Raw genomic sequence first — 87584 nt, 5'->3', positions numbered from 1 at the left:
GCGCATTTAACATCTGTTTTGACGTGACGGTTTCTCTCGTCGCGCATTCAACATCCGTTTTGACGTGACGATTTCTCAAGCCTCGGCAAATCTGCCGTCATTTGCCGAGACGTTTGCCCAATGTGAGCAGACTTGCCAATGATTTGGGTTTATGATTTGTTTTATCATGAACCAACTCTTGCCCATGGGGGATTTTCCACGACCTTCCGTCATAGGGATAGTGACACAGTCGAGTATTTATATGCAAACCAGAATCATGATGTTTTTGTGCAGCCTCTTGCTCTCCACGGCAACGCTGCGGGCCAAGGCGCCGGAGGGCAGCCTGCAAAAGCAGATGGAGTGGCTCCATGCCACCCACCATGTGGATTTCGTCTACGACGCCGCCATCGACGTGAAGCAGCCCTACCACGGCCCGACGCTGCGGGGGCTGACGCTCGAGAAGGCGCTGGCGACGCTCTTCCAGGGCACCGGCATCGGCTGGAGCCGCGAAGGACGCTACGTCATCCTGAAGCAGGAGAAGTCCGGGCTGCCGGCCGCGAAGCCCACGGAGAACCCCGCACGCCAGCGGCGGTTCACCGTGAGCGGCTACGTGAAGGACAGCGGCGGCGAGTCGCTCATCAATGCCACGGTCTACGACCTGACCACCCGCCAGGGAACGACCACCAACGAATACGGCTTCTATTCCATCACCCTGCCCGAGGGCCGGCACCGGCTGCGCCTCTCCTACCTGGGGTTCGAGGAACACGAGGAGACCATCGACCTCACGGCCGACCGCCGCATGAACGTCGGCCTGCGGGAGCGCAACAACCTGGCCGAGGTGGTCGTCACGGGCGACATGAACTCGCCCCTGCTCAACACGCAGACGGGCAAGCGCACTTTCTCGCAGAAGGACATCAAGACCGAATTTTCGCTGCTTTCGTCGCCCGACGTGGTGAAGACGGTGCAGCGCACCAGCGGCGTGGCCGAGGGAGTGGAGCTTGCCAGCGGCCTCTACGTGCACGGCGGCAACAACGACGAGAACCTTTTTCTGCTCGACGGCACGCCGCTCTACCAGATCAACCACACGATGGGCCTCTTCTCCTCGTTCAACGCCGACGTGGTGAAGAACGTCGACTTCTACAAGAGCGGCTTTCCGGCCCGCTACGGCGGCCGCCTGTCGAGCGTGATGGACGTGCGCACGGCCGACGGCGACCTGCAACACTACCACGGCAGCTACCGCATCGGACTGCTCGACGGCAGCCTTCAGCTCGAAGGGCCCATCCGGCGGGGCAAGACCAGCTTCAACTTCGGCATGCGCCGCTCGTGGCTCGACCTGCTCACGACGCCCATCTTCGCCATCGTCAACCGCTCGAACGACGACTACAAGCTCCGCCTCAACTACAACTTCCACGACCTCAACGCCAAGATCGTCCATGTCTTCAGCGACCGTTCGCGGCTTTCGCTCAGCACCTACTGGGGCCGCGACTATCTCCTGACGAAGAGTGAGGACAAATGGGGCGGCAGCGAAACGACCGACCGCGACCTGCTTGAAAACCGTTTCAACTGGGGAAACTTCAACATGGCCCTCGATTGGAACTACATCTTCTCACCGAAGCTGTTCGCCAACTTCACGGGCGTGTACACCTACAACCATTCGCGCTTCCACACGCTCGACGACTACACCTACAAGAGCGCAGGAAGCTCCACCGTGTCGCACTCCGAACACGGCTACCACTCGACCATCAACGACCTGGGCTACCGCATGGCCTTCGACTACCGGCCGCTGCCGAGCCACCATCTGCGCTTCGGCCACGACCTCACCTACCACTGGTTCCGGCCCCAGACCTACGCTTCGCTCACCTATTTCGGCTCCGACGAGAAGGCCGACACGCTGAAACAGCAGGGCAAGAACCACCACGGCACGCTCGAACTGAACGCCTACGTGGAGGACGAATGGACGCTCGACGACCATTGGAGCGTCGACTTCGGGGCCAACCTGTCGCTCTTCGACACGCGCCGCAAGCGGTTCTTCCGCGCCGACCCGCGCGTGGCGGTGAAGTATCAGGTCGGCCCGAAACTCTCTTTCAAGGCCAGCTACACCACCATGACGCAGTTCGTGCACAAGATTTCCAACTCCTACATCGACCTGCCCACCGACTATTGGGTGCCCACCACCGAACGGCTGCACCCCATGCACAGCAACCAGTTGGCCGTGGGCGCCTACTATCAGCCCGCCCGTCGGTGGCTGCTGTCGCTGGAGGGCTACTACAAGCAGTCCAACCACCTGCTGCAATACGCCAACTGGCTGGGCCTGGAGCCGCCGGCAGACGACTGGGACACGAAGGTCTCCGAGGGACGGGGCCGCTTCTACGGCCTGGAGGCCGACGCCCACTACCAGGGCAAGCGGCTGAAGGTGGACGCCGCCTACACGCTGTCGTGGAACCGCCGCCGCTTCGACGACTTCTTTCCCGAATGGTTCTACGACAAGTTCGACAACCGGCACAAGTTCAACGTCACGATGCGCTGCCAACTGTCGAAGGGCACGCACTTCTATGCCGGCTGGATCTACCGCACGGGCAACCGCATGACGGCCCCCACGCAGTATGCCGACATGCCCGACCTGGGCGAAGGCCATTCGCAGGGCTTCGTCTACGAGCGTCCCAACAACGTCGTGCTGCCCGCCTACCACCGCCTCGACCTGGGATTCGACATCCATCACAAGACCAAGCGCGGCCACGAACGCATCTGGAACTGGAGCATATACAACGCCTACTGCCATTTCAACACGCTGTTCGTCGACATGAAGTACAACGAGGCGACCGGCCGCGTCAGGGCCAAGGCCAAGGGCTTCATCCCCATCATCCCGTCGTTCAGGTATACGATCAAGTTTTAGGCGATGCGGGCCGGGTGAAAGGCGACAGGTGTCAATGAGAAGTCAGGTGCAGCGGGCGGCATCACCGCCCGGATAACGAAAAACGAAAAACAAGAATGATGAAAAAGACAAGCAAATACGGACTTATGGCTTTATTGTCGGCCCTCCTTCTTTCGGGTTGTCACGACAATTTCAACGTCGACCAGCTGAATTACGCGAGCAAACTGGTGGTCTACAGCATGCCGGCGGCCGGCGACACGACGCTCATCCGCGTGACGAGCAGCCTGCCCGTGGGCAGCAAGAAGGCCAGTCCGCCCGTGACCGACGCCGTCATCGACTACCGCCTCAACGGCCAACGGCAGACGGTGGAGAACCTGGGCGACGGCAACTACCGCGTCGTGGCCCGGCAGAAGGGCGGCGACGAGGTGGAAATAGGCGTCGGCGCCAAAGGCTTCGGCAGCGTCTCGGCCTCCACCCGCATCCCCCTGCCCGTGACGATAAGCGACTTCACGAGCGAGGAGATACGCATCTACGACTCCTACGACGAGACCGTGCAGAACGAGTTGCAGCTCCGCGTCACCTTCACCGAGCCGGGCGACAGCCGCGACTACTACGCCGTGAGGGCCGTGAACCTGTCCGAAGCCAACAAGAACGTGTGGTATGGGGCCGACTGGGGCTTCTACGACACGCGGCCGGTGACCACCTACAGCTACGCCACCATCCACAGCGACAGCGAACCCGTGCTGAAGAACCTCTCGAACATCGACTACGACTTCGGCTTCGACGACACGCCTTACCAGCACATGTACCTCTTCGACGACCGACTCATCAACGGACAGACCTACACGCTGCGGCTCAACATCCCCTACTACAGCCGCACCATGCCCACGGCCGTGGAGCTCTACCGCCTGACGCCCGAGTACTACCACTTCCTCAAGTCCATCAGCGACGCCGACAACAGCGACCTGGCGAAGGTGGGGCTGGCCGTCATCGCGCCCACCTACAGCAACGTGAAGGGCGGTATCGGCTATGTAGGGGGCTATTCCCGCCAACTCACTTCCTGGAACAAACTCAATCAAGGACAATGAAACGCATTCTCTTTCCGCTGTTGCTGCTTCCGGCCCTGCTCCTCACGGCCTGCGGCGGCGACGACCCCGACCCCAGGCTCTCGCCGGACATGGCGGAGACCATCTCGTTCCGCGACTTGCGCATCCTCTTCGTCGACTCGCTGGACACCAATCTGACCGACCGCACGCAGGTGAGCGTCATCAACCGCAACGACAACAGCCCCGTGCCGTTCACCCTGGAGACGTTCCGCGACCGCCGTTGCATCCGTTTCGCGGCGACAGAACACCCCGTGGAGGTCGTCGTCAACGGCAGCAGAAGCCTCTATATACACTCGATCAACGCCGTGGAGATGGTCGGCACGCGGATGAAAATCACCCGACACTATCTGTACAACGGCGTGAACACGGACGACTCCGTGGCCACCTTCCTCTGCACGCGCGACTACGTGCTCCTGCGCCACTACGCACCCGAGCTGAAGTTCAGGCTGATTCTGCCCCGCGTGCGCACCGACCTGATTCCCAAGGACAATCCCTGCCGGCTCAGCGTGAACGTCAACGGGGGCGGAATCTGGGGAATGGCCGAGACCCAGGGCCGCTTCATCAGCATGGACGCCACCCCCCTCGACGACACCTACAGCAAGGTGACGCTGCTCATGGGGGCCGACGTGCTGTGCGGAAACGACGGCTACAACCATCTGAACAACAACAGTCCGCGCTTCACGTTCGACAGCCGGCTCTTCCCCTTCGACGACCATCGCTTCGAGATTATTGTGAATTACAATGAAAACCTGTATAGCGATGTCTACAAAAGACCTCGTTTTCAGATTCAGCGTATAAATACGGAGATTGACGGCGTCTTTTCTGCCATTCGCGACATCACGCAAGTGGTGAAAAACGACAACACCATTGAACTGGAAGTAAAGAAACCTATCACGGAGTGGCCCGCAACGGAAGCCCTCCACTAACTTCAACAACCATGAAATTCGTACTACACCACTACCGGCCCGGCCGTTTCGACCCCCGGAAAGGCTACGAGCGGTTCGCCCGCAGCCAATCGTTGCACGTCCGCCGTCGGCTGTGGCCCGTGTGGGCTGCCGCCGGTGTCGCGACCCTGGTGGCCTTCGGCGCCTATTGGTGGCTTGCCCTTCGGCTCACCACGCTGTCGGCCGGCACCGTGGCCCGCACCTTTTTGCTGGACGACAGCACCCGCGTGGTGCTCGCGCCCGGCGCCACCCTCTCGTGGCGGGGCGTCTACGACCGCCGACTCGCCATGACGGGCCGCGTCTACTTCGAGGTGCGCCACGACGACCGCCGCCCGTTCACCGTCGTGGACGACCGCTATTTCGTCGACGACCTGGGCACCTGCTTCGAGATTGTCGAGGAAGAACGGCATACGCGCGTGCTCGTCACCGAGGGTTCCGTGCGCTTCGGCGACGCCAAGGGCCATCGGAGAATCGACCTGCGCGAAGGCATGGAGGCCGTATTGAGGCACGGCGAACCGCTCCCCCGCCTGCTGGAGAAGCCCAACACCAACCATGCGGCCTGGGCCACCCATCGCTTCCACTTCGACCGCACGCCCCTGCGCCGCGCGCTCGCCGACCTCGAAGCCTACTATGGCGTGCCGTTGCGCACCACGGAGCCCGACCGCCTGCTCACCGGCGACTTCTCCGCCGACTCGCTGGAGACCTTGCTCAAGGTGATAGAGCAGGCCATGGACGTGGAAATAGAAGCCCTTTCCGGCCAAAGTGGGAAGCCCACCCCGGCCCTCCCAAAGGGAGGGTGAACTAACTTGAGAAAGCTAATTATATCCCTAATTTTGGTTTTGGTTAGCTTCCATGCTTATTTGTTTATATCCCTAATTTTGATTTGGTTAGCTTCCATGCTTATCTGTTTATATTCCTAATTTTGATTTGGTTAACTTTCTTCATAATCTGTTAGTTAGTTCACCCTCCCTTTGGGAGGGCCGGGGTGGGCTTTCGTTTACTGTGAAAATCTCGTACAAACCGCTCATTTCTTTTGCGTCAAGAAATTTTTTGTCGCAAATAAGCCAAGCATTTGGGTAGTTGTAATTAAATAGATAAACGTCTGATTATCAGTGATTTGTGTTGTATAGTGATATCCTTGCGCATCAAAAATCCGCTGAAACATCAATCAAAACCACCTGAAAGCAGCCCTTTTACCCGCCGAAAGCATAGCTTTGACATGGTAAAATGGCTGCTTTTAGATTGTCAAAGCATAGCTTTTGCAACCTCAAAGCTATATAATCGGCTATCGGGGTGTGGAGAAGACGATTGTCAAAGCATAGCTTTTGCAACCTCAAAGCTATGTTTTGACTTCAAAAAAAGCCCAAAACGACCACACGCAAGCGTAAAAATCGCCATTTCATATTTGTTTTTCGTTCTAATTGAAGCATTTTTATCGCCCGTTTTTGCGACAGGATTTTTACATTTTTATGCCACAAATCAGTCGCCATGCGCCAGCCGTGGCTCGTAATTTTAGTGTTTTTAAATGTGATGGCGTGAGCCGTAGGGGCGTGATTCATCACGTTCCGCTCAAACAAAAAACACGTTTCTCTTAAACGCCCCTCACGTTCCTCCTTGCCCATGAAGCCTCTTTTCGTATCTTTTATAGTTGTAACTTACTCGTTTTGAATGGGAAAGAAGCGATCATAAGTTTTACGGAAATCTTTCTTTTTTTTGTTTTTATTCGGGAATAATGTATAACTTTGCACCCGATAAACCGAAAATAACATATCAAAGAGATTGTATATTTCGCATTTAATGACTCTAAATTAGTTTTAAGAATGAAAAGATTATTTTTGATTGGGATAATGATTTTATCCGTAGTTGCCGGCTTTGCTCAGGACGCAACGGCTGTTAAGGATTTAAAGGAACAGCAGAAAGTGCTCGAATTAACAGCCAAATTGAACAACCTCCAGCTCGAATGTGAGCAAAAGAAACTTGAACATAGCGCGCTTATTAGTAAGGCTGCCAGCGTTAATGCTGAAGCCAACGCGGTTACAACAGATTTTACGGCATCCAATCCTTCAAGCACTGTAAAGGACGCAAAGGATACTATTAAGAAACTGAAAGAGGCGAAAAAAATCAACAAGAAGTTAGATAAGAGCCTGAAAGGTGTAAAAAAGTTAGAAAAGAAGATTGCTCAGCTCAAGGCTAAGATTAGCAAACTGGACACAAAGATTCAATTTGTTGATAAATAAAAATCATATCAAATAAAAAGGTAGGGATGCATGAACGATGCGTTCCTACTTTTTTTATGGGTAGTAACTTCTAAAAAAAAGAGGCATTCCCTACATATTGAAAGTGCAAGATTTAGGAAAAACTTATCCCCAACTGACGTTTTTCCTTTACCTTTGTGGCCTGAAACAACGCGTTATGCAGCTTGATATCAAGGAATTATTCGCTCATCATTATCGTCCGCTTTGTCTCTATGCCTTGCATTATGTGGGGGCTGCCGACGCGGCGGAGGACATCGTGCAGGAGTGCTTCGTCAGCCTGTGGCAGCACGAGCCGCGCAACCCCCGAGCCTTTCTCTACACCGCCGTGCGCAACCGTTGCATCGACCATCTGCGGCGGGCACGGCTCGACATGGTCGACATGGAGCCGCACGACCTCGAAGGCGTCATCAGCGACGACGAGGCCCAACGCCGCTCGGAGGACGAGGCGCGGCTCTGGGAAGCCATTGACAGGCTGCCCGAGCGGTGCCGTCAAGTGTTTCTCATGAGCAAGCGCGACGGTATGCACTATAAAGAGATTGGGGCAGAGCTGAATATATCGGAGCGCACCGTGGAACATCAAGTGGCCAAGGCCATGCAGAAGCTCAATCGGCTGCTGCGGTCTGACGCGGGCATGGTCGTTCGGCGGCTTGTCTTGCTGATGACATTCATGACGCTGTCCCTGTTGGCGTTGCGAGCACAGACGACGACAGCACTTCGATCGATGAATATAGCCGTGGGCGTGGGGCACGACAATGCCGATTCTACCCGGACGAGGGCGGTCAACGTGGGCATTTTTGCCAATACCGACACGCTGCGGGGCGCGAACATCGGTCTGATCAGTGCCGGCACGCACCGACTGATGCAAGGTTTGCAGGGTGCCCTGCTTATCAACAGCGCCACCCGCGTGCAAGGAATGCAGCTGTCGGGACTTACCAATCTGAGCCGAAAACCTTTGGAAGGCTTGCAACTGGCCGGTCTGACCAATATTGCCATGGGCGTGAAGCGTGGCGTGCAACTGTCGGTGGCGGCCAATGTCAGCGCGGGCTTTATGCGTGGCGTACAGGTGAGCGCCTACAACTTCACCGAACAGCTTAACGGTTCGCAGATAGGACTTATCAATGTGGCGTTGCGCTACCCCCGCGGTTGGCAGGTGGGCGTGCTCAATGTCAGCCGCGACACCACGGCCCACAAGCTCGGACTCGTCAACATCAACCCCAACACCCGCATCGACTTCATGGCCTTCGCCGGAACGACGTCGAAACTCAACTTCGCTGTGCGCTACCGCAACCGCAGCGGCTACAGCATTCTCGGCGCAGGAACCCACTACATGGGGCTGGACAGGAAGTTCTCGGGCACGATCTTCTACCGACTGGGCCGCTATGTGGACCTCTCGCCCCGCTGGAGCGTGAGCGGCGACGTGGGCTACTATCACGTGGAGACTTTCGAGGAACGCAGCAGCACCCACCCGCAACGCCTCTTTTCGCTGCAAGGACACCTGAACCTGGACTACCGTTTCTGCCGTGCGGCGGGCGCGTTCGCGTCTCTCGGCTACGGCGACACGCGTCACTACGGCGGCAGGGAATACCGCCACGGCTGGATCGTGCAGGCCGGTCTGACCGTCAACTACCACAACCACCTGGGCCGCCGACGGCTGTCGAGGCCCTCCGCGCTGGCCCAGCCCCGCGACACCACGGGCATGGGCAACCTCTATCGCTTCGCCGACGCCGACTACCTGGAGCCTCATCCCTGGCAGGCCGCGCTACAGGCCACGGGCATCAACCTGCTGGTGCACGCCTTCGACCGCTTCGCGCTGCAGGCCGACTACGCCCGAGTGACGTTCAGGAGCATGGCCCGAAACTGGCGCCACGGCTTCGTGTGGGACAACGACAACTTCTCCACCAACCTCTTCGCCCATCCCTACCACGGCAATCTCTACTTCAACAGCGCGCGCAGCCGCGGCCTCGACTTCTGGCAGAGCGCGCCCTACGCCCTGGGCGGCAGCCTGATGTGGGAGATGTTGGGCGAGACGGAGCCGCCCGCCGTCAACGACCTCATGGCAACGACGGTGGGTGGAATCTGCATCGGCGAAGTGACCCACCGCGTGTCGGCCCTCGTGCTCGACGACCGCAGCCGTGGCTTTCGCCGCTTCGCACGAGAGTTTCTGGCCACGGTCATCAACCCCATGCAGGGCGTGGTGCGCCTGATGAACGGCGACGCCTGGCGCGTGAGGCGGTCAAACCACCTCTACCACGACCACAAGGCCATCCCCGTGGACTTCACCCTGACCTTCGGCAACCGCTACCTGGCCGACAACGGCGGACTCTTCCGGGGCGAGAGCAATCCCTACGTGGGCCTGCTGATGGAATACGGCGACGTCTTCAAGGCATCGACCAACCGCCCCTACGACTATTTCACGGCCAACGTGACGTTCAGTCTCTCGGCCAACCAGCCCGCGGTCAACGGCGTCCACCTGCTCGGAAGGCTGTGGGGACGCTTCTTCGAGCCACGCAACGGCTATCTGATGGAGTTCGGACTGTTCCAACACTTCAACTACTACGACTCCAAACCCGTGAAGGACGGCACGTCGCTCACGCCCTACCGCATCAGCGAGGCCGCCTCGGTGGGCCCCGGCGTCATCTACCGCTTTCCGCAGGTGGCCAACGTGTCGCGGCTGGAGCAGCGCGTCTTCGTCAGCGGAATCCTGCTCGGCGGCACCAAGAGCGACTACTACAACGTCATCGACCGCGACTACAACATGGGGTCGGGCTACAGTGTCAAGATGAACACGCTGATGGAGTTCCCGCGCATGGGCCATTTCGTCATCAACTTCGACTACTACCGCATCTTCACATGGAAAGGTTACGAGCAACGGAACCTCGCGACGGTCGACCCACTCTACCTCAACGCCCAGGGCGACCGAGGTTATGCCGCGCTGCTGGTGCTGAATCCGGCGTTCAATATCAATCTGGCGCGTGGGTTACAGTTGGAAGCCGGCGGTGCCTTCTTCGGCCGCAAGACTCATTACCGCTATTATCATGATGTAAGAGCCCGCACTTTTGAGGTGAAACTGGGGCTTTCCTATCAGTTGTAGCATTTATGAAAACAGCATGTAAGGTATGACAACACAGGAATTTATCAAGCAATATCGTCATGACGACGTGCGTCGGTTGGCCTTTCTTCAGGATAAGTATCCCGAGGTGGACCTGCCGTTCGCGCTCGACCAGATACGCGGCTGGCAGACGGCGCGCCGCAAGTTGCCCGCATGGGCGGCGCGGGAAGGACTGATCTATCCGCCGCACCTGTCGATGGAACAGTGCTCCAGCGAGGCGACGGCACAGCTGAAGGCCGACATCGTGGCGCGGTTGTGCCCCGAGCGGAGGCTGTTGGCAGACCTCACGGGCGGCTTCGGCGTGGACTTCTCCTATCTGGCGCGCGGCTTCGACAAGGCCGTCTACGTGGAACGGCAGGAAAAGCTCTGCGCCATCGCCCGCCACAACCTGGCGTTGCTGGGGCTGACGCAAGCCGAAGTGGTCTGCGCCGACAGTACGGAATACCTGGAGCGGATGGCTCCCGCCGACCTCGTCTTCATCGACCCGGCCCGCCGCGACAGCCATGGCGGCCGCACCTTCGCCATCGCCGACTGCGTGCCCGACGTCATCGCGCTGCGCCCCCTGCTCGTGCGGAAGGCCCGCCGGCTGCTGCTCAAGCTGTCGCCCATGCTCGACTGGCACAAGGCAGTGGAGGATGTGGGCGCCGTGACCGACGTGTTCATCGTGGCGGTGGACGGCGAATGCAAGGAACTGTTGCTGATGGTGCAGCCGGGATATGCGGGCGGGCCGCGGTTGCACTGCGTGGATGACGGAAAGGAATGGGACTACCTCCCCCAACCCCTCCCAAGGAGGGGAGTACCTACCGGCAGAAACGGGTGCAGCCTGTTCAAAGTGTTCGATGCGTCAGTCAGTACACCCTCCCTTTGGGAGGGCCGGGGTGGGTCCTTCCTCCTCCTCCCTTCCGCCTCCATCATGAAGGCGGGCTGCTTCGCCGAACTGGAACGAGCCTTCGGATTGCGGCAGCTGGCCCCCAACTCCCATCTCTTCCTTTCGGAAAAGCCCGTCGAGGGCTTCCCCGGCCGCACGTTCAGGCTTTCGGCCGTCTCGTCCTTCAACCAGAAGGAGCTGCGGCAGGCCCTTGCGTGCATTGACAAGGCCAACCTGGCCGTGAGAAACTTCCCGATGACGGTGGAAGAACTGCGCCGCAAACTGAAATTAAAGGACGGCGGCGACCACTATATATATGCTACTACCGACGCCGAAGGCCACCATTTATTGCTCATTGGGCAGAAAGTATAGCGGCCGAAGGCTGAGAATGTTCCCAAAAAATACGTAACTTTGCGGTTAGTATGAAGATAGGAAAGATTGATTTGGGCCACCGCCCCCTGCTGCTGGCCCCCATGGAGGACGTCACCGACATCGGATTCCGCATGCTCTGCAAGCGTTTCGGCGCGGCCATGGTCTACACCGAGTTCGTGTCGGCCGAGGCCTTGGTGCGCAACATCCAGGCCACGGTCAACAAACTGACCATCTGCGACGAGGAACGCCCCGTGGGCATACAGATCTACGGCCGCACGGTGGAGGACATGGTGGAGGCCGCCAAGCGTGTGGAAGAGGCACGGCCCGACGTCATCGACCTGAATTTCGGCTGTCCCGTGAAGAAGGTGGCGGGCAAGGGAGCCGGCTCCGGCATGCTGAAGAACGTGCCCCTCATGCTCGACATCACGCGGGCGGTGGTGAAGGCGGTCAACGTTCCCGTGACGGTGAAGACCCGACTGGGCTGGGACAGCGACCATCTCATCATCACGACGCTGGCCGAACAGCTTCAAGATTGTGGCATTCAGGCGCTCACGATACATGGCCGCACCCGCAGCCAGATGTACACCGGTGAGGCCGACTGGTCGCTGATTGGCACGGTGAAGGGCAACCCCCGCATCCATATTCCCATCATCGGCAACGGCGACATCACCTCGGGCGCAGAAGCCCGCACGGCTTTCGAGCACTATGGCGTGGACGCCGTGATGGTGGGAAGGGCCACTTTCGGCCGTCCGTGGATATTCCGCGAGATGCGGGAGGACGGCGAGCCGCTGACGACGGACGAGAAAATCGACGTGCTGGAGGAGCAGCTGCGCATCAACGTAGAGCGCATCGACGAATACCGCGGCATTCTGCACACCCGCCGCCACCTGGCGGCCAGTCCGGTGTTCAAGGGAATCCCCGACTTCCGCCAGACCCGCATCGCCATGTTGCGGGCCACGACCGTCGAAGAACTCACCGACATCCTCGAACAGACCCGCGCGTTGCTGTGCCGGCAGTGAGCAAACAGAGCAAAAGCCGCAAGAGCTATTCTTGCAAAACATAAAAACAAGCGATTATGAATATCAACAAAACGATGCAAGACGCGTTCAACGCGCAGATCAGTCAGGAACTTTACTCCTCCAATCTCTACCTGCAGATGGCATTCTGGTTCCGCAAGGAAGGCTGGAAGGGTTTCGCCACCTGGATGGCCAAGCAGAGTGATGAGGAGAAACGGCACGCCATGGACATGGCCGACTTCGTTCTCAACCGCGGCGGCGAGGTGAAACTGACCGCCATCGAGGCCGTTCCCACGGAGTGGGGCAGCCCGAAGGAGGTGTTCGAGGCCACGATGGCGCACGAACAGCTCATCTCTTCGCTCATCGACAAGCTGGCCGAAGTGGCCGACGAGCAGAAAGACCGGGCCGCAGCCAACTTCTGCGACAAGTATGTGGACGAGCAGGTGGAGGAAGAACGCAGCGTGCGCGACATCCTGAACCTCTTCCGCCATCGCGACGGACACACCGTGGCCAACATCGACGACATCCTCGGAACGCGTCCGGAGTGACGACCGACGGGAGCGTTTGCCCCCCGTGACGAAACAGAAAGGCGGCGGGCCGGCGGCATTCTTGTGCCGTCGGCCCGCCTTTTAAATGCTAAAAACCGCTCGTTGTTTGGCTTTCTACTTGAAAATGAGTATATTTGCACGTTTTAAAAGCATTAAAAAGAATTAGAAGATGTCTTTTGTTGAAATAAGGAAAGTGGAGACACGCCATGATCTCAAGACTTTCATAGACTTCCATTACGACTTATACGAGGGCAACGCCTACGACGTTCCGACGCTGTTCAGCGACGACATGAACACGCTCAGCCGCGACAAGAACGCGGCGTTCGACTTCTGCGAGGCCGAATACTACTTGGCTTATAAAAAGGGTAAACTTGTCGGGCGCGTGGCCGCCATCATCAACCACAAGGCCAACAAGCGGTGGGGACGGAAGTCGGTGCGCTTCGGATGGATCGACTTCGTGGACGACCGCAAGGTGTCGGCAGCATTGTTGAAGGCGGTCGAGGACTTCGGCCGCAAGCGGGGGATGACCGAAGTGGTGGGGCCGCTGGGCTTCACGGACATGGACCCCGAAGGAATGCTCACGTGGGGATTCGACCAGCTGGGAACCATGCCCACCCTCTACAACTACCCCTATTACCCCGAACACATCGAAGCCATGGAGGGCTACGACGTGGACAACCGCTACGTGGAGTTCAAGGTGATGGTGCCCGAAGCGTTGCCGGCCCGCTACGAGAAGCTCGCGGACATGATACAGAAGCGTTACAACCTGCGGGTGAAGAAGCTCACGAAGCGCGACATCTTCGAACGGGGCTACGGCAAACGCATCTTCCAGCTCATCAACGACACCTACAAAGACCTCTACGGCTACAGTGAACTGACCGACCGGCAGGTGGAGCAGTACATCGACATGTACTTCAAGCTGCTCGACCTCGACCTCATCACGGTGATCGAGGACGCCGGGGCCGACAACAGGCTGGCCGGTATCGGCATTACCATGCCTTCGCTCTCCCTGGCCTTGCAGAAATGCAGGCGTGGAAGACTGCTGCCCTTCGGTTGGTGGCACGTCATCCGGGCCCTCAAGTGCCGCAAGACGGAAGGCGTCGACCTGCTTCTCGTCGGCTTCCTGCCCGAATACAGGGCCAAGGGGGCCAACGTCCTGCTGTTCTACGACCTCATTCCGCGCTACAACGCGCACGGAATCAAGTGGGGGGAGACGCAGGTGGAGATGGAGTCCAACGCCAACGTGCAGAGCCAATGGGAAGCTTTCGACACCCATTTGCACAAGCGCCGCAAGTGTTATAAGAAGTTTATTTAAGCAGAATCATCATGAGCCAAATAGAAACCGTTCATCCCGACACCTCGACAACACCAACCGCAACACCCGAATACACCGACGAAAACATCCGCCACCTGTCGGACATGGAGCATGTCCGCACACGACCGGGCATGTATATCGGCCGTTTGGGCGACGGATCGCTGCCCGAGGATGGTGTCTACGTGCTGCTGAAGGAGGTCGTCGACAACTCGATCGACGAGTTCAAGATGAAGTCGGGCGACCGCATCGAGGTGGACGTGACCGACAATCTGCAAGTCAGCGTGCGCGACTACGGCCGCGGCATACCGCAGGGGAAGCTCGTGGAGGCCGTGAGCGTGCTCAACACGGGCGGCAAGTACGACTCCAAGGCGTTCAAGAAGAGCGTCGGACTGAACGGCGTCGGCGTGAAAGCCGTCAACGCTTTGAGCGCACGCTTCGAGGTGATGTCGTATCGCGAGGGCAAGGTGCGCCGCCTGCAGTTCGAGAAGGGACAGCTGAAAGCCGACACGACAGAGGCCTCAAGCGACGAGAACGGCACGTACATCCACTTCGAACCCGACGCGACGCTGTTCAAGAACTACCGCTTCCACGACGACATCGTTGAGACAATGCTGCGCAACTACACCTATCTGAACAGCGGACTGACCATCATGTACAACGGACGGCGCATCCGCAGCCGCAACGGATTGGAGGACTTGCTGAGCGACAACATGACCAACGACGGCCTCTACCCCATCGTCCACATGCAAGGGGACGACATCGAGATAGCCTTCACCCACACCAACCAGTATGGCGAGGAGTACCACAGCTTCGTGAACGGCCAGCACACCACGCAGGGCGGCACCCATCAGAGCGCGTTCAAGGAGCACATCGCCAAGACCATCAAGGAGTTCTACGGCAAATACGAGTATGGCGACATCCGCAACGGGCTGGTGGCGGCCATCGCCATCAACGTGGAGGAGCCTGTTTTCGAGTCGCAGACGAAGATAAAGCTTGGCTCCACGCAGATGGCGCCCGACGGGGAGAGTATCAACAAGTACGTGGGCGACTTCATCAAGCAGAACGTCGACAACTACCTGCACATCCACACCGACGTGGCGGAGGTGCTGGAGAACAAGATCAAGGAGACCGAAAGGGAGCGAAAGGCCATGGCCGGCGTGACGAAACTGGCGCGGGAACGGGCCAAGAAGGCCAACCTGCACAACCGGAAGCTGCGCGACTGCCGCATCCACTTCTGCGACGCGAAGAACGACCGCAAGGAAGAAAGTGCCATTTTTATCACCGAGGGCGACTCAGCCAGCGGCAGCATTACCAAGAGCCGCGACGTGAACACGCAGGCGGTGTTCTCCCTGCGCGGCAAACCGCTCAACTCCTTCGGCCTCACCAAGAAGGTGGTGTACGAGAACGAGGAGTTCAATCTGCTGCAGGCGGCACTCGACATCGAGGACGGACTCGACTCGTTGCGCTACAACAAGGTCATCGTGGCCACTGACGCCGACGTCGACGGCATGCACATCCGCCTGCTCATCATCACTTTCTTCCTGCAATTCTTCCCCGAACTCATCAAGAAGGGCCACGTCTACGTGTTGCAGACGCCGCTCTTCCGCGTGCGCAACAAGCGGACGAAGATGAAAAACAAGCAGGCCATAGCCAAGGCCGACGAGCAGATGGGCAGGAAAGAGAAGAAGAACGACTTCATCACGCGCTACTGCTACAGCGACGAAGAGCGGCAACAGGCCATCAAGGAACTGGGCCCCGACCCCGAAATCACGCGCTTCAAGGGCCTCGGCGAGATCAGCCCCGACGAGTTCGTGCACTTCATCGGGCCTGACATCCGCCTGGAACAGGTGACACTCCACAAGACCGACCAGGTGCAGAAGCTGCTGGAATACTACATGGGCAAGAACACGATGGAACGCCAGAACTTCATCATCGACAACCTGGTGATTGAAGAGGACATTCCGGAAGAAGAGGAAAGGTAAAAAGGTAAAAGAGTAAAAAGGCTGACGCCCGCATCATCATAGGCACATTGGCCAACATTATCAATAAAAACAGAGAAAGAGAATCAGCAATGAAATCAAACTATCAACAAAGAATAAGCCCCCGGAGTATCAACCGTATATGGAAAGGGTTCATCTTTTTACCCTTTTACCTTTTTATCTTTTTACCTTTCCACGCACAAGTCATCGACTTGGGCGACGGCAACAACCCCGCCCGCAAGTTGCAGATAGCCGAAATGGCCATCAAAAGCCTGTATGTAGACCAGGTGGATGAGCAGAAACTCGTGGAGGACGGCATTCGGGGCATGCTCGAAAAGCTCGATCCGCACTCCGCCTACTCCACCGCCAAGGAGACCAAGGCCATGAACGAGCCGCTGCAAGGGTCGTTCGACGGTATCGGCGTGCAGTTCAACATGGTGCAGGACACGCTGCTCGTGATCCAACCGGTGCTGAAAGGCCCGTCGGAGAAGGTCGGAATCCTGGCCGGCGACCGCATCATCGCCGTCAACGACACGGCCATCGCCGGCGTGAAGATGTCGAAAGAGGAAATCATGAAGCGGCTGCGCGGCCCTCGGGCCACCAGGGTGAAGCTCACCATCGTGCGCCGGGGAATCAAGGACAAGCTCGTCTTCACGGTCACCCGCGACAAGATTCCCGTGAAAACCATCGACGCCTACTACATGATTCGCCCGCAAGTGGGCTACATCCGCGTCGGCAGTTTCGGCGCAACTACCTACGACGAGTTCATGGAAGCGGTGAACACGCTGAAGAAACAGGGCATGCACGACCTCATGCTCGACCTCCAGGAGAACGGCGGAGGCTATCTCATCGCAGCCGTCCGCATCGCCAACGAGTTCCTGAAGAAGAACGACCTCATCGTCTATACGCGAGGATTGCGCACCGAACGACAGGACTACAAGGCCGACGGCACGGGGCGGTTGCTCGACGGAAAGGTGGTCGTGCTCATCAATGAGTACAGCGCTTCGGCCGCGGAAATCGTGACGGGCGCGCTCCAAGACCAAGACCGCGGCCTGGTGGTGGGACGCCGCTCGTTCGGCAAGGGGCTTGTGCAGCGTCCCATCGAGTTCAGCGACGGCAGCATGATCCGCCTCACCATCGCCCACTACTACACGCCGTCGGGCCGCTGCATCCAGAAGCCCTACAAGAAAGGCGAAAACCTGGACTACGCCATGGACATCGAGAAGCGTTTCGAGCATGGCGAGCTCTACAGCGCCGACAGCATCCACTTCGCCGACTCGCTGAAATACCAGACGCTGCGCCTCCACCGCACGGTGTATGGCGGCGGTGGCGTCATGCCCGACCATTTCGTGCCGCTCGACACCACGGCCACCACGCGCTTCCATCGCCAGCTCCTGGCCCGCAGCTTCATCATCAACGCCAACCTCACCTACGTGGACGCCCACCGCAAGGAGCTCAAGAGGCGTTATCCCACCTTCGAAGCGTTCCTGAGCGACTTCAACCCGCCCCAGAGTCTCATTGACGGCATTGTGGCCGAGGCCGCCAAACAGAACGTCAAGCCCAAGGACGACGCCGAACTCAAGGCCACCATGCCCGCCTTGCGCGCGCAACTCAAGGCCCTCGTGGCCCGCGACCTGTGGGACATGAGCGAATACTTCCACATCATCAACGAGCGCAACGCCATCGTCAAGAAGGCATTGACGCTCTTTTAGCGCACAAAAGGCCCGCAACGCGCCGCCCAAAGGCCTGCTTTCATCCGCCTGTCGCTGTCCTTTTGCAGGATGAAAAGGCTGCTTTCATCGGCCTGTCGCTGTCCTTTTGCAGGGTGAAAGGACTGCTTTCATCGGCCTGTCGCTATCCGTTTGTAGGGTGAAAGAACTGCTTTCATCCGCCTGTCGCTGTCCTTTTGCAGGATGAAAAGACCGCTTTCATCCGCCAACAAGAGGATGTGTCAGCCACAGAGTCCATAGGCAGTAGCTACAGAGTCCATGAGGACCAGCTAGCGCGTCCATGAGGGCCAGCTACTGCGTAGCAGTTGGCCCTTTTGTAGGACAGGGTTGCGAGCGCAGCGAGCTACCCTGTCTGCTCTATGACGCAGAAATCTAGGCCGAAGGTCTTGGTCTTTTTACATTTAAACCCAAATCGGTCATTAGTAACAGCACATGCGGTTGCAGGCGCAATGCACCATGACCATGTCCCTATACATCGATTGGGCATAAGGAAATTCCTGTCACGGGCTGCGCAGGAGGTGAAGCCGGAGGCTTCATCGCTCAGTAACCCCTGGTCATCTCTGCGAAGCGGAGTGACCAGGGGATAAAAGACCAGGCGTAAATCGACCCTGGAAGGGTCGCCCAAAGACAGCCGTGATGACCGTGGACGACCCCTCCAGGGTCGACGGATGGATGGCGGGCACGCCTCCCCCGGTCATCCTGCGGCATGACCGGGGGTTACGGAGAGGTGAAGCCGCCGGCTTCAACACCCGCAGGAAAGCCTCGGGTACCGGCACGCGAGCCTGCCCGCCCGCCACGGATGGGCAGCCACCCACAACCATGCCCATCATATTCGCCCTTTTTGTTCGTCCCTTTGCATGCTTCAAAATCCATTGCAACTCCGACGGCCCAGCCATTACACCCGACAACATCCCACCACAAACTTAAAAAGACTAAGACCTTCAGCCTAGTTTCTTGCCGGCACGTCCCAAACAGGGTAGCTCGCTGCGCTCACAACCCTGCTCTTCAAAAGAACCAACCGCCAGGGCGGTTGCAGGCAGAGTACAGACGATAGAATGCGCAATGCACCATGACCATATTTCAATGGCCGATTTGGGATAAAGATGTACATTTTAAATGCTTAATGAACCAATTTGGAATCAAGATTTGCATTTCAAATCTGAATGAACCAACTTGGGTTGAAGGGCGAAAAAGGTGTTTTTTGGCAAGCAATCGCCGTGTCTTTGAAGGGCAAAGAGGCCGCTTTCGCGAAGCGAGGGAAAGCAATGGTTGTGGGGCATTGGAGGAGGATTGTGGTGGGGCCGTTCACCCTCTCATGGCCAGGGCCTTGTTCTCGTTCGCCTCCATGATTTCACGCTCACCGGGGCCTTTGTCGTTGATACCGCACAGGTGGAGAATGCCGTGGATGATGACGCGGTGCAGCTCTTCGTCGAAGTCCTTGCCCAGTTGCAGGGCGTTGCTGCGCACGGTGTCGAGCGAGATGACGAGGTCGCCGTTGAGCACATCGCCCTCATCGTAGTCGAAGGTGATGATGTCGGTGTAGTAATCGTGGCCGAGATACTCGTTGTTCACTTCCAGAATCTTTGCGTCGTCTACAAACATGTAGCCTATTTCGCCGACCTTGCGGCCGTGTGAAGCCGCCACCCGCCTGATCCAGGCCGTGGTCTCACGCTTCTTGATTTTCGGCATCTTCACGCCGTCTACGTTGTAAGTGATCATGTGGTAACCTACCCCAGCCCTCCCAAAGGGAGGGTGTACTGACTTGAGAAAGTCAAGAGACGGGGCTTTTTTATCTAATATTAATCTTTTTCCGTCTTATCTTCAGAGAGTGCCCCCTCCCTTTGGGAGGGCCGGGGTAGGTTTTCCCCCTTTCCAAACCTCTCCAGCTCCCTCATGAGCGACGAACTGACGTAGGCCAGTTCGGGTTCGGCGTAGAGCAGGATGGTCTCCAGGCCACCGAGGGCGCGGTTGGCGTCGGCCATGTCGCGCTCATACTCGAAGTCCTTGACGCTGCGCACGCCCCTCACCACGAAGCGGGCGCCCTCCCGGCGGGCGAAGTCGACGGTCAGGTCGTCGTAGGTCTTCACCTCGATGGCCTTCTCGGCGGCATAGCGGCGGCGGATGGCGGCCACCCGTTCGTCGGCCGGCCACATGTAGTGTTTGTCCACATTGACGCCCACGCCGATGACGAGGCGGTCGAAAAGCGGCAGCGCACGCCTCACGATGGAGTCGTGGCCCACGGTGAAGGGGTCGAAACTACCCACGAAGATGGCTGTTCTCATGCGTGCAAAAGTAGCAAATTATTATAACAGGCGCAACGAATGGGCCGTTGTTTTTGCGATTTCATCGGTCAAAAGATTGTCGGCACCCTTATAACCGTAGATGACAAAAGGGTTGTTGAGTGGTCTTGTCATTGCTCCACCGTGCCAACGACGCGGCGCAAGTCAGGCAACAAGCGGGGGAAAGCAAAAAGCAACCGGGGAATGCGAAACAGGCCGCCTCCCACCCGCCATCGCAGGGCGGAGGACCCTCATGGCCTTGCGCCATTCGCTTCAAACAGGCGCCAAGCCCTCCCTGCGGCGGAGGGCTTGGAAGCAGCTACTACTTTCTGGCGGCGGCGTTGGCCTTCTCGCGCAGCGTCTTGCCGATGGTGTTCTCGTTCACGTTGTCGTCTTCAAACACCTCGTCGGTGTAGTAGTCCACGTGGTTGCCGTCTACGGCGTCCTTGCCCCCTTTGGCCTTGTCCTTCTCCAGCTGGCGGTTGTAGAGCTCCTCGTAGTCGGGCGTGTCGGCGCTCGGCGGCATGATGTTGATGTCGAACACGAGATCGATCTCGCCCTTGGGCAGCACGTTGCCGTAGATGCGGATGGTGTGCTTCACGTAACCTGTGTTGCCCGAACTGTTGTAGGTGAAGACGAGCCGCTTGGTCTCGCCCGGCAGGATGATGAGGTTGCTGCTCATGTTGGTGAGGATGCAGCCGCACGAGGGCTGGATGTCGTTGACGACCAAGGGTTCTTTACCCACGTTGGTGACATCGTAGTGCATCGTGAGTTCCTCGCCCAGCAGCAGCGGGCGGTAGTGGCGCACGGAGTCGACGACGGTCACTTCCGTCGGCCCCACCTTGCGGGCGCAGCCGGAGAGGAGGGCGACGAAAAACAGGAGTAGAAGGAGTATCTTTGCGTTCATCTTCATCTGATTTCTATTTCATCACATGCGGTGGTGGTCTTGCCACGGCCTTCCATGCGGCTGACGCGCAGCTCGAAGGGCCTGTCCGCACGGACTCGGGTGAGGGGGAGCGTATAGGTGACGCGGTGGAAGCCTTCCGACTTCCGGTTCAGCGCGGGCTGGGGCGAACGGGCCTCGGCCAGTTGGCGGCCGTCCTGCCACAAGGTGACGGAGGACGGCTGGTAGATGTGCCATCGGGAGGCGTGGAGGAACGACACCCGCAGGCTGCCTGACGGCTTCTCGCACGTGAGGCGCACGGTGTCGACGGGCGACGGGCTGATGCGCCAGTTGGTGTGGTAGTCGTAGGGCGAGCCCACATAGCCGTCGGTGAGCTGGGGAACGTTAGCACACGACAGCCCTACGGGACGCCCGACGAAGGACGGATGGGCGGCGTAATAGGCCAGGTAGTCCTTCAGGGAGCCTTCGGCTTCGCGATACTGCGCCATGTCGGGGAAGTAGCTGTGGCCTCCGAGGTTCTCAAGGCTGGTAGCCACAAGTTCCTTGTCGGGGCGGACGAGGGGCGAACGCTGCAGTTCGAGCACCGTGAAATTGAGTCCCGTGAGCAGTTTGTTGAGCCTTTTGCGCTCGTCGCCCTTGATGGTTTTCGACGCTTTGTCGAGCGCGTTGAAGAATTTCATGAACCCCGCGGGGTCGAGACCGGCCGCCGCCATGTCGGCAATGCCGCCGTAGAAGGGCAGCGTGCGGGCCGACCTTTCCAGTTGCAGGCAGTAGTCGGCGAGCTGCGGGCCGCTCTTGGGGAAGTATTTGTCGAAGTAGGCCTCGACCAGCGGTTCGACCTCGCAGTCGGGGCGGAGCATGAGCGCGGCCACGGCAAAGGTCTGCATGTCGTCGAAGGTGGCGTAATCCTCGCCGCTGCCGTTGAAGACGACGCCGCGCACGCCCAGCTCGCGGTAGAGCTGCAGCCTGCCGCGCACGGCCGAGAGCAGCGGATAGGGCGTCAGATAGTCGTCGAAGTTGCGCATGTAGTCCCACACGTAGATGCGGTCGACGGTCTGCCGCCACCGCTTCACGAGCCGGCTGAAGTCCTCGCGCGCCCTGTCAGGCAGCGGATTGGCCATCGGCAGGTCCATCGCGCTGATGAGAACGCCCACATTGGCGGGCATGGTCTTCGACGGCGGCTCCTTCACCGACGCGTAGGAAGAGGTGAAGAAGAGATGATGGGGGAAGCGGCGGGCCAGTCTTTCGATGAGGGCCGACACGGCGGGGGAGGCCGACACGGCGGTGTTTCCGAGCTTTTTGCAACGTTCGCACCCGCAGACGACGGCGTTGTCGTTGGGCATGATGGCGAAACGCTGGCCGTCGTCGGCTGCGCCTTCGCCGTATTGGTCGATAACGAAGTGCTCCAGCCGCCCGTAGATTTCGGGCGAAGAGAAGCAGAACTGGTCGTGGTCGCGTGCCCCGTCTACGAGCGCGAAGGCGTCGTCGGGCAGGTTTTCGCCCAAGGCCTTGCCCAGGTTGTGCCCCCAGAGCGCCCAGTCGTAGTCGATGTTGCCGCAGCCCAGGATGGGCATGAGGTCTTCGTTGCGGTTGGACGGGGAGTAGATGCTTCGATATTCAAAGGGAAAGTCGCCTTCACCGTCGTCGGCAATGGCCACGGAAGGGGGCGGAATGTCGCCCACCTCAAAGCGGATGTCGGCCTTTCCTATCGATGAAATGGCCTGATATTGCAGCCAGAGCATGCGTTCCTGGTCACGGGCGCGGAGCGTCAGCACGCCGCTGCGGCTCCACTGCCAGCTGAATCCCTCCTTCAAGGACGGGTCCAGATCGACACGCAGCAGCAGGGCGTCCTCGCCGGGCTGGCTGCCTACCAGGCCGGCGACTGCCCCCCGCTTCTCCAGATGGGAGGCCAGATAGTCGGCCCACTTCACGTCGAGCTTGTCATCCTCGTCCAAGGGCGTCACGGCATAGCTGCTGAAGGCCCGCAACTCCTTGTCCTGCGACGCGTTGGAGCACGACAGGAGCAGGAGGACGGCCAGCAGCAGCGGCGTGTGGAGCCGGCTTCGCCACTTAGAAAGAGATGATGAGCGAGGCATCGACATGGAAGAGGTTCTTGTAACTGGTTTTAAACACGTTGTAAAAGCCGGCTGCCGGATTGTTGGAATCGGCGGGTTCGGGCGAGACGGTGGTGTTGGTGAAGGTGTTCCAAATGCCCTCGAGCCGGAAAGTCATGTTGTGGAACAGCAGATAGCTGCCACCCAGGCTCACCATCGTGTTGGTCTTGTCGAACGTTCCGGGGAGCGCGGCGTCGAGAATGGTGGTCTCGGGGGCCGAACTGATACCCGCCGACGCGGTCAAATCGAGCAAACGGCTCTGCAAGGGGAAGTATTTTCCGACCACGACACCGCTGTAGCACAACTTGCCGGCATAGGAAACGAGGTCGGCCTTGCCGCCGAGGGAGAACTGGTCGAAGCTCTTCGTGGCGCCCACACCAAGGTTGAGCATGTGCTTGTGGTCGGTGTTCCAGTGCGAGAACTGCCATTCTTGGGTATTCTGGTTGAAGCTGAAGTCGCGCATGTTGGTCTCCACGCGGCGATAACCTGCATGGACGTCGGCCACCCAGTCGTAGGGTAGCGTGCGCTGGAGGCGCGCATTGGCGCTGAACGACGGGAAGTAGCGGTTGGCCACGGCCGCGTTGACCATGCCCGACCACTTGTCGGAGAACGTGTGCTCCCACTCCAGCTGCGCTTGCAGGCCCACGCCGCCCGGCGCGTAGCTCTCGGCGGTGTTGCCCACGTCGCGGCCGTCGCGGCCGGCATAGCTGAGACGGGCCGTGTAGGCGTTGCGCTCCAGCTTGCGGGTGTAGCCCACCATGGCGGCGGCCGTCATCACGTCGGCCTCGCCGTAGCGGGCGTGCCGATATTCCAGGCTGAGCAGGTTGTCGGCGTCCTTTGTGGCCAATTCATCGAGATGGAGCTTGTGGCCGCTCACCTCCATGAGCGAGGGCTGATAGTACTTCTGATACACGTAGGCGGAGTCGTACTGCTTCATGCTTTCATAGGCCAGACCCTTGGTATAGAGCAGCGTGCGGTTGGCTGCGTCGTAGAGAAGGGCCGAGTCGAGCACGGCGATGGCGCGCCGGCCCTCGTGCCGCTTGATGTGGGTGTGGGCCAGCAGTTCGCTGTGGGCCGAGAATGAGCCGATGAGAATGCTGTCGCCGACGTAGGTGTCGAGCCACGGGCGCAACTGGCCGAGGGCTTCGTCGTAGCGTTTGCGGCTGCCGAGGTAGGCTGCGCGCTTCACGCGGAAGGCCACGTCGTCGGGATAATAGTTGAGCGCCATCTGCGTGTACTGTCCGTAGTCTATGTCGCGGTGCAGCAGGGCGGCGCAGTTGATGGCGTAGAGCAGTCCGTCGTGGGACGACGGCATGATGCGGAGGAAACGCTCGCTGGCGTCCATGGCCGTCTTGGCGGCCCCGACGGCGATGAGATTCTTGATGAAGGGCACGGCGATGGTCTCGTAGGTGGAGAGATAGAGGGCGTGGTTGTCGTCGGTGGAGGTGCTGTCGAGCGCGTTTTCGAGCAGCGCCAGGGCCTCAATGCTCTTGCCCTGCTGGGCGAGGAGGGTGGCCCGCTGCACGTAATAGTTGCGGGGCTGCTTGGGAAAACGGGCGTGGATGGTGTCGAGCAGGGCCGAGGCGTCCTTGTAGCGGCGCGTCTCGAAGTAGCAGGTGTACTTCTTGTTCATGGCGCTCTGCACGAGTTCGCGGTCGGTGGCGCGGCGGGCGACGAAGTCGAGCAGCGGAATGGCCTCCACATAGTCCATCGTGACCATCAGGTCGGAGGCCTGCCGGAGCCGAAAAGAGGCCAATTCATCGGCCACTTCGGCATTGCGGGGCTGCAACCGGAGGAGTTTTTCGAGCAGGGCCACGGCCTTGCGGTCGTCGCCGATGCGCTTGTAGATTTCAAACTCCTTGTAGAGCAGGCCCGGGGTGTTGCCCTGCCGCTTGCGGGCCTCGCCCAGATAGTAGAGGGCGTCGCTCACATAGCCGCGAGCCACGGAGGTGTTGAGCATGAAGTTGAGGGCTTCGGTCGACTTGCTGCTCTCATAGAGGCGGCCGTAGGCCACATAGGGGTCGGCAGCCATGGCGTCGGCGGCCGCCGATTCGCGCAGCCCGCTCACCATGGAGGCCAGGCGGGCGTTGGGATGCGACCGGAGATGGGTGGTCAGAAACTCAAGGGCCTCGGCGTAGCGGTGAAGGCCGGCCAGAATGCCGACACGCTTCTCGGCCAGCGCGGCGTTGCCGGGCGACGCCTGAAGGCCTTCGCCCACGGTGGCGAGGGCCTCTTCGGAGAGTCCAGCCTGCAACTGCAGGTTGCTCAATTGCAGATAGTTGGCGGGGTCGTTGGGGGACAGCCGGACAAGTTGGCGCAGGTTGGCGATGGCGTCGCCGAGCTTTCCCGACTTGCGGGCGGCGGCGACGTTCTCCTCCACGCGGCCCTGGAAGCGGCGCACGAGCGACTTGTCGCTGGGATAGACCTGCACCAGGCGGCGCAACAGACGGTCGGCCTCGACGTGGTTGCCCTGGATGCGGTAGATACCTATCTTCTTGATCCACAGCGTCTTCTCGTAGGGAGCCATCTGCAGCAGCTCGTTGATGTAGCAGATGGCGCTCGAATAGTTGCCCGTAAACTCCTCGACGTTGACCAGCAGCTGCTTGGCCTCGCGGTTCTCGCGGTCTTCCCTGACGGCGCGGAACAGATAGTAGCGGGCCTTGTCGAACAGCTTGCGTTCATAATAGATGCGACCCATCATGCCGTTGAGCCCCGACGCGGTGGGATAGTCCTTCAGACCACGCTCCAACAGCTTCTGGGCGGCGGAGAAATCCTTGTTCTTCAGCAGCACGCGGGCGTTGCTGTTGTAATAGCCTACGGTGTGGCTGTCGCCGAAGGGAAGGATGGCCAGGGAGACGATGGCGGTCATTGTGACGACCAGAGAGAGGATGAGTTTCTTCAACATAATGTCAGATGGAAGGAGTTACGTACTTCTAAGAGGGGATGGGGCCCACGCCGGCCAGCTGTCCGGCGTCAGTATCCGTCGTAGTATTCGATGGATTGGGGGAAGAGGTTCCGCCGGTCTGGGCGTCGCCGCTCTTGTATCCCTTTCGGGCGATGGAATGCCATACGGCCTTCTTGCCGGTGAGATAGTTGAAATAGCCCTTGATGGAGAAGAACACCAGCATGGGATGGTAGAGGAACGGCTCTACGAGCGCGGCCAGCATGAGCGGAACGAACGACTTGAGGCTCGTGTAGGTGCACTTGGCTTCGTAGGTGTAGAAGATGACGACGAACGACAGCATGACGCTGAACGTGTAGATGGCGGCGAAGATGAGCCAGGCCATCTCCCAGTTGATGCCACCGGTGATGGCCAGGTAGATGAACATGAAGAAGCCGACGGCCTCGATGACGGGTGCCAGGAACTCGAAGACGAACACGTAGGGCAGCGTGATGAGCCCCACGCGGTGGTACTTGTGGTTGCCGAGCATGTGGAAGTGGTAGTGGAAGGTCTGGATCAGTCCACGACCCCAGCGCGTGCGCTGGCGGTTGAGCATTCGGATGTTGCCCGGACCTTCGGTTCGGCAGCACACCTTGGGTATCTGCACCACGCGGTAGTCGATGTTGTTCTCGCAGCAGTAGCCCATGATGCGCAGCAGCATGTCCATGTCCTCGGCGAAGGAGTCGGAACCGTAGCCGCCGGCAGCCATGACGACCTCGCGGCTGAAGAGCCCGTAGCCTCCCGACACGTTGGACATGGCGTTGATGGCCGACCATCCCATCTTGCCGACCATGAAGGAGCGCAGATACTCCAGCTCCTGGAAGAGCGAGATGGGCGTCGTGGGCGGCTGCACCTTGGTGATGACGCCATGGTCGACCTCGCAGCCGTTGCTCATGGTCATCATTCCGCTGACGGCGACAATCTTGGAGTCGCTCATCACGGGCAACATGCACTGGAAGATGGCGTCGGGACTGAGGATGCAGTCCACGTCGGTGTTGACGAAATAGGGATAGGAGGCCACGTTGAGGCCCGCGTTGATGGAGTCGGCCTTGGTGCCACCGTTCTCCTTGTCGACGACGGTGAGCTGGTAGTACTTCGGATTGCGCGAGCGGTAAAGGGCCTTGAAGGGCTTGGTGTGGATGTGTTCCACGTAGTTGAAGGGCACTTTCTCCAGCTCGAAGTTGGTGATGAGCTTCTCCAGCGTAGAGTCGCGGCTGCCGTCGTTGACGATGACGACCTCGAAGAGCGGGTAGTCCTGCATGAGGAGCGACTCGACGTTGTCGATGATGGTCTTCTCCTCATTGAAGGCGGGGGCCACGATGGACACGCCGGGCGTATAGGGGTTGTTCCATACGATATGTTTGGCGTAGCTTTCCTCTATCTCGTCATACTGGGTGAATATGCCCTTCTGGGCCAACAGCATGAGGATGACGTAGGAAACGATCAGCGTCATGGAGTAGAAGAAGATGACGTAGCCGTAGATATCTAATATTAATTGCCACATATATCTGTAAAAGACTTTTCTGATGGAACATCGTCGCCGACAGGCGGGGGCTTCCCGGCCGTCGGTCGACGCTAAAGCTTGATGGCCTCGGTGGACCGCAGGATCTCGTTCTGTATGTGCAGGAAGAGCACCTGCTCCTTGGGCGAGGCGGCCCGGCGCAGCAACACGACCTTGCGCTTGCCGCGGAGGCTGTACTCCCACAGGCAGCGGAGGATGGCGCGCTTGGTCTTGAAGTCGGGCGACACGTCGTAGCACCAGGCGTAGAAGTCCTCGATGTCGTCGCCGGCGTGTATCTTGAGCAGCGACCGCAGGATGAGACGGCGCGTGTGGGGCGACGACCGGCGGTAGTTGGCCTTGATGGGCTCGACGGCCGGTTCGTATTCGCGATGGGCAAAGCTCTTCACGACGGCGCGGAAGATGCGGTCGTCGGTGGAGTCGAGATACTGCAGCAGCAGCTCTATGTCCTCCGGGGCGCCGAAGTAGCCGAGCTCCTGGATGAGGAAGGCCTTGTTGGGGATGTCCTTGGTCTGCTGTATCTGGGCGTAGAAGGGCGGCAGGGGCTTGCCCATGGCATTGGTCTGGGACATCATCAGGTGGATTTCCATGCGGTCCCAGAGGGTGAACGTCTCGTCGTTGTCAATCATCTCGAAGGGTTCGTCGTAGGTGTTGATCATGTAGAAGAGCCGTGCCTCGCGCCTGAGAAGGTAGTTCTTGGTGTTGACCAGACGGGCCACGAGGCCGCCGTTCATGGGTATGCTCAGGTAGCGCACGGCCTGCATCACGCTGATGCGCTGGCTGGTGGTGCCTTCGAGCAGCGTGTGCTCCAGATATTCGCGCATGTGGAGCACGCGCAGCAGGATCATTTCGTTGCTGCGGTTGACCTCACGCACGCGCTTCACATGGTCTACAATGTAGATGCGGAACCAAAAGTCGAGCTCGCGCTGCGAACTGATGGCGTAGTCTTTGGGCAGGGCCATGCGCTTAACGATTTCCTCCTTGCTCATGCGCCGCCCCGAATAGAGGATCTCGTTCAGCGTGTCGTAGTACTGTTCGTAGAGATGTGAGAAGATTCGTTGCCGACGGCGGTCGAACCATTGGTTGACGAGAATCTTCACCACGGTGAACAACCACACGAGGATACTGCTCACTACGACGAGGTAGGAGATGCGCACCACCAGGGGATATACGTTGAACCAGGACGTGAACTGGTAGCCGTTGTAGCGAATCGCGTCGAAGACGGAGAAGTCGCGGGTCAGCGTACCGGGTTCCACGAAGGAGTTCTGTGCAATAGAAAACGAAGTGCTTCCTACCATCTTGGCGTGTATGGCTACTCCGACGACCGTCACGAGAACGACCAATGCAAAGAGTATCAATAAAATCTTGATCTTCATAGAATATCACCTCTGTCTCGGCCGTTATCCCGGCGACACTTTGTCACGAAAGTATAATTAATTATCAACAGCTACAAGCCATCGGCGTTAAAAGAATTTAATACAGAAAAATCAACAATGCTTTATCCTTTATTGATGACTCTCTTCGTTATCCGGAGCCGGAAAGCATGTCCGCTCGCTCCATTCCAAGGGTAGGCCTCTATTGTCAACAGGCCGGGGTCCGCCGCCAACCTACGTGGCGGGCTCACATATATTGCAAATAAAGGCGCATGCCTTCTGATTTCACTAATACCTATTCATGTCGTAGAAAGAACTTGGCCTTTTATGAATCTCATTGCTCTCTATTAACTCTCTGCAGGGGCGTTTCCCCTACGCTCTTCGATATTTTTCTGTTAGAATGACCTCATGCTTCCATGAAGAAAGGCCAGTTCATGACAATGACTCTCTATAAGATTTCGGCGCATATATATCCGAAAAACATAAATTGCGGCACAAAGGTAAACCATTTACCGTGGGTACACAACATTCCCGTTGATGTGATAATGAATATTAATATCTACCTCTTCTATTTAACTTTCTTTATAAAATAAAAACCGAATCACAACGCTTGGTTTACGAAAGAAAGCGTTTTTCGTTGCAATCGCAACCTTCTCGTAGGCCTGCCGCCGCCAACCTCGACACGAAAGCAGGGCCGCTTAAGGCTAAGGCCTTGACAGTTGAGGACTTCCACCCCACGGGCATGGCGTGAAAACAAGGCCGCTTGCGACTAAGGTCAGGCAGTTGAGGGCTATGAGAAGCATTTTGGCGGCCATTCCAGGGACGTCGCCCACTCCATCGCTCACTTTTCGATTGCTCCACTTCATAGCAGTTGGCCCGTTTGAGGGGGGACAGGGAGTGAGGACAGAGACGCATTCCACCAGCTACCGCCTGACGGTCGTTCGGGCATGCAAGATTTTGGCCATTACTCTGCATGGGATTGCAGGGCTACTGCGTAGCAGTTGGTCCTTTTGTAGGACAGGGTTGTGAGCGAAGCGAGCTACCCTGCCTGGTCTGTGATGGAGGGAGCTAGGCCGAAGGTCTTGGTCTTTTTACATTTGAATCATCGCTTTTTGCGGGAAATCGTGTTTTAAATCAATGCGCATGCCCATCATATTCACCTTTGTTGCATGTGCCCGCTTGCTTCAAAAGCCAATTGGCAACTCCGACAACTCACCCATTACACCCGACAACAATCGCCACAAACATAAAAAGACCAAGGCCTTCGGCCTAGTTTCTTGCCGCCACGTCCCAGACAGGGTAGTTCGCTTCGCTCACAACCCTGTCCTACAAAAGGACCAACCGCCAGGGCGATAGCAGGCGGAGTACAGGCGATTGCATGCACAGAACAGGAGGTTGCATGCACAGTACATGCGATTGCATACACAGAACAGGCGGTTGTATGCACAGTACATGCGGTTGCAGGCGCAATGCACCATGAGCATGTCCCTATACATCGATTGGGCATAAGGAAATGCCTGTCGCAGGCGGCGCAGGAAGTGAAGCCGGAGGCTTCATCGCTCAGTAACCCCTGGTCATCTCTGCGAAGCGGAGTGACCAGGGGATAGAAGACCAAGCGGAAATCGACCCTGGAAGGGTCGCCCAAAGACAGCCGTGATGATGGTGGGCGACCCCTTCAGGGTCGACGGATGGATGGCGGGCACACCTCCCCCGGTCATCCTGCGGCATGACCGGGGGTTACGGAGAGGTGAAGCCGCCGGCTTCAACACCCGCAGGAAGGCCTCGGGTGCCGATATGCGAGCCTGCCCGTCCGCCACGGATGGGCAGCCGTCCGCAACCATGACCATCATATCGCCCTTGCAGCTCGTGCCTCCCCATGCTTCAAAATCCATTGGCAATGCTGACGGCTCACCCTTTACACCCGACAACAAGCACCACAAACGTAAAAAAGACCAAGACCTTCGGCCTAGTTCCTTGTCGCCACGTCCCAGACAGGGTAGCTCGCTGCGCTCACAACCCTGTCCTACAAAAGGACCAACCGCCAAGGCGGTTGCAGGCGCAATAAACGCGGATTGCATACGCAATGCACCATGACCATTCCCCAACGACCCGTTGGTGGCAAAAGACCCTACCGACCTGCGGCAGCCGGCCGGCCCGGCTTCTCTCGCCCCGAACCGCCCAAAGACAGGCATGCCGGTTGTGGGCGGGCATTCGACCGTCGGGCAAGTTGGAAAAGAGGCTCCGTTGCGTCGCCATAACACGAAAACGCCTTTCTCATCTCACAGCAAATGAGACGAGAAAGGCATGCTTTCAGCGTGTAATCGTGGGTCTTTAGTCGTTCAGCTTGGCGCAGATGAACTCGCGGTTCAGGCGCGCGATGTTGGCGATGGACTCGTTCTTGGGGCACACGGCTTCGCAGGCACGGGTGTTGGTGCAGTTGCCGAAGCCCAGCTCGTCCATCCTGGCAATCATCGCCTTGGCGCGCTTGGCGGCCTCGGGACGGCCCTGTGGCAGCAAGGCCAGCTGGCTCACCTTGGAACTGACGAAGAGCATGGCCGAACCGTTCTTGCAGGCGGCCACGCAGGCGCCGCAACCGATGCACGTGGCGCAGTCCATGGCCTCGTCGGCGTTGTCCTTCGGGATGAGGATGGCGTTGGCGTCCTGGGCCTGTCCGGTGCGGATGGTGGTGTAGCCGCCGGCCTGGATGATCTTGTCGAAGGCCGAACGGTCCACCATGCAGTCCTTAATGACGGGGAAACCGGCCGAACGCCAAGGCTCCACGGTGATGACGTCGCCGTCGTTGAAGCGGCGCATGTAGAGCTGGCAGGTGGTGGCTCCGCGCTCCGTCTTGCCGTGGGGCGTGCCGTTGATGTAGAGCGAGCACATGCCGCAGATACCTTCGCGGCAGTCGTGGTCGAACACGAAGGGTTCCTGACCGGCCTCGATGAGCTCCTCATTGAGGATGTCGAGCATTTCGAGGAACGACGTGTCGTCGGGAATGTTCTTCATTTCGTGCGTGTCGAAATGGCCCTGGTCCTTGGGACCGTTCTGCTTCCAATATTTTATCGTGAATGAAATATTCTTTGCCATATACTTTAAAGCCTCTCCCTCCGTGCCCGTCGTGGGGCCTGAAGCTGTCCGCATCTTGTTTCCGGCCTGCGGAAGGACGCCGGAGGGTTGTTGACTTCTCCTTTTTAATGTTGGTTAATGAATGTTTTGTTTACTCCCGCCATCCTGCTTGCAGCCTTTCCGGCTTCCGTCATCAAGCTCAAGCCGGATGGTTCCCCCCTCGCTGCGCGGGAGGGGCCGGGGAGAGGCAACTTCTAATTCTTGTAGTTACGTGTCTGCACCTTGATTGCCTCATACTCAAGCGGTTCCTTCACGAGTTCGGGAGCCTTGCGGTCGTCGCCTTGGTATTCCCAGCAACCCACGTAGAAGAAGCCTTCGTCGTCGCGCTTGGCTTCGCCTTCCTCCGTCTGGTGCTCCTCGCGGAAGTGGCCGCCGCAGCTCTCCTCGCGGTGCAGGGCGTCGTAGGCCACCAGCTCACCCATGAGGATGAAGTCGCGCAAGTGGATCGCCTTGTCGAGTTCCACGTTCAAACCTTCCTTCGATCCGGGGATGAAGAGGTTCTTGTCGAACTCCTCGCGCAATTCCTTCAGCAGCTTCAGACCCTCTTCCAGGCCCTCCTTGGTACGGCCCATGCCCACGTGTTCCCACATGATATGGCCCAGTTCCTTGTGGATGGAGTCCACGGAACGCTTGCCCTGGATGGCCATCAGGCGGTCTATTTCCTTCTGCACGCCGGCTTCGGCCTCGGCAAACTCGGCGCGGTCGGTCTCCACCTTCGGCCAGAGAGCCTGGTCGGCCAGGTAGTTCTGGATGGTGTAGGGCAGCACGAAGTAGCCGTCGGCCAAGCCCTGCATCAACGCCGACGCGCCGAGACGGTTGGCCCCGTGGTCGGAGAAGTTACACTCGCCGATGGCGAAGAGGCCCGGAATGGTGGTCTGCAGCTCGTAGTCGACCCAGATTCCGCCCATCGTATAGTGGATGGCGGGGAAGATCATCATCGGATTGTAGTATTTCACGCCGTTGATTTCCCTGGCCAGTTCGCCCGGATTGACGTCGGTGATCTCCTCATACATGTCGAAGAGGTTGCCGTAGCGCTGGAGAATCTGGTCGATACCGAGGCGGTTGATCGATTCGGAGAAGTCGAGGAACACGGCCAGGCCGGTGTTGTTCACGCCGAAGCCCTTGTCGCAACGCTCCTTGGCGGCACGCGACGCCACGTCACGGGGCACCAGGTTGCCGAAGGCCGGGTAGCGGCGCTCCAGATAGTAGTCGCGGTCTTCCTCGGGAATGTCGGAACCCTTGATTTCGCCGGCCTGCAGCTTCTTGGCGTCCTCCAGCTTCTTGGGCACCCAGATGCGGCCGTCGTTGCGCAGCGACTCTGACATGAGCGTCAGCTTGCTCTGCTTGTCGCCGTGAACGGGTATGCAGGTGGGATGAATCTGCACGTAGCAGGGATTGGCCATGTAGGCGCCCTTGCGATAGGCCTGGATGGCGGCGGTGCAGTTGCAACCCATGGCGTTGGTGGAAAGGAAGTAGGCGTTGCCGTAACCGCCCGTGGCGATGACCACGGCGTTGGCCGTGAAGCGTTCGAGCTGGCCGGTGACGAGGTTCTTGGCGATGATGCCGCGGGCGTGGCCGTCGACAATCACGACGTCTTCCATCTCATAGCGGGTGAAGAGCTTCACCTTGCCGGTCTGCACCTGCGCGCTGAGCGAAGAATAGGCGCCGAGCAGCAGCTGCTGGCCGGTCTGTCCCTTGGCATAGAAGGTGCGGCTCACCTGCGCGCCGCCGAACGAGCGGTTGGCCAGCATGCCGCCGTATTCGCGTGCGAAGGGCACGCCCTGAGCCACGCACTGGTCGATGATGTCGTTGCTGACCTCTGCCAGACGGTAGACGTTGGCCTCGCGGGCACGATAGTCGCCGCCCTTCACGGTGTCGTAGAAGAGTCGATATACGGAGTCGCCGTCGTTCTGGTAGTTCTTGGCGGCGTTGATACCTCCCTGGGCGGCGATGGAGTGCGCGCGACGGGGGGAGTCCTGGATGCAGAAGTTGAGGACGTTGAAGCCCATCTCGCCGAGCGTGGCGGCAGCCGAAGCCCCGGCCAGACCGGTGCCGACGACGATGACGTCGAGTTTCAGTTTGTTCTTGGGGTTAACCAGACGCTGGTGAGCCTTGTAGTTGGTCCACTTCTCGGCCACCGGTCCTTCAGGTATTCTGGAATTTAATGTCTTGGTCATAATTTAAAGATTTTAGAATGACGGCCGCGGCTCGTCGCCGGCGGCGGAACACGTGTTGTTAAAGATTAGATGGCGCAGCCGAGACTGGGCGCGCAACCGAAGGCGAAGGCCAGCACCACGACGAGAAAGGCCAGCATGAGCAGCGTGGAATAGACCCAACCGATCGTCTTCCAGCGGTCGAGCCACGTCTTTCCGCTCCAGCCGAAGGTCTGCATGGCACTCCAGAAGCCGTGTGTGAGGTGGAACCAGAGCGCGGCGAGCCAGATGATGTAGAGCACGACGTAGACGGGATTCGCGAATGTGTCCTGAATGAAGGCGAAACCGTCAGAGGGGCTGTGGGCGACTGTCATGCCGGTAAGTTCGGCAAACATCATGTTAAACCAGAAATTGAAGAGATGGAGCAGCAGTCCGAGCAGGATGACGAGACCCAGCACAAGCATGTTCTGGCTGGCCCACTCCACCTTCTCGGGCTTGGAGGTGACGGCATAGCGTTCGCTGCCGCGGGCACGACGGTTCTGTGCGGTCAGGATGAACGCGTAGACGATGTGACAAACTGCCAGCGCGGCCAGGCCTACCGTTGCGGCGACCGCATACCAATTGGCACCCAGCAATTCGCAGATCGCATTGTAAGCTTCTCCGGAGAAAAGCGCCACTACGTTCATGCAACCGTGGAACGTCAGGAATAGAATCAGCGCAAGGCCTGTTACGGACATGACGACTTTTCTACCGACAGATGAATTGATTAACCACATAAATGATTGATTTTTAATTATTTATTAAATTTAAACGTTACGATCTGACAGGAATGAATTGTACGACGACGGGCAAATACGCCGCGAAAGCTATTTCACAATACCTTAAAGTAGGTATTTCACCCGCATGATTCGTGTGCAAAATTAGTACAATAAACCGATAATTCAAAGCCATTTCATAAAAATTCAATTTAATTTCTTACTTTTGCCGAAAAATAGAAGAATCTTCCTACAATGACGTATTCTTACGATGTGCTCGTCATCGGGGGCGGCCACGCGGGTTGCGAGGCGGCGGCGGCGGCGGCCCGCATGGGCGCCACGACATGCCTGATGACGATGGACATGAACAAAATCGGACAAATGAGTTGCAACCCAGCCGTGGGCGGCATTGCCAAGGGCCAGATTGTGCGCGAAATCGACGCCTTGGGGGGCGAGATGGGGCACGTGACGGACGCCACGGCCATCCAGTTCCGCATGCTCAACCGGGGCAAGGGACCGGCCGTTTGGAGCCCACGCGCCCAGTGCGACCGCGGCAAGTTCATCTGGAAATGGCGCGAAACGCTCGACAACATCGACGGTCTCGACATCTGGCAGGACCAGGCCGACGAACTGTTGGTGGAGAACGGCGAGGCCGTGGGCGTGCGCACGGTCTGGGGCGTGGAGTTCCAGGCCAAGAGCGTGGTCGTCACGGCGGGCACGTTCCTCAACGGACTCATGCACGTGGGACGCCGGATGGTGGAGGGGGGACGCTGCGCCGAACCGGCCGTGCGCCACTTCACCGAGAGCGTCACGCGCCACGGTATCAACGCGGCACGCATGAAGACGGGCACACCGGTGCGCATCGACCGACGAAGCGTTCATTTCGAGGATATGGAAGTGCAGCCCGGCGAGGCCGACTTCCACCAGTTCAGCTACATGGGGCCGCGCCGCGTGCTCAAGCAACTGCCCTGCTGGACGTGCTACACCAACGCGGAGGTGCACGAGACGTTGCGTTCCGGACTGACCGACTCGCCGCTTTTCAACGGCCAGATACAGAGCACGGGGCCGCGCTACTGCCCTTCCATCGAGACGAAGCTGGTCACCTTCCCCGACAAAGACCAACACCCGCTCTTCCTCGAACCCGAGGGGGAGGACACCAACGAAATGTATTTGAACGGTTTTTCGTCGAGCATGCCGATGCAGGTGCAGCTCGACGCCCTCCACAAAATACCGGCCTTGCGCGACGCCAAGGTGTACCGGCCGGGCTACGCAATAGAATATGACTACTTCGACCCTACTCAACTGCGCCACTCGCTGGAGTCGAAAGTGGTGCCGGGGCTGTTCTTCGCCGGACAGGTGAACGGCACCACGGGCTACGAGGAGGCCGGAGGACAAGGCTGGGTGGCCGGCGTCAACGCGGCATTGCGCTGCGGGGGCGGCGAACCGTTCGTGATGCGGCGCGACGAAAGCTACATCGGCGTGCTCATCGACGACCTCACCACAAAAGGTGTGGACGAACCTTACCGCATGTTCACGTCGCGTGCGGAATACCGTATCTTGCTGCGCCAGGACGACGCAGACGCCCGTCTCACCGAGAAAGCTTATCGATTAGGGGTGGTCACACGTGCCCGCTACGACTGGTGGATGCAGAAAAAGCAGGACATCGATGAACTCATGGATTTCTGCCGTTCATTCCCGATTAAACCGACGGAAATCAACGGCGCGCTGGAAGCCATCGGCACCACCCCACTCCGTGCCGGCTGCAAGCTCATCGAATTGGTCGCACGCCCGCACATAGACCTCAAGCAGTTGGCAGCCATCATCCCCGCATTGCGCGAAAAGCTCGATTCTCCCGAAAACCGGAAGGAAGAAATCGCCGAAGCCGCGGAAATAAAGATGAAATACCAGGGCTATATCGACCGCGAACGGATGATTGCCGACAAGATGCACCGCCTGGAAAACATCAAGATAAGAGGTCGTTTCAACTACAACGAACTTCACGAAATCAGCACAGAAGGCCGCCAGAAGCTCCAGCGCATTCAGCCCGACACCTTGGCGGAAGCCAGCCGCATCCCGGGGGTAAGCCCGAGCGACATCAATGTCATGCTGGTGTTGCTCGGAAGATAGCCTTCCGTCCCACCTCCAAAGTAGCCCCGCCTGGCCGTCAAAGGCCTGCCACCACAGAATGTTTCACCGTAAACGATCCATGTTTCACGTGAAACTTACACACAAATAACGGACTGATTCCCAATCGATTAAACATTAAAGGGAAGCGTAAAGGTTAGAGGTTGCCAGGTTGTTGGTTGTCGGGGTGTTGGGATGAATAGTGTGTGTGAGGGTTGTTGGGCTGTCAGGTTGTTGGGATGAACAGTGTGTGTGAGGGTTGTTGGGTTGTGAGGGTGTCGGGATGAATGGTTTGTTTTAAGACTATTGTCCTCTCCGCCATTCCCCGCTGATAGTCCACCCTCCCTTTGGGAGGGCCGGGGTTGGTTCTTGGGAGGGCCTGGGTAGGTTCCGGAAGCACGGCTTTGGGTTTTTAAAAGCACAGCTTTGAGGATTCAAAAGCGCTGCTTTTACAAGCCAAAAGGGCAGCTTTGAGAAGGCAAAAGGACAGCTTTTGAAAAAGCGTCGGCAAGCCCCTTCGCTGCGGGCATACATCAATCAGATAATTACAAATATCATATCAATAATAAAATGAACAAACAAGTATTACTCGACAATCTGCGGTGCATACCGGATTGGCCGATCAAAGGCGTCAATTTCCGCGACGTCACCACGCTATTCAAGAACCCGGATGCGCTGAAGGAGATTCTCGAAGAAATGTATGAACTTTACAAGGACAAGGGTATCACGAAGATTGTGGGCATTGAAAGCCGCGGCTTCGTGATGTCGTCGGCCCTCGCGGTGCGTCTGGGCGCGGGCGTCGTGCTCTGCCGCAAGCCCGGAAAACTGCCGTGCGAGACGGTGCAGGAGAGCTACGCGAAGGAATATGGCATAGACACCATCGAAATCCACAAGGACGCCATCACGGCCGACGACGTGATATTGCTCCACGACGACCTCCTGGCCACCGGCGGAACGATGAAGGCGGCCTGCGACCTGGTGCGCAAGTTCGGCCCCAAAAAGGTGTATGCCAACTTCATCATCGAACTCAACAGCGAATTTCCACACAGCCGCGAAGCCTTCGACAAGGATGTGGAGATTACGTCGTTGCTGGAATTTTAGGTTGTAGGGGTGCTGGGATGACGGGATGAATGGTTACCTTTTCTGTCCGCTGTAGGGCAAACTATTCATCCTAACACCCCCACAACCCCACAACCCCACAACCCCCACAACACCTTGACGAAAGAAGAAAACGAAAAAAGGCTGGCTCGGCTCAAGAACATCGTGCTCAACATGCCTGAGAAGCCGGGTAGCTATCAGTTCTACGACGCCGACCACATTATCATATATGTGGGCAAGGCCAAGAGTCTGAAGCGAAGGGTGGCGTCGTATTTCCACAAAGAGGTGGACAGATACAAGACCAAGGTGCTGGTGTCGAAGATTCACGACATCAGTTATACGGTCGTCAACACGGAGGAAGACGCCCTGCTGCTCGAAAACAGCCTCATCAAGAAGTACAATCCGCGCTACAACGTGCTGCTGAAGGACGGCAAGACCTACCCCAGTATCTGCGTGACGAACGAGTATTTCCCCCGCATCTTCAAGACGCGCACCATCAACAAGCGCTTCGGCACGTACTTCGGGCCTTATCCCCACATCGCCAGCATGTACGCGGTATTGGAACTCATCAAGAAACTCTACAAGCCGCGCACGTGCCGGCAGCCCATCACGAAGGAGGGAGTGGCGGCAGGGAAGTACAGGCCGTGCTTGGAATACCACATCCACAACTGCGGCGCGCCCTGCATCGACAAGCAAAGCTATGAGGACTACCAGGAGAACATGCGGCAGGCACGGGAGATTCTGAAGGGCAACACGCGGCAGGTGAGCAAGTGGCTCTACGAAGAAATGATGAAAAACGCGGAGCTGCTGCAGTTCGAGAGGGCCGAGGAACTGAAGCGGAAGTATGTCTTGCTGGACGAATTTGTGTCGAAAAGTGAGGTGGTGAGCCACACGATCGACGACGTCGACGTCTTCACCATCGTGGACGACGACAGCAGTAAAAACGCCTATATCAACTACATACACGTCAAGAACGGCACCATCAACCAGAGTTTCACCTTTGAATACAAGCGCAAGTTGGACGAAACGGACGAGGAGCTGCTCATCACGGCGATTCCGGAGATTCGCGAACGCTTCCACAGCCACGCCAAGGAGATCATCGTGCCGATGGAGATGACGTGGAAACTGAAGGACGCGGAGTTTTTCATCCCGCAGCGGGGAGACAAGAAGCACCTGCTCGACCTCAGCGAAATGAACGGAAAACAGTATAAATTCGACCGACTGAAGCAGGCCGAGAAGCTCAATCCTGAACAGAAACAGACGCGACTGATGAAGGAATTGCAGCAGAAATTGCAGTTGCCGAAGCTGCCCTACCAGATAGAATGCTTCGACAACAGCAACATTTCGGGCACCGACGCCGTGGCGGGATGCGTGGTGTTCAAGGGCATGAAACCCTCGAAAAAGGACTACCGGAAGTACAACATCCGCACCGTGACGGGGCCTGACGACTATGCCTCGATGCAGGAGGTGGTGCGCCGACGCTACAGCCGCATGGTGGAGGAACAGACGCCTCTGCCCGACCTCATCATCACGGACGGCGGCGTAGGCCAGATGAACGTGGTGCGCGAGGTGGTGGAGGACGAACTGAAACTGCCGATTCCGATTGCGGGACTAGCCAAGGACGACCGCCACCGCACCAACGAACTGCTCTTCGGCTTCCCGCCGCAGGTGGTGGCGCTCGACGTGAAGAGCGAACTCTTCCACGTGCTGACGCATATTCAGGACGAAGTGCACCGCTACGCCATTGCCTTTCATCGCAACAAGCGGTCTAAACATCAGATTCACAGTGAGTTAGACGACATCAAAGGCATTGGCCCCAAGGCCCGTGAGGCCCTCATGGCGGCCTTTAAGAGCGTCAAGCGCATGAAAGAAGCCGATGAAACACAGCTGGCCGAAGTGGTAGGCGCGGCCAAAGCACGCTTGCTGAAGGCGCATTGGGAAGTGAAAGGGGAAGAATGAAGGGAGAAGCAACGAACGGAAAGAAGGCGTCTTATCGACAATAAATTACTGATAATCAACCAATTAGTATATAATGAGAATTATCATTCAGCGTGTTGGCCACGCTTCGGTCACCATCGACGGACAGGTGAAGTCGGCCATCGGCCCCGGGCTGCTGCTCCTGGTGGGCATTGAGGAGGCCGACGGACAGGAAGATGTGGACTGGCTGGCCCGTAAAGTCGTCAACCTGCGCATCTTCGACGACGCGGACGGCGTGATGAACCGCTCCATCCTCGACACTGCGGGCGACCTGCTGGTGGTCTCGCAGTTCACGCTCTTCGCCAGTTACAAGAAGGGCAACCGCCCCAGCTGGCTGCGCGCGGCCCGCCACGAGCATTCCATCCCGCTCTACGAGTCCTTCTGCGCCCGCCTCTCCGAAGCCATCGGGAAGCCTGTCGGCACGGGCGAGTTCGGCGCCGACATGAAGGTGGAACTGCTCAACGACGGCCCCGTGACGATCGTGATGGATAGCAAGAGGAGGGAGTAAGACCTACCCCGACCCTCCCAAAGGGAGGGAGGGCTATCAGCGGGAAAATGCGGAGAGGACAATAGCCATAAAACAAACCATTCATCCCCACAACCTCACAACCCAACAACCAACAACCAACAACATGACCATCCAAGAAGCCCAAACGGCCGTAGACAACTGGATCAAGAGCTACGGCGTGCGCTATTTCAGCGAACTCACCAACATGGCCTGCCTCACTGAAGAGGTGGGAGAACTGGCCCGCGTCATCGCCCGCACCTACGGCGACCAGAGTTTCAAAGCCGGCGAAAAGCCCAATCTGGGCGAAGAGATGGCCGACGTGCTCTGGGTGCTGCTGTGCCTGGCCAACCAAACGGGCGTGAACCTGACCGACGAACTGAGGAAAAGCATGGAAAAGAAAACGAAGAGAGACGCCACAAGGCACATCAATAATAAGAAACTTACTGATAACCAATAGAATAACAACATTATGGGAACAATCAAAGAAACAGTGATGAACGACATCAACGAGAACCGGAAAGCCGGTGAAAACAAGTATGAAGAAACGCTCAGCAAGTATGACTGCGCGCTCAACGACGAGCAGGTGGCTGCGGAAGTGAAGCAGTTGCTCGACGAGAAAATGGCCGAAAACAACAATTTGGAGGTTAAGAAATTCCTCTTCGGCAGCATTGAACTCACCACGCTCAAGAATACGGACAACGACGAGAGCGTGATGGCCTTCACGGAGAAGGTGAACCGCTTCGACAACGACTATCCCGAACTGCCCCACGTGGCCACCATCTGCGTGTATCCCTGCTTCGCCGCGGCCGTGAAGAACACGCTCGACGTGGACGGCGTGAACATCGCCTGCGTCTCCGGCTCCTTCCCCTCGTCGCAGGCCCTCATCGAAGTGAAGGTGGCCGAGACGGCACTGGCCGTGAAGGATGGCGCCGATGAAATCGACATCGTCATGCCGGTGGGCAAGTTCCTCTGCGGCGACTACGAAGGGGTGTGCGACGACATCAGCGAACTGAAGGAGACTTGCGGCGACGATGTGGCCATGAAGGTGATTCTGGAGACGGGTTGCCTGCGCGATACGGCCGACATCAAGAAGGCTTCCATCCTCTCTATGTACGCGGGTGCCGACTATATCAAGACTTCCACGGGCAAGGAGAAGGTGAGTGCCACGCCGGTGGCCGCCTACGTGATGTGCCAGGCCATCAAGAAGTACTACGACCAGACGGGTCGCCAGGTGGGTTTCAAACCTGCCGGCGGTATCAACACGGTCGACGACGCCCTCGCCTACTACACCATCGTGAAGGAAGTGCTGGGCGAAAAGTGGCTCACCAACAAGTGGTTGCGCCTCGGCACCAGCCGATTGGCCAACCTGCTGCTAAGTGAGATTGAGGGGAAAGAGGTGAAGTACTTCTAAAAAAGGACGGACCAACGACCCAGCTACCCACCCCGGCCCTCCCAAAGGGAGGGAGAACTAACTTGCGATACGCTGCTTGAAACACTTGGGGCGTGATATCGTTTTAAAAGAATATAGCCAATATCTTTTGCGTTAAAGCAAAGATATTGGCTATTTACTTTCTATTGACTTTCTATTAGTTTTATTTCCCTAAATAATCTTGAGAACTAATTAGCATTGCAACTGTATCGCAAGTCAGTTCTCCCTCCCTTTGGGAGGGCCGGGGTAGGTCGTAGGGTTGGTTCCTTCTCAACTCCTCCTCTCTATCACGAAGTCCAGATAGGCCCGCAACGCCTCGCCGATGGCCGCATCCCCCACCCTTTCGTCGATGAACCGCAGGCAGGAAGCGTGGAAATCGCGCATGCGACGCTCGGCATATTCAATGCCGCCATGGGCCTTGGTGAAGGCAACGAGACGGGCAATCTCGTCGGGAGTGACGGTGCGGGCCTTCACCTTGCGGGCCAAAGCCGCCATGTCGGCGTCGCCGGTCGTGTTGAGCGCGTGGATGACCGGCAGCGTCAACTTGCCTTCGGCCATGTCGTTGCCCGTAGGTTTGCCGATTTCAGCGGCGTCGTAATAGTCGAAGATGTCGTCGCGAATCTGAAACATGACGCCCAGGTTCTGCCCGAACAGCGCGGCGGCGGCCACCGCTTCTCCGTCGGCCCCGGCACTCTCCGCGCCTATGGCGGCACAAGCCTCGAACAGGGCGGCCGTCTTGCGCTTGATGATTTCGTAGTAAGCCTCCTCAGATATCTGCTGGTTCTGGATGTTCGACAGCTGTAGAATCTCGCCGTCGGACAGCGTGCGGCCCAGTTCGGCCAGGTGGCGCACGATGACTTCCGAATGGGTGCGCGACACGTAGAGCAAGGCCGTCGACAGGATGTAGTCGCCCACCAGCACCGCCACCTTGTTGTTGTACGTGGCATTGACGCTGGCCTGGCCCCGCCGCTCGCCGCTCTCATCCACCACGTCGTCGTGTACGAGGCTGGCCGTGTGCAGAAGTTCCAGTCCCACGGCCGCATGCTGCGTGACGCTGCTCACCGAACCGAAGTTGCGGGCCATCAGCAGTATCAACATCGGGCGCATCCGCTTGCCGCCTTTACCTCGGATATGCGCAAGCGCTTGGGCCAGAAGACCGTCGGAATGGTCTAATGAAGCTTGGAACAACGCGATGAAATCGGCCAATTCGGCTTGGATAGGCCGCTGAATAAGAGAAAGGTAGTCCATTCTAATTTGTAATTTGTCACAAAATTAATGAATTAATCGGGAAGTGTGATTGTTTTTTACTAATTTTACGCCAAATAAACAAATAAGAATGGATAAATTATTCCTGTTAGATGCGTACGCGTTAATCTATCGTTCCTACTATGCTTTCATCCGATCACCCCGCATCAATTCAAAAGGATTGAACACTTCGGCCGTGATGGGGTTTGTCAATACGCTCCACGAGGTGATGACCAAGGAGCACCCCACTCATATCGGCGTGGCCTTTGACCATGGATCGACGTTCCGTCACGAAGCGTTTCCGGCCTACAAGGCACAGCGCGAGGAAACGCCCGAGGACATCAAGTTGAGCGTTCCGATTATCAAAGACATCCTGCGGGCCTTCCGCATCCCCATCCTACAGGCCGATGGATTTGAAGCCGACGACGTGATTGGCACACTGGCGCTACGCGCCGGTGAGGCAGGCATCGAGACTTACATGCTCACGCCCGACAAGGACTATGGCCAGTTGATTCGCGACAACGTATATATGTATCGTCCGCAACATGGCGGCGGCTACGAAAAGTTAGGACCGAACGAGGTTCAAGAGAAATATGGAATCAGCACTCCGGCACAGATCATCGACCTGTTGGCCCTCATGGGCGACTCGGCCGATAACTTTCCGGGCTGTCCGGGGGTAGGTGAAAAGACGGCGGCGAAGCTCATCAATGAATTTGGTTCTACCGAAGAGCTCCTCGCCCACACCGACCAACTGAAAGGAAAAATGCGCGAGAAGGTGGAAGGGGCCATCGAAGACATCAAGATGTCAAAATTCTTGGCGACCATCCGAACCGATGTGCCACTCGATGTGACGTTCGACGATTTGAAGGTAGAAGCACCCGACGAGAACAAACTGGCCGAAATCTTCACCGAACTGGAGTTTAAGACGCTCACAAACAAAATCTTAAACAAACCCGAACAAAAGCAAAAAAACGCAAATATTGAGCTTGATATCTTTGCGGAAAATACGAACGATGGGGCGGTTGTCGCAAAAAAAGCCGATTATTTGAGCCTTAAAACGACCCCTCATAACTACCAACTCGTTGATAATGAGGAAGAAATGCGTCGTTTTTGTGACTTTTTTCTTACAAAAGAAATTATCAGTCTAGACACGGAAACGACTTCGACGAACGCAATCGACGCAGAATTGGTCGGTTTGAGCTTCAGTGTGGAGGAAGGAAAGGCGATTTATGTACCCATTTCCGCTAATCGTGAAGAAGTCTTAAAAACCGTCAACATATTCAAACCGCTCTACGAAAACGCCGAAATCATGAAAGTAGGGCAAAACATCAAGTACGACATCGAGGTGCTGCGACGTTACGACGTTGAAGTCAGAGGTCCGCTTTTCGATACGATGATTGCTCATTATCTCATCCAACCCGAGCTCCATCACAACATGGATTACCTGGCAGAGATTTATCTGAACTACCAAACGATCCACATAGAAGAGCTGATCGGCCCCAAAGGACGTGGCCAAAAGTCGATGCGCGACCTTGCTCCGACCGACATTTATGAATACGCGGCTGAGGATGCCGACGTGACTTTGAAGCTGAAGAACATTCTGGAGCCTAAGCTGAAGGAGCTTGGCGTGGAAGAATTGTTCCACCATATCGAGATGCCGCTCATCCAAGTGCTGGCTGATATGGAACTTTCGGGCGTGGTACTCGACACGAAAGCACTGGCCGAAACTGCAGAAACGTTCAACAACCGCTTGCTGGAGCTCGAACAACGCATCTATGAACTGGCCGGCGAATCGTTTAATATCTCCAGTCCGAAGCAGGTGGGTGACATCCTTTTCGGCAAGATGCAGATTATAGACAAACCCAAAAAGACCAAGACGGGGCAGTATGTCACCTCGGAAGAAGTGCTGCAACAGCTGCGTCCGAAGAGTCCTATCATCGCCGCCATCCTCGACTATCGCGGCCTGAAGAAGTTGCTCGGCACGTATGTCGAGGCACTTCCCAAACTCATCAATGCCCGAACGGGGCATATCCATACGTCCTTTAACCAGTCGGTCACGGCCACAGGACGCCTCTCATCGAGCGATCCCAACCTGCAAAACATCCCCGTGCGCGATGATGATGGTAAGGAAATACGCAAATGTTTCATCCCCGAACCGGGTTGTCTCTTCTTTTCGGCCGACTATAGTCAGATCGAACTGCGCATCATGGCTCATCTTTCGGGCGATGAAGCGATGATAGAAGCCTTCCGCGAGGGCTTCGATATTCACGCCGCAACGGCCGCGAAGATTTGGCATAAGGCCCTTGAGGACGTCACATCCGAAGAAAGAAAGAAGGCCAAGCAGGCTAATTTCGGCATCATTTATGGCATCACGACCTTCGGATTGGCCCAACGCATGGACATTTCTAACGGCGAAGCCCGAGCGTTGATTGATGGTTACTTCGCCACTTTCCCCAAAGTGCGGGCCTATATGGAAGAGGCGAAAGAGCAGGCACGCCGCCAAGGCTATGCCGAAACGCTCTTCCACCGCCGCCGCTATCTACCCGATATCAACAGCCGCAACGCTACCGTGCGTGGTTTTGCCGAGCGCAACGCCATCAACGCACCCATTCAGGGCAGCGAGGCCGACATCATCAAGCTGGCCATGGTGCGTATCTGGCAGCGGTTTAAGGCCGAAGGTGTGCGCTCGAAGATGATGTTGCAGGTGCACGATGAACTCAATTTCAGCGTTGTACCCGAGGAAAAAGAGCTGGTTGAGCGCATTGTCATGGAGGAAATGCAGGGCGCTTACGAGTTAAGCGTGCCACTGACGGCCGATGCCGGTTGGGGAAAGAACTGGCTGGAGGCGCATTAAAGGAGGCCTCCCCCGCCCCTCCCAAGGAGGGGAGTACCTACCGGATTGAAACTAAAGGCAGCTGTTTATTGAGTATTAGTTTTTCGGTTGCTGACCTAACGCCACGTGATTGAAACACCAATGACAGTTGTTTGTTGAATATTAGTTTTTCGATTGCTGACCTGGCGCCACGTAATTGCAACCAATGGCAGCTATTCTTTGGGCTTATATACTGACTATATTTGATAGAATCTTTTGGATTCAGGGCTTGTCAGGCCCTCTAACATTTACTTTTTATGAAGAAAATCATCCGTATTCTTCTGATTATCCTTTTTCTTTTGGCAGGTCTGCTTCTGGCCGTCAGCCACTATATGTTGGGCTATTCGCTGCAACCGTCCAACAACAGGGGCCGACGCATCAACTATTGTTACCATCGCATGCGCCAACAGTACCCCGAAATGAAACCGTGGCTCGACAGTTTGCGACGCAATGGCGGCTGGAAGGACGTGTGGCTCACACGACCGGGCGGACGATATCATGCCCTTCGCGTCGACGCGCCACACCCGACAAACCGCGTTGCCATCCTTGTTCACGGCTATACCGACAGCCATCTCTCCATGCTTATGATTGGAAAAATCTATGCCGACATGGGTTTCAACCTGCTTCTGCCCAACCTTAACGACTGCGGACGCAGCCCCCGCAACTTCATGCACATGGGAGCGGGCGACGATCAGTTGCTCGTGCGTCGGTGGATGGCCTATGCCGACAGCCTGTGGAGGGGTTCCTCGCCGGCCACTCGCCAGATACTGCACGGTGTTTCGATGGGTGCGGCCACGGTGATGACGCTCAGCGGCGGCTTTCCCGAGCAGAATTTGGACGGTCGCAACAAGGATTCTATCGACGCGCCGCTGCGCTATGTGGCCGCCTACGTGGAGGACTGCGGTTATAGCAGCACCTTCAACGAGTTTGAAGGACAGCTCAAGGAGCAATTCTCACTGCCCGCCTTTCCCCTACTCTACACCACATCCATGCTCTGCGAATGGCGCAACGGCTGGGACTTCCGCGACTTTGCGGCCATCGACGCCGTGCGCCGGTGTCGCAAACCCATGCTCTTCATCCACGGCAGCAACGATACCTTCGTGCCCACCCACATGGTTTACGACCTCTACCGGGCCAAACCGGCACCGAAACAATTGTGGATAGCACCCGGTTCGAAGCACGCCCGCAGCTATCGAGACCATAAAAAGGAATACAGCAGGCGCGTAAAAGAGTTTGTAGAAAAGGCTATCTGATTGATTCTGATGGGTTCGGATGGCACGATCAGGGCAGTCCGGCCGACGAGTCTTTCCCTTAAAAGATAGGCCTATTCATGTTTTTTGTGTACTTTTGCAGCATTATCTAAAGAATATCAATCATTTACTGTCCGGCAAGGACCGTTTCTTATAAACATTTCAACAAGATTATGGCTTTAAAATGTGGTATTGTGGGACTCCCCAACGTGGGCAAGTCTACATTATTCAACTGTTTGTCGAGTGCCAAAGCGCAGTCGGCCAACTTCCCTTTTTGTACGATAGAACCCAATCTGGGCGTCATCAGCGTGCCCGATGAGCGTCTCAATAAGTTGGCCGAAATCGTGCATCCGGGTCGCATCGTGCCTGCCACCTGCGAGATTGTCGACATCGCCGGCCTCGTGAAAGGTGCGAGCAAGGGCGAAGGTTTGGGCAATAAATTCCTTGGAAACATCCGTGAGTGCGACGCCATTATCCATGTCATCCGTTGCTTCGACGATGATAATATTGTGCGCGAGGGCGGCATGGCCGTAGATCCGGTGGCCGATAAGGAAATCATCGACACCGAACTGCAGCTCAAAGACCTCGAAACCATCGACGCGCAACTGGCCAAACAGCAGAAGGCAGCGGCCGCCGGCAACAAGGATGCCAAACTAATGGTGACGGTACTCGAGGCTTATAAAGAGGTACTGGAGCAGGGACGCAACGCTCGCGAGGTAACTTTTGAAAGCAAAGAGGAGCAACAGGCGGCTCACGACCTGTTCCTTCTCACCACCAAACCCGTGCTCTACGTCTGCAATGTCGATGAAACCAGTGCCAAATCGGGCAATGAATACAGCCGTAAAGTAGAAGAAATTGCTGCCCGCGAAGGCGCCGAGGCCATGACGATTGCCGCCAAAACCGAGGAAGATATCGCCTCGCTCGAGACCTACGAGGACAAGCAAATGTTCCTCGAAGAGCTGGGACTAACGGAGAGCGGCGTCAATCGCCTCATCAAAAAGGCCTACGCCCTGCTCAATCTGGAGACCTTTATCACCGCCGGAGAGATAGAAGTGAAGGCCTGGACCTATCATAAAGGCTGGAAAGCCCCGCAGTGTGCCGGCGTCATCCACACCGATTTTGAGAAAGGTTTCATCCGTGCCGAAGTCATCAAGTACGCCGACTACATCCAATACGGTTCGGAAGCCGCCGTGCGCGAGGCCGGCAAGCTCGGTATCGAGGGCAAGGAATATGTCGTGCAGGACGGCGACATCATGCACTTTAGGTTTAATGTATAGCCTCTCCCCCGCCCCTCCCCCGTAGGGAGGGGAGCCACTATCTTGCGTCGCCTGTTTCAAACCGGTAGGCAAACCTTCCCTGTTGGTGAGCCACCATCTTGCGTCGCTGACTTCAAGTCCACAATGCAACAACCTCTTTTGCCCCCTTTTTCAAACCGCAGGCAAGCCCTCCCCCACTGGGGAGGGTTGGGAGAGGCCGCTTTTAAAATCCTTTTCTCTTATGAATAACTTACTTTTCATCCTTTGGAACCCCGATCTCTACGTCTTTCACCTGGGATCATGGGGACTGCGTTGGTACTCGACGTGCTGGCTCATCGGCCTGGTGGGCGCTTATTTCATGGTGAAATGGCTGTTCAGCGACCAGCGGATAGCCACGCGCACCATCGTGAAAGATGGGAAGAAAGTCGAAGAAAACGTCTTCGACCCGCTTCTCATCTACTGCTTCCTGGGCATTCTCATCGGCGCGCGCCTCGGCCACTGCCTGTTCTACCAGCCCGACTACTTCCTCTCGTCGTGGGACCACGTCGTCGAGATGATTCTTCCCATCCACCACATGGCGGACGGTTCGTGGCGGTTTGTGGGCTATGAGGGACTGGCTTCGCACGGCGGCACGCTCGGCCTCATGCTGGCCCTCGTCATCTACAGCCGACAGACGGGCGTCCGCCTGTGGACGGTGCTCGACAACATCGCCATCGCCACCCCCATCACGGCCTGCTTCATCCGCCTGGGAAACCTCATGAACAGCGAGATCATCGGCAAGGTGACCGACGTGCCCTGGGCCTTCATCTTCGAGCGCGTCGACCAGCAGCCGCGCCACCCCGGCCAACTCTACGAGGCCATCGCCTACGCCTGCTTCTTCTTCGTGGGCTGGTACTTCTACCGCCACGCCAAGCGTCCCGTGGGCCACGGCTTCTACTTCGGTCTCTGCATCACGCTCATCTTCGCCTTCCGCTTCTTCATCGAGTACACCAAGGACGTCCAGGTGGACTTCGAGCAGGGCATGCTCCTCAACATGGGGCAGATACTCTCCATCCCCTTCATCATTCTGGGGATTTATTGCATGAAAAGAAGCGGAAAGTAGGCCTGCGCCGACGCCGCCAAGAAGCATTTCAACCTATCCACCGCCTGTCAAACGCGGTGGTAGGTCTCGTCAAAGGGCTGGCGGTAGCGGTCGCCCCACACGCCGTCGGGCAGCCGCACGCCGCAAGTGACGACCATGTTGACCTCGGCCGCCGCCGGAAGGTGCAACACCCGCTTGACTTTCAGGCTGTCGAAGCCCTCCAGCGGACACGTGTCGTAGCCGGCCTCGCTCATCGCCAGCATGAAAGTCTGCACGGCCAGGGCGCAACTCTTGTGCACCACCACGCGCGTGTCATGTTCCGACACCTGCCTGACGATGGGACGGGCCAGCCCCACCAGCTGCGCCAGCCCCTTCAGCAGCCATCCTTTCAGGCCGAAGAAGCGACTGTAGAGCAGGGGCATGACCTTGCCATAATACAGATTCCACTTGGCTATGCGCTTCTCCTGCTTCGCGGCGGGGCTGTTGCGCCGCGTGTTGCCCTCCTCGAAGCGGCGCACGGCTGCGGCATGCCGCCTGTAGAGGTCCTGCCGAGTAACGAAGACCACCATCTCCCGGGCCGACCGTGCCGTGAGCTGGTCGAGACAGGCGTGGGCCAGCTTCGCGAGCATGGCCTTGTCGGTCACGTGGTAGCACTCCCACAACTGCATGTTGGAACTCGTCGGAGCCAGCGTCGCCAGTTCCAGACATTGCTTCACGCGCTCAGAGTCGAGCTGCTTTTCGGGGTCGAAATGGCGGACGGCCCGTCTGTGATTGAGAATTTCCTGTAAAGTCATATTATTCAAATGAATGGTATCGAAGAATGTCGAAGCGCCAAGTCCGTTTCCGCCCGACCGATTTTTTGTTTGAATGCAAAGATAGCGATTGTCCGGATGCGAAACAAGTCTCGGAAAGTGTTACAAACAGGTCATTTCACCACCTTCCTGCCATCCAATATATAGACGCCGTGGGGCAGCTGTTGCAGCCTTGAAGCCGAGGAGACCTTGCGGCCGCCGATCGAATAGACCGTGCCGGCATTCTTCAAAGGCGGGCGGACGACAGCGATGTCAGACGCCAACGGCTTGAAATAGGCATCCATCTGCTCCAGCCGCTGGGCATACCACTGCTTGACATGCCCGATTTCAGCCTTCAGGTCGCCGACCACCGGCGTGCCTTCGGTCCATCGGGCCACCTCGCGCTGCCATGCGCCCGAGCCGATGAACAGCCCCGCATACTTCTCCAGCAGCCCGTCGACCGTCTCCTGCGACAGCGCGCCCTTTCGAAGCGTCATCCAACGGTCGGCCAGATAGGTGCGGTAGTTCAGCAAGTTGTCCTCCCAGAGTTTGGCGTAGGGATTGTTCTTGTTGACCCGTTCGTCCGCAATGGCCGTCTGGTCGTAGGTTCCCTCCTTGAAGCGGCCGTCGTAATAGCCGCCCAACGAGGTGTCCAAGTCCCAGGGCGTGATGAGGAACCGGCGTCCCTTGGTGAGGTCGGGCGTGCTGAGGAACATGTTCTTGTTGCCGTTGTCGATGAGGTTCAGGGCCAGGACAAACAGGTGGAAGTCGGCCACGTTGTCGAGATAGAAGTGCTTTTCAAAGTCCTCCGCAAACTTTTCTTTCGGTTCCTCGCAGAACGTATAGAGGTCTCTGAGCGGCTGCCAGGCGGCTGCTGACGGGTGCTTGTCGGGCGTTTCCAGCTCCCACTCGTTCCAGTCGACGGTCGTCATGGGCTGGCTGTCGTCCAACAGTGACAGCTGAAGTCCCGTGTGGTCCCACGAGTTGCTCTTGTAGAGCAGCCCCTTGATGGTCACGTTCTTGTCCTTGTTCACCTTTTCCTTCTTCAGGTCGAGCAACTTGCGGTTGATTTTGTCGGTCAGGCAGTAGATTCCGTTGTACTTCCCGTTGAGAAGCATCTCGACGAAGCGGCCCTTCGTGCCGTTGCGGCGGTCGAAATCGGTCTTGTAAGGCGTCTTGGAATAGAGGTTCCAGATGTCGAAGCAGACGCGGTTGCGCATGCGGATGACGTCGATGGCCATGGCGTCGAGAATCCACTTGTCGGTCTTCCGTATGTCGAGCAGGGTGGTGTCGAGCGACGAACCCTTTTCATTGAGCAGCTTCACGTTGAGCGACCACTTGGGATAGTGGCGCGCCGTGGCCCCCCGTTGGCGGAAGGCGGCACGTATGTCCTGCAACGACTGGGCCGTACCGTCGAGCAGACTGAGCTTTCCCGGCGCGTATTCGGCGCCCGTGGGGTCGTCCGTCCACAGGTCTATGACGGGCAGAGAGGTGAAGACCACCGGTGCTTCGGCCTTCACGTCGCTTCCCTCCATGAGGCGGAAGACATAGGCTTCGCCCGGCTTGACCTCCCCTATCGTCGCCACGGGAAGCCCCGAAGCCTTGGCCACGACCCGCATCTGCCAACCGCTCGAAAGCGCGTCCTGCAAGCCTACGTCGGTCTTCTGCGCGCCGTCGGCGGGCAAGGTGCAGAAGAAGCTGCCACCCTGCTGGTCGAAGGGCAGCCGCATGCCGCAGAAGGTCACGCCGCGGCCATACAGCGAGAAGGGCGTCGCCACGGGCACGGCCACCTTCTTTCCGGCCTCGTCGTAGAGCGTGAAGCGCATTTCCTTCGCGCTTCCGTCGCCCGAGCTGGCCCCGACGAGCAAGTCCTTCGCCGTCTCCATGAAGTAGTCCATCGTGCCGCCGTCGGCATAGCTGAACGTATAGGCGCCGTCGGTGGTGCCCACCGTCCACACCGCAGTGGCGCCCTTGCTCTCGACAAGTTCCAGCCGCAGATAGGTTTTATAATCCTTGGCGGGCGTGAACGACAGATAACGGCCGGTCGCCACATTGCGGAAGCTCACGCCCCCCTCGCCCAGCTCGGCCACCCAGAGGCCGTCGTCGGTCCACTTGGCCTCGTCCTGCTCGTAGTAGACCTTCTTTTCCACGCCGTGGTGCTTGCCGTCGCAGACGCCACCCTTGCCCAGGGCCACGCTCTCCAGCCTGTATTTATGGCCGTCGACAAGCCCCGAGAACCGCGGACTCACGGCCATGGGCTTGGCATGCAGGCCGGAAAAAGACAACGAAAACAGGCTGACAAGCCACACGAGCACGCGACCGACTGAATGGGGACGCGGGAATACGGAACGATCTTTCATTTGGAAGAGACTGAAAAATTTGATATGAATAAACCAATAAGTGACAGCGAATGCTGTAAAAGTTATCAAAGGTAGGCAAAAAACAGGTGCTTTCGCAACCCAGTCGCGTTAATATGAGTTAAACGACAGTCCGCCACAACCGCCACGAAAGGCGGAAAAAACACGTAAAAGGGCCACGGGCTTGCGCATGCCGCCTTTTTTCCGTAACTTCGCCATGCGCAAACCGCCGGCAACGGCACGCCCCCTACACAGAAAAAAGATGAAAATGAAAGAATCAGCTTGCAGCTTCAAGGAGGTTCGCACAGCCTCCACGCCCTCGCCTCGCACCGTCCTGAAATGGCCGACGGGCCTTTTCCTCCTCTCCTTCCTCCTCCTCGGCTGCGGCCGTTCCACGCCGCCCAAGCCCACGCCACGGCCCCACCTCACGACGGAGATCATGCTCAAGACCACGCCCGTCAAGGACCAGGGCCGCAGCGAGCTGTGCTGGGTCTACGCCATGCTGGCCACCATCGAGACCGAACACCTGACGCAGGGCGACTCCGTCAACCTTTCGCCCGACTACATCGCCCGCCTCTACCTCACGCAGCAGGCCCGCAGCCACTACCTGGGCCACGGCCGGACGGCCATCACGCTGCGAGGCACGGCCCCCATGCTCCTCCGCCTCGTCCAGACCTACGGCCTCGTGCCCTACGACAGCTATCCCGAACGCGAGCCGCGGGCCAACTGCAACGTGCTGTGCCGGCAGCTGGAGCAGGCCTCGCGCCACGCGCCCGACCTCCATCGGCTGCAACGGCGCGCCGACGACCTGCTCGACCAAGGGCTCGGCGTCATGCCCGCGGCCCGGGTCTACATGCTCGGGGCCAGCTACACGCCCCTGGAGTTCGCCCACAGCGTGTGCCGCACCGACGAATATGAGGCCCTGACCAGCTTCACGCACCACCCCTTCGGCCGGAGGTTCGCCCTCGAAGTGCCCGACAACCGCATGGGCGACCTCTGCCTCAACCTGCCGCTCGACACGCTCGTCAGCCGCGTCGACCGCTCCCTGCGCCACGGCCATCCCGTGTGCTGGGAGGGCGACATCTCCAACGACGGCTTCTCCTTCGCCAGCGGCACGGCCCGCGTCGACCCGCGGCTGCATGTCGGCCAGGCTCTTCGCCAGCGGCTTTTCGAGCGGCGGCAGACCACCGACGACCATTGCATGGCGCTCGTCGGCATCGTGCGCACCCGCAAGGGCCACAAACTCTACGTGGCCAAGAACTCCTGGGGCACCGGCAACGCCTTCGGGGGCTTCGTCTACATGAACGAAAACTATCTGCGACAAAACACCATCTGCGTGGTGATGAAGCGGTCGAATTGACACCCGCCCCCCAAAAAACACCCCTTCACCCCAACATCCTAACACCTTTTAAACCTTTCCGACCCTTCGGTGAAATTATATTTCCATCATACGCCCTAACTTTGCAGGCGAAAACAACACACAAATCTTATAATGAACATGATGGAAGACGTAAATGTAAAATTGATGTATCAGGGACGAGTGAGGACTTTCAGGAAATCCGAACTCAGACCGTTGCGGGAAGAAGCCATGACGGAGATGCAACAGCTCGTGATGGAACTGATGGACGACCGCGCCGAGGGGCGGCCGAAGTGGAAAAGCACCACCACCGACCTGGTGGAGATGATTGACGACGTCTACACGCTCGGCGACGTGAAGGACGCACGGGGCTGCGACCTCACCTTCAGCTACATGGTGCGGGCCGTCTGCCGCCGACTGGTGAAGCCCGTGCCCCGCAATCCGCGGTCGTATGCCTACCGGGCGCGCATGCGGAAGTCGATGCGCCAAAGCTCGCTGCTCGACCGCTGGGTGCTGATGAAGCTCAACGGCTGCGACCCCCGCCGCGAACTGCTCGACCGAAGCTGAGCTTTCGGCCGGCGAAAGGGCTGCCGTCGCGTGCTGAAAGGGCTGCCGTCGCGTGCTGAAAGAACCGCCGTCGCAGGACAGAAAGACTGCCGTCGCAGGGCAGAAAGGATGTAGGCACAAGTGTATCGCACAGCTTCTTGCAACAAGCCGGAAAACGTCGTAACTTTGCATTGTCAATAAGAGAAACACACGACATTGACCGCCTGAATCCAATACTATGAAAAACCCTCGGGCGAACATGAACAAAAACAACAAAAAAAATCGAAACATGAAAAGAGAAAACACACAACACGCTTGTCCGTTCAGGCTGACACCCCACTTCACGCTCGAAGAGATGACGCACTCGGAGACCGCCCGCCTCTACGACATCGACAACACGCCGACACCGGAGGTCATCCACAACCTGCAAACGCTCTGCACGAAGGTGCTGGAGCCGCTCCGCAAGGAGTTCGGACCCGTCCGGGTGACGAGCGGCTATCGGTCGGCGTGGCTCAACCACCTGGTGGGTGGCGTCAAGCGCTCGCAGCACATCCTGGGCCAGGCGGCCGACATCCACATCCCCGACCGCCGACGCGGCGTTGAAATGCTTGAGTTCATCTTCATGACACTGGACTACGACCAGCTGCTGCTGGAACACAACGCCCAGGGTGGCGAGTGGATTCACGTGAGCTACAACGAAAGCCACAACCGCTGCGTCATGATTCCTTACTATATGGGGAATTAGGAATGTGAAATGTGAAGTTAGAGCGGCTCCCCCGCCCCATCTCCCCTACAAGGGGGAGCCGCCCGCTTCCGTCGCCTGCTTCATTCCAGCAGGCACTCCCCTCCTTTGGAGGGGCGGGGGAGGCTAAGAACCTCGAGGTCAAACGCCGGCAACGACCTCGTCTTCATAAATCAATCAATTATCAATCAATCAATTATCAACCATTTAAAACACCAAGACATTATGGCAGTAAATTACAAAATGTATCAGGACAACCGAAAGGAAAGCAAGACGAAGGGCAAGTGGTTCGCCCGGGCGACGCACAGCGGCGTCGTCGAAACCAAGCAACTGGCCGCCATCATCGAGCGCAACAGTTCGATGAAGCAGAGCGACGTACAGGCGGTGCTCATCGAACTGACCGAGGTGATGACCGACATGCTCCAGAACTCCATGCGCGTGAAGATCAACGGCCTGGGCAGCTTCAAGATCGGGATATCCACCCGCGCCGCCGACACGCAGAAGGAGTTCAGCCTGGCCAAGAACCTGCGCAACATACACGTAATCTTCCAGCCGGAGATGACCGTCGACCGCGCCGGAAAGGTGCGCACCAAGTCGCTGCTCAGAGGCGTGGAACTGCGCGAGTACGGCAAGCATGCCGACGGCGAAGGCGACAAGACCACTACGACCAAGCCCGGCGGCAAGCCCGCAGGCGTAGAGGAAGGAGGCAACTGATGTCGAAGATGAACCTCAACTCCTGGCAGATCGTCATCAAGGTGGTCATAGCGGTGGCCTCGGCACTGCTCGGCGCCCTGGGGGCCGAAACCCTGTGAGCCGGCCGACGGGTCGCTCCAGCCGGAGAGACATTTGCTGACAAGCTGTATCATGCCGATTGACAATCGGGCGGGTTTGTGAAAATCCGCCCGATTTTTTGTATTCGTTTCTGGGACGTTTCTCGGCAATAATATGTAACTTTGCAACCATCACCCGACGAAAACAAAATAACACAATCATAAAATGGATTACAATTTCAGAGACATTGAAAGCAAATGGCAACGGAAATGGGCCGAAGAGAAGACCTACCACGTAGTGGAGGATGAGAAGAAGAGCAAGTTCTACGTGCTCAACATGTTCCCCTACCCTTCCGGCGCCGGACTGCATGTGGGCCATCCGCTGGGATACATCGCTTCGGACATCTACGCCCGCTACAAACGGCTGCAAGGTTTCAACGTCCTGAACCCCATGGGCTACGACGCCTACGGACTCCCCGCCGAGCAATACGCCATCCAGACGGGGCAGCACCCGGCCAAGACGACCGAGGAGAACATCCAACGATATCGCCGCCAGCTGGACAAGATAGGCTTCTCGTTCGACTGGGACCGCGAGGTGCGCACCTGCGACCCTGATTACTACCACTGGACGCAGTGGGCCTTCGAGCGGATGTTCGACAGCTACTTCTGCAACGACAGCCGGAAGGCCCGTCCCATCGAAGAGCTGGTGAAGCGTTTCGAGACGCGGGGCACCGAAGGACTCGACGCGGCGCAGAGCGAGGAACTGCGGTTTACGGCCGAGGAGTGGCGCGCCATGAGCGAGGTGGAGCAGCAGCAGACGCTCATGAACTACCGCATCGCCTACCTGGGCGAGACGATGGTCAACTGGTGCCCGGGACTGGGCACGGTGCTGGCCAACGACGAGGTGGTGGACGGCGTGAGCGAGCGCGGCGGCTATCCCGTGGTGCAGAAGAAGATGCGGCAATGGTGCCTGCGCACGTCGGCCTACGCGCAGCGGTTGCTCGACGGACTCGACACCATCGACTGGACGGAGTCCATCAAGGAGACGCAGCGCAACTGGATCGGCCGTTCCGAAGGCACCGAAATGGAATTCAAGGTGGCCGACAGCGAGCGGCATTTCACTATTTTTACGACGCGCGCCGACACGATTTTCGGCGTGACGTTCATGGTGCTGGCGCCCGAGTCGGAGCTGGTGGACGAACTGACGACGCCGGAGCAGCGGGCCGAAGTGGACGAATACCTGGCCTATGTCAAGAAGCGCACCGAGCTGGACCGCATGAGCGACCGCAAGGTGACGGGCGTCTTCAGCGGCAGCCACGCCGTCAATCCGTTCACGGGAGACAACATTCCCATCTATATATCCGAATATGTGCTGGCCGGCTACGGCACGGGAGCCATCATGGCGGTGCCCGCCCACGACAGCCGCGACTATGCCTTCGCCAAGCATTTCGGCCTGCCCATCGTCCCGCTGGTCGAGGGTGCCGATGTCAGCGAGGAGAGTTTCGACGCCAAGGAGGGCACGGTGATGAACTCGCCGAAGGCCGGACGCACGGCACTCGACGGCTTCAGCCTGAACGGATTGACCGTGAAGGAGGCCATCGCCACGACGAAGGAGTTCGTGAAGAGCCACGGATTGGGCCGCGTAAAGGTGAACTACCGCCTGCGCGACGCCATCTTCTCGCGCCAACGCTACTGGGGCGAGCCGTTCCCCGTATATTACAAGGACGGCATGCCACGGATGATACCCGAGGAATGCCTGCCCTTGCAGCTGCCCGACATCGAGACCTACAAGCCCACCGAGACCGGCGAACCGCCTCTCGGACGTGCCAAGCGGTGGGCGTGGGACGAGAAGAACCGGGAGGTGACGGAGACCGCGCGCGTCGACAACGTGTCCGTCTTCCGCCTCGAACTCAACACCATGCCGGGCTTCGCGGGCAGTTCGGCCTACTATCTGCGCTATATGGACGCCCGCAACACGACGGCCCTCGTGGGAAAAGCGGCCGACGACTACTGGCAGGATGTGGATCTCTACGTCGGTGGCACAGAGCATGCCACGGGACACCTTATTTATAGTCGTTTCTGGAACAAGTTCCTGTTCGACTGTGGCGTAAGTTGCAAGGAGGAACCTTATCGCAAACTTGTCAACCAAGGTATGATTCAGGGGCGCTCCAACTTCGTTTACCGTGTCAATAAGTCGGCCGAGGATGTGGCGTCGTCGGCTCCTGTCTTTGTATCTTTCGGACTGAAAGACCAATACGACACTACGCCCATCCACGTCGACGTGAACATCGTCGACAACGACGTGCTCGACCTGGAGGCGTTCAAGGCTTGGCGACCCGAATACAACGACGCCGAATTTATCTTGGAAGACGGTAAATACATCTGCGGGTGGGCCGTTGAGAAGATGTCGAAGTCGATGTTCAACGTTGTCAACCCCGACAGAATCGTCGAGAAGTACGGCGCCGACACGCTCCGTCTCTATGAAATGTTCCTCGGTCCGGTGGAAGCGAGCAAGCCCTGGGACACTAACGGCATCGACGGTTGCCACCGCTTCCTGCGCAAGTTCTGGAATCTCTACTTCGACAACCGCACCGGCGGGAGTGTCGTCAACGACGAAGAGCCGGGCAAGGACAGTCTCAAGAGCCTGCACAAGCTCATCAAGAAGGTGACCGAAGACATCGAGAAGTTCTCCTACAACACCGCCATCTCGGCTTTCATGATTGCCGTCAACGAACTGGGACAGCAGAAGTGCCACAGCCGCGGGCTGCTCCGCGACCTCACCATCCTGATGGCGCCGTTCGCCCCGCACGTCGCCGAGGAGCTGTGGCAGCAGCTGGGCGGGCAAGGCAGCGTGTGCGACGCCGCATGGCCCACATGGAACGCCGCCTATCTGGCCGAAGACGAGATGCAGCTCACGGTCAGCTTCAACGGCAAGGCACGCTATCAGAAGCTCTTCCCTGTTGACGCTTCCAAGGAGCTGATAGAGCAATCTGTTCTCGACGACGAGCGAAGCCTGAAGTATTTGGAAGGCAAGAGCATCGTCAAAGTAATCATCGTACCACGAAAAATCATTAATATTGTCATCAAATGATGCGTAAACAGCAAATCTGGAATGAGACCAAGGACTACTTGTTCATCACCATCGGTCTCCTTTTGTACACCATTTCGTTCACCGTTTTCCTCATGCCCTACCAGATTGTGGCCGGCGGCGTGACGGGATTGGCCGCCATTGTCTACTACGCCACGGGCTTCCGCATCGAGAACACCTACATTATTATCAACCTGGCGCTGCTTGTCGTCGCGTTGAAAGTGCTGGGATTCAAGTTCATGATGAAGACTATCTTCGCCATCTTCACGCTCTATTTCATGCTGATTGTGGCGCAAGACCTCCTTCCCAAACAGCCCAACGGCCTGCCCATCAAGCTGCTGGGTGAGGGCCAGGACTTCATGTCGATGGTCATCGGATGCGTCATCACGGGCATTGCCCTGGCCACGGTGTTCCTGCACAACGGCTCCACGGGCGGCACCGACATCATCGCGGCCTCCATCAACAAGTATCACAACATCTCACTGGGCACCGTCCTCATCGCCGTCGACTTCTGCATCATCGGCAGCTGTATGTTCATTCCGCAGTTCGGAACCTACATCGAGCGCGCCCACAAGGTGATGTTCGGACTCTGCGTGATGACCCTTGAGAACGTCTCGCTCGACTATGTGATGAACGCCCGACGCGAATCGGTGCAGTTCATGATATTCTCCCGCAAGTATATGGAAATCGCCGACGAGATCGGAACGCAGACGAATCACGGCGTCACGATACTCGACGGCCACGGCTGGTACACCGGTCAGGACGTGAAAGTGCTCTGCGTGCTGGCCAAGAAGAACGAGAGCACGGAGATATTCCGCATGATCAAGATGATCGACCCCAACGCGTTCGTCAGCCAGAGCAGCGTCATCGGCGTCTACGGCGAGGGCTTCGACGAGATGAAAGTGAAGGTAAAGAAGAAAAAGGAGATAGAGAAGGCATGAAAATCGTATTCGCAACGAACAACAAGCACAAGCTGGAGGAGATACGCGAGATACTCGGCAGCGGCTTCGACGTCGTGTCGCTGAAGGACATCGGCTGCAACGTGGACATCCCAGAGACGGGCGACACGCTTGAGGAAAACGCCCGCCAGAAGGCCGAATACGTCTTCAGCCGCTACGGGCTGGACTGCTTCGCCGACGACACGGGGCTGGAAGTGGAGGCCCTCGACGGCGCGCCGGGCGTACACAGCGCACGCTATGCCGAAGGCACCGACCACGACAGCCGGGCCAACATGGCCAAACTGTTGCGCGAAATGGCCGGCAAGGCCAACCGCAAGGCCCGTTTCCGCACGGTCATCTCGCTCATCCGCCATGACGGCGACCATCCGCTCGGCCGCGAACAGCAGTTCGAGGGCGTCGTGGAAGGCCGCATCAGCACCTCGCCCCACGGTTCCGAAGGCTTCGGCTACGACCCCGTCTTCGTGCCCGACGGCCACACGGAGAGCTTCGCGCAGCTTGGCGAAGCCGTCAAGAACACCATCAGCCACCGCGCAAGAGCCGTGAAGAAGCTGGTGGACGAGCTGACTCGCCAACCCATTCACCCATCCATCTGAACAACCACCCGCCGACTTGAACACCACCCGCCAACTCATCATCGCTCTCCTGCTGCTGACAGCCTCTCACGGCATGGCGCAGACCGGCACCTGGAGGGCCTATCCCGCCTACCACGACCTGCAACAAGTGGAACAGGCGGGCAAGTTGCTCTACGTCAGGGCCTCGGGCGCGCTCTATTCCTACAACCGCGGCGACCAGAGCCTGCAGACCTTCGACAAGGCCCGCAGCCTGAGCGACTGCGACATCGCCCACATCAGCTACAACACGGCGGCCCGCCGGCTCGTCATCGTCTACACGAACCAGAACATAGACCTGCTCGACGACCGTGGCGACGTCAGCAACCTGACCGCCTACCACACCGCCACCGTGACGGGCGACAAGACCGTCTACAGCCTCTACACGCAGGGCGAACACACCTATCTCTGCACGGGCTTCGGCATTGTGAAGCTCAACGCCCGCAAGGCGGAGGTCAGCGAGACCTACAACCTGGGCTTCCGCGTAGACCATTGCTACATCGAAGGCAGCCGATTTTATGCTGCCAGCTCCACCAACGGACTTTATTCGGCCCCGCTCACGGCCAACCTGCTCGACAAAGCCAACTGGCAGCGCACGGGCGACTACACGCCACGGCCGCAAGACATCGACCCGCAGCTGCTGGCCGAGGTGCGGCAGCTGCGCCCCGGCGGCCCCCGCTACAACAAATTCCACCAACTGACCTGGGCCAACGGCCGACTCTATGCCACCGGCGGCGGCTTCAGCTACCTCACCGACGACGGCACGCCGGGCATGGTGCAGCAGATGGAGGGCGACGGCGAGGCCTGGTCGCTCTTCGACGAACACGTGAAGGAGAAAAGCGGACTGAACTTCGTGGCCTCGGAGGCGTTGGCCGTCGACCCCACCGACACGGCCCACGTGGCCGTAGGTGCCCGCAGCGGCCTGTTCACCTTCAACCACGGCGTGCTCAAAGACGCGTTCAACAGCAGCAACAGCGAACTTTCCACGGGGGTGAACCCCGACTACACCATCATTTCGGGCCTCACTTTCGACCCCCAAGGGAGCCTGTGGCTGCTCAACAGCTATTCGCCCGACCGCAACCTCTTCGAAATCAAGCCCACAGGCGAATGGGTGTCCCACTTCCAGCAAGGGCTGATGGACGGCGGCCAAAGCCTTCTCTTCATGCGCAGCGCCTTCTTCGACCGCCAAGGACGCCTATGGTTCGTCAACTCCCATTGGGGACTGCCCGCCCTTCTATGCTACGAGCCGGCCACCGACAAGCTGAGAATGATCCGCAATTTCGTCAACCAAGACGGCACGACGCTCGTCGTCACCCATCTGCGAAGCGCGGTGGAAGACCGCGAGGGCAACCTCTGGCTGGCCACCAACATCGGTCCGCTCATGCTCGACGCCACCGAAACGGAGAAGGAAAACCCCGTGTTCACCCAGGTGAAGGTGCCCCGCGACGACGGCAGCGACCGTGCCGACTACCTGCTGGGCGGCGTCGACATCAACTGCATCGCCATCGACGGCGCCAACCGCAAATGGATGGGCGCCAACGGCAGCGGCCTCTATCTCATCAGTGCCGACAACATCCGGGAAGTGAAGCACTTCACGCGTGCCAACAGCCCCCTGCTCTCGGACAATGTGGAGAGCATGGCCATCGACGGACGCACCGGCCGCCTCTTCATCGGCACCGACAAGGGCCTCTGCTCCTATGTGGCCGACGCCACGGAACCGGCCGGCGAGATGCGGCAGGACAGCGTGTATGCCTATCCCAACCCCGTGCGGCCCGACTACAGCGGCCCCATCACCATCACCGGACTGAGCTTTGACGCCGACGTGAAGATAGCAACAGCCGACGGAACGCTCGTGCATCAGGGACGGAGCCTGGGCGGCAGCTACACCTGGGACGGACGCGATCGCCAAGGCCGACGGGTGGCCAGCGGCGTCTACACAGTGTTCACGGCCACCGCCGACGGCAAGAAAGGAACGGTATGCAAAATCGCGATCGTCAGATAACGCTGGGGGTCGCGGCCCTTTTCACGCTGGCGCAACTCCTGCTGCTGGCCCATTACGGCTACACGCCCTACCCCGACGCCGAAGGCTATGTGCTGCTGGCCCGTCAAAGCCTGGCCCAAGGCAGCCTCTACCCCACGCTGCAACAAATCAACCACGAACCTTTCATCTGGAACTGCGGGGCCATCAACCTGGTGGCTCTCAGCCTGTGGCTCACCCACTCCATCACTCCCCTGCTCCTTTTCTACGCCGTGCTCAAAGGGGCGACGGCCTGGCTCACGACGGCCGTGGCCCACCGCCTCTTCGGCCGTCGCACGGCACTGCTCACCCTGGCCCTCTACGTGGCCTATCCCGCCAACTACGGCGAGTGCACTTCCGTGCTGAGCGAAACGCCCTTCGTCTTTCTCGTCATGCTCGCCTTCCATCAGGCACTGCGCCATCGGCCGCTGGCGGCGGGCACGCTGTTGGCCTTGGCGCAGTGGATTCGCCCCTTCGCGCTGGTTTTCCTGCTGGCCTGGGCCGTGTACGCGTGGGCGCACGGGCGACGCCGCTCCATCCTTTCCACGTGCCTAAGCTATGCCGCCACCCTGCTGCTCATCGGCGGCAGCTGCCAGTTGCGCACGGGTCATTTCATCTGCCAGGCCCAAACGGGCTGGATGGCGCTGCTGCAATATTCCGTCGACCACGCGGCGGCACCCGACACGGCCCTCCTCAGTACGCCCGACGGCCTGAACGCGCCGCAACGCAACGACCTGTGGCGCAGCCGCACGCTGCAATGGATGGCCCGCCACCCGGAAGAATACCTGACACAAATGCCACGCAAGCTGGCCGAAACCTATGCTTCCGACAACGTGAACTTCTGCGCCTTCCTGCCCGACAAGGCCACATCGCCCTATCTCTATGGGCCGCTGAGCCTGCGCTCGCTTTGGCGCGACTGGCCGCACCTCACGCCCGTGCAGGCCCTGACAGTCTTCAACCTGCTTTTCTACGCCACCCTGCTCCTCCTTTTCCTCGTGGCCGTGGCACGACAGCCCCGCCGCCTGCTCCTGCCCGCCGCCGTGGTGCTGCTCGGCACGCTCATGTTGCTGGTCGCCGGCCATGGCGAAGCCCGCTTCCACATCCCTTTCATGCCGTTTGTAATCATGGCAATCACAGTAGGGGAGAGCACGAAAGGCAGAAAGGCAAAAGGGTAGAAAGCCAAAGGCCCGCTTTCACGTTGCCAAAGGGCCACGATTGCAAGACAAAAGGGCCACGATTACCGTGCAAAAGGACAGCTTTTGTCTTTAAGACATAAAGACATGATGTTCTTAAGGCATAAGGACATGTTTTTTCTGATTGTGTGTTTTAGACATAAAGACATAAGGACATGTTTTTCCGATTGTGTGTTTTTAGACATAAAGACATAAGGACATATTTCCTTGTTGTCGGGGTAAAGACATAAGGGCCGCAAGCGGCCAAGAAAGACATAAAGCAAGGTGGAATGTGAAGTGAGAAGTGAGAGTGGGAGGTAGTGTAATTTCATGTGGAATGTGAAGCATTCAGCTTTCTTTTGCCTGTTTCTATCCGTCAGGTAAGCCCTCCCTACGTGGGGAGGGTTTGGGAGAGGCCGTCGGGAGTTTGCACTCCCCTCCCTTTGGAGGGGGCGGGGGAGGCCGTCGGGCCGTTGGGCCGTTGGTCTGTTGGCCGTTGGGTCTATTGAGGCTTAAAGAAATAGAAAAATAAGCCCTTTCTTGCCGTTTCCACGGAATAATCGCTATCTTTGCGGCCTATACGCGTATAAGACAGAATGAACTTCAACTTATTAGTGACGGGCGCAAGTGGCTTCATCGGCAGTTTTGTGGTCGAAGAAGCCTTGCGCCGAGGCATGGAGGTGTGGGCCGGCGTCAGGAAAAGCAGCTCGCGCCAATACCTTCAGGATTCACGCATTCATTTGATCGAACTCGACTTCTCTTCCGCAGACACGCTGCGGGAGCAGCTCCGGGGCCACCGCTTCGACTATGTGGTGCATGCCGCCGGGGCCACCAAATGCCTGCGCACGGACGACTTCTTCCGTGTCAACACCGAGGGGACGAAGCACTTGGTCGACGCCCTGCTGGCCCTCGACATGCCGCTCCGCCGCTTCGTCTATTTGAGCAGCCTCAGCGTCTTCGGCGCCATCCGCGAAGAACAACCCTATCAGGAGATTGACGAGAACGACATGCCGCGGCCCAACACGGCCTACGGACGGAGCAAGCTGGAGGCCGAACGCTATCTCGACAGCATCGGCAACGACTTCCCCTACATCGTGCTGCGGCCCACGGGGGTCTACGGGCCGCGCGAGAAGGACTACTTCCTCATGGCCAAGGGCATTCGGCGGCACATGGACTTCGCGGTGGGATTCCGCCGTCAGGACATCACCTTCGTGTATGTGGAGGACGTGGTGCAAGCCGTATTCCTGGCTTTCGACCACGGCATGAACGGCCGCAAGTACTTCCTGAGCGACGGCAACGTATATCAGAGCAGCGACTTCAGCAACTACATCCACGACGCCCTGGGACGCCCGTTCCGCGTCAGGCTGACGGCACCGCTGTGGGTGCTGCGCCTCGTGACGAGGGTAGGGGAGTGGTGGGGGCGCGCCACGGGCCGCATGACGGCGCTCAACAACGACAAATACAACATTCTGCGCCAGCGCAACTGGCGATGCAACATAGAACCGACGATGGATGAACTGGGCTATCACGCCCGTTACGACCTGAAACGAGGCACCGACCTCACCATCCGCTGGTATCAGGAGAACCATTGGTTATGATCATTAAAGATTTATTTAAGATAGAATCCTCTCCCCGACGCGGCCTACTCCCTTTGGAATGGGCCGTACTGGGCTACATGATGTTCACGTTATTGATGGTGCTTTTCACTTTTACGCGCCTCGAAAACCCCGAATCCATGATATGGGATCGGCTGAAAGTGGGCATTATGACGGCAGGTTTGTGGGCCAGTTACAGGCTGTTGCCCTGTCGGTTGGTGATGTTTATTCGGGTGATGGCACAGTTTGCGCTGCTGGCCTGGTGGTATCCCGACACGTATGAGTTGAACCGCGTGCTGCCCAATCTTGACCATGAGTTTGCTTGGGCCGACCAATGGTTCTTCGGTTATCAGCCGGCGCTGGTCTTTGCTCAGCGTTTTCCGTCGTATATAGTGAGCGAACTCATGGATATGGGCTATGCCGCCTACTATCCGATGATAGCGTTGACAGGATTATATTTCTTTTTCTATCGCTATAAAGATTTTCATCGGGCAACGTTCGTGCTCATCGCGTCGTTCTTTGCCTACTATGTCGTGTTCGTACTGGTGCCTGTCGTGGGCCCCACCTTTTATTACAAGGCCGTAGGAATGGGCGATATTGCTCGCGGTGTGTTCCCCAATGTGCACGATTATTTCAATACTCACCAGGATTGTTTGCCCAGTCCGGGCTATCAGGATGGCTTGTTCTATCATCTGGTAGAAGACGCCAAGGCCGCCGGCGAGCGTCCCACGGCCGCCTTCCCCAGTTCGCACGTGGGCATTTCTACGGTCTGCATGCTGCTCATCGGCTGGGCACGCAATTATCGTTTGCTCCTGTTGATGACCCCGTTCTACATCCTTCTTTGTCTGGCTACGGTCTATATTCAGGCTCATTACGCTGTCGACGCCTTCGCTGGACTGCCTACGGGAGTATTGACTTTCTGGCTTTTCATGAAGACCTACCCAAAAACCTACCCCATCCCTCCCAAAGGGAGGGGGCGCTGACTGGGAACAGCAGGCTGACGGGAGCAGTCTGGGCTGTCCAATCTCAAACAACAAGCAATATAATATGAAGAAACTCTATATCGAAACATACGGTTGCCAGATGAACGTGGCCGACAGTGAGGTGGTGGCGTCTGTGATGCAGATGGCCGGCTACGAGATATGCGAAACGGAGGAAGAGGCCGATGCTGTCTTCCTCAACACCTGCAGTATTCGTGAGAATGCGGAAAACAAGATTTATCATCGCCTTGACACGCTTCATGCCGAACAGCGAAGACGGGCCGCCGAACAAAAAAGGCAACAACCCAACACCCTCACAACCCCACAACCCATCCTCGGCGTTCTCGGCTGCATGGCTGAGCGTGTGAAGGACGACTTGATACAAAACCATCACGCCAATTTGGTGTGCGGTCCCGACTCTTATCTTAATCTGCCCGAAATGATTGCGCAGTGCGAACTGGGTCATAGCGCGGCCGACGTGGAGCTATCGACCACCGAAACCTATCGCGACGTGATTCCGCAACGCATCGGGGGCAACCGAGTGAGCGGCTTCGTGAGTATCATGCGCGGGTGTAATAACTTCTGTCATTACTGCATTGTGCCCTATACGCGTGGACGGGAGCGTAGTCGCGACGTAGAAAGTATATTGAAAGAGGTGCGCGATTTGCACGATAAGGGTTTTAAGGAAGTGACGCTGCTGGGGCAGAATGTCAACTCTTACGGTCTGTTGCCTAATGGGAAGCGACCTGCCGACGGCGTTTCGTTCGCCCAACTGCTGCGCAAGGTGGCCCAAAGCGTGCCCGATATGCGCGTGCGTTTCACCACTTCTAACCCCGAAGACATGACCGAGGACATCCTCCATGCTATTGCCGACGAACCCAATCTCTGCAAACATATCCATTTCCCGGCACAGAGTGGTAGCAACGCCACGTTGCGCGTGATGAACCGCAAGTACACCCGCGAGGACTATTTAAGTAAAGTTGAGGCTATCCGCCGTATCATTCCGGGTTGCGGACTCACCACCGACATCTTTGTGGGTTATCATAATGAGTCGCAGGAAGATTACGAACAGACGCTCAGTCTGGTCAGGGAAGTGGGCTTCGATTCGGCATTCATGTTCAAATACAGCGAACGTCCCGGCACTTATGCGGCCAAACACCTGCCCGACAACGTACCCGAAGAGGAGAAGGTGGCCCGCCTGAACAAACTCATTCAGTTGCAAACGGAAATCAGTGCCGAGCAAAACAAGAAGGATGAGGGCCTGGAATTTGAGATACTTATTGAGCGTTTTGCCAAGCGCGATCGCAATCATCTCATGGGACGAACCGAACAGAACAAGGCCGTTATCATTCCTAAGGGTAATCATCATATCGGTGAACGGGTGAAAGTAAGAATCACCGGCTCTACCAGTGCCACGTTGTTTGGCGAAGAAATATAATTCAGTCTGACCCCGACAGGTAGCGTCAGGCCCTTTTAAAAAGCCATTTCATGAAAGAATTCCTTCAAGTTCTCCTTCGGTTTGTGCCGCCCTACAAGCGTTACTTGGCGTGGAGCGTGTTCTTCAATATCCTTTCGGCCATATTGAACGTGTTCTCTTTTGCCACGCTGATACCCATGCTCAGTATTCTTTTCAAGACCGGCGACGGACAGAGTGCTACGTCGCTCATGCCCGTTACGCTCAGTAACCTGAAGGATTCGCTGATGAACAACATGGACTACTACGTGAGTCAGCTCGTCAATAGCTGGGGTGCCACCACCACATTGCTCATCATCGGCCTCATGTTGGCTTTCATGACCATGCTCAAGACGGCCGCCTACTTCCTTTCTTCGGCCACGATTATTCCTATTCGTACAGGTGTGGTGCGCGATATTCGCAACCAACTCTATCAGAAAATCAACGCGTTGCCCATCGGTTTCTTCAGCGAGGAGCGCAAAGGCGATATCATTGCCCGCATGAGTGGTGACGTGCAGGAGATAGAAAGCTCTATCATGTCGAGCCTCGACATGCTTTTCAAGAACCCTATTCTTATCGTTATCTACTTCTCGGCCTTAGTGTTGCTGTCGTGGCAGCTGACGATTTTCACCATTGTTTTCGTGCCCCTTTTCGGTTGGTTCATGGGATTGGTGGGACGCAAGCTCAAGGCCCGGAGCATCAAAGCGCAGGCCCTGTGGAGCGATACGATGAGTCAGGTGGAGGAAACGCTTGGTGGTTTGCGCATCATCAAAGCCTTCTGTGCCGAGGAAAAGATGAACCGCCGCTTCGATCGCGTTAATTCGGCCTATCGAAGTGACATCATGCGGGTGAATATTCGTCAGCAAATGGCCCACCCTATGAGTGAGTTTCTGGGTACGGTGATGATTGTTGTTGTGCTGTGGTTCGGCGGTATTCTCGTGTTGAGCAATAAAACCATCGACGGACCTTCGTTTATCTACTACATGACGCTGCTTTATAGTATCATCAATCCGCTGAAAGAGTTTTCCAAGGCGGGCTATAACATACCGAAGGGATTGGCTTCGATGGAACGTGTAGACAAGATATTGAAGGCCGAAATTGATATTAAGGAGAAAGAAAATCCCACTCATATCAGCAGTTTTGAACATCAGATAGAATTTCGTAATGTCAGTTTCGCCTACCGTTCGTCATCCTCGGGCGAGGGTGAACCGCTCATTTACGTGCTCAAAAATATTAACCTCATCATTCCCAAGGGTAAGACCGTGGCCTTGGTGGGTCAGAGTGGGTCGGGTAAGAGTACGCTTGTCGACCTGATTCCACGCTATTACGATGTGCAGGAAGGTGAGATATTGATAGATGGAATCAATGTGCGCGACCTTGGTTTGCACGATCTTCGCCAACTCATCGGTAACGTTAATCAGGAAGCAATCTTATTTAACGACACATTCCGCAATAACATTTCCTTCGGCGTAGACAACGCTACGGAGGATCAAATCATAGAAGCGGCCAAGATTGCCAATGCCTATGACTTCATCATGGCGTCGGAACAAGGCTTCGATACCAATATCGGCGACCGTGGCGGAAGGCTGTCGGGCGGTCAGCGTCAGCGTGTAAGTATTGCGCGTGCCATCCTAAAGAACCCGCCCATACTGATCCTTGACGAAGCCACTTCGGCACTCGACACCGAGAGCGAACGGCTTGTTCAGGATGCTTTGGAGCGACTAATGAAGACGCGCACCACCGTGGCTATCGCCCATCGCCTGTCTACCATCAAGAACGCCGATGAGATATGCGTGCTCCACGAGGGCCGTATCGTGGAGCGTGGTACCCACCAAAGCCTCATCGAAAAGGATGGGTATTATAAGAAGTTGCACGATATGCAACAGTAGATACCCACCCCAACCCTCCCAAAGGGAGGGAGCCACTCACTTGCGCTATTTATAAATAAACGGCTGACTTTAAAGTAATAAATTACAACCAAAAATATAACTCGTTTTACCCCGTCAGGCACTCCCTCCCTTTGGGAGGGTTGGGGTAGGTATCTTATGTTCAAGTTCTTCTACATCCTCTCCTTGTTGCCGCTGCGCCTGCTCTACGTGGTGGCCGATTTCGAATATCTGCTGCTCTACTATGTCTTCCGCTACCGACGGAGCACCGTGCGCCGCAACCTGACGAGTTCGTTCCCCGAGAAGAGTGCGGCCGAGATACGACGCATTGAGCGCGGCTTCTACCGATGGTTCGCCGACTACTTCTTCGAGGCCATCAAACTGCTGTCCATCAGCGACGGCGAACTGCGCCGACGGTTCCGCGTCATCGGTTCCGAACAGGTGGAGCAATGCTTCCGCGAGGGCCAGAACGTGGCGGCCATCCTTGGACACTACTGCAACTGGGAATGGCTGTCGTGCGTGGGCATCGACCTCGACGAGAGCCGTGTGACGGGCCTCATCTATCATCCGTTGCGCAACAAGGCCTTCGACAACCTCTTCCGCCGCATCCGCTCGCACGAGAAGAACGCTGTGCCCATCCCCAAGAAAGACATCCTGCGCCATCTCGTCGACTACCGGCGGCGCGGTATCATGTCCATCTTCGGCTACATCAGTGACCAAGGGCCCAAGTGGCAAAACATCCATTTGTGGCTGCCGTTCCTCAACCACCCCGAGACACCGGTCTTCACGGGCGGCGAACGCATCATGCGCAAGATGGACGACGCCGTGTTCTACGTGGAGATGAGCCGCCCCCGCCGCGGCTACTACACCGCCACCTACCACCTCATCACCCGCCGGCCCAACGACATGCCCGAGCATGCCATCACCATCCGCTTCTTCCAACTGCTCGAAGCCACCATCCGCCGCGAACCGCGCTACTACCTCTGGACGCACAACCGATGGAAACGGACGAAGAAGGAATGGGAAATGAGGAATGGGAAATGATGAATTGAAAGTGAGAAATCAAGTGGCATGTCCGCCAAGATGTTCTGTGTAGCGGGCGATATCATCGCCCGTCCCTTTCAGTCCCGTCCTTCCCGCCCCCTTCTCCTCCGCCTTCCCCTCCGCCTTCCCCTCCAATCAAAAAAAGCAAAAAACAAACGAAAACATGAAAATAAACCCCAAATACACCCACTTGCAGGCCTGGCTTGCAGCCCTTCCGTCCCGCTTCGAAAACGAAGGCGAGCATGTCTACGGCGGCAGGCGCAACCTCATCAAGAAGTTCACGGCCCCCGACGGCACCGTCCTCAACGTGAAACGCTACCGCCGTCCCCGCCACGTCAACCTGCTGATCTACTCCCTGGGCATTCGCAAACCCAAGGGACAACGGGCCTGGGAATATCCCGAAGTGCTCCGCAAGGCCGGCTTCGACACGCCCGAGCCCGTGGCCTACATCGAGAAGCGCCACCTGGGACTGCTGGGCTACAGCTATTTCATCAGCCTGCAATGCCCCTACCGCCACGACATGTACGAGTTCGGCCGCGCCAAGAAGGGCAGCTACGAGGACTTCTGCAGCGCCTTCGGCCGCTACACGGCACGCCTCCACGCCGCCGGGATCATGCACCTCGACTACTCGCCGGGCAACATCCTGTGGGACCGCGACGCCGAAGGCCGCTTCGTCTTCTCCCTGGTCGACATCAACCGCATGCGCATCGGCCCCGTCGACAAGCGGCAGGGCTGCGCCAACTTCGCACGCCTGTGGGGCTCCATCCGCTTCTTCATGCTCCTGGCCCGCAGCTACGCCACCGCCCGCGGCTTCGACATCAACGAGAGCGAGCGCCTCATCCTCTCTGCCCGCCGCAAGTTCTGGACCAAATACTTGAAGAAACACAGTGTTTCCTACCAGGTAAAACTGTAGAAAACAGGCCATTCATCATCTCTATCAACCAGACCGCATGAACATCCTCGTCATCCGCTTTCGCCAGATGGGCGACGCCATCCTTTCTACCGTGGTGCTCAACACGCTGCGCCGCACGTTTCCCGACGCCACCATCGACTTTGTACTCAACGCCAACCTCTGCGCGCTCTTCGAGGGCCATCCCTCGATAGACCATCTGATTCCCTTCAGCTATGACGAACGCCACAGCGTGTGGTGCTATCTGCGCAAGGTGTGGCAGACGGTGCGCCGCGGTCGCTACGACGCAATCATCGACCTGCGCTCCACGCCCAACACCCTGCCCTTCGTGCTCTTCTCCCCACGGTCGCGCTTCCGCGTCGGACTGCGCAAACGCCACCGCATCGGGCTATACAACCACACCGTCATGCCCTGTCGCGCCGACCAAAACATCATCGACCACAACCTGTCCTTCCTGCGGCCGCTTGAGGAAGTGGCCCCCATCCGGTATGATTCCATGTTCTCGCTCCATATCACCGACGAGGAACATGCCCGCTATCGCGCCTATCTCAGGGCCGAAGGAATCGACCTGCAACGCCCCATTCTGCTGGCCGGCGTCACCGCCAAACTGCTCAGTAAGACCTGGGATGAGGACCGCATGACGGCGGTGTTGCGCCGAATGACGCAAACTTGGCCCGACATGCAGTTCATCTTCAACTATGCGCCGGGCCAGGAGGAAGCCGCCGCCCGCCACATCTACGAGCGATTGGGGAGTCCCCGCAACGTCTTTATCGACGTGCAGGCCCGCAGTCAGCGTGAGTTGGTGGCTCTGTGCTCGGCCGTGACCATGTATTTCGGCAATGAGGGTGGGGCTCGCCACGTGGCGCATGCCTGCGGCAAACCCTCGTTCGTGGTGTTCGCGCCGAATGTCAGCAAGGCCAAATGGCTGCCACGGAACGACGTTCCGGCCGAAGGCGTCACCGCCCTTGAACTGGGTGCCACGCCCGACATGCCCTGTGCGGAGGCCTACGGATACATAACGGTCGAAGCCGTGTGGCAGCGACTCCGACCGTTTGTTGAGTTGTTGGGGTGTGAGGGTGTAAGGGTGTAAGGGTGTTGGGATGAATAGTTACCTTTTTTTATCTTATAGAGAGGAACGCAGTCTCTTCAAATAGACGAACCAACTATTCATCCCAACACCCTCACAACCCAACACCCCAACACCCCAACACCCCTACAACCTAACAACCCAACAACTCCTTATAAAGCGCGATATATTCCTTGGTGTATCGCTCGAAGCTGTACGTCCGTGCATAGTCTATTTCGGCGGGATCTGCGGGCCGGCGCAACCCTTCCTTCACCACCTCGGCCATGTATTGCGGCTCGAAACGGTCCCAATAGACGGCATAGTCGCGGCCTATCTCCGGCAGACACGTCATCCGCGACGAGAAGACACGCTTGCCGAACTGCATCGCTTCGATGAGCGGCAGGCCGAAGCCTTCGAGCCTGCTGGGGAAGAGAAAGGCGTCGCAATGCGTGTAGAGCCACACCTTCTCCTCGTCGCTGACAATGCCCGGCAGGAAGATGCGGCCCGTGTCGAGCTCGGCGACGCGGCGTTCGAGCCGTCGGGCGTACTTGCCGCGCTTGACACACTTGTCGCCGCAGATGTAGAGCGTGTAGCCCTCCATGTAAGGCATCATCTCCACCAGCTTCATGAAGTTCTTCTTGTCCCTCACCTGTCCGATGGTGAAGAGTATCTTGTTGTCGTCCTTCACGAAGTCGGGCTTGCGCATGGGCTGTCCCGGCAGCCATCCCACGCCGTTGTAGATCACGCGGTGGCCCTTGCCGCGGAACCCTATGTGGCGAGCCACCTCATTCTCCACAAACTTCGATATCGTCGTCACGTAGTCCGACTGCGCGATGTAGCGCTTCTGGCGCCACTGGTGCTTCCAAACGCTGTAGAACTGCTTCTCGTAACGATAGTTCAGGTCGTGGATGGTGTATAGCTGCAGCCGCCCCGGAGCATGCTGACGGAAGCGGAACAGCTGCGTCGTGGCGTGCCACAGGTCGACAGGCTTGCCCAACGCCGCAAGGTCGGCCTCGGCACATTCCTTGCGGATGTAGTCGAAACGCGGCCCGAGGAAGCCCACGAACCGCTCGGGCACCATCAGGATGAAATGCAGTTGGTCGTCGAGTTGCAAGGCCAGCTGGCTGCTGAACTCCTTTTCCACATAGCCGAAGCCGCAGTAAGTGCCCAGATGTGAGAGGTCAATCAGAACATTCTTCATTAGAGATATCTATTCGTTGTTTTTGCAAAAGTAACGATATTGCGCGACAATTCCATCTTCTTTCCTGTTTTTCATGGCGTTAGCCCACCTTTTTGCCCCTCAAACGCCGCCACGTTACGTATATTTTTCATACCTTTGCACCCGCAACAGTAATGATACGTCATGATGAAAGAACAACGACCACGGATATCCGACGCCGAGACGCGCGAAATGCAACAGTATCTCCTGGACATCCTCACATCCATCCATAGCGTCTGCCAAGCCCACGGGCTGCGCTATTATCTCATCGCGGGCACCATGCTGGGTGCCGTCCGCCACCAAGGGTTCGTGCCCTGGGACGACGACGCCGACGTGGCCATGCCCCGCGAGGACTACGACCGGCTCGTGGCCCACGCCAACGAGTGGCTGCCCCCGCACCTGGAACTCGTCAGCGGCGTGCAGAATCCATACTATCCCTATGCTTTTGCTCGTATTCAGAACAAGAATACCACCTATATCCTGCGCCGTTGCTTCAACTTCGCCGGCGGACTGCCCGTCGACGTGTTCCCCCTCGACGGCATGACACGCAACCCCCTGGCCCGCTACATCCACTACCGCCGCTACGACGTGCTCATCCGTCTGATGTATTTCGCCCAGCGCGACCCCTACAAGCACGGGCGCGGCCTCGGCTGCCTCTTCATCAAGCTGTGCCACAGGCTGTTTTCACAGTCGTGGCTCCACCGCCGTCTCGACGCCCTTCAGCGGCAGTATTCCATCGAGAAGACGGGGCTCGTGGCCGACCACGACAACAAGCCCTGTCGCGGAATCCTGCCCCGCGAAGTCTACGGCACGCCCACGCCCGTCTGCTTCTGCGGCCACGCCCTCATGGGCGTACAAAATCCCGACCGCTACCTGCGCTACTGCTACGGCGACTACATGACGCCGCCCCCGCAGCTTCCCCCGCAGAACTTCCGCCATCTCGACCTGACGAAGCCTTACCGAGAATACAAGAAGGAACATCCCGAATACAAATAGGGGAGAGGCGCCCATGGCAAATAGGCGAGGCGCCGACGGCAAGGCAATCAACCACCGACGGCAAGGCAATGAACCACCGAAACAAAAGTCGCCGATCGCCTGTCGTCCGATTCGCCATCCCTTGGATTCCCAAAGCAGCCCTTTCACAAGATGAAAGGGCTGCTTTCATCTTCCAACAGCTGGCCTTTTGTCGTCCAATCGCTGCCCTTTTACAACGTGAAAGGCCAGCTCTCGCTTTTCATGAAAAACGGGAGTTCTAAACAAGAAACACGTGGCGTCTCAGCCAGTGCGTTGCGGGCGGTCCGAAGTTCAGACAGAATACAATGCACATTTGGGGCGATACGCCAGCTACCGCCTTGGCGGTAGTGCGCAGTGCACCATGGCCATGCTCCCATGAACCGACCTGACACGGCTTGTTTTACACTCTCTAAAAAGTAAAAAGGAGGAAAAAGGGGTCCTTTTACCTTTTTACCTTTCCTTTTGCCTTTTACTTTTTTACCTTTTTACCTTTTTTATTACCTTTGCACTCGTCTTGCGCAGGAAGCAAGGCATTCTTTTTATTTTATTTTATGTACAAAACGATTTTCAACAAGCGCAGTAGTTTGCGGTTCAAGCACTTCTCGAACCACGGCTACGCCCTCTTCTCATGCTTGGGCAAAGAGGTGATCATCGGTACGTTGAGCGTCGCTACGTTGACCCATGCCAAGGCCGACGGAATCAGCGACGACCTTACCAAGATCTCCGACACCGCCTACAGCTGGCAGAAGACGCTCGACGAGGTGCAAGTCACCGGTTCGAGGGCGCCGCTGACGCAGAGTCAGCAAGCGAGAATGGTAACTGTACTGAGCCGCGAGGACATTCAAGCGGCGCCGGTGCAAAGTGTTAACGATCTGTTGAAGTACGCCGTGGGCGTCGACGTCAGGCAACGGGGACCCGGCGGGGCACAGACCGACGTGAGCGTGCGCGGCGGCAACTACGAACAGATCACGGTTTTGCTCAACGGTATCAACATTGGCGACCCGCAGACGGGCCACAATGTGGCTGACTTCCCAGTCGACATCAGTGAGATCGAGCGCATCGAAGTGTTGGAAGGGCCGGCCGGACGTGTCTACGGAACGTCGTCGTTGCTGGGTGCCATCAACATCGTGACGAAGACGCCACCGCGCTCCAGCCTCTCGGCACATGCCGAAGGGGGCAGCTTCGGCTATCTCAGCGTGGGCGGAAGGGCCAACATGGCCCGGGGAAGGTGGAACAACCAGCTGTCGGCAGGCTATGCCCGCAGCGACGGTTACACCCGCAATGGCCAGGGAAAGCTCAACACCGACTACCGAAAGACACGGGCTTTCTACCAAGGCAACTACACCGACGACGACCTGACCGTGAGCTGGCACGCCGGCATGAGCCTCAAGGATTTCGGTTCAAGCACGTTCTACAGCCCGAAATTCGACAACCAATTCGAACACACTTTCAAGTCTTTCACCGCCCTACAGGCCGAAACGCGCCGCGGACGGGTCCGTTTCCGTCCCGCCATCTACTGGAACCATCAGTACGACCGCTTCGAGTTGCTGCGTGGCGACGACGCCCGGACGGGCAAGATTCCGTTCAACTATCACCGCACCGACGTGATGGGCGTCAACCTCAACGCCTATGTGGACTGGTCGCTGGGCCGCACGGCCGTGGCCGCCGAGCTGCGCAATGAAGACCTCGTCAGCACAAACTTGGGCGAACCGCTGCACCAGCCGCGCCCGATACACGGCACCGGCCGTCAATACAAGAAGGGACTGAACCGCACCAACACGCAGTTTGTGCTGGAACACAACGTGTTGCTCAGCCGGCTGACGCTCTCGGGCGGCATTGTGGCGGCCAAGAACAGTTGGGGCGAACGCCCGATGCACGTCTATCCGAGCCTCGACGCCAGTGTGCGCGTGGGCGAAGGACTGAAGGTTTACGCCAGTTACAACACATCGTTGCGCATGCCTTCGGTGACGGAACTCTACTACAGCAAGGGCGGCCACTTGGCCGATCCCAACCTGAAGCCCGAGGAACTGACCGCCCTGGAGGCCGGCGTGCGCTATACGTCCAATGCCGTGACGGCGTCGGCGTCGGTCTTCCACAACCATCACACCAACCTCATCGACTGGATCAGTGACGGAACGAAGGACGACACGGGCGCCCTGCTGTGGAAGTCGGTCAACTTCGGCAAGATCAACGCCGTGGGTCTGGAGGCGCAGATGAAGCTGGACATGCGGCTACTGCTGCGCGGCCAGCGGCTGTTGCGCGAGTTGGGCCTCAGCTATTGCTATATCCAACAGCACCACGACGAGCCTTCCGACATCCAAAGTCTTTACGCCTTGGAGTATCTGAAGAACAAATTCGTAGCCAACGCGCGTCTGCAACTGTGGCGACAGCTCGAACTGGCCCTGCACTACCGCCTGCAACACCGCACGGGAAGCTACAAGGACCTGGCCGGCGCGTCGCATCGCTACGGCACCTACGGGCTTCTCGACGGCAAGTTGCAGTGGAACGCGTCCACCTGGAACGTATATCTGGAGGGCAACAACCTCACCGGCCGCAAGTTTGTCGACATCGGCAACGTGCCCCAGCCCGGCCTTTGGGTCGTAGCCGGCGGCGCCGTTCAGATTAATCTATAAAGGTTGTGAGGGTGTAGGGGTGTGAGGATGAACGGTTACCATCGACTTGGAAAGCGATTCAGTCGATTCAGTACAGTCAGACTAAACATTCATCCCAACACCCCAACACCCTCACAACTCCCCCTCCACCCCCTCACAACTCCCCCACATTTAACTTCTTTAACTCCCCAACACCGAAAACTTGCGCCATTTAGCTTAACTTTGCATTTGATTATGGTGCTGAACTATATTTGGATTGCTTTTTTTGTCATCGCTTTTCTCTTTGCGATCATCGGACTGTTGATGGGCGACACGACCGTCTTCCAGAAGATTGTCGACTCCACTTTCGACTCTTCCAAGACGGCATTCGAGACCTCCCTGGGGCTGACGGGCGTGCTTGCGCTGTGGCTCGGTATCATGAAGATCGGCGAAAAGGCCGGGGCCGTCAACGCGTTGGCCCGCATGCTCAGCCCGGTGTTCACCAAACTCTTTCCCGAAATACCCAAGAACCACCCCGCCATGGGCTCCATGTTCATGAACATCGCCTCGAACATGCTGGGATTGGACAACGCCGCCACGCCCACCGGACTGAAAGCGATGGCCCAATTGCAGGAACTCAACCCCAAGAAGGACACCGCCACCAACCCCATGATCATGTTTCTGGTGCTCAACACCAGCGGACTGACCATCATCCCGACCACCATCCTGGCCTTCCGTGCGTCCTACGGGGCCGCCATGCCTACCGATGTATTCATCCCCATCTTACTTTCGACCACCATTGCCACGCTCGCCGGCATCGTGCTGACGCTGCTGTGGCAGAAGACGAGCCTGCTCCAGCCGGCCCTCCTGGCCACGCTGGGCTGCATCATGGCCTTTGTGGGGCTGCTCATCTGGGGCTTCGGACGGATGGACAAGGACACGATGGCCACGGTGACGAGCGTCGGGAGCAACCTGATACTGCTGAGTGTCATCGTCAGTTTCATCCTGGCGGGGCTGTGGAAGCGCGTCAACGTCTACGACGCCTTCATCGAAGGAGCCAAGGAAGGCTTCACGACGGCCGTGCGCATCATCCCCTATCTCGTGGCCATCCTCGTGGCCGTGGGCGTCTTCCGCGCCTCGGGGGCGATGGACATGGTCATCGGCGGCATTCGCCGGGGCGTGGAGTGGCTGGGGCTGAACAGCGACTTCGTGGGCGGTCTGCCCACGGCATTCATGAAACCGCTGAGCGGTAGCGGCGCCAGAGGCATGATGCTGGAGGCCATGAAGACCTACGGCGCCGACAGTTTCGTGGGCCGGCTGAGCTGCGTCCTGCAAGGATCGACCGACACCACCTTCTATATTCTGGCGGTGTACTTCGGCAGCGTGGGCGTCAAATACACGCGCCACGCCGTGGCCTGCGGCCTGCTGGCCGACCTCATCGGCACGATGGCGGCCATCGCGGTGTGCTATCTGTTCTTTTAATCCAAACAAACCATGGCAAATCTGAAGTCTTTATTGAAAGATACCGCCATCTACGGTATCAGCACCATTGCGTCCCGGTTCATCAACTACCTGCTCGTGCCCATCGAAACCTTCTCATGGGTGGCCAGCGGGGGGCAGTATGGTATCATCACGAACGTCTATTCCTACATCGGAATCCTCATCATCGCCCTCACTTTCGGCATGGAGACCACCTTCTTCCGCTTCGCCAACAAGGAAGGAGAGGACGCCCGGATGGTCTATTCCACCGCCCTGCGCATGGTGGGGGGCGTCGCCGTGGCCTTCGCCGTGGGCGTCATCCTCTTTCTCAAGCCCATCGCCACGGCCATGGGCTACGGCGACCATCCCTGGTACATCGGCTCCATGGCCATCTGCGTGGCCATCGACGCGTGGTCGTGCATCATGTTCGACTACCTGCGCTACCAGCACCGACCCGTCAAGTTCGCCACGCTGAAGTGCCTCAACATCGCCATCAACGTGGCCCTCGTGGCCCTTTTCCTCATCGTTTTCCCCCTGCTGCGCGTCAACGCGTTCGGCATTTACGACGCCGACTTCGTGCCCGACGTGGGCATTGTGTTCTATCTGAACCTCGTGGTGAGCGTCATCACCACGCTCCTTCTGCTGAAAGAGATGCGCGGAATCACCTTCGGCTTAGACCGGGCGATGTGCCGCCGCATGCTCTCCTACACGTGGCCCATGCTCATTCTCGGCGTGGCGGGCCAGCTGAACCAAAGCGCCTCAACGCTCATCTTCCCCTATTTCTACGACGGCAGCATACAGGAGGCCCGCGCGCAGCTGGGCATTTACGGCAGCACCATCAAGATAGCGATGATCATGGTCATCATCACGCAGGCCTTCCGCTTCGCCTACGAACCGTTCGTGTTTGCCAACAAGAGCGCCGACAAGAAGGAAACGTATGCCAAGGTGATGAAATACTACATCATCTTCACGCTACTGGCCTTCCTCTGCGTCATCGGCTACATGGACATCCTGCGCCATGTGGTGGCCCCCGACTACTGGGAAGGACTGCGGGTGATACCCATCGTGATGGCTGCCGAAATCATGTTCGGCGTCTATTTCAACCTCAGCTTCTGGTACAAGCTCACCGACCGCACCATCTGGGGTGCCTACTTCTCGGGCCTGGGTTGCGTGGTGCTGCTCACGATAGACGTCCTGCTCATCCCACGGTTCAGCTACATGGCCTGCGCCTGGGCCGGTTTCGCCGCCTACGGCGTCAGCATGGTGGCCAGCTACGTGTTCGGGCAGAAGTATTATCCCGTGAACTATCCGCTGAAAGACATCTTCCGCTACGTGCTTCTGGCCGTGGTTCTCTTCCTGGGCATGAGCTTCGCCAACCGCCAATGGGGCTCGTGGACGGCCATGGGCTTCAACACGCTGCTGATTCTGCTGTTCGTCGGCGTCATCATCAAACGCGACCTGCCGCTCGGCAGTTTGCCCGTCATCGGCAGGAAGTTCCGCAAGTAGTTTCCGAAAGCAGCCCTTTTGGCCGCTGAAAGGGCTGCTTTGAGGAGCTGAAAGGACTGCTTTTACACGCTAAAAGGGTTGCTTTCAGAAACCCATTGCACAGCCCCTCGCCTCAAGACATCAATAAATCATCAAAAAAGCACATGTCTTTACCCCCCCCAGGGACAACAAGTAGCAACTCCCTCAACCCCTCTACGCACGTGCGTTTATTGTTTCGTACCTTATAACTTTTTAACGCAACTTTCTTATAGGAACTCACGTCAAACTTCCCAAAGCTTCTGAGGCTTATCATATTTCTATAATTCATTAATAAAAACATAGACAATGAGAAAATCAAAAGCACTCTTTTTCCTACTCTCCTCTCTCCTCTCGTTCCTGCCTTCGCATGCCGACGAGGGCATGTGGACGCTCTACAACCTGCCGCAGGCCGTGTATGAGCAGATGAAGATGGAAGGTTTCAAGTTGGGCTACGACGACCTTTATCGCGGGAAAGACGCCGTCAAGAACGCCGTGGTCAACTTCTCGGGCCACTGTTCGGGCGTCGTGGTGAGTCCGGACGGACTCGTCTTCACCAACCATCATTGTGGTTTCGAGGGCATTCGCAGCCATTCCACGGTGGAACACGACTACCTGCGCGACGGCTTCGTGGCCCAAAGCTTCGCCGAAGAGCTGCCCAACAAGAACATGTTCGTGAGCTTCATGGTGGAACAGCGCGACATCACGCCCATGCTCGACAAGCTGGGATTCGGCGTTTTGTCGAAGGAGCGGCAGAACTTCCTGGTCGATTCGCTCGAAAACGCGCTGACCAAGGAGGCCCGGAAGCTGGACAAGAGCTACCACGTGACCGTGGACGCCTTCTACGAGGGCAACCAGTACTACGCCACCACCTATCAGGACTTCCCCGACCTGCGCCTGGTGTTCACCATTCCCAAGTCGATGGGCAAGTTCGGCGGCGAGACCGACAACTGGATGTGGCCGCGCCAGACGTGCGATTTCAGCGTGTTCCGCGTCTACGCCGACCCCAAGACCAACGGACCGGCCGAATACAGCAAGGACAACGTGCCCTATCGGCCGAAGCATTGGGCGCGGGTGAGCCTGCAAGGCTACAACGACGGCGACTTCGCGATGACCATGGGCTATCCCGGAAGCACCAGCCGCTATCTCTCCAGCTATGGCATTCGCGAGATGCGCGACGCCCAGAACACGCCACGGGCACAGGTGCGCGGCGTGAAACAGGAGGTGATGACGCGCCACATGCGGGCCGACGAGGCCGTAAGAATCAAGTATGACTCCAAGTTCGCGCAGAGCGCCAACTACTGGAAGAACTCCATCGGCATGAACAAGTGCATCGATTCCATCGGCATCATCAACCAGAAGAAGGCCTACGAAGACCGCATCGCCGCCTGGCAGGACAGCACCGGCTTCCTGAAAGGGCAGCTCGACTTCGACAAGATGGCCCGGTTCTACGCCCGGCGGTTCGACACCATGCGCAACCTTCTCTACTTCAACGAGACCTTCCGTCGCACAAGCGAGTTTGCCACACGGGCTGCCAAGCTCGACAAGATAGAGATTCAAGGCCCTGAAAAGAATCCGAAGAAGCAGTACATCCTGTTCAAGGACAACAGCGAAGAGTGGGACGCGCCCCTCGACAAGGAAGTGATGGCCACGCTGCTCAAGAACTATCGCGAGCATGCCGACGCCGCCTATCTGCCCGATTTCTACAAGACCATCGACCGGAAGTTCGGCGGCGACTGTCAGGCCTACGTGGACTATCTCTACAAGACGTCGTTCCTCATGAAGAGCGGCACGAAGATCTATGTCAACAAGAAGAGCTACAAGAAGGACCCGGGCGTGCAGTTCGGTCTGGACTTGCTCGAGACGCGCGCCGCGCTGACCACCGGCATGCGTGAATACGCCGACTCCATCGCCGACCAGGAACGCTGGCTCTGCGCCGCCAAGCTGCGCATGGAGGAGGACATGCCCCACTACAGCGACGCCAACTTCACCATGCGGCTCTCCTACGGACAAGTGGGCGGCTTCGACCTGGGCGGCCGCCCGTCGGGCTACTACACCACGGCCGAGAGTCTGCTGGCCAAGATGAAGCAGGGCGACGCGGGCGTCTTCGACTACAAGGCCGAGCCTGTCATGCACCAACTCATGAGTGCCGACGACTACGGACGCTACGCCGACAAGACCAGCGGCAAGCTGCAGCTCTGCTTCCTCACCAACAACGACATCACGGGAGGCAACTCGGGCAGCCCGATGTTCGACGGCAACGGCCGCCTCATCGGCCTGGCGTTCGACGGAAACTGGGACAGCCTGTCGAGCGACATCAACTTCGACAAGCGACTGGCCCGCTGCATCGGCGTCGACATCCGCTACGTGCTCTACATGATGGACAAGTGGGGGCACGCCGACCGACTGATCAAGGAAATAGACGCAAGGTAGAGCGTGGAAGAGTTGACGACTCGCCGACCGACGACTCGTCAACTCCATTCATGAAACGCATCCACGCATGCAACGACTCGACTTATAGACCATTCTACTGATAAACAAATCTACTTATGAAACAAATCATCATCTTTCTTCTGGCCCTCGCCTGCGCCACGACGGCGCAGGCCCAGGTCATCAACCTCTCGGGCCCATGGCAGTGCACGCTGCTCGACGACGCCGAAGGCAAGCCGCTGCCGGCCGACAAACTCGTGACGACGACCGTCCGACTGCCCGGCACCACCGACACCAACGGCCTGGGCTACGCCCCCGCCGACACCACGGAGACCACGCATCTCACCCGTCTCCACGCCTACCGGGGCCGCGCCCGCTACGAACGCGACATCGCCATCCCCCGCGGCTGGACGCTCCGGGGCGCCGTTCGGCAGCTCTTTCTCGAACGGACGAAGACCACCGAGATTTTCATCGACGGCCAACGTGTGGGCGGCAGCAACGACATCTCCACGCCGCAACGCTTCTCATTGCCCATCAACAAGGCCGGACGGCACCGCCTGACCATCGTCGTGGACAACGCCCACGGGCAACCTGCCCAGGTGTATGCCGGCAGTCACGCCATGACCGAGGACACCCAGACCAACTGGAACGGCGTCATCGGCAGCATGTTTATCGCCAACGTGAACCGCAACGCCGTGCTGAAAGCCGACCTGCCTTCGAAGATTGCGCCCATATTCAAGGGCTTCCGCGCCGAGGGACGCCGCTTCATGGCCGACGGCAAGCCCGTGTTTCTTCGGGGCAAGCACGACGCCTGCGTGTGGCCGCTCACGGGCCACGTGGCCATGGACCGGCAGTCGTGGATCGACTACATGCAGAAATTGCAGGCGTATGGTATCAACCACATCCGATTCCACTCGTGGTGCCCGTCCGAACAGGCCTTCTACGCGGCCGACAGCCTGGGCCTCTACCTGCAACCCGAGCTGCCGCTGTGGGGCGATTTCAATGACAAGGACACGGTGTTGATGGACTTTCTCCACAAGGAGGGCGTCAACATGCTGACAGAATACGCCCGTCACCCGTCGTTCGTGATGATGGGCCTGGGCAACGAGCTGTGGGGAAGCGCGGAAAAGATGCAGGAGTTCGTCGCCGACTTCCGACGGTTGGCGCCCGAAATGCTCTTCACCTTCGGCAGCAACCACTGCCTGGGCTACCAAGGCGTGAAGCCGGGCATGGACTATTTCACCACCTGTCGTGTGGGCGGGGAGCCTTGGGGCACCTACGGCACGCACACCCGGGGCAGCTTCGCCTTTGTCGACGCCGCCGACGGAGGGCTGATCAACCACCAACACCCCAACACGAGCTTCGACTTCGACGAGGCCTGCCGCGCCTCCAACGTGCCTGTCATCAGCCATGAGACCGGCCAGTTCCAGAGTTTCCCCGACTTCGACGAAGCCAAGAAGTACACGGGGGTGCTGCGAGCCTACAACATCGACGTGTTCCGCAGGCGGCTGGAGCGCACCGGCATGTTGCCGCAGGCCAAGGATTTCAAGCGGGCCAGCGGCCGATGGGCCTTCGAACTCTACAAGGCCGACGTCGAAGCCGACCTCAGAACGGCGGAGATGGCGGGCTTCCAGCTGCTCGACCTGCAGGACTATCCGGGCCAAGGGAGCGCCTATGTGGGCATGCTCGACGCCTTCATGGACAGCAAGGGATTCACCACGCCCGAAGAATGGCGCGAGTTCTGTTCGCCGGTGGTGCCGCTGCTGGTGAGCGACAAGCTGTGCTTCCGCGGCGACGAACGGCTGAAGGCGGCCGTGAAGGTGGCCAACTACAGCGGTGAGAGATTCAACAACATGGGCATGTATGTACAGCTGACCGATGAAACGGGAAGGAACAAACCGCTTTTCCGCACCATCGGACGGGGCGCGACGCCGCTCGGACTGTCGCTCGCCGACTCCATCGACCTGGACTTGTCGGCCGTCAGGGAGCCGTCGTGTCTGACACTCGAACTGGGATTCATCGACGACACGGGCATGAAGCAGCCGGGGATAGGCCGGAATCGGTATAAGATATGGGTATATCCCGTCGACGGCCTACAGGAGACGGAACCGAAGGGCATTGTCTGCGTCACCGTGATGGACGAGAAGACTGTCAGAAGGCTGGAAAAGGGGGCGCGCGTGCTGTGGACACCCGACTCGGCGGCCTTCGCGGCCAACACCGTAGGCCCGCTCTTTCAGACCGACTATTGGAACTACCGCATGTTCAAGACCATCTCCGAGAACAACAAGAAGCCTGTTTCGCCGGGCACATTGGGCCTCCTCACCGACCCGAAACATCCGCTCTTCCAAGCCTTTCCGACTGCGGAGCACACCGACTGGCAGTGGTTTCCCGTCGTCAAGAACAGCCGGCCGCTCGTACTCGACGCACTCCCGAAGGCCTATCTGCCCATCGTTCAGGTCATCGACAACGTGGAACGCAACCACAAGTTAGGGCTTGTCATGGAGTTCTCGGTGGGCCGGGGCAAGCTGCTGCTCTGCATGAGCGACCTCGCGCGGGCCTGCCGCTATCCCGAAGGACGGGCCTTCACCAACAGCCTGCTGCGCTACATGCAGTCCGACGCCTTCCGGCCGGCCTCACACTATGCCACCTTCGGCCAGCTGGAAAGGCTGCTCCACACCGCTTCGGACGAAGCGAAGATGGAGCGATTGGACAACATTTCGCAGTATTGAGCGGTCAGCTTTTCCACAACTTTGCCGCCAACCGCACGCCCGCCACACCAGCGAGCAGCGTGCACAGCACCACGGCGACATCCATCCAGGGGGTCGACAGCGAAAAAATGACATGGGCATAGTCCTGTCCCATCTCCTCGACGGCGCCCTCATAGTAGGCCTGCACGTCCGCCCAAAGGGGCAGGAAGCGGACTACGGGGACCAAGGCGAGGATGGGATAGGCCCGGAAGAGGCTCTTGTCGGACTCCGAACCGAAGAACCGACGCGCCACATCGGAGAGCACACCGACCATCACCATGAGGACGGCCGTCCGCATGTCGACCTCGCCGAAGGCCAAAAGAAAGACGGCAAAGACCAGCGAGAGCGCGGCACCCAGCCCGGGGCCGCGCCACCGCCGGGCCAGCCAGACGTAGGAAAAGGCGCACAGCAGCGCGGCTACGACGGGACTGGCCGTCCACAAATAAGGAGAAAGAAAACCGGGAAGCGACGCTGCCAACAAACTGAGCAGGTAGACAATGACGGCACAAACCATGCCGATGATTCTGTTATTTTTCATTTTCAAAAGGTATTAAAGCCAGACATGACACTGCCGCCATGCCTTCCATATCGCCAAAAATAACCGAAATGCCAATACGGAACAATACCTAAAACAGATGATTGACAAGCCGACAAGGCCCCTCCAGCAAGCGATATCAATACCATCAACCCCCTTGCTTTTGCCATCTGACAGATTATAATTTTACGTTTTCCCATGTTTGATTATGCAAAAAGGGCGTTTTATCCCTACAAATGAGGACTTTTTCTGATTTCTTTACAACATATAAAAGGTAAACCTTAATTCCGCAACACTATTATAAATTAAACTTTTTAAGTACCTGAGCAACAAAAAGTTGCTCAGGATTTTGCCATGTCAGAATTTTCACTTATCTTAGTGTTGCAAAAAAAAACAAGAGAATCCAACGATAGACATGGCGAAGATACAAATTAAATCTGAGAGACTCACTCCTTTTGGGGGATTATTTTCAATCATGGAGCAATTTGACTCCACATTATCATCTGTCATCGACTCAACCCTCGGTCTAAGGTGTAGATCGTTCGGTTATCAGTACAGCGAAATCATCCGTTCTCTCATGAGTATCTACTTCTGTGGCGGTTCATGT

At 57.9% G+C, this 87584-nt stretch carries 63 protein-coding genes and 1 pseudogene; 46 read left to right on the top strand and 18 right to left on the bottom strand.

From position 1 onward, the window contains the following. Positions 1–241 precede the first annotated feature (241 nt). The 4 genes from K334_RS0110105 (at position 242) to K334_RS13890 (ending at position 5701) form a co-directional block, all read left to right on the top strand. A complete protein-coding gene (locus tag K334_RS0110105; RefSeq protein WP_027444910.1) occupies positions 242–2872 on the top strand; it encodes a TonB-dependent receptor in 2631 nt (876 codons plus the stop codon). Positions 2873–2967: 95 nt separating this feature from the next. Beyond that, positions 2968–3939, top strand: a complete 972-nt coding sequence (locus tag K334_RS13895) for a DUF4249 domain-containing protein (RefSeq protein ID WP_081658083.1) — start codon at positions 2968–2970, stop codon at positions 3937–3939. After that, the gene (locus tag K334_RS0110095) at positions 3936–4883 is read left to right on the top strand and encodes a hypothetical protein (RefSeq protein ID WP_025882326.1); all 948 of its coding nucleotides are present in this window, start codon (positions 3936–3938) and stop codon (positions 4881–4883) included. Before K334_RS13895 ends, K334_RS0110095 begins: the two co-directional genes overlap by 4 nt. Before the next feature lie 11 nt (positions 4884–4894). Next, positions 4895–5701, top strand: coding sequence for a FecR family protein (locus tag K334_RS13890; RefSeq protein WP_051218727.1), 807 nt, complete (start codon positions 4895–4897; stop codon positions 5699–5701). Between the two features lie 552 nt (positions 5702–6253). On the opposite strand, the gene K334_RS13885 is transcribed toward K334_RS13890, so the two are convergent. Continuing rightward, the gene (locus K334_RS13885) at positions 6254–6523 is read right to left on the bottom strand and encodes a hypothetical protein (RefSeq protein ID WP_036890291.1); all 270 of its coding nucleotides are present in this window, start codon (positions 6521–6523) and stop codon (positions 6254–6256) included. A gap of 198 nt (positions 6524–6721) precedes the next feature. Here K334_RS13885 and K334_RS0110075 point away from each other — a divergent pair, with 198 nt between their 5' ends. The 8 genes from K334_RS0110075 to K334_RS0110040 all read left to right on the top strand — a co-directional run bounded on the left by K334_RS0110075 (position 6722) and on the right by K334_RS0110040 (position 18075). Then, positions 6722–7138: a hypothetical protein gene (locus K334_RS0110075; RefSeq protein WP_025882382.1), complete on the top strand. Its 417-nt coding sequence runs from the start codon at positions 6722–6724 to the stop codon at positions 7136–7138. A gap of 175 nt (positions 7139–7313) precedes the next feature. Continuing rightward, positions 7314–10247 (top strand): RNA polymerase sigma-70 factor, encoded by a 2934-nt coding sequence (locus K334_RS0110070; RefSeq protein WP_081658082.1) that lies wholly within the window; start codon positions 7314–7316, stop codon positions 10245–10247. Positions 10248–10272: 25 nt separating this feature from the next. Further along, positions 10273–11505 carry a THUMP-like domain-containing protein gene (locus tag K334_RS0110065; protein WP_027444908.1) on the top strand — a complete coding sequence of 411 codons (1233 nt, stop codon included), beginning with the start codon at positions 10273–10275 and terminating at the stop codon, positions 11503–11505. A gap of 50 nt (positions 11506–11555) precedes the next feature. Continuing rightward, positions 11556–12524, top strand: coding sequence for a tRNA dihydrouridine synthase DusB (gene dusB / locus K334_RS0110060; protein WP_025882294.1), 969 nt, complete (start codon positions 11556–11558; stop codon positions 12522–12524). Positions 12525–12580: 56 nt separating this feature from the next. Beyond that, entirely contained in the window at positions 12581–13069 is a 489-nt protein-coding gene (locus K334_RS0110055) for a ferritin (RefSeq protein WP_021590766.1), read from the top strand. 169 nt (positions 13070–13238) lie between these two features. After that, the gene (locus K334_RS0110050) at positions 13239–14384 is read left to right on the top strand and encodes a hypothetical protein (protein WP_021590774.1); all 1146 of its coding nucleotides are present in this window, start codon (positions 13239–13241) and stop codon (positions 14382–14384) included. Positions 14385–14395: 11 nt separating this feature from the next. After that, on the top strand, positions 14396–16366 hold the full coding sequence (locus tag K334_RS0110045; RefSeq protein WP_021590872.1) for a DNA topoisomerase IV subunit B: 1971 nt from the start codon (positions 14396–14398) through the stop codon (positions 16364–16366). Between the two features lie 254 nt (positions 16367–16620). Next, positions 16621–18075, top strand: coding sequence for a S41 family peptidase (locus K334_RS0110040; protein ID WP_373277824.1), 1455 nt, complete (start codon positions 16621–16623; stop codon positions 18073–18075). 1323 nt (positions 18076–19398) lie between these two features. Here K334_RS0110040 and ybeY read toward each other — a convergent pair. The 11 genes from ybeY to K334_RS0109975 form a co-directional block, all read right to left on the bottom strand. After that, positions 19399–19812 carry an rRNA maturation RNase YbeY gene (gene ybeY, locus K334_RS0110035; RefSeq protein WP_021590775.1) on the bottom strand — a complete coding sequence of 138 codons (414 nt, stop codon included), beginning with the start codon at positions 19810–19812 and terminating at the stop codon, positions 19399–19401. Positions 19813–19892: 80 nt separating this feature from the next. After that, positions 19893–20375, bottom strand: a complete 483-nt coding sequence (coaD, locus tag K334_RS13880) for a pantetheine-phosphate adenylyltransferase (protein ID WP_021590852.1) — start codon at positions 20373–20375, stop codon at positions 19893–19895. A 319-nt stretch (positions 20376–20694) separates the two neighbouring features. Further along, complete coding sequence (locus K334_RS13875; protein ID WP_021590749.1) at positions 20695–21285, bottom strand: DUF1573 domain-containing protein; 591 nt, start codon at positions 21283–21285, stop codon at positions 20695–20697. Next, positions 21282–23378 (bottom strand): DUF4838 domain-containing protein, encoded by a 2097-nt coding sequence (locus K334_RS0110020; protein ID WP_051218726.1) that lies wholly within the window; start codon positions 23376–23378, stop codon positions 21282–21284. Before K334_RS0110020 ends, K334_RS13875 begins: the two co-directional genes overlap by 4 nt. After that, the gene (locus K334_RS13870) at positions 23347–26295 is read right to left on the bottom strand and encodes a tetratricopeptide repeat protein (RefSeq protein WP_051218725.1); all 2949 of its coding nucleotides are present in this window, start codon (positions 26293–26295) and stop codon (positions 23347–23349) included. Before K334_RS13870 ends, K334_RS0110020 begins: the two co-directional genes overlap by 32 nt. 28 nt (positions 26296–26323) lie before the next feature. Next, positions 26324–27835 carry a glycosyltransferase family 2 protein gene (locus K334_RS13865; protein ID WP_051218724.1) on the bottom strand — a complete coding sequence of 504 codons (1512 nt, stop codon included), beginning with the start codon at positions 27833–27835 and terminating at the stop codon, positions 26324–26326. Positions 27836–27906: 71 nt separating this feature from the next. Beyond that, positions 27907–29226, bottom strand: a complete 1320-nt coding sequence (locus tag K334_RS0110005; RefSeq protein ID WP_154655591.1) for a HEAT repeat domain-containing protein — start codon at positions 29224–29226, stop codon at positions 27907–27909. A gap of 1734 nt (positions 29227–30960) precedes the next feature. Continuing rightward, positions 30961–31101 carry a hypothetical protein gene (locus K334_RS14855; protein ID WP_154655590.1) on the bottom strand — a complete coding sequence of 47 codons (141 nt, stop codon included), beginning with the start codon at positions 31099–31101 and terminating at the stop codon, positions 30961–30963. A 453-nt stretch (positions 31102–31554) separates the two neighbouring features. Continuing rightward, positions 31555–32313 carry a succinate dehydrogenase/fumarate reductase iron-sulfur subunit gene (locus K334_RS0109990; protein ID WP_025882186.1) on the bottom strand — a complete coding sequence of 253 codons (759 nt, stop codon included), beginning with the start codon at positions 32311–32313 and terminating at the stop codon, positions 31555–31557. A 233-nt stretch (positions 32314–32546) separates the two neighbouring features. Then, positions 32547–34529 (bottom strand): fumarate reductase/succinate dehydrogenase flavoprotein subunit, encoded by a 1983-nt coding sequence (locus K334_RS0109980; protein WP_021590789.1) that lies wholly within the window; start codon positions 34527–34529, stop codon positions 32547–32549. 65 nt (positions 34530–34594) lie between these two features. Continuing rightward, a complete protein-coding gene (locus K334_RS0109975; RefSeq protein ID WP_025882187.1) occupies positions 34595–35281 on the bottom strand; it encodes a fumarate reductase in 687 nt (228 codons plus the stop codon). Between the two features lie 234 nt (positions 35282–35515). Between K334_RS0109975 and mnmG the strand changes: the two genes are divergently transcribed. The 6 genes from mnmG to deoC all read left to right on the top strand — a co-directional run bounded on the left by mnmG (position 35516) and on the right by deoC (position 42378). Continuing rightward, positions 35516–37387 (top strand): tRNA uridine-5-carboxymethylaminomethyl(34) synthesis enzyme MnmG, encoded by a 1872-nt coding sequence (mnmG, locus tag K334_RS0109970; protein WP_027444905.1) that lies wholly within the window; start codon positions 35516–35518, stop codon positions 37385–37387. Between the two features lie 567 nt (positions 37388–37954). Continuing rightward, positions 37955–38485 carry an adenine phosphoribosyltransferase gene (locus tag K334_RS0109965; protein ID WP_021590751.1) on the top strand — a complete coding sequence of 177 codons (531 nt, stop codon included), beginning with the start codon at positions 37955–37957 and terminating at the stop codon, positions 38483–38485. Between the two features lie 114 nt (positions 38486–38599). Next, on the top strand, positions 38600–40441 hold the full coding sequence (gene uvrC / locus K334_RS0109960; protein WP_025882146.1) for an excinuclease ABC subunit UvrC: 1842 nt from the start codon (positions 38600–38602) through the stop codon (positions 40439–40441). A 73-nt stretch (positions 40442–40514) separates the two neighbouring features. Then, positions 40515–40967 (top strand): D-aminoacyl-tRNA deacylase, encoded by a 453-nt coding sequence (gene dtd / locus K334_RS0109955; RefSeq protein ID WP_025882145.1) that lies wholly within the window; start codon positions 40515–40517, stop codon positions 40965–40967. A gap of 124 nt (positions 40968–41091) precedes the next feature. After that, entirely contained in the window at positions 41092–41424 is a 333-nt protein-coding gene (locus K334_RS0109950) for a nucleotide pyrophosphohydrolase (protein ID WP_021590811.1), read from the top strand. Between the two features lie 12 nt (positions 41425–41436). After that, a complete protein-coding gene (deoC, locus tag K334_RS0109945) occupies positions 41437–42378 on the top strand; it encodes a deoxyribose-phosphate aldolase (protein ID WP_025882142.1) in 942 nt (313 codons plus the stop codon). A gap of 288 nt (positions 42379–42666) precedes the next feature. On the opposite strand, the gene K334_RS0109940 is transcribed toward deoC, so the two are convergent. After that, the gene (locus tag K334_RS0109940; RefSeq protein ID WP_027444903.1) at positions 42667–43644 is read right to left on the bottom strand and encodes a polyprenyl synthetase family protein; all 978 of its coding nucleotides are present in this window, start codon (positions 43642–43644) and stop codon (positions 42667–42669) included. 88 nt (positions 43645–43732) lie between these two features. Between K334_RS0109940 and polA the strand changes: the two genes are divergently transcribed. The 4 genes from polA (at position 43733) to lgt (ending at position 50121) form a co-directional block, all read left to right on the top strand. Then, positions 43733–46495 (top strand): DNA polymerase I, encoded by a 2763-nt coding sequence (gene polA / locus K334_RS0109935; protein ID WP_027444902.1) that lies wholly within the window; start codon positions 43733–43735, stop codon positions 46493–46495. A gap of 275 nt (positions 46496–46770) precedes the next feature. After that, the gene (locus K334_RS0109930) at positions 46771–47766 is read left to right on the top strand and encodes an alpha/beta hydrolase (protein WP_027444901.1); all 996 of its coding nucleotides are present in this window, start codon (positions 46771–46773) and stop codon (positions 47764–47766) included. 170 nt (positions 47767–47936) lie between these two features. Continuing rightward, complete coding sequence (gene ychF / locus K334_RS0109925) at positions 47937–49040, top strand: redox-regulated ATPase YchF (RefSeq protein ID WP_027444900.1); 1104 nt, start codon at positions 47937–47939, stop codon at positions 49038–49040. Between the two features lie 220 nt (positions 49041–49260). Beyond that, positions 49261–50121, top strand: coding sequence for a prolipoprotein diacylglyceryl transferase (gene lgt, locus K334_RS0109920; RefSeq protein ID WP_027444899.1), 861 nt, complete (start codon positions 49261–49263; stop codon positions 50119–50121). A 47-nt stretch (positions 50122–50168) separates the two neighbouring features. Here lgt and K334_RS0109915 read toward each other — a convergent pair whose 3' ends face one another. Both K334_RS0109915 and K334_RS0109910 read right to left on the bottom strand, forming a co-directional pair. After that, a complete protein-coding gene (locus K334_RS0109915; protein WP_025882131.1) occupies positions 50169–50894 on the bottom strand; it encodes a nitroreductase family protein in 726 nt (241 codons plus the stop codon). Between the two features lie 131 nt (positions 50895–51025). Further along, positions 51026–53251, bottom strand: coding sequence for a CotH kinase family protein (locus K334_RS0109910; RefSeq protein WP_027444898.1), 2226 nt, complete (start codon positions 53249–53251; stop codon positions 51026–51028). Between the two features lie 259 nt (positions 53252–53510). Here K334_RS0109910 and K334_RS13860 point away from each other — a divergent pair, with 259 nt between their 5' ends. The 17 genes from K334_RS13860 to K334_RS0109820 all read left to right on the top strand — a co-directional run bounded on the left by K334_RS13860 (position 53511) and on the right by K334_RS0109820 (position 73465). Continuing rightward, entirely contained in the window at positions 53511–54608 is a 1098-nt protein-coding gene (locus K334_RS13860; protein WP_248623515.1) for a C1 family peptidase, read from the top strand. A gap of 138 nt (positions 54609–54746) precedes the next feature. Further along, positions 54747–55172 carry a hypothetical protein gene (locus tag K334_RS14240; protein WP_154655589.1) on the top strand — a complete coding sequence of 142 codons (426 nt, stop codon included), beginning with the start codon at positions 54747–54749 and terminating at the stop codon, positions 55170–55172. A gap of 268 nt (positions 55173–55440) precedes the next feature. After that, positions 55441–55896 carry a D-Ala-D-Ala carboxypeptidase family metallohydrolase gene (locus K334_RS0109895; protein WP_036890295.1) on the top strand — a complete coding sequence of 152 codons (456 nt, stop codon included), beginning with the start codon at positions 55441–55443 and terminating at the stop codon, positions 55894–55896. A gap of 222 nt (positions 55897–56118) precedes the next feature. Then, positions 56119–56607 carry an HU family DNA-binding protein gene (locus K334_RS0109890; protein ID WP_025882035.1) on the top strand — a complete coding sequence of 163 codons (489 nt, stop codon included), beginning with the start codon at positions 56119–56121 and terminating at the stop codon, positions 56605–56607. Further along, complete coding sequence (locus K334_RS14850) at positions 56607–56705, top strand: smalltalk protein (RefSeq protein ID WP_235782199.1); 99 nt, start codon at positions 56607–56609, stop codon at positions 56703–56705. Before K334_RS0109890 ends, K334_RS14850 begins: the two co-directional genes overlap by 1 nt. A 184-nt stretch (positions 56706–56889) precedes the next feature. Further along, positions 56890–59754 carry a leucine--tRNA ligase gene (leuS, locus tag K334_RS0109880; protein WP_027444896.1) on the top strand — a complete coding sequence of 955 codons (2865 nt, stop codon included), beginning with the start codon at positions 56890–56892 and terminating at the stop codon, positions 59752–59754. Further along, positions 59754–60692, top strand: coding sequence for a YitT family protein (locus K334_RS0109875; RefSeq protein WP_404828098.1), 939 nt, complete (start codon positions 59754–59756; stop codon positions 60690–60692). The genes leuS and K334_RS0109875 overlap by 1 nt, the downstream gene beginning before the upstream one ends. Beyond that, positions 60689–61303, top strand: coding sequence for a non-canonical purine NTP diphosphatase (locus K334_RS0109870; protein ID WP_025882033.1), 615 nt, complete (start codon positions 60689–60691; stop codon positions 61301–61303). Before K334_RS0109875 ends, K334_RS0109870 begins: the two co-directional genes overlap by 4 nt. Before the next feature lie 16 nt (positions 61304–61319). After that, positions 61320–63320 carry a type IX secretion system anionic LPS delivery protein PorZ gene (gene porZ / locus K334_RS0109865; RefSeq protein WP_025882031.1) on the top strand — a complete coding sequence of 667 codons (2001 nt, stop codon included), beginning with the start codon at positions 61320–61322 and terminating at the stop codon, positions 63318–63320. After that, a complete protein-coding gene (locus K334_RS0109860; protein ID WP_027444894.1) occupies positions 63296–64510 on the top strand; it encodes a glycosyltransferase family protein in 1215 nt (404 codons plus the stop codon). Before porZ ends, K334_RS0109860 begins: the two co-directional genes overlap by 25 nt. 593 nt (positions 64511–65103) lie before the next feature. Next, positions 65104–66105, top strand: coding sequence for an NAD-dependent epimerase/dehydratase family protein (locus tag K334_RS0109855; RefSeq protein ID WP_027444893.1), 1002 nt, complete (start codon positions 65104–65106; stop codon positions 66103–66105). Then, on the top strand, positions 66102–67085 hold the full coding sequence (locus K334_RS0109850; RefSeq protein WP_027444892.1) for a phosphatase PAP2 family protein: 984 nt from the start codon (positions 66102–66104) through the stop codon (positions 67083–67085). Before K334_RS0109855 ends, K334_RS0109850 begins: the two co-directional genes overlap by 4 nt. A 64-nt stretch (positions 67086–67149) precedes the next feature. Continuing rightward, the gene (gene miaB / locus K334_RS0109845) at positions 67150–68520 is read left to right on the top strand and encodes a tRNA (N6-isopentenyl adenosine(37)-C2)-methylthiotransferase MiaB (RefSeq protein ID WP_025882030.1); all 1371 of its coding nucleotides are present in this window, start codon (positions 67150–67152) and stop codon (positions 68518–68520) included. Between the two features lie 50 nt (positions 68521–68570). Beyond that, the gene (locus K334_RS0109840) at positions 68571–70424 is read left to right on the top strand and encodes an ABC transporter ATP-binding protein (protein WP_027444891.1); all 1854 of its coding nucleotides are present in this window, start codon (positions 68571–68573) and stop codon (positions 70422–70424) included. 96 nt (positions 70425–70520) lie between these two features. Beyond that, positions 70521–71465 carry a lysophospholipid acyltransferase family protein gene (locus tag K334_RS0109835; protein WP_262499396.1) on the top strand — a complete coding sequence of 315 codons (945 nt, stop codon included), beginning with the start codon at positions 70521–70523 and terminating at the stop codon, positions 71463–71465. Positions 71466–71628: 163 nt separating this feature from the next. Further along, a complete protein-coding gene (locus tag K334_RS0109825; RefSeq protein WP_027444889.1) occupies positions 71629–72378 on the top strand; it encodes a lipopolysaccharide kinase InaA family protein in 750 nt (249 codons plus the stop codon). A 37-nt stretch (positions 72379–72415) separates the two neighbouring features. Next, positions 72416–73465, top strand: a complete 1050-nt coding sequence (locus tag K334_RS0109820; RefSeq protein WP_025882029.1) for a glycosyltransferase family 9 protein — start codon at positions 72416–72418, stop codon at positions 73463–73465. A 130-nt stretch (positions 73466–73595) separates the two neighbouring features. Here the strand turns inward: K334_RS0109820 and K334_RS0109815 are convergent, their stop codons facing one another. Next, a complete protein-coding gene (locus tag K334_RS0109815; protein ID WP_025882028.1) occupies positions 73596–74642 on the bottom strand; it encodes a glycosyltransferase in 1047 nt (348 codons plus the stop codon). A 162-nt stretch (positions 74643–74804) separates the two neighbouring features. On the opposite strand from K334_RS0109815, the gene K334_RS0109810 reads away from it, so the two are divergent. The 6 genes from K334_RS0109810 (at position 74805) to K334_RS0109780 (ending at position 86424) form a co-directional block, all read left to right on the top strand. Beyond that, entirely contained in the window at positions 74805–75656 is an 852-nt protein-coding gene (locus K334_RS0109810) for a LicD family protein (RefSeq protein WP_238319205.1), read from the top strand. Positions 75657–76225: 569 nt separating this feature from the next. After that, a complete protein-coding gene (locus tag K334_RS0109805) occupies positions 76226–78307 on the top strand; it encodes a TonB-dependent receptor (protein ID WP_025882024.1) in 2082 nt (693 codons plus the stop codon). Between the two features lie 213 nt (positions 78308–78520). Then, positions 78521–79747 (top strand): spore maturation protein, encoded by a 1227-nt coding sequence (locus K334_RS0109800; RefSeq protein ID WP_025882022.1) that lies wholly within the window; start codon positions 78521–78523, stop codon positions 79745–79747. Positions 79748–79759: 12 nt separating this feature from the next. Further along, positions 79760–81250: a polysaccharide biosynthesis C-terminal domain-containing protein gene (locus tag K334_RS0109795; RefSeq protein WP_027444888.1), complete on the top strand. Its 1491-nt coding sequence runs from the start codon at positions 79760–79762 to the stop codon at positions 81248–81250. Positions 81251–81574: 324 nt separating this feature from the next. Then, positions 81575–83698 carry a S46 family peptidase gene (locus tag K334_RS0109785; RefSeq protein ID WP_027444886.1) on the top strand — a complete coding sequence of 708 codons (2124 nt, stop codon included), beginning with the start codon at positions 81575–81577 and terminating at the stop codon, positions 83696–83698. A 116-nt stretch (positions 83699–83814) separates the two neighbouring features. Then, the gene (locus K334_RS0109780) at positions 83815–86424 is read left to right on the top strand and encodes a DUF8487 domain-containing protein (RefSeq protein ID WP_027444885.1); all 2610 of its coding nucleotides are present in this window, start codon (positions 83815–83817) and stop codon (positions 86422–86424) included. Positions 86425–86428: 4 nt separating this feature from the next. Here K334_RS0109780 and K334_RS0109775 read toward each other — a convergent pair whose 3' ends face one another. Together K334_RS0109775 and K334_RS14845 are read right to left on the bottom strand one after the other, a co-directional pair. Then, positions 86429–86980 carry an MptD family putative ECF transporter S component gene (locus K334_RS0109775; RefSeq protein WP_025882018.1) on the bottom strand — a complete coding sequence of 184 codons (552 nt, stop codon included), beginning with the start codon at positions 86978–86980 and terminating at the stop codon, positions 86429–86431. 2 nt (positions 86981–86982) lie between these two features. Further along, positions 86983–87177 (bottom strand): hypothetical protein, encoded by a 195-nt coding sequence (locus K334_RS14845; RefSeq protein WP_154655588.1) that lies wholly within the window; start codon positions 87175–87177, stop codon positions 86983–86985. Between the two features lie 215 nt (positions 87178–87392). On the opposite strand from K334_RS14845, the pseudogene K334_RS14520 reads away from it, so the two are divergent. Then, positions 87393–87584: pseudogene (locus K334_RS14520) on the top strand (IS1380 family transposase); the annotation flags it as partial.

Source organism: Segatella baroniae DSM 16972 = JCM 13447 (assembly GCF_000426585.1).
GTDB lineage: Bacteria > Bacteroidota > Bacteroidia > Bacteroidales > Bacteroidaceae > Prevotella > Prevotella baroniae.
The sequence above is the reverse complement of the archived record's forward strand: the minus strand, read 5'-3'. Positions and strand labels throughout refer to the sequence as shown.

Coding starts and splice junctions, on each gene's coding strand:
- K334_RS0109805 (WP_025882024.1), top strand. CDS start 76,226: ATGTACAAAACGATTTTCAACAAGCGCAGTAGTTTGCGGTTCAAGCAC.
- K334_RS0109785 (WP_027444886.1), top strand. CDS start 81,575: ATGAGAAAATCAAAAGCACTCTTTTTCCTACTCTCCTCTCTCCTCTCG.
- K334_RS14845 (WP_154655588.1), bottom strand. CDS start 87,177: ATGGGAAAACGTAAAATTATAATCTGTCAGATGGCAAAAGCAAGGGGG.
- K334_RS0110005 (WP_154655591.1), bottom strand. CDS start 29,226: ATGAAGATCAAGATTTTATTGATACTCTTTGCATTGGTCGTTCTCGTG.
- K334_RS0109975 (WP_025882187.1), bottom strand. CDS start 35,281: ATGTGGTTAATCAATTCATCTGTCGGTAGAAAAGTCGTCATGTCCGTA.
- K334_RS0109815 (WP_025882028.1), bottom strand. CDS start 74,642: ATGAAGAATGTTCTGATTGACCTCTCACATCTGGGCACTTACTGCGGC.
- K334_RS0109860 (WP_027444894.1), top strand. CDS start 63,296: ATGCAAAATCGCGATCGTCAGATAACGCTGGGGGTCGCGGCCCTTTTC.
- lgt (WP_027444899.1), top strand. CDS start 49,261: ATGAATAACTTACTTTTCATCCTTTGGAACCCCGATCTCTACGTCTTT.
- K334_RS0109980 (WP_021590789.1), bottom strand. CDS start 34,529: ATGACCAAGACATTAAATTCCAGAATACCTGAAGGACCGGTGGCCGAG.
- K334_RS0109890 (WP_025882035.1), top strand. CDS start 56,119: ATGGCAGTAAATTACAAAATGTATCAGGACAACCGAAAGGAAAGCAAG.
- K334_RS13875 (WP_021590749.1), bottom strand. CDS start 21,285: ATGAAGATGAACGCAAAGATACTCCTTCTACTCCTGTTTTTCGTCGCC.
- coaD (WP_021590852.1), bottom strand. CDS start 20,375: ATGAGAACAGCCATCTTCGTGGGTAGTTTCGACCCCTTCACCGTGGGC.
- K334_RS0109800 (WP_025882022.1), top strand. CDS start 78,521: ATGGTGCTGAACTATATTTGGATTGCTTTTTTTGTCATCGCTTTTCTC.
- K334_RS0109940 (WP_027444903.1), bottom strand. CDS start 43,644: ATGGACTACCTTTCTCTTATTCAGCGGCCTATCCAAGCCGAATTGGCC.
- K334_RS0109895 (WP_036890295.1), top strand. CDS start 55,441: ATGAAAAGAGAAAACACACAACACGCTTGTCCGTTCAGGCTGACACCC.
- K334_RS13865 (WP_051218724.1), bottom strand. CDS start 27,835: ATGTGGCAATTAATATTAGATATCTACGGCTACGTCATCTTCTTCTAC.
- K334_RS0109820 (WP_025882029.1), top strand. CDS start 72,416: ATGAACATCCTCGTCATCCGCTTTCGCCAGATGGGCGACGCCATCCTT.
- K334_RS13895 (WP_081658083.1), top strand. CDS start 2,968: ATGATGAAAAAGACAAGCAAATACGGACTTATGGCTTTATTGTCGGCC.
- K334_RS14850 (WP_235782199.1), top strand. CDS start 56,607: ATGTCGAAGATGAACCTCAACTCCTGGCAGATCGTCATCAAGGTGGTC.
- K334_RS0110040 (WP_373277824.1), top strand. CDS start 16,621: ATGGCCATCAAAAGCCTGTATGTAGACCAGGTGGATGAGCAGAAACTC.
- K334_RS0109870 (WP_025882033.1), top strand. CDS start 60,689: ATGAAAATCGTATTCGCAACGAACAACAAGCACAAGCTGGAGGAGATA.
- K334_RS0109965 (WP_021590751.1), top strand. CDS start 37,955: ATGAACAAACAAGTATTACTCGACAATCTGCGGTGCATACCGGATTGG.
- K334_RS13870 (WP_051218725.1), bottom strand. CDS start 26,295: ATGTTGAAGAAACTCATCCTCTCTCTGGTCGTCACAATGACCGCCATC.
- K334_RS0110045 (WP_021590872.1), top strand. CDS start 14,396: ATGAGCCAAATAGAAACCGTTCATCCCGACACCTCGACAACACCAACC.
- K334_RS14855 (WP_154655590.1), bottom strand. CDS start 31,101: ATGGGGAGGCACGAGCTGCAAGGGCGATATGATGGTCATGGTTGCGGA.
- leuS (WP_027444896.1), top strand. CDS start 56,890: ATGGATTACAATTTCAGAGACATTGAAAGCAAATGGCAACGGAAATGG.
- K334_RS0109825 (WP_027444889.1), top strand. CDS start 71,629: ATGAAAATAAACCCCAAATACACCCACTTGCAGGCCTGGCTTGCAGCC.
- polA (WP_027444902.1), top strand. CDS start 43,733: ATGGATAAATTATTCCTGTTAGATGCGTACGCGTTAATCTATCGTTCC.
- K334_RS13860 (WP_248623515.1), top strand. CDS start 53,511: ATGAAAATGAAAGAATCAGCTTGCAGCTTCAAGGAGGTTCGCACAGCC.
- dusB (WP_025882294.1), top strand. CDS start 11,556: ATGAAGATAGGAAAGATTGATTTGGGCCACCGCCCCCTGCTGCTGGCC.
- K334_RS0109950 (WP_021590811.1), top strand. CDS start 41,092: ATGACCATCCAAGAAGCCCAAACGGCCGTAGACAACTGGATCAAGAGC.
- K334_RS0110075 (WP_025882382.1), top strand. CDS start 6,722: ATGAAAAGATTATTTTTGATTGGGATAATGATTTTATCCGTAGTTGCC.
- mnmG (WP_027444905.1), top strand. CDS start 35,516: ATGACGTATTCTTACGATGTGCTCGTCATCGGGGGCGGCCACGCGGGT.
- K334_RS0109910 (WP_027444898.1), bottom strand. CDS start 53,251: ATGAAAGATCGTTCCGTATTCCCGCGTCCCCATTCAGTCGGTCGCGTG.
- K334_RS0110050 (WP_021590774.1), top strand. CDS start 13,239: ATGTCTTTTGTTGAAATAAGGAAAGTGGAGACACGCCATGATCTCAAG.
- K334_RS13885 (WP_036890291.1), bottom strand. CDS start 6,523: ATGGGCAAGGAGGAACGTGAGGGGCGTTTAAGAGAAACGTGTTTTTTG.
- K334_RS0109795 (WP_027444888.1), top strand. CDS start 79,760: ATGGCAAATCTGAAGTCTTTATTGAAAGATACCGCCATCTACGGTATC.
- K334_RS0109850 (WP_027444892.1), top strand. CDS start 66,102: ATGATCATTAAAGATTTATTTAAGATAGAATCCTCTCCCCGACGCGGC.
- K334_RS0109875 (WP_404828098.1), top strand. CDS start 59,754: ATGCGTAAACAGCAAATCTGGAATGAGACCAAGGACTACTTGTTCATC.
- K334_RS0109775 (WP_025882018.1), bottom strand. CDS start 86,980: ATGAAAAATAACAGAATCATCGGCATGGTTTGTGCCGTCATTGTCTAC.
- K334_RS0110055 (WP_021590766.1), top strand. CDS start 12,581: ATGAATATCAACAAAACGATGCAAGACGCGTTCAACGCGCAGATCAGT.
- ybeY (WP_021590775.1), bottom strand. CDS start 19,812: ATGATCACTTACAACGTAGACGGCGTGAAGATGCCGAAAATCAAGAAG.
- K334_RS0109915 (WP_025882131.1), bottom strand. CDS start 50,894: ATGACTTTACAGGAAATTCTCAATCACAGACGGGCCGTCCGCCATTTC.
- K334_RS0110065 (WP_027444908.1), top strand. CDS start 10,273: ATGACAACACAGGAATTTATCAAGCAATATCGTCATGACGACGTGCGT.
- K334_RS0109780 (WP_027444885.1), top strand. CDS start 83,815: ATGAAACAAATCATCATCTTTCTTCTGGCCCTCGCCTGCGCCACGACG.
- K334_RS0109930 (WP_027444901.1), top strand. CDS start 46,771: ATGAAGAAAATCATCCGTATTCTTCTGATTATCCTTTTTCTTTTGGCA.
- K334_RS0110095 (WP_025882326.1), top strand. CDS start 3,936: ATGAAACGCATTCTCTTTCCGCTGTTGCTGCTTCCGGCCCTGCTCCTC.
- ychF (WP_027444900.1), top strand. CDS start 47,937: ATGGCTTTAAAATGTGGTATTGTGGGACTCCCCAACGTGGGCAAGTCT.
- K334_RS0109840 (WP_027444891.1), top strand. CDS start 68,571: ATGAAAGAATTCCTTCAAGTTCTCCTTCGGTTTGTGCCGCCCTACAAG.
- K334_RS0109855 (WP_027444893.1), top strand. CDS start 65,104: ATGAACTTCAACTTATTAGTGACGGGCGCAAGTGGCTTCATCGGCAGT.
- K334_RS0109810 (WP_238319205.1), top strand. CDS start 74,805: ATGATGAAAGAACAACGACCACGGATATCCGACGCCGAGACGCGCGAA.
- K334_RS0110020 (WP_051218726.1), bottom strand. CDS start 23,378: ATGTCGATGCCTCGCTCATCATCTCTTTCTAAGTGGCGAAGCCGGCTC.
- deoC (WP_025882142.1), top strand. CDS start 41,437: ATGGGAACAATCAAAGAAACAGTGATGAACGACATCAACGAGAACCGG.
- miaB (WP_025882030.1), top strand. CDS start 67,150: ATGAAGAAACTCTATATCGAAACATACGGTTGCCAGATGAACGTGGCC.
- dtd (WP_025882145.1), top strand. CDS start 40,515: ATGAGAATTATCATTCAGCGTGTTGGCCACGCTTCGGTCACCATCGAC.
- K334_RS0109990 (WP_025882186.1), bottom strand. CDS start 32,313: ATGGCAAAGAATATTTCATTCACGATAAAATATTGGAAGCAGAACGGT.
- K334_RS14240 (WP_154655589.1), top strand. CDS start 54,747: ATGATGGAAGACGTAAATGTAAAATTGATGTATCAGGGACGAGTGAGG.
- K334_RS0110070 (WP_081658082.1), top strand. CDS start 7,314: ATGCAGCTTGATATCAAGGAATTATTCGCTCATCATTATCGTCCGCTT.
- K334_RS0110105 (WP_027444910.1), top strand. CDS start 242: ATGCAAACCAGAATCATGATGTTTTTGTGCAGCCTCTTGCTCTCCACG.
- K334_RS13890 (WP_051218727.1), top strand. CDS start 4,895: ATGAAATTCGTACTACACCACTACCGGCCCGGCCGTTTCGACCCCCGG.